The sequence below is a fragment of the Mesorhizobium sp. M0862 genome, assembly GCF_040319795.1.
Lineage (GTDB): Bacteria > Pseudomonadota > Alphaproteobacteria > Rhizobiales > Rhizobiaceae > Mesorhizobium.
Window position 1 is genome coordinate 54,483 of sequence record NZ_JAMYOJ010000001.1, and the last position, 107,341, is coordinate 161,823.

Annotated in this window: 121 protein-coding genes and 1 pseudogene (1 of these 122 running past the window's edge); 62 read left to right on the forward strand and 60 right to left on the reverse strand. The window is 63.3% G+C overall.

The window, feature by feature from the left end; all coding sequences use genetic code 11:
- Positions 1-3 precede the first annotated feature (3 nt).
- Positions 4-810: an undecaprenyl-diphosphate phosphatase gene (locus NKI15_RS00300; RefSeq protein WP_352514296.1), complete on the forward strand. Its 807-nt coding sequence runs from the start codon at positions 4-6 to the stop codon at positions 808-810.
- 174 nt (positions 811-984) lie between these two features.
- On the opposite strand, the gene NKI15_RS00305 is transcribed toward NKI15_RS00300, so the two are convergent.
- On the reverse strand, positions 985-1,362 hold the full coding sequence (locus NKI15_RS00305; RefSeq protein ID WP_352514297.1) for a YraN family protein: 378 nt from the start codon (positions 1,360-1,362) through the stop codon (positions 985-987).
- Positions 1,355-2,263, reverse strand: a complete 909-nt coding sequence (rsmI, locus tag NKI15_RS00310; protein ID WP_352514298.1) for a 16S rRNA (cytidine(1402)-2'-O)-methyltransferase — start codon at positions 2,261-2,263, stop codon at positions 1,355-1,357. The genes NKI15_RS00305 and rsmI overlap by 8 nt, the downstream gene beginning before the upstream one ends.
- 172 nt (positions 2,264-2,435) lie before the next feature.
- Here rsmI and NKI15_RS00315 point away from each other — a divergent pair, with 172 nt between their 5' ends.
- Complete coding sequence (locus NKI15_RS00315) at positions 2,436-2,621, forward strand: hypothetical protein (RefSeq protein WP_023687558.1); 186 nt, start codon at positions 2,436-2,438, stop codon at positions 2,619-2,621.
- Between the two features lie 7 nt (positions 2,622-2,628).
- On the forward strand, positions 2,629-2,817 hold the full coding sequence (locus NKI15_RS00320; protein WP_352462812.1) for a hypothetical protein: 189 nt from the start codon (positions 2,629-2,631) through the stop codon (positions 2,815-2,817).
- Positions 2,818-2,841: 24 nt separating this feature from the next.
- Here the strand turns inward: NKI15_RS00320 and hemW are convergent, their stop codons facing one another.
- From hemW to rph, 4 genes are all read right to left on the reverse strand, one after another.
- Positions 2,842-3,999 (reverse strand): radical SAM family heme chaperone HemW, encoded by a 1,158-nt coding sequence (gene hemW, locus NKI15_RS00325; protein WP_023816141.1) that lies wholly within the window; start codon positions 3,997-3,999, stop codon positions 2,842-2,844.
- Positions 3,999-4,646: an RdgB/HAM1 family non-canonical purine NTP pyrophosphatase gene (rdgB, locus tag NKI15_RS00330; protein ID WP_023816142.1), complete on the reverse strand. Its 648-nt coding sequence runs from the start codon at positions 4,644-4,646 to the stop codon at positions 3,999-4,001. The genes hemW and rdgB overlap by 1 nt, the downstream gene beginning before the upstream one ends.
- Positions 4,646-5,056, reverse strand: a complete 411-nt coding sequence (locus tag NKI15_RS00335; RefSeq protein ID WP_352462813.1) for a VOC family protein — start codon at positions 5,054-5,056, stop codon at positions 4,646-4,648. The genes rdgB and NKI15_RS00335 overlap by 1 nt, the downstream gene beginning before the upstream one ends.
- Positions 5,057-5,246: 190 nt before the next feature.
- On the reverse strand, positions 5,247-5,963 hold the full coding sequence (gene rph / locus NKI15_RS00340) for a ribonuclease PH (protein ID WP_023672052.1): 717 nt from the start codon (positions 5,961-5,963) through the stop codon (positions 5,247-5,249).
- 155 nt (positions 5,964-6,118) lie between these two features.
- Here rph and hrcA point away from each other — a divergent pair, with 155 nt between their 5' ends.
- The 3 genes from hrcA (at position 6,119) to NKI15_RS00355 (ending at position 8,900) form a co-directional block, all read left to right on the forward strand.
- Complete coding sequence (gene hrcA, locus NKI15_RS00345; protein ID WP_352885622.1) at positions 6,119-7,204, forward strand: heat-inducible transcriptional repressor HrcA; 1,086 nt, start codon at positions 6,119-6,121, stop codon at positions 7,202-7,204.
- A 36-nt stretch (positions 7,205-7,240) separates the two neighbouring features.
- Positions 7,241-7,441 (forward strand): hypothetical protein, encoded by a 201-nt coding sequence (locus NKI15_RS00350; protein ID WP_023672050.1) that lies wholly within the window; start codon positions 7,241-7,243, stop codon positions 7,439-7,441.
- Between the two features lie 109 nt (positions 7,442-7,550).
- Positions 7,551-8,900: a PQQ-dependent sugar dehydrogenase gene (locus NKI15_RS00355; RefSeq protein WP_023672049.1), complete on the forward strand. Its 1,350-nt coding sequence runs from the start codon at positions 7,551-7,553 to the stop codon at positions 8,898-8,900.
- A gap of 65 nt (positions 8,901-8,965) precedes the next feature.
- Here the strand turns inward: NKI15_RS00355 and NKI15_RS00360 are convergent, their stop codons facing one another.
- Positions 8,966-9,223: a hypothetical protein gene (locus NKI15_RS00360; RefSeq protein WP_023687551.1), complete on the reverse strand. Its 258-nt coding sequence runs from the start codon at positions 9,221-9,223 to the stop codon at positions 8,966-8,968.
- A complete protein-coding gene (locus NKI15_RS00365; protein WP_031202523.1) occupies positions 9,220-9,750 on the reverse strand; it encodes a hypothetical protein in 531 nt (176 codons plus the stop codon). Before NKI15_RS00365 ends, NKI15_RS00360 begins: the two co-directional genes overlap by 4 nt.
- Positions 9,751-9,813: 63 nt before the next feature.
- Between NKI15_RS00365 and NKI15_RS00370 the strand changes: the two genes are divergently transcribed.
- From NKI15_RS00370 to NKI15_RS00380, 3 genes are all read left to right on the forward strand, one after another.
- Positions 9,814-10,431, forward strand: a complete 618-nt coding sequence (locus NKI15_RS00370) for a LysE family translocator (protein ID WP_023687549.1) — start codon at positions 9,814-9,816, stop codon at positions 10,429-10,431.
- Positions 10,432-10,608: 177 nt separating this feature from the next.
- Positions 10,609-11,583, forward strand: coding sequence for a cysteine synthase A (cysK, locus tag NKI15_RS00375; protein ID WP_023687548.1), 975 nt, complete (start codon positions 10,609-10,611; stop codon positions 11,581-11,583).
- A 199-nt stretch (positions 11,584-11,782) separates the two neighbouring features.
- Positions 11,783-12,409, forward strand: coding sequence for a glutathione S-transferase family protein (locus NKI15_RS00380; protein ID WP_023681237.1), 627 nt, complete (start codon positions 11,783-11,785; stop codon positions 12,407-12,409).
- A gap of 9 nt (positions 12,410-12,418) precedes the next feature.
- Here the strand turns inward: NKI15_RS00380 and NKI15_RS00385 are convergent, their stop codons facing one another.
- Entirely contained in the window at positions 12,419-13,663 is a 1,245-nt protein-coding gene (locus NKI15_RS00385) for an RNA polymerase sigma factor (protein WP_286439500.1), read from the reverse strand.
- A gap of 7 nt (positions 13,664-13,670) precedes the next feature.
- Positions 13,671-14,039 (reverse strand): YciI family protein, encoded by a 369-nt coding sequence (locus NKI15_RS00390; protein ID WP_023681239.1) that lies wholly within the window; start codon positions 14,037-14,039, stop codon positions 13,671-13,673.
- A gap of 235 nt (positions 14,040-14,274) precedes the next feature.
- Here NKI15_RS00390 and NKI15_RS00395 point away from each other — a divergent pair, with 235 nt between their 5' ends.
- A complete protein-coding gene (locus NKI15_RS00395; RefSeq protein WP_023687546.1) occupies positions 14,275-14,736 on the forward strand; it encodes a RidA family protein in 462 nt (153 codons plus the stop codon).
- Here NKI15_RS00395 and NKI15_RS00400 read toward each other — a convergent pair.
- The 3 genes from NKI15_RS00400 to NKI15_RS00410 all read right to left on the reverse strand — a co-directional run bounded on the left by NKI15_RS00400 (position 14,699) and on the right by NKI15_RS00410 (position 15,770).
- Complete coding sequence (locus NKI15_RS00400) at positions 14,699-14,953, reverse strand: hypothetical protein (RefSeq protein ID WP_023703882.1); 255 nt, start codon at positions 14,951-14,953, stop codon at positions 14,699-14,701. The genes NKI15_RS00395 and NKI15_RS00400 overlap by 38 nt on opposite strands.
- Positions 14,954-15,015: 62 nt before the next feature.
- A complete protein-coding gene (locus tag NKI15_RS00405) occupies positions 15,016-15,441 on the reverse strand; it encodes a thiol-disulfide oxidoreductase DCC family protein (protein WP_031197023.1) in 426 nt (141 codons plus the stop codon).
- Positions 15,442-15,620: 179 nt separating this feature from the next.
- Entirely contained in the window at positions 15,621-15,770 is a 150-nt protein-coding gene (locus NKI15_RS00410; protein ID WP_196813601.1) for a hypothetical protein, read from the reverse strand.
- A 345-nt stretch (positions 15,771-16,115) separates the two neighbouring features.
- Between NKI15_RS00410 and ku the strand changes: the two genes are divergently transcribed.
- Together ku and ligD are read left to right on the forward strand one after the other, a co-directional pair.
- Positions 16,116-16,982, forward strand: a complete 867-nt coding sequence (gene ku, locus NKI15_RS00415; RefSeq protein ID WP_023681243.1) for a non-homologous end joining protein Ku — start codon at positions 16,116-16,118, stop codon at positions 16,980-16,982.
- Positions 16,983-16,993: 11 nt separating this feature from the next.
- Positions 16,994-19,504, forward strand: a complete 2,511-nt coding sequence (ligD, locus tag NKI15_RS00420; RefSeq protein WP_352514299.1) for a DNA ligase D — start codon at positions 16,994-16,996, stop codon at positions 19,502-19,504.
- A gap of 218 nt (positions 19,505-19,722) precedes the next feature.
- On the opposite strand, the gene NKI15_RS00425 is transcribed toward ligD, so the two are convergent.
- On the reverse strand, positions 19,723-20,397 hold the full coding sequence (locus tag NKI15_RS00425) for an ArsR/SmtB family transcription factor (protein WP_023687541.1): 675 nt from the start codon (positions 20,395-20,397) through the stop codon (positions 19,723-19,725).
- Between the two features lie 69 nt (positions 20,398-20,466).
- On the opposite strand from NKI15_RS00425, the gene NKI15_RS00430 reads away from it, so the two are divergent.
- The 3 genes from NKI15_RS00430 (at position 20,467) to NKI15_RS00440 (ending at position 21,452) form a co-directional block, all read left to right on the forward strand.
- Complete coding sequence (locus tag NKI15_RS00430) at positions 20,467-20,670, forward strand: DUF1127 domain-containing protein (protein ID WP_023752376.1); 204 nt, start codon at positions 20,467-20,469, stop codon at positions 20,668-20,670.
- Positions 20,671-20,754: 84 nt separating this feature from the next.
- Complete coding sequence (locus tag NKI15_RS00435) at positions 20,755-21,111, forward strand: NIPSNAP family protein (RefSeq protein ID WP_023673248.1); 357 nt, start codon at positions 20,755-20,757, stop codon at positions 21,109-21,111.
- On the forward strand, positions 21,108-21,452 hold the full coding sequence (locus tag NKI15_RS00440; protein ID WP_352514300.1) for an antibiotic biosynthesis monooxygenase family protein: 345 nt from the start codon (positions 21,108-21,110) through the stop codon (positions 21,450-21,452). The genes NKI15_RS00435 and NKI15_RS00440 overlap by 4 nt, the downstream gene beginning before the upstream one ends.
- A gap of 160 nt (positions 21,453-21,612) precedes the next feature.
- Here NKI15_RS00440 and mbfA read toward each other — a convergent pair whose 3' ends face one another.
- Positions 21,613-22,596, reverse strand: a complete 984-nt coding sequence (gene mbfA, locus NKI15_RS00445; protein WP_023681248.1) for an iron exporter MbfA — start codon at positions 22,594-22,596, stop codon at positions 21,613-21,615.
- A gap of 163 nt (positions 22,597-22,759) precedes the next feature.
- On the opposite strand from mbfA, the gene NKI15_RS00450 reads away from it, so the two are divergent.
- Positions 22,760-23,080: a hypothetical protein gene (locus tag NKI15_RS00450; RefSeq protein WP_023681249.1), complete on the forward strand. Its 321-nt coding sequence runs from the start codon at positions 22,760-22,762 to the stop codon at positions 23,078-23,080.
- A 112-nt stretch (positions 23,081-23,192) separates the two neighbouring features.
- Here the strand turns inward: NKI15_RS00450 and NKI15_RS00455 are convergent.
- From NKI15_RS00455 to NKI15_RS00465, 3 genes and pseudogenes are all read right to left on the reverse strand, one after another.
- A pseudogene (locus tag NKI15_RS00455) lies at positions 23,193-23,565 on the reverse strand (endonuclease domain-containing protein).
- Between the two features lie 96 nt (positions 23,566-23,661).
- Positions 23,662-24,033 carry a hypothetical protein gene (locus NKI15_RS00460; protein WP_023703874.1) on the reverse strand — a complete coding sequence of 124 codons (372 nt, stop codon included), beginning with the start codon at positions 24,031-24,033 and terminating at the stop codon, positions 23,662-23,664.
- 319 nt (positions 24,034-24,352) lie between these two features.
- Positions 24,353-24,700, reverse strand: coding sequence for a hypothetical protein (locus NKI15_RS00465; RefSeq protein ID WP_352514301.1), 348 nt, complete (start codon positions 24,698-24,700; stop codon positions 24,353-24,355).
- A gap of 193 nt (positions 24,701-24,893) precedes the next feature.
- On the opposite strand from NKI15_RS00465, the gene NKI15_RS00470 reads away from it, so the two are divergent.
- Positions 24,894-25,211 carry a DCL family protein gene (locus NKI15_RS00470; protein WP_352514302.1) on the forward strand — a complete coding sequence of 106 codons (318 nt, stop codon included), beginning with the start codon at positions 24,894-24,896 and terminating at the stop codon, positions 25,209-25,211.
- Positions 25,212-25,221: 10 nt separating this feature from the next.
- Here NKI15_RS00470 and NKI15_RS00475 read toward each other — a convergent pair whose 3' ends face one another.
- The 5 genes from NKI15_RS00475 to NKI15_RS00495 form a co-directional block, all read right to left on the reverse strand.
- Complete coding sequence (locus NKI15_RS00475) at positions 25,222-27,102, reverse strand: DEAD/DEAH box helicase (RefSeq protein WP_352885623.1); 1,881 nt, start codon at positions 27,100-27,102, stop codon at positions 25,222-25,224.
- Positions 27,090-27,743 (reverse strand): DEAD/DEAH box helicase, encoded by a 654-nt coding sequence (locus NKI15_RS00480; RefSeq protein ID WP_352885624.1) that lies wholly within the window; start codon positions 27,741-27,743, stop codon positions 27,090-27,092. The genes NKI15_RS00475 and NKI15_RS00480 overlap by 13 nt, the downstream gene beginning before the upstream one ends.
- Positions 27,740-28,699 (reverse strand): HamA C-terminal domain-containing protein, encoded by a 960-nt coding sequence (locus NKI15_RS00485; RefSeq protein ID WP_352514304.1) that lies wholly within the window; start codon positions 28,697-28,699, stop codon positions 27,740-27,742. Before NKI15_RS00485 ends, NKI15_RS00480 begins: the two co-directional genes overlap by 4 nt.
- Before the next feature lie 182 nt (positions 28,700-28,881).
- Complete coding sequence (gene lepA, locus NKI15_RS00490; RefSeq protein WP_023824050.1) at positions 28,882-30,687, reverse strand: translation elongation factor 4; 1,806 nt, start codon at positions 30,685-30,687, stop codon at positions 28,882-28,884.
- A 139-nt stretch (positions 30,688-30,826) separates the two neighbouring features.
- Positions 30,827-31,198, reverse strand: a complete 372-nt coding sequence (locus NKI15_RS00495) for an endonuclease domain-containing protein (protein ID WP_023681256.1) — start codon at positions 31,196-31,198, stop codon at positions 30,827-30,829.
- A gap of 224 nt (positions 31,199-31,422) precedes the next feature.
- Between NKI15_RS00495 and NKI15_RS00500 the strand changes: the two genes are divergently transcribed.
- From NKI15_RS00500 to msrA, 3 genes are all read left to right on the forward strand, one after another.
- On the forward strand, positions 31,423-32,094 hold the full coding sequence (locus tag NKI15_RS00500) for a DUF1223 domain-containing protein (protein ID WP_502898663.1): 672 nt from the start codon (positions 31,423-31,425) through the stop codon (positions 32,092-32,094).
- A gap of 81 nt (positions 32,095-32,175) precedes the next feature.
- Positions 32,176-32,460 (forward strand): hypothetical protein, encoded by a 285-nt coding sequence (locus NKI15_RS00505; protein WP_352514305.1) that lies wholly within the window; start codon positions 32,176-32,178, stop codon positions 32,458-32,460.
- A gap of 111 nt (positions 32,461-32,571) precedes the next feature.
- Positions 32,572-33,297 (forward strand): peptide-methionine (S)-S-oxide reductase MsrA, encoded by a 726-nt coding sequence (gene msrA / locus NKI15_RS00510; RefSeq protein ID WP_352514306.1) that lies wholly within the window; start codon positions 32,572-32,574, stop codon positions 33,295-33,297.
- Between the two features lie 244 nt (positions 33,298-33,541).
- On the opposite strand, the gene NKI15_RS00515 is transcribed toward msrA, so the two are convergent.
- Positions 33,542-34,546: a cytochrome d ubiquinol oxidase subunit II gene (locus NKI15_RS00515; RefSeq protein ID WP_352514307.1), complete on the reverse strand. Its 1,005-nt coding sequence runs from the start codon at positions 34,544-34,546 to the stop codon at positions 33,542-33,544.
- Positions 34,547-34,550: 4 nt separating this feature from the next.
- The gene (locus NKI15_RS00520) at positions 34,551-35,912 is read right to left on the reverse strand and encodes a cytochrome ubiquinol oxidase subunit I (protein WP_352514308.1); all 1,362 of its coding nucleotides are present in this window, start codon (positions 35,910-35,912) and stop codon (positions 34,551-34,553) included.
- 268 nt (positions 35,913-36,180) lie between these two features.
- Here NKI15_RS00520 and NKI15_RS00525 point away from each other — a divergent pair, with 268 nt between their 5' ends.
- Both NKI15_RS00525 and NKI15_RS00530 read left to right on the forward strand, forming a co-directional pair.
- Positions 36,181-37,107 (forward strand): ABC transporter ATP-binding protein, encoded by a 927-nt coding sequence (locus NKI15_RS00525; protein ID WP_023681262.1) that lies wholly within the window; start codon positions 36,181-36,183, stop codon positions 37,105-37,107.
- Complete coding sequence (locus tag NKI15_RS00530; protein WP_023681263.1) at positions 37,104-37,865, forward strand: ABC transporter permease; 762 nt, start codon at positions 37,104-37,106, stop codon at positions 37,863-37,865. The genes NKI15_RS00525 and NKI15_RS00530 overlap by 4 nt, the downstream gene beginning before the upstream one ends.
- 192 nt (positions 37,866-38,057) lie before the next feature.
- Here the strand turns inward: NKI15_RS00530 and NKI15_RS00535 are convergent, their stop codons facing one another.
- Positions 38,058-39,089, reverse strand: a complete 1,032-nt coding sequence (locus tag NKI15_RS00535; protein ID WP_352514309.1) for a phosphatidylglycerol lysyltransferase domain-containing protein — start codon at positions 39,087-39,089, stop codon at positions 38,058-38,060.
- A 133-nt stretch (positions 39,090-39,222) separates the two neighbouring features.
- On the opposite strand from NKI15_RS00535, the gene NKI15_RS00540 reads away from it, so the two are divergent.
- The 3 genes from NKI15_RS00540 (at position 39,223) to NKI15_RS00550 (ending at position 41,984) form a co-directional block, all read left to right on the forward strand.
- Positions 39,223-40,614, forward strand: a complete 1,392-nt coding sequence (locus NKI15_RS00540) for a flavin-containing monooxygenase (RefSeq protein ID WP_352514310.1) — start codon at positions 39,223-39,225, stop codon at positions 40,612-40,614.
- A 207-nt stretch (positions 40,615-40,821) separates the two neighbouring features.
- On the forward strand, positions 40,822-41,307 hold the full coding sequence (locus tag NKI15_RS00545; protein ID WP_023728778.1) for a MarR family winged helix-turn-helix transcriptional regulator: 486 nt from the start codon (positions 40,822-40,824) through the stop codon (positions 41,305-41,307).
- Entirely contained in the window at positions 41,304-41,984 is a 681-nt protein-coding gene (locus tag NKI15_RS00550; RefSeq protein ID WP_352514311.1) for a GNAT family N-acetyltransferase, read from the forward strand. Before NKI15_RS00545 ends, NKI15_RS00550 begins: the two co-directional genes overlap by 4 nt.
- A 118-nt stretch (positions 41,985-42,102) precedes the next feature.
- Here NKI15_RS00550 and NKI15_RS00555 read toward each other — a convergent pair whose 3' ends face one another.
- A complete protein-coding gene (locus NKI15_RS00555) occupies positions 42,103-42,327 on the reverse strand; it encodes a hypothetical protein (protein ID WP_023673272.1) in 225 nt (74 codons plus the stop codon).
- A 240-nt stretch (positions 42,328-42,567) separates the two neighbouring features.
- Between NKI15_RS00555 and NKI15_RS00560 the strand changes: the two genes are divergently transcribed.
- The 4 genes from NKI15_RS00560 to NKI15_RS00575 all read left to right on the forward strand — a co-directional run bounded on the left by NKI15_RS00560 (position 42,568) and on the right by NKI15_RS00575 (position 45,983).
- Positions 42,568-42,909, forward strand: coding sequence for a hypothetical protein (locus NKI15_RS00560; RefSeq protein ID WP_023673273.1), 342 nt, complete (start codon positions 42,568-42,570; stop codon positions 42,907-42,909).
- Between the two features lie 4 nt (positions 42,910-42,913).
- Positions 42,914-43,624 (forward strand): phosphatase PAP2 family protein, encoded by a 711-nt coding sequence (locus NKI15_RS00565; protein WP_023692974.1) that lies wholly within the window; start codon positions 42,914-42,916, stop codon positions 43,622-43,624.
- 288 nt (positions 43,625-43,912) lie between these two features.
- Positions 43,913-44,182, forward strand: coding sequence for a helix-turn-helix domain-containing protein (locus NKI15_RS00570; protein ID WP_023687514.1), 270 nt, complete (start codon positions 43,913-43,915; stop codon positions 44,180-44,182).
- A gap of 79 nt (positions 44,183-44,261) precedes the next feature.
- Positions 44,262-45,983, forward strand: a complete 1,722-nt coding sequence (locus NKI15_RS00575) for a SulP family inorganic anion transporter (protein ID WP_352514312.1) — start codon at positions 44,262-44,264, stop codon at positions 45,981-45,983.
- 18 nt (positions 45,984-46,001) lie between these two features.
- On the opposite strand, the gene NKI15_RS00580 is transcribed toward NKI15_RS00575, so the two are convergent.
- Positions 46,002-46,859 (reverse strand): NHL repeat-containing protein, encoded by an 858-nt coding sequence (locus NKI15_RS00580; protein WP_352514313.1) that lies wholly within the window; start codon positions 46,857-46,859, stop codon positions 46,002-46,004.
- A gap of 115 nt (positions 46,860-46,974) precedes the next feature.
- Between NKI15_RS00580 and NKI15_RS00585 the strand changes: the two genes are divergently transcribed.
- A complete protein-coding gene (locus tag NKI15_RS00585; RefSeq protein ID WP_352514314.1) occupies positions 46,975-47,775 on the forward strand; it encodes a helix-turn-helix domain-containing protein in 801 nt (266 codons plus the stop codon).
- Positions 47,776-47,891: 116 nt separating this feature from the next.
- Entirely contained in the window at positions 47,892-49,268 is a 1,377-nt protein-coding gene (locus NKI15_RS00590; RefSeq protein WP_352514315.1) for an adenylate/guanylate cyclase domain-containing protein, read from the forward strand.
- Between the two features lie 142 nt (positions 49,269-49,410).
- Here the strand turns inward: NKI15_RS00590 and NKI15_RS00595 are convergent, their stop codons facing one another.
- Together NKI15_RS00595 and NKI15_RS00600 are read right to left on the reverse strand one after the other, a co-directional pair.
- Entirely contained in the window at positions 49,411-49,707 is a 297-nt protein-coding gene (locus tag NKI15_RS00595) for a YciI family protein (protein WP_023834575.1), read from the reverse strand.
- Between the two features lie 64 nt (positions 49,708-49,771).
- Positions 49,772-50,599, reverse strand: a complete 828-nt coding sequence (locus NKI15_RS00600) for an oxidoreductase (RefSeq protein ID WP_352514316.1) — start codon at positions 50,597-50,599, stop codon at positions 49,772-49,774.
- Positions 50,600-50,722: 123 nt separating this feature from the next.
- Between NKI15_RS00600 and NKI15_RS00605 the strand changes: the two genes are divergently transcribed.
- Positions 50,723-51,313 (forward strand): TetR/AcrR family transcriptional regulator, encoded by a 591-nt coding sequence (locus NKI15_RS00605; RefSeq protein WP_023673283.1) that lies wholly within the window; start codon positions 50,723-50,725, stop codon positions 51,311-51,313.
- 7 nt (positions 51,314-51,320) lie between these two features.
- Here NKI15_RS00605 and NKI15_RS00610 read toward each other — a convergent pair whose 3' ends face one another.
- The 3 genes from NKI15_RS00610 to NKI15_RS00620 form a co-directional block, all read right to left on the reverse strand.
- On the reverse strand, positions 51,321-52,121 hold the full coding sequence (locus NKI15_RS00610) for a C40 family peptidase (RefSeq protein ID WP_023834577.1): 801 nt from the start codon (positions 52,119-52,121) through the stop codon (positions 51,321-51,323).
- Positions 52,122-52,163: 42 nt separating this feature from the next.
- Positions 52,164-53,105 (reverse strand): CHAD domain-containing protein, encoded by a 942-nt coding sequence (locus NKI15_RS00615; RefSeq protein WP_023828854.1) that lies wholly within the window; start codon positions 53,103-53,105, stop codon positions 52,164-52,166.
- A gap of 86 nt (positions 53,106-53,191) precedes the next feature.
- Positions 53,192-53,689, reverse strand: a complete 498-nt coding sequence (locus tag NKI15_RS00620; protein WP_023728787.1) for a CYTH domain-containing protein — start codon at positions 53,687-53,689, stop codon at positions 53,192-53,194.
- Positions 53,690-53,779: 90 nt separating this feature from the next.
- On the opposite strand from NKI15_RS00620, the gene NKI15_RS00625 reads away from it, so the two are divergent.
- The 4 genes from NKI15_RS00625 to NKI15_RS00640 are packed head-to-tail and all read left to right on the forward strand — an operon-like array spanning position 53,780 to position 57,481.
- Positions 53,780-54,484: a CerR family C-terminal domain-containing protein gene (locus NKI15_RS00625; protein WP_023728788.1), complete on the forward strand. Its 705-nt coding sequence runs from the start codon at positions 53,780-53,782 to the stop codon at positions 54,482-54,484.
- Positions 54,481-55,431 (forward strand): HlyD family secretion protein, encoded by a 951-nt coding sequence (locus NKI15_RS00630; protein WP_023828853.1) that lies wholly within the window; start codon positions 54,481-54,483, stop codon positions 55,429-55,431. The genes NKI15_RS00625 and NKI15_RS00630 overlap by 4 nt, the downstream gene beginning before the upstream one ends.
- Positions 55,428-56,348, forward strand: coding sequence for an ABC transporter ATP-binding protein (locus NKI15_RS00635; RefSeq protein ID WP_023673289.1), 921 nt, complete (start codon positions 55,428-55,430; stop codon positions 56,346-56,348). The genes NKI15_RS00630 and NKI15_RS00635 overlap by 4 nt, the downstream gene beginning before the upstream one ends.
- Positions 56,345-57,481, forward strand: coding sequence for an ABC transporter permease (locus NKI15_RS00640; RefSeq protein WP_023696062.1), 1,137 nt, complete (start codon positions 56,345-56,347; stop codon positions 57,479-57,481). The genes NKI15_RS00635 and NKI15_RS00640 overlap by 4 nt, the downstream gene beginning before the upstream one ends.
- Positions 57,482-57,485: 4 nt before the next feature.
- Here NKI15_RS00640 and NKI15_RS00645 read toward each other — a convergent pair whose 3' ends face one another.
- Genes NKI15_RS00645 through NKI15_RS00655 form a run of 3 tightly spaced genes read right to left on the reverse strand, consistent with a single transcriptional unit; the run spans position 57,486 to position 59,469 of the window.
- A complete protein-coding gene (locus NKI15_RS00645; protein ID WP_023748245.1) occupies positions 57,486-58,085 on the reverse strand; it encodes a DNA-3-methyladenine glycosylase in 600 nt (199 codons plus the stop codon).
- A gap of 17 nt (positions 58,086-58,102) precedes the next feature.
- Positions 58,103-58,483 carry a nuclear transport factor 2 family protein gene (locus NKI15_RS00650; RefSeq protein ID WP_023681284.1) on the reverse strand — a complete coding sequence of 127 codons (381 nt, stop codon included), beginning with the start codon at positions 58,481-58,483 and terminating at the stop codon, positions 58,103-58,105.
- An 8-nt stretch (positions 58,484-58,491) separates the two neighbouring features.
- On the reverse strand, positions 58,492-59,469 hold the full coding sequence (locus NKI15_RS00655; protein WP_023748246.1) for a threonine ammonia-lyase: 978 nt from the start codon (positions 59,467-59,469) through the stop codon (positions 58,492-58,494).
- 195 nt (positions 59,470-59,664) lie between these two features.
- Between NKI15_RS00655 and NKI15_RS00660 the strand changes: the two genes are divergently transcribed.
- Both NKI15_RS00660 and NKI15_RS00665 read left to right on the forward strand, forming a co-directional pair.
- Complete coding sequence (locus NKI15_RS00660; RefSeq protein WP_352514317.1) at positions 59,665-61,686, forward strand: hydantoinase/oxoprolinase N-terminal domain-containing protein; 2,022 nt, start codon at positions 59,665-59,667, stop codon at positions 61,684-61,686.
- Positions 61,687-61,818: 132 nt separating this feature from the next.
- A complete protein-coding gene (locus NKI15_RS00665) occupies positions 61,819-63,990 on the forward strand; it encodes a malate synthase G (RefSeq protein WP_023687501.1) in 2,172 nt (723 codons plus the stop codon).
- Positions 63,991-64,193: 203 nt separating this feature from the next.
- Here the strand turns inward: NKI15_RS00665 and NKI15_RS00670 are convergent, their stop codons facing one another.
- Together NKI15_RS00670 and NKI15_RS00675 are read right to left on the reverse strand one after the other, a co-directional pair.
- Positions 64,194-65,726, reverse strand: a complete 1,533-nt coding sequence (locus tag NKI15_RS00670) for a YifB family Mg chelatase-like AAA ATPase (RefSeq protein ID WP_023687500.1) — start codon at positions 65,724-65,726, stop codon at positions 64,194-64,196.
- A 252-nt stretch (positions 65,727-65,978) separates the two neighbouring features.
- Complete coding sequence (locus NKI15_RS00675; RefSeq protein ID WP_156932602.1) at positions 65,979-67,043, reverse strand: glycosyltransferase; 1,065 nt, start codon at positions 67,041-67,043, stop codon at positions 65,979-65,981.
- Positions 67,044-67,119: 76 nt separating this feature from the next.
- Between NKI15_RS00675 and NKI15_RS00680 the strand changes: the two genes are divergently transcribed.
- Both NKI15_RS00680 and NKI15_RS00685 read left to right on the forward strand, forming a co-directional pair.
- Positions 67,120-67,845, forward strand: coding sequence for a glycosyltransferase family 2 protein (locus NKI15_RS00680; RefSeq protein ID WP_352885625.1), 726 nt, complete (start codon positions 67,120-67,122; stop codon positions 67,843-67,845).
- On the forward strand, positions 67,739-68,302 hold the full coding sequence (locus tag NKI15_RS00685; protein ID WP_352885650.1) for a glycosyltransferase family protein: 564 nt from the start codon (positions 67,739-67,741) through the stop codon (positions 68,300-68,302). Before NKI15_RS00680 ends, NKI15_RS00685 begins: the two co-directional genes overlap by 107 nt.
- A 92-nt stretch (positions 68,303-68,394) precedes the next feature.
- Here the strand turns inward: NKI15_RS00685 and gshB are convergent, their stop codons facing one another.
- From gshB to NKI15_RS00700, 3 genes are all read right to left on the reverse strand, one after another.
- On the reverse strand, positions 68,395-69,348 hold the full coding sequence (gene gshB / locus NKI15_RS00690; RefSeq protein ID WP_023687497.1) for a glutathione synthase: 954 nt from the start codon (positions 69,346-69,348) through the stop codon (positions 68,395-68,397).
- An 81-nt stretch (positions 69,349-69,429) separates the two neighbouring features.
- The gene (locus tag NKI15_RS00695) at positions 69,430-69,804 is read right to left on the reverse strand and encodes a GtrA family protein (protein WP_352514320.1); all 375 of its coding nucleotides are present in this window, start codon (positions 69,802-69,804) and stop codon (positions 69,430-69,432) included.
- Positions 69,805-69,808: 4 nt separating this feature from the next.
- Positions 69,809-70,813: a glycosyltransferase gene (locus NKI15_RS00700; RefSeq protein ID WP_352885626.1), complete on the reverse strand. Its 1,005-nt coding sequence runs from the start codon at positions 70,811-70,813 to the stop codon at positions 69,809-69,811.
- Positions 70,814-70,937: 124 nt separating this feature from the next.
- On the opposite strand from NKI15_RS00700, the gene NKI15_RS00705 reads away from it, so the two are divergent.
- From NKI15_RS00705 to NKI15_RS00740, 8 genes are all read left to right on the forward strand, one after another.
- Positions 70,938-72,737: a GtrA family protein gene (locus NKI15_RS00705; RefSeq protein ID WP_352514321.1), complete on the forward strand. Its 1,800-nt coding sequence runs from the start codon at positions 70,938-70,940 to the stop codon at positions 72,735-72,737.
- 99 nt (positions 72,738-72,836) lie between these two features.
- On the forward strand, positions 72,837-74,186 hold the full coding sequence (locus tag NKI15_RS00710) for a putative bifunctional diguanylate cyclase/phosphodiesterase (RefSeq protein ID WP_023681311.1): 1,350 nt from the start codon (positions 72,837-72,839) through the stop codon (positions 74,184-74,186).
- A 169-nt stretch (positions 74,187-74,355) separates the two neighbouring features.
- Complete coding sequence (locus NKI15_RS00715) at positions 74,356-75,123, forward strand: SDR family NAD(P)-dependent oxidoreductase (RefSeq protein WP_023692985.1); 768 nt, start codon at positions 74,356-74,358, stop codon at positions 75,121-75,123.
- A gap of 5 nt (positions 75,124-75,128) precedes the next feature.
- Positions 75,129-76,073 carry a 2-dehydro-3-deoxygalactonokinase gene (locus NKI15_RS00720; protein ID WP_023692986.1) on the forward strand — a complete coding sequence of 315 codons (945 nt, stop codon included), beginning with the start codon at positions 75,129-75,131 and terminating at the stop codon, positions 76,071-76,073.
- A 22-nt stretch (positions 76,074-76,095) separates the two neighbouring features.
- Entirely contained in the window at positions 76,096-76,737 is a 642-nt protein-coding gene (locus NKI15_RS00725; RefSeq protein WP_023692987.1) for a 2-dehydro-3-deoxy-6-phosphogalactonate aldolase, read from the forward strand.
- On the forward strand, positions 76,737-77,612 hold the full coding sequence (locus tag NKI15_RS00730; protein ID WP_031208463.1) for an SMP-30/gluconolactonase/LRE family protein: 876 nt from the start codon (positions 76,737-76,739) through the stop codon (positions 77,610-77,612). The genes NKI15_RS00725 and NKI15_RS00730 overlap by 1 nt, the downstream gene beginning before the upstream one ends.
- Before the next feature lie 103 nt (positions 77,613-77,715).
- A complete protein-coding gene (locus NKI15_RS00735) occupies positions 77,716-78,777 on the forward strand; it encodes a D-alanine--D-alanine ligase family protein (protein WP_023692989.1) in 1,062 nt (353 codons plus the stop codon).
- Between the two features lie 90 nt (positions 78,778-78,867).
- On the forward strand, positions 78,868-80,121 hold the full coding sequence (locus NKI15_RS00740) for a low temperature requirement protein A (protein WP_352514322.1): 1,254 nt from the start codon (positions 78,868-78,870) through the stop codon (positions 80,119-80,121).
- Positions 80,122-80,139: 18 nt separating this feature from the next.
- Here NKI15_RS00740 and NKI15_RS00745 read toward each other — a convergent pair whose 3' ends face one another.
- The 4 genes from NKI15_RS00745 to NKI15_RS00760 all read right to left on the reverse strand — a co-directional run bounded on the left by NKI15_RS00745 (position 80,140) and on the right by NKI15_RS00760 (position 82,479).
- Positions 80,140-80,427 carry a DUF1330 domain-containing protein gene (locus NKI15_RS00745; RefSeq protein ID WP_023681317.1) on the reverse strand — a complete coding sequence of 96 codons (288 nt, stop codon included), beginning with the start codon at positions 80,425-80,427 and terminating at the stop codon, positions 80,140-80,142.
- A 13-nt stretch (positions 80,428-80,440) separates the two neighbouring features.
- Positions 80,441-81,154 carry an orotidine-5'-phosphate decarboxylase gene (gene pyrF, locus NKI15_RS00750; RefSeq protein ID WP_023755354.1) on the reverse strand — a complete coding sequence of 238 codons (714 nt, stop codon included), beginning with the start codon at positions 81,152-81,154 and terminating at the stop codon, positions 80,441-80,443.
- Positions 81,151-81,747 (reverse strand): NADPH-dependent FMN reductase, encoded by a 597-nt coding sequence (locus tag NKI15_RS00755; RefSeq protein ID WP_023673195.1) that lies wholly within the window; start codon positions 81,745-81,747, stop codon positions 81,151-81,153. The genes pyrF and NKI15_RS00755 overlap by 4 nt, the downstream gene beginning before the upstream one ends.
- A gap of 120 nt (positions 81,748-81,867) precedes the next feature.
- A complete protein-coding gene (locus tag NKI15_RS00760; RefSeq protein WP_023687486.1) occupies positions 81,868-82,479 on the reverse strand; it encodes a LysE family translocator in 612 nt (203 codons plus the stop codon).
- A gap of 122 nt (positions 82,480-82,601) precedes the next feature.
- On the opposite strand from NKI15_RS00760, the gene NKI15_RS00765 reads away from it, so the two are divergent.
- Positions 82,602-83,510: a LysR family transcriptional regulator gene (locus NKI15_RS00765; RefSeq protein ID WP_352514324.1), complete on the forward strand. Its 909-nt coding sequence runs from the start codon at positions 82,602-82,604 to the stop codon at positions 83,508-83,510.
- A gap of 95 nt (positions 83,511-83,605) precedes the next feature.
- Here NKI15_RS00765 and pmtA read toward each other — a convergent pair whose 3' ends face one another.
- The 7 genes from pmtA to NKI15_RS00800 all read right to left on the reverse strand — a co-directional run bounded on the left by pmtA (position 83,606) and on the right by NKI15_RS00800 (position 91,614).
- Positions 83,606-84,211: a phospholipid N-methyltransferase PmtA gene (gene pmtA / locus NKI15_RS00770; protein ID WP_023725310.1), complete on the reverse strand. Its 606-nt coding sequence runs from the start codon at positions 84,209-84,211 to the stop codon at positions 83,606-83,608.
- Positions 84,212-84,328: 117 nt separating this feature from the next.
- Positions 84,329-85,459, reverse strand: coding sequence for a molecular chaperone DnaJ (dnaJ, locus tag NKI15_RS00775; protein ID WP_023681322.1), 1,131 nt, complete (start codon positions 85,457-85,459; stop codon positions 84,329-84,331).
- A gap of 219 nt (positions 85,460-85,678) precedes the next feature.
- Positions 85,679-87,595 carry a molecular chaperone DnaK gene (gene dnaK / locus NKI15_RS00780; RefSeq protein ID WP_023673200.1) on the reverse strand — a complete coding sequence of 639 codons (1,917 nt, stop codon included), beginning with the start codon at positions 87,593-87,595 and terminating at the stop codon, positions 85,679-85,681.
- A 370-nt stretch (positions 87,596-87,965) separates the two neighbouring features.
- Positions 87,966-88,964, reverse strand: a complete 999-nt coding sequence (locus NKI15_RS00785) for an LLM class flavin-dependent oxidoreductase (RefSeq protein ID WP_352514325.1) — start codon at positions 88,962-88,964, stop codon at positions 87,966-87,968.
- Between the two features lie 22 nt (positions 88,965-88,986).
- Entirely contained in the window at positions 88,987-89,190 is a 204-nt protein-coding gene (locus NKI15_RS00790) for an arylamine N-acetyltransferase (RefSeq protein WP_023819261.1), read from the reverse strand.
- Positions 89,191-89,272: 82 nt separating this feature from the next.
- Entirely contained in the window at positions 89,273-90,442 is a 1,170-nt protein-coding gene (locus NKI15_RS00795) for an AI-2E family transporter (RefSeq protein WP_352514326.1), read from the reverse strand.
- 110 nt (positions 90,443-90,552) lie between these two features.
- The gene (locus NKI15_RS00800; protein ID WP_352514327.1) at positions 90,553-91,614 is read right to left on the reverse strand and encodes an LLM class flavin-dependent oxidoreductase; all 1,062 of its coding nucleotides are present in this window, start codon (positions 91,612-91,614) and stop codon (positions 90,553-90,555) included.
- A gap of 234 nt (positions 91,615-91,848) precedes the next feature.
- Between NKI15_RS00800 and NKI15_RS00805 the strand changes: the two genes are divergently transcribed.
- Positions 91,849-92,277, forward strand: coding sequence for a DUF6481 family protein (locus tag NKI15_RS00805; protein ID WP_023673205.1), 429 nt, complete (start codon positions 91,849-91,851; stop codon positions 92,275-92,277).
- A gap of 85 nt (positions 92,278-92,362) precedes the next feature.
- On the opposite strand, the gene sugE is transcribed toward NKI15_RS00805, so the two are convergent.
- Both sugE and NKI15_RS00815 read right to left on the reverse strand, forming a co-directional pair.
- Complete coding sequence (sugE, locus tag NKI15_RS00810) at positions 92,363-92,677, reverse strand: quaternary ammonium compound efflux SMR transporter SugE (RefSeq protein ID WP_023681326.1); 315 nt, start codon at positions 92,675-92,677, stop codon at positions 92,363-92,365.
- 206 nt (positions 92,678-92,883) lie between these two features.
- Complete coding sequence (locus NKI15_RS00815; protein WP_006200611.1) at positions 92,884-93,009, reverse strand: hypothetical protein; 126 nt, start codon at positions 93,007-93,009, stop codon at positions 92,884-92,886.
- A 213-nt stretch (positions 93,010-93,222) separates the two neighbouring features.
- On the opposite strand from NKI15_RS00815, the gene NKI15_RS00820 reads away from it, so the two are divergent.
- The 4 genes from NKI15_RS00820 to NKI15_RS00835 all read left to right on the forward strand — a co-directional run bounded on the left by NKI15_RS00820 (position 93,223) and on the right by NKI15_RS00835 (position 96,471).
- Positions 93,223-94,032: a transglutaminase-like domain-containing protein gene (locus NKI15_RS00820; RefSeq protein WP_023687480.1), complete on the forward strand. Its 810-nt coding sequence runs from the start codon at positions 93,223-93,225 to the stop codon at positions 94,030-94,032.
- Positions 94,033-94,147: 115 nt separating this feature from the next.
- Positions 94,148-95,101: a cation diffusion facilitator family transporter gene (locus tag NKI15_RS00825; protein ID WP_023703803.1), complete on the forward strand. Its 954-nt coding sequence runs from the start codon at positions 94,148-94,150 to the stop codon at positions 95,099-95,101.
- Between the two features lie 77 nt (positions 95,102-95,178).
- Positions 95,179-95,583: a GFA family protein gene (locus tag NKI15_RS00830; protein ID WP_023728810.1), complete on the forward strand. Its 405-nt coding sequence runs from the start codon at positions 95,179-95,181 to the stop codon at positions 95,581-95,583.
- Positions 95,584-95,664: 81 nt separating this feature from the next.
- The gene (locus tag NKI15_RS00835; RefSeq protein WP_352514328.1) at positions 95,665-96,471 is read left to right on the forward strand and encodes a class I SAM-dependent methyltransferase; all 807 of its coding nucleotides are present in this window, start codon (positions 95,665-95,667) and stop codon (positions 96,469-96,471) included.
- Positions 96,472-96,571: 100 nt separating this feature from the next.
- Here the strand turns inward: NKI15_RS00835 and NKI15_RS00840 are convergent, their stop codons facing one another.
- Positions 96,572-97,825, reverse strand: coding sequence for a DNA recombination protein RmuC (locus NKI15_RS00840; RefSeq protein ID WP_023710397.1), 1,254 nt, complete (start codon positions 97,823-97,825; stop codon positions 96,572-96,574).
- A gap of 103 nt (positions 97,826-97,928) precedes the next feature.
- Between NKI15_RS00840 and def the strand changes: the two genes are divergently transcribed.
- The 6 genes from def to truA all read left to right on the forward strand — a co-directional run bounded on the left by def (position 97,929) and on the right by truA (position 101,526).
- Positions 97,929-98,459 carry a peptide deformylase gene (def, locus tag NKI15_RS00845; protein WP_023732764.1) on the forward strand — a complete coding sequence of 177 codons (531 nt, stop codon included), beginning with the start codon at positions 97,929-97,931 and terminating at the stop codon, positions 98,457-98,459.
- A 99-nt stretch (positions 98,460-98,558) separates the two neighbouring features.
- Positions 98,559-98,846, forward strand: a complete 288-nt coding sequence (locus tag NKI15_RS00850) for a hypothetical protein (protein ID WP_023696043.1) — start codon at positions 98,559-98,561, stop codon at positions 98,844-98,846.
- A complete protein-coding gene (locus NKI15_RS00855) occupies positions 98,843-99,268 on the forward strand; it encodes a type II toxin-antitoxin system VapC family toxin (protein ID WP_023703800.1) in 426 nt (141 codons plus the stop codon). Before NKI15_RS00850 ends, NKI15_RS00855 begins: the two co-directional genes overlap by 4 nt.
- Positions 99,269-99,305: 37 nt before the next feature.
- Positions 99,306-100,256, forward strand: coding sequence for a methionyl-tRNA formyltransferase (fmt, locus tag NKI15_RS00860; protein WP_023703799.1), 951 nt, complete (start codon positions 99,306-99,308; stop codon positions 100,254-100,256).
- Positions 100,253-100,759 (forward strand): GNAT family N-acetyltransferase, encoded by a 507-nt coding sequence (locus tag NKI15_RS00865; RefSeq protein ID WP_023673215.1) that lies wholly within the window; start codon positions 100,253-100,255, stop codon positions 100,757-100,759. Before fmt ends, NKI15_RS00865 begins: the two co-directional genes overlap by 4 nt.
- Positions 100,760-100,770: 11 nt before the next feature.
- On the forward strand, positions 100,771-101,526 hold the full coding sequence (truA, locus tag NKI15_RS00870; RefSeq protein WP_023681338.1) for a tRNA pseudouridine(38-40) synthase TruA: 756 nt from the start codon (positions 100,771-100,773) through the stop codon (positions 101,524-101,526).
- Here the strand turns inward: truA and NKI15_RS00875 are convergent.
- Together NKI15_RS00875 and dapE are read right to left on the reverse strand one after the other, a co-directional pair.
- Positions 101,523-102,128, reverse strand: a complete 606-nt coding sequence (locus tag NKI15_RS00875; RefSeq protein WP_023673217.1) for a hypothetical protein — start codon at positions 102,126-102,128, stop codon at positions 101,523-101,525. The genes truA and NKI15_RS00875 overlap by 4 nt on opposite strands.
- A 2-nt stretch (positions 102,129-102,130) precedes the next feature.
- Positions 102,131-103,321, reverse strand: coding sequence for a succinyl-diaminopimelate desuccinylase (gene dapE, locus NKI15_RS00880; RefSeq protein ID WP_352514329.1), 1,191 nt, complete (start codon positions 103,319-103,321; stop codon positions 102,131-102,133).
- Between the two features lie 115 nt (positions 103,322-103,436).
- On the opposite strand from dapE, the gene NKI15_RS00885 reads away from it, so the two are divergent.
- Positions 103,437-104,450, forward strand: a complete 1,014-nt coding sequence (locus tag NKI15_RS00885) for a 2-dehydropantoate 2-reductase (protein ID WP_023687471.1) — start codon at positions 103,437-103,439, stop codon at positions 104,448-104,450.
- Between the two features lie 66 nt (positions 104,451-104,516).
- Here the strand turns inward: NKI15_RS00885 and NKI15_RS00890 are convergent, their stop codons facing one another.
- From NKI15_RS00890 to dapD, 3 genes are read right to left on the reverse strand one after another with little or no spacing between them, the layout of a single operon-like run.
- A complete protein-coding gene (locus NKI15_RS00890) occupies positions 104,517-105,287 on the reverse strand; it encodes a hypothetical protein (RefSeq protein WP_023673220.1) in 771 nt (256 codons plus the stop codon).
- A 21-nt stretch (positions 105,288-105,308) separates the two neighbouring features.
- The gene (locus NKI15_RS00895; protein WP_081725464.1) at positions 105,309-105,713 is read right to left on the reverse strand and encodes a DUF805 domain-containing protein; all 405 of its coding nucleotides are present in this window, start codon (positions 105,711-105,713) and stop codon (positions 105,309-105,311) included.
- On the reverse strand, positions 105,710-106,564 hold the full coding sequence (gene dapD / locus NKI15_RS00900) for a 2,3,4,5-tetrahydropyridine-2,6-dicarboxylate N-succinyltransferase (RefSeq protein WP_023673222.1): 855 nt from the start codon (positions 106,562-106,564) through the stop codon (positions 105,710-105,712). Before dapD ends, NKI15_RS00895 begins: the two co-directional genes overlap by 4 nt.
- Positions 106,565-106,712: 148 nt before the next feature.
- Between dapD and NKI15_RS00905 the strand changes: the two genes are divergently transcribed.
- Positions 106,713-107,341 carry the 5' portion of an LOG family protein gene (locus tag NKI15_RS00905; protein ID WP_023681343.1) on the forward strand. The gene runs 217 nt beyond the window's last position, so 629 of the gene's 846 nt are visible here — the first part of the coding sequence; its start codon is at positions 106,713-106,715; the stop codon falls past the right edge of the window.

Below are 107,341 nucleotides of genomic sequence, written 5' to 3' on the forward strand. Positions count from 1 at the left end.
CATATGGATAGCCATACCATTGTCGAAGCCCTGCTGCTCGGCCTGCTGGAGGGGCTGACCGAGTTCATCCCGGTCTCCTCGACCGGCCATATCCTGCTCGCCGGCCATTTCCTCGGCTTCCATTCCACCGGCAAGGCTTTTGAGATCCTGATTCAGCTCGGCGCCATCCTGGCGATCCTCAGCGTCTATTTCCGCCGTCTGTGGCAGATGCTGCTCGACCTGCCGCATGACCGGCTGACGCGGCATTTCGTCCTCGGCATCCTGATTGCCTTCCTGCCGGCCGCCATCATCGGCGCGCTGGCGCATGATTTCATCAAGACGGTGCTGTTCGAATCGCCAAGGCTGATCTGCATCATGCTGATCATCGGCGGCGTCGTGCTGCTGGTCATCGACCGCATGAAGCTGCAGCCGGTCTACCGCGACGTCGAGCGCTTCCCGACAAGGCTTTATTTGCAAATCGGCCTGTTCCAGTGCCTGTCGCTGATCCCCGGGACGTCGCGCTCCGGTTCGACCATCGTCGGCGCGCTGCTGCTGGGCGTCGACAAGCGCGCGGCGGCGGAATTCTCCTTCTTCCTCGCCATCCCGACCATGGTCGGCGCCTTCGCCTTCGATCTGTTCAAGAACCGCAACGTGCTGAGCAGCGCCGATCTGCCGATCATCGCCATCGGCTTCGTCGCCGCCTTCCTTACCGCGCTGATCGTCGTGCGCTTCCTGCTCGATTACGTCTCGCGCAACGGCTATTCGCTGTTCGGCTGGTGGCGCCTGGTCGTGGGTGGCGTCGGGCTGGTGGCGTTGATGATCTGGGGGTGAGCTTTACTCTCCCCCTTGTGGGGGTCCGAAGGACGGGCGAGACAGGCGGCTCGCCCCGGTCAGTCGATCCGCAAAGCGGATCGGGGTGGGGTCGGCGCCACACCCCCGCCCCGTTTCGCCAACGACGCGTCGCTTGCTCACCGACCCTCCCTACAAGGGGGAGGGTAAAGGCCGCTAACTCCTCCCATAAAACGCGTTCTCGACATGCACAGGCCAGCGCCAGGGCAGCACCGCGATCATGTCGAAGCGCATCGACAATCTGCCGTAATCCGGTTGGCGCGACAGCCAGATGTCGGCCGCGCCCTCGATGCGGCGCTCCGATTCGTGGCCAATCGCCTCCATCGCTTCCATCAGCGTGCGCCGCGCCTTGACCTCGACGAACAGCACCAGGTCGCCGCGCTTGGCGATCAGGTCGATCTCGCCGAAGCGGGTGCGATGCCGGCGGGCGAGGATGCGATAACCTTTCAGCATCAGCGCCGCTGCCGCCAGCCACTCGCCGCGATGGCCGCGCCGATAGGCTTTTTGGCGGCTGGCGGCCGGGCGCTCAGCCACCTTCGCCTTCTCCAACCGCATCCCTGAGTTCCAGCAGCCGCCGGTAAAGCGCCTGCTTCTGGCCGCCAGTCATCTTCGCCGCCTCCGCCGCCGCCTTGGACGCCGGCATTTCGGCGGCCAGCGACAGCAGCAGCCTGTCGATGTCGGCGGGTTGGTCGGGCTTGATCTCGGCGGGCCCGACGCAGATGACGATCTCGCCCTTCGGCGTGTCAGCCGCCGCATAGTGGTCGGCCAGCGCCTGCAGCGTTCCCGTCCGCATCTCTTCAAAAGTCTTGGTCAGCTCGCGGCCGATGGCGGCCTTGCGCGCGCCGCCCAACGCCTCGACCATGGCGACCAGCGTTTCGGCCAGCCGACGCGGCGACTCGAAGAAGATCAGCGTTGCCGGCACCGCCCTGAACGTTTCGAGCTTTGTCAGCCGCTGTCCAGATTTCACCGGCAGAAACCCCGCAAACAGGAAGGCGTCGGACGGCAGGCCCGACGCCGTCAGCGCCGCCAGCGGCGCCGATGGGCCGGGGATCGGCACCACGCGCAGGCCGCGCTCCAGAGCTTCGCCGACCAGCCGGTAGCCTGGGTCGGAGATCAGCGGCGTGCCGGCATCCGAAATCAGCGCCACGCTCTGCCCGGCCTCGAGAGCCGCGATCAGCTTCGGCCCGGCCTCGCCGGCGTTGTGCTCGTGATAAGCGGTGGTGCGCCGCCGGATGCCGTAGCGATCGAGCAACACGCGCGAGACGCGAGTGTCCTCGCAGGCGACGATGTCGGCGGCGACCAGCGTCTCCAGCGCGCGCAGCGTGATGTCGGAGAGGTTGCCGATCGGCGTCGCCACCAGATACAGCGCCGGCGCCACCGACCGGACCGCGATCTCGGTCTGCCCGATCACATAGCTGCGCTTCTCGCCGGTCACCGGGGTCTCTCCATTTCGCCCTGTTTGGCACGGCGCGCGCCGGGTTGCAAAATCCCGAACGTCGAGCCAAACCTGACGCCGATGTAACCCGGCGGCCATGTCTTTGCCACAGTGGGGAACGAAAGCGTGGCTGGCGGATTGAATACCTGAGTCTCTTGAGGAGGAGGACAGGATGGACAGCCTGGAATTGCAGGACGTTTTCGAGCCCTATTATGCCGAGCGCAAGCGCTTCACTGCGCGAAAGGGCAAGCGTGCGCTCGCCGAAAGCGACACCGGCCTGGCCAGTCGGGCGGCCACCGCCTTGCCGACGAATGTCAGGCTTTCGGACAACAAACCGGACAGCACGACGGAGCACTGACCGTACGATGCCCAATCGTTTCGATATCTTCATCACCCGTCTTGAAACGAAGAGCGCCCGCGAAGGCGCGCCGCCGCATCCGATGAACGACCAGAACAGCGTCCGCCGGGACAAGAGCGACGCCAAGCCGGCCCGAAACGGAGAGGCGCATGCCGAGAAACACCGCGGCAAGCGCCGCTTCAAGCACGACGCTTGACGAAGAGCACGTTTTTCAAAGGCGTTATCGCGCCAAATCCGCCACCACGGCATCGAGCACGATCATGCCGGCTGGCGTGGCGCGTAGCCTGGCATTGCCGATCGGCGCCACCAGCCCCTCATCCTGCAGCACGGTCAGCCGGGCGCTCGACAGGCCGCGCCCGGAAAACGCCTCGTAGCGGGAAAGGTCGATGCCTTCGGCCAACCTCAGCCCCATCAGCAGGAACTCGTCGGCCTCTTCGGAGCGCGTCAGGATCTCGCCGCCGGTGACGCCATGGCCCCTGGCCTCCACCAGATTGGCCCAGGTCTCCGGCATCCGCTCGGCGATCGTCACGGTGCGGTGGCCGTTCTCGATAAAGCGGCCATGCGCGCCCGGTCCGACGCCGACATATTCGCCATAGCGCCAATAGGTCAGATTGTGCCGGCTCTCGGCGCCCGGCCTGGCGTGGTTGGAAATCTCATAGGCCGGCAGGCCATGCGCCGCGGTGACCTCCTGAGTCAGCGCATAGAGATCGGCGGCCCGGTCATTATCGGGGATGATGAATTTCTTCGCCGCATGAAGGGCATGGAACGGCGTGCCTTCCTCGATGGTCAGCTGGTAGAGCGACAGATGGTCGGCGGCATGGCCGATCGCCTGTTCGAGCTCCGCCTGCCAGTCGTCCAGCGTCTGGCCGGGGCGGGCGTAGATCAGGTCGAAGGAGAGTCTTGGGAATATGTCCCGTGCCAGGCCAATTGCATGCAGCGCCTCCTCGACATTGTGCAGCCGGCCGAGGAAGCGCAGATCCTTGTCGTTCAGCGCCTGCACGCCGAGCGACACGCGGTTGACGCCGGCGGCGCGGTAGCCGCGAAAGCGCTCGGCCTCTACCGAAGATGGATTGGCTTCCAGCGTCACCTCGATGCCGTCGGGCACCGTCCAATTCTTCGCCACGGCGTCCAGCACCGCCGCCACCGTCTGCGGCTGCATCAGCGACGGTGTGCCGCCGCCGAGAAAGATGCTGGTCACTTCGCGCGGCCCGGTCCGCTCGCTCATGGTCTTCAGCTCGGTCTCGAAGGCGCGGGCAAAGCGCTCCTGGTCGACCGGCTGGTGACGGACATGGCTGTTGAAGTCGCAATACGGGCATTTGGCCGCGCAGAACGGCCAATGGATGTAGACGCCGAAGCCCGGGCTGCGGTCCAGCGACATTAAGCTGAGCCTAACCTGGCGCGGGCGAATTTCTGGAAGGCGCGGGCGCGGTGCGACAGCGCCGTCGGCTGGCCGGGCTTCCAGCCGTGTTTTTCCTCAGCGCTCATCTCGCCGAACGTCTTTTCGAAACCGTCCGGCAAAAACACCGGGTCGTAGCCGAAGCCGAGTTCGCCGCGCGGCGGCCACACCAGCGTTCCCTCAGCTTCGCCGCGATAATATTCAGCCTCGCCATTGGGGAAGGCCAGACAGATGACGGCGACGAACCGCCCCTTGCGCTGCGCTGGCTCGGCGGCGCCGACCTCCTGCAAGGCCACTTCGGTGCGTTGCATGGCCATCCCGAAGTCGCGGCTGCCGTCGGGAGCTTCGGCCCAATTGGCGGTGTAGACGCCGGGGGCGCCGTCGAGCGCGTCGACGCACAGGCCCGAATCGTCCGACAGCGCCGGCAGGCCGGTCGCCTTAGCCGCGGCGAAGGCCTTGATGTAGGCGTTTTCCTCGAAGGTGGTGCCGGTCTCCTCCGGTTCCGGCAGGCCGTAGTCCTTGGCCGACTTCGCCTCGAAGCCGAACGGACCCATCAAGTCGGCGAATTCGCGCAGCTTGCCTTCATTGTGGCTGGCAACGACGATCTTCTTTCCATCGAGAGAATGCATCAAAGGCCCCAGATCCTTGGCTCGGCGAATTCGATCGAATTGCCCGAGGGGTCGCGTATGTAGATCGAGCGCCCGCCCTGCGGCCATTCGAATTCGCTTTCGATGGCGATGTTTTTCGCCTCAAGTTGCGGCTTCCACTGTGCGAGTTCATCCGCACTTGCGGCAAAGCAGAGATGGCCCTCGCCGACCGCGCCATGTGGCGGCACTTTCAGCCGCGCATCGGGCGCCGGCGGGATTTTGGTGGCTTCGGCGTTGAAGATGAGCAGCACGCCCGGGCCGCAGCGGAAGAAGAGATGGCGGCCGTCGACCTTGCCGAGGAGAGGGAGGCCGAGGACGTTGGAGTAGAAGGCTTCGGCAGCGGCGAGATCCGTGACGTAAAGCGCTGACTCAAGAATAGCGGAGGGTTGCATCAGGCACCCCCCTCTGCCCTGCCGGGCATCCCCCCCGCAAGGGGGGAGATTGGCAGTTCCGCTGGCGGCGTCTCAACGTTGATGGTTGGCGAAAACGGTAGCGACCTCTGATCTCCCCCCTTGCGGGGGAGATGGCCGGCAGGCCAGAGGGGGGTGTGAAGGATCGCCGACGTCATCACGTTAAATTCAATCAAGCCACAGCCATCTGCTGCAAGCTCACCAGCCGCTGAATGCCCTTCTTGGCAAGGCCCATCAGCTCCGCGAACTGCCCTTCCGAGAAAGGCTCGCCCTCGGCGGTGCCCTGGATCTCGACGATGCCGCCCTTGCCGGTCATGACGAAATTGGCGTCGGTGCCGGCAGATGAATCCTCGATGTAGTCGAGGTCGATGACCGGCTGGCCGTCATGGATGCCGCAGGAAATTGCCGCGACATGGTCCTTCAGCACCTTGGCAACACTGGCCATCTGCCGCGCTTCCATCCAGCGCAGGCAATCGTAGAGCGCCACCCAGCCGCCGGTGATCGAGGCCGTGCGGGTGCCGCCATCGGCCTGGATGACGTCGCAGTCGACGGTGATCTGCTGTTCGCCCAGTGCCTGCAGGTCGACAACGGCGCGCAAGGAGCGGCCGATCAGCCGCTGGATTTCCAGCGTGCGGCCGCCTTGCTTGCCGGCCGAGGCTTCACGGCGCATGCGCTCGCCGGTCGAACGCGGCAGCATGCCGTATTCCGCCGTCACCCAGCCCTTGCCGGAATTGCGCATCCAGCCCGGCACCTTTTCCTCCAGGCTCGCCGTGCACAACACATGCGTGTCGCCGAATTTCACCAGGCACGAGCCCTCGGCGTGTTTGGAGACGCCGCGCTCGAAGGAGATGGCGCGCATTTCGTCGGCTTGGCGTTTGGAAGGGCGCATCGAGGCCTCTTTCTGTTCTTTTACGGTTGCGTCGGCGGCTTGTAGACGCATGCAGCCCATGGCGCAAAGGAAAAGGCCGGGCGATCTGGCACAGACGCCGGGTTGCGCGGGGGCGATGGAAGTCTATATCCTTGAGCCGGAGGTTTTTGGCTCGAATGACCAAGGCAGTCACCGAACCCAGTCTGCTGGCGCCCGCGCTGCAATCGCTCGACATGCGTTCGCGCGACATTTTCCGGCGCATCGTCGAATCCTATCTGAAGGACGGTGAGCCTGTGGGATCGCGCAGCCTGTCGCGCATCCTGCCGTCGTCGCTGTCGCCGGCCACCATCCGCAACGTGATGAGCGACCTCGAGCATCTCGGCCTGATCTATGCCCCGCACATCTCGGCCGGGCGCCTGCCGACGCAGACCGGCCTGCGCTTCTTCGTCGATGCCTTCATGGAGCTTGGCGATCTCTCCGACGAGGAACGCCGGGTCATCGAGGCGCAGGTGCGCGCCTCCGGCTCGGGCGCGACGCTGGAACACATGCTGACCGAGGCCAGCCAGATGCTGTCGGGCATGTCGCGCGGCGCCGGCCTGGTGCTCGCCACCAAGAACGAGGTGGCGCTGAAGCACATCGAGTTCATCCAGCTCGAGCCGACCAAGGCGCTGGCGGTGATGGTGTCGCAGAATGGCGATGTCGAGAACCGCGTCGTCGACCTGCCGGCCGGCATCACCGTCTCGCAGCTGCACGAGGCCTCCAACTTCCTCAACGCCCATATCAGGGGCCGCACGCTCGCCGAGGCGCGCATCGAGATCGCCCGCGTCAAGGACGAGACCAGGGCAGCGCTGGACACGCTGTCGCAGGATCTGGTCGAGAAAGGCCTGGCGGTGTGGGCCGGCGCCGATAGCGGCCTGCCGGCGCGCCTTATCGTGCGCGGCCGCGCCAATTTGCTCGAAAACGTCACCGCCCAGGCCGATATCGAATTGCTGCGCCACCTGTTCGAGGATCTGGAGACGCAGGACGGGCTGATCCAGCTGCTCGACCTCGCCGAGGACGGCCCCGGCGTGCGGATCTTCATCGGCTCGGAAAACAAGCTGTTCTCGCTCTCCGGCTCGTCGCTGGTCGTGGCGCCTTACCGCGACAAGGACGCCCGCGTCGTCGGCGCGCTCGGCGTCATCGGCCCGACCAGGCTGAATTATGCCCGCATCGTGCCGATGGTCGACTACACGGCCCAATTGATTACCCGGATGTTAAGATAATTCCGAAGCCGGGATCACCGTAAAGGAGGGCGCAGAATGGCGCTTGAATCGTTCAAGGCCCAGATCAGCATGCTGCTCGAAGAAATGGTCAACCAGCCGGAGGACGAGCACGAAATCCAGGAGCAGCTGCGCGAAAAACTGCGCGAAATGCGCGCCATGGGCTTGCCGCTGCCGGAAGATCTCGTCGCATTGGAAAAGCGTCTCGACGACGATCTGGACGTCGAAGAGGAAAGTTGAGCGGTTCTCTCGTCGAATCTGCGCGCGCGCACGCTTCTCTTTTGCGGCGGCTGCACAATATCTCCCTTGTGCATGACGCGCCGACCGGCGCGAGTTCGAGGAGAACAGCATGATCCGGATTGCCGGCTTGGCAGGCCTTGCCCTGCTTCTGGCCACCAGCACCTTCGCCCAGGAGGCCGATCAACCGCTGCTGACCGGCAAGGACGCTTTCGGCGACTGGAAGGCCGACAAGCCAGGTGTGCGCCGGCTGATCAAGCCGGATGATCTGCAAAAGCCCAACATGACCGAATCCGCCTCCAACAGCGCCGGCCTTGGCGATCGGCCCGAGGGCGCGAAGCCCGTCCTGCTGCCTGGGTTTTCGGCCGAACTGGTTGCTTCCGGCATTTCCAATCCGCGGGTCGTGCGCGTGGCGCCGAACGGCGACCTGTTCGTCGCCGACAGCGACGCCAACCAGATCCGCGTCTATCGGCTGGCCAAGGGTAGCGCGAAGCCGGCCGAAGAGGGCATTTTTGCCGACAATCTCAACCAGCCCTATGGCATCGCCTTCTACCCGCCTGGCGACAAGCCGCAATGGGTCTACGTCGCCAACAACGACAGCGTGGTCCGCTACGCCTATCGCGACGGCGACCTTAAAGCCTCTGGCGAACCGGAGACGATTGTCTCCGACATCCCTACCGGCGGCCACTGGACCCGCGATATCTCCTTCTCGCCGGACGGGAAGACGCTGTATCTCTCGGTCGGCTCCGGTTCTAACGTCGCGGAGGGCATGGGGAAGGCACCGAATAGCGGCCTTGACGCCTGGGCAAAATCACAGCCACTCGGCGCCACCTGGGGTTCCGAGGATGGCCGTGCCGACGTGCTGGCCTTCGGCCCCGACGGCAAGAATGGCCGCATCCTCGCTACCGGCCTGCGCAATTGTTCGGGCATGACCGTGCAACCGGCCACCGGCGCGCTGTGGTGTGTCGTCAACGAGCGCGACGGTCTCGGCGACGATGTGCCGTTCGAATATGCCACCTCAGTCAAGGACGGCGCCTTCTATGGCTGGCCCTGGTATTATATCGGCGCCAACGAGGACCCGCGTCACGAGGGCGCGCGCCCAGACCTCGCCGGCTCGGTCGCCGTGCCCGACGTGCTGATGCAGGCGCATTCGGCGCCGCTCAACATCGCCTTCTATGACGGCGACAATTTTCCGGCCGAGTACAAGGGCGATGCTTTCGTCGCCCTGCACGGCTCCTGGAACCGTGGTATGAGGACCGGCTACAAGGTGGTGCGGCTGAGATTCAGCGACGGCAAGCCGACCGGCGAGTACCAGGATTTCATCACCGGCTTCGTCCTCTCCGACGACGCCGTCTGGGGCCGGCCGGTCGGCGTCGCGGTGGCCAAGGACGGCGCGCTTATCGTAACCGAGGATGGCAACGGCACCATCTGGCGCATCACCCATGTCGATGGCCCATCCTGAGCCGGCGAACAGCGCAATCCGGCCCTAATGCACGTCCCGATGGATCACCTTGGGATAGGTATGGATCACCTCGGCCGATGAGCGCGGTCATCGAAACCGGTATCCCTGAGATTGAAGAGGCCGACCGAGCCGAAGGACTTCTTCGCCCCTTGCGCGAAGCGGCCGCCGCTGAAATCGTGTTCGTAAAGCGTCACCGTGACGTGGCCGGCATTGAGCTTCGGCACGTAAACACTGCTGATGGTGTCGTTGGCGACGCCAAGCTGGTTGACGTTGAAGCGATAGAGGTCCTGCACCATGCGCCGGGCCGCATTGCCATTGATCATCCAGTATTCGCGGCGCGATGCGCGATGAGTTTGAGCGGCGCCTTGCGGCCAAGCCCGAGCCAGTGCTCGAACACCATCACATTGGCGCCCCACGGATAGGGATAGTTGGACTTGTCGATGATGCGTGGCGGGCCATCCTCGGCAACCTCGGCGGTATCGACATAGTCCAGCCATTGCAGCTGGAACGACGCTTCCACGTTGAGGTCGGTACTGCGCGGATCGGCAGCAATGATGCGCCAGTCGGAGACCGGCGGATATTTGGTGTGGAGGTCGATGTAGAATTCGCCTTTGGCGGTGTCGTCGGGGTCCATCTTTTGCGGTCCGTCACGCTCCATCGCCACCAGCCGCACCTTGAACCGGTTGTTGACGACCAGCGGATAGATCATCGGACGAATGGGGTGAGCGCCAAGGTTCCGGCTGTCGGTAAAATATCCAGTCTGCGGAACGACATCGCTATCGCCCTTGTCGAACAGGCTGAAAGCCTGACGCCCCTCGAATGACCGGCTTTCATGTCCTGCTTGGCGCAATCGAATCCGTTTTGCCGTTGCAGGCTTTCATGGCATCAGAGCGGCTCAGGAGGTGCGACCGTCATGACCCTCGCCGGCTTCCTTGCCTATAGTGCTGCGCTGGGCATCGCCGCCGCCATTCCCGGCCCCGGCGTCACCGCGCTTGTGGCGCGGGCGCTCGGATCCGGCTTCCGCTCGTCGCTGGCGATGTCGTTCGGCCTGATGCTCGGCGACCTCATTTATCTCACCGCGGTGGTGCTCGGCCTTGCCTTTGTCGCGCAAAGCTTCGGCATGGTGTTTCTCGCCATCAAATGGCTGGGCGTCGCCTATCTCGCCTTCCTCGGCTGGCGTTTCTGGACGGCCGGGATCACGCCCGAGACTGTCGAGGCCAAGAAAGGCAAGGGCGGCCTGGTATCGAGCTTCCTTGCCGGCCTCGCCGTCACGCTGGGCAACCCGAAGACGATGATCTTCTACCTCGCCATCACGCCGACCATCGTCGACCTGAAGACCATCACGCTCGCCGACTACGGCATCCTGGTCGCGCTCACCGTTATCGTGCTCTTCGTGGTGCTTGTGCCCTATCTGGCGCTGGCCGCCAAGGCGCGCTGGTTCCTGAAATCGCCGCGCGCGCTGAAGGCGCTGAACCGCACCGCCGCCGGCTTCATGGTGGGCGCGGCCGCAGCCATTGCCGCACGTCAGTAGATCGGTTCAGGCAATTCATTCCGCCGATCGGTCCATCCGGAAATGCGGCTTCGGAAGGCAAGCGTTTTCAGCAAGCGGCCCACTCGATATTTTCGGCCGGCAGCCTATCTTGCGCGGACGAAAGCCTTATTCTGTCCGCCGACGCCAATTGCCTGATCTGATTTGGGAGCGAAACCAATGAGCAAGCCTTCCGCGCGCGTGCCCGGCCGCGGCCGTGTCTACAACTCGATCACCGAGACGATCGGCGACACGCCGCTGGTGCGGCTCGACAAGTTCGCCAAGGAGAAGGGCGTCGTTGCCAACCTTCTTGCCAAGCTCGAATTCTTCAATCCGATCGCCTCGGTCAAGGACCGCATCGGCGTTTCGATGATCGAGGCGCTGGAAGCGTCGGGCCGGATCAAACCCGGCAAGACGACGCTGATCGAGCCGACCTCGGGGAATACCGGCATCGCGCTCGCCTTCGCCGCCGCCGCCAAGGGCTACAAGCTGATCCTGACCATGCCCGAAACCATGTCGGTGGAGCGCCGCAAGATGCTGGCGCTGCTCGGCGCCGAACTGGTGCTGACGGAAGGGCCGAAAGGCATGAAGGGCGCCATCGCCAAGGCCGACGAATTGGCCGCCACCCTGCCTGACGCCGTCATCCCGCAGCAGTTCGAAAACCCGGCCAACCCGGAGATCCACCGCCGCACCACCGCCGAGGAGATCTGGAACGACACCGATGGCGGGGTCGACATCTTCGTCGCCGGCATCGGTACCGGCGGCACGATCACCGGCGTCGGCCAGGTGCTGAAGCAACGCAAGCCCTCGGTGCATGTCGTCGCCGTCGAGCCGGAGGCCTCGCCGGTGCTGTCGGGCGGCCAGCCCGGCCCGCACAAGATCCAAGGCATCGGCGCCGGCTTTGCGCCCAAGATCCTCGACACCTCGATCTATGACGAGATCGTCAAGGTCTCCAACGAGGATTCGGTCGCCAACGCCCGCCTCGTCGCCCGCCTTGAAGGCGTGCCGGTCGGCATCTCGTCGGGCGCTGCCCTGCAGGCCGCCATCGCCGTCGGGTCGCGGCCGGAGAACAAGGGCAAGAACCTGGTGGTGATCATCCCGTCCTTCGCCGAGCGCTATCTGTCGACGATCCTGTTCGACGGGCTGGGGGCTTAACGTCTTAACTGGATAGGCGGCGATCCTTCGCACCCCCCTCTGCCCTGCCGGGCATCGGGGGTGCTGTCCCTCCGACATCGGAAGTCTCATGGCTGGACCGCAGAAAACCCGGCCGTGGCGTCCGCCACCGGCTTGAGCGGGAGGCGGCTTCAGGGTCAAATCGCCCCGGCCTGCTTCGCGCGGGCAGGGGGAGAATCACATGTACAAGCTTTACACGCGCCCAGGCAGCGGCGGTTTTGTCGTCGAGGCCGCATTGGCGCTGGCAAACGCGCAATTCGACCAGATCGATGTGCCCAAGAAGGATCCGCCGGACCCGGCTTTCCTCGACATCAGCCCGTTGAACCAGGTTCCGGTGCTGACCTTGCCCAACGGTCAATCGATAACCGAATCGGCGGCGATCTGCATCCTGCTTGCCGAGCGCCATCCGGAGGCGGGTCTGGCGCCGGCCGCCGGATCGCCGGATCGCGCCGGTTTCCTGCGCTGGATGGCGTTCATGTCATCGGTGCTCTACCCCGCCATCCTGCGCCTCTACTATGCCCATCGCTACACCGCCGATGCCGACGGCAAGAAAGCCGTCAAGCAGGCAGCCATTGCCGAGATGGACCGCGGCTTCGCCATTGTCGATGCAGCCCTCGAGGGGCGCGGCTGGCTGGTCGGCGACGCGATGTCGCTGGCCGACATCTACCTCGTCATGCTGGTGGCCTGGCACCCCGATATGGACAAGGCGCGAGCCGACTGGCCGAACATCGAACGCTTATGGTCGGCGCTGCGCGCGCATCCGCTGATGAAACGGCTCAACACCACGCATGAAATGTGGCCGGCCTGAACGGACGCTTCAATTTCGCAGGATCGCCCGTTTCGCCTGCAGGAAGCGGCGCACGGCGGGGTCGCGTTCAAGGCCGATCGCCCGGTCATAGGCTTCGACCGCTTGCGCCGCATTGCCGAGCCTGGCCAGCAGGCCGGCGCGAGCGGCCCAATAGGGCTGATAGTCGTTGAGCCGCTTGTCGTCGCCCAGCACGTAGAGCGCCGCCAGTCCTGCCGCCGCCCCTTCGGCCTCGGCAATCGCCACGGCGCGGTTGATCGAAATCACCGGCGAGCCTGATATCGCCGACAGCGCATCGTAGAAGTTACGGATCGCCGCCCAATCGGTTTGGCCGGTCCGTCGCCGCGTCGCATGCACCGATTGTACCGCCGCTTCGAGCTGGTAGCGGCCGATGACGCCCATGGTGGCGGCGTGGCCCAGCAGCGCCTCGGCTTCGTCGATCAGCGCGTGATCCCAAAGACGGCAATCCTGGCCGGCGAGCGGCACATAATCTCCAGCCGCATCGCGCCGCGCCGGGCGGCGCGCCTCGGCAAACAGCATCAGCGCCAGCAGGCCGAGCGCTTCCGGTTCGTCCGGCATCAGCGATGCCACCAGCCGCCCGAGCCAGATGCCTTCGGTCGCCAGATTGCGCGCTCTCGTCTCGGTCCCTGCCGGGTCGGTCCAGCCTTCGGCGAAAGCCGCGTAGATCGCTTCCAGCACCGTTCCCAGCCGCTCGCCGAGTTCGGCGCGATCCGGCACGCGGAACGGAATGCCGATCTCGCGGATGCGGCTCTTGGCGCGCACCAGACGCTGGCCCATCGTCGCCGGCGAAACCAGGAAGGCCGAGGCGATCGTCGCCGCGTCGAAACCCAGAATGGTCTGCAGGATCAGCGGCGCCCGCACGCTGGCTTCGATCGCCGGATGCGCACAGGCAAACATCAGCCTGAGACGTTCGTCGGGAAGGTCTTCGTCTTCCATGCTCGCCTCCATCTCCTCGGCCATCAGCTTGAGATGGTCGCGGCTCGCCTCGCTGGTCAGCCGACGGCGCACCGCGTCGACGCGCCGCCGGCGCGCCACGGCCAGCAGCCATGCTTCCGGCTTGTCGGGCACGCCGGTCTGTGGCCAGCGCTCCAGCGCCGCGGCGAAGGCCTCGGCCAGCGCGTCCTCGGCGCCGGCCACGTCGCGGGTGCGCGCCGCTAGCCAGGCGACCAGCTTGCCGTAACTCTGCCGGGCGGCCGCTTCGGCCGCCGCCCGCGCGATCTCCGGGCGATTGTCCATCACGGTGTCATTTCTTGGGCATGTAGTCGGCCATTTCCCAGATCGGCCGCAACTCGACCGTGCCGGCGCTCGCCGCCGGACAGCGCGCCGCCCAGTCGATGGCGGTATCGATATCGGCCGCCTCGATCATGTAGAAGCCGGCAAGCTGCTCCTTGGTGTCGGCATAGGGGCCGTCGATCACGTTGGTCTTGCCGTCTGTGATTCGCACCGAGGTGGTCGCCTGGGTCGGGCGCAACCGTTCGCCGGCGAGCCATGCGCCGGATTTCTTCAACGCTTCGGTATAGGCGGCATATGCTGCGCTCATCTGCTGAGCCTTCTCGATTGGCGTGTTCGCCTGCGCGGCTTCGTCGCTGTTGATCAAAAGCATGTATCGCATGGGTCTTCTCCCGTGGTTTCGAAGGCCGCGTCCTAGCGGGGCCAGACGTATGTCGCGCGGCGGCGGCCGATTTCGACGGGCTTCAGAAAAAACTTTCGCCTCCGCCAGGAGATTTCGCAAGGACCAGATGTTCCTCCGTCTGCTGGCGGATGACCGGCAGCGGACTGGCCGTGGCTCCGCACAGCACTATCCTCGGTCGTTGGCGGGCACGTCACACGAGGCATGGGAGAAGAGAATGGAACTCGTGACCCACAAGAAATTCAAGAACGGCCGGTTGATGCCATGGGGCAAAGGCACGGTCGTCAGCGGTGCGAAAGGCACCGTCTATCTCTGCGGCAACACCGCGACATCGGCTGACTACGATCCGGCCGGCAAGAAGGGTGGCGGCTTCGCTGGCGATGCCGCGGCGCAGTGGCGGGAAGTTCTCGGCAACATCAAATCGGATCTGGAAGAACTTGGCAGCGGGCTCGACCATCTCATCAGGCTGACCTTTTTCGTCAAAGGGCCATTTCCCGACGGCGGCGTCCTCAGCTCGCCTAATTTTCGTCTCGACGTGCTGGACGCGTTTTTCGCCGAGCATTGTCCGAAGCATTGTAGCGACAACAATCCGCCGCCTTCGGAGGTAATCGGCGTCGCAGCGCTTGCCCAGGCAGACATCGTCATCGAGATCGTCGCCGTCGCGGCGCTGCCGGACTGAGGCGCGAACGAACAGGCCGGCCTTGCGCGACGTCGCCGTTGCGACCGAAGCGCGCCGGCACGAGCGGCGCCGCCGCGCCGGTGCGGGTTTTGCACCAGGCCTCGGCCTTGCCCAGTGAGCGCCCGGCGACGAGCAGGATCAGGCGTGGCTCGCTCTCCAGCAATTGCACGATGCGGCCGCCGAAAATGCCATAGCCGCCAACGACCAGAAGCCTCATCGCCGCTCTTTTTGCGTATGTCGTTTTCCCCAGAACCGAGGTCAGTTTTGGGTGACATGCGACTAGCCGATCATGCGCGCACGTATCGCGGCGGACGGGATCTCGCAACTGTCCTTGCGGCCGAACATGGCGTAGCGGTTTTTGGCGATGCGTTCGTAGAGCCAGTCACGCAAGGGGCGCGGGATGAGCAGCAGCGCTTTCGCCGCCCGCCACGGCCAGCCGAGTTCGGCCATCACCGCGATGAAACTGTCCAGCCGCATGAAGGGAGCGCCGCCGACAAGGACCAGATTGGTCTCGTAGCTGTCGGTGCGCAGCCCGTATCTCTGGAACAGCGCCTCGCCGAAGGGCGACTGCGCCGTGGCGAAGCGGAAGCGGTTTTTGCGGTCGAGCCCGACCACCGTGCGTACGAAGCCCGAGCACAGCACGCAGACGCCGTCGAAAACGATCAATGGCTGGCTGGCATCGAAGGGTTCAGGAGAAGAAGTCACGGGACGTCCGGCAGCTTGTGTCTTCAGACACTAAGCCCGCCGGCAGCGGGATCAAAGTCGCGGCGTTGTCGCACGGCTTCTCGCGGCCAGCGCGGGGCGCTCGGCGCGATAGGTGGTTGCGCGGGGATCGGCCTCCGGTCTGCAGATCCGGCTGTCGTGACGCGTTTCGAATGTCATGATCAATGCGCGCCGAGCGAGCTGCCGCGACGGGCGCAGGCCGGACCCGGGCCGCGCATGTAGTAGCGCTCCGGTCGATAGGTCGGCGCGATGAACTCGCGGATGGCGGCGGCATAGCCGGCGATGTGGCCCCAGAATTTCATTTTACTCAAGTCCCTGTCCCGATTTTCGGATGTCCCGTCCGATTGCGGGGATCATAGCGTCGAGGCGTGAATAGTCGGTGAACACGATGTTAATCTTTGGTCGAAAACCCCATGCTTCGTGGCCGGAATGCGGCTGTTTGGGGGTCTTTCGGTGTGGTTCGTCGCCATTTCCGGCATTGTGACTTTTGCATCACATATGTTTCGTCTGGATGTCGCTTGAGCGCGGTTCTGTTTCAGATTTGGCGAGCCTCTCGAAATTTCCACGCTCGCTGCCGAAATGCCCCTGGTTGCGCGCCCGGAACCGGAACGGGCCTTGCCCGTTCTCGCTTGAACCGCATCGCGCAGGAGTTCGCCATGGCACCTCGCCCCGCCTGGAAGGGCTATCTGAAACTGTCGCTGGTCACCTGCGCTGTCGAACTGACCAACGTCGTCACCCACGCCGAAAAAGTTTCGTTCCGGGTGCTCAACCGCAAGACCGGCAACACGGTCAAGCGCATCTATGTCGATTCTGAAACCGGCAAGCCGCTGGGCGATGGCGACGAGATCAGGGGCTATGAGGTGAGCCCCGGTGAGTTCGTCCATATCGAGGACGAAGAGATCGAAGCGGTGCAGATCGAGTCCTCGCACACGATGGCGCTGGACGGCTTCGTCGACAAAGCCTCGATAGAGCAGATCTATCTCGACACGCCCTATTATGTCACGCCCGCCGACAAGGTGTCGGAGGAGGCCTTTGCCGTCATTCGCGATGCCATGGCGGACAAGAAGATGGCCGGGCTGGCGCGCGTCGTGCTCTATAGCCGCGAGCGGCCCGTGGTGATCGAGCCGCGCGGCAAAGGCATGGTGCTGACCACCTTGCGGTACGGCAACACGGTGCGGGAGCCGGAGAGCATCTTCGGCGACATCAAGGCGGTGAAGACCGACCAGGAGATGACCGATATGGCCGAACGCATCATCGACAAGAAGAAGGGGAAGTTCGATCCGTCGACATTCGAGGACAAGTATGAGGACGCGCTGCTCGAACTGATCCGCGCCAAGAAGGCCGGCAAGAAGGCTCCGAAAGCGCAGGCCGCGCCCAAGCCGTCCAATGTCGTCAATCTGTTCGACGCGCTGAAGAAGAGCCTGTCCGATGGCGGCCAGGCGGAAGGCCCGGCGAAGAAGGCCAAGCCGGCGGCAAAAAGCGGCAAGGCGAAAGCTTCTGCGCCCAAGCGCAAGTCGGCTTGAGGGTCGGCGCCGTGGCCAGCCTCGAACAATATCAGTCCAAGCGCGATTTCAAGAAGACGGCCGAGCCGGCGGGCAAGGTCGCGCGCGGCAAGCAGCCCGGCGGCATCTTCGTCGTCCAGAAGCACGACGCGACCAGGCTGCACTATGATTTCCGCCTCGAGCATGAGGGCGTGTTGTGGAGCTGGGCGGTGACGCGGGGCCCGAGCCTCGACCCGCACGAAAAGCGGCTGGCCGTGCATGTCGAGGACCACCCGATCGACTATGCCGGCTTCGAGGGCACCATTCCCAAGGGCGAGTATGGCGGCGGCACCGTCATCGTCTGGGACGAAGGCACATGGACGCCCGAGATCGACCCGGCCAAGGCGATGAAGAAGGGCCATATCGACTTCGAACTCAACGGCCAGAAGCTGAATGGGCGGTGGCATCTGGTCAGATTAAGACCCCGCCCGGGCGAAAAGCGCGACAACTGGCTGCTGATCAAATCCGACGATGCCGCCGCCCGCCCCGGCGAGGATATCCTGAAGGACGCACCGAAATCGGTGAAGTCCGGCCTGACCATCGAAGAGGTCGCGGAAGGCAAGACCGCCGACGGCAAGAAGCCGAAGGTCTCGCACTCCAACAAGCCTGCGGCATCCAGCAAGGCGAAAGCCGGCAAGCGCCTCGACTTCGTCGAGCCGCAACTGGCGACGCTGGAGCGCGAGGCGCCGCCCGGCGAGGACTGGCTGCATGAGGTCAAGTTCGACGGGTACCGCATGCAGGCGCAGATCGCCGGCACGGAGGTGCGGCTGCTGACCCGCACCGGCCTCGACTGGACGGAGAAATTCGGCCCTGAGATCGTCGCGGAACTGGCCCAGCTGAAATGCAGCGACGCCATCATCGACGGCGAGATCGTCGTGCTCGCCGACAGCGGCGTTTCGTCTTTCTCGCTGCTTCAGCAGGATCTCTCCGCCAATCGAACCGACCGCTTCACCTACTATGTGTTCGACCTTATGCGGCTTGACGGCAACGATTTGCGCCGCGAGCCGCTGGTCGAGCGCAAGCAGGCGCTGCAGGAGCTGCTCGGCGAGACGGCCGAAAATGCCCCCGTCCGCTTCAGCGACCATTTCGCCGAGCCCGGCAAGATCATGCTGCAGCACGCCTGCCGCATGGGCCTTGAAGGCATCGTCTCCAAGCGCGCCGATGCGCCCTACCGCAGCGGCCGTGGCCCAAGCTGGGTGAAGTCGAAATGCACGGCCCGCCAGGAATTCGTCATCGGCGGGTATCTGCCCTCGGACAAGACCGGCCGCGGCCTGCGTTCGCTGCTGGTCGGCTACCACGAGGGCGGCAAGCTCCACTATGCCGGCCGCGTCGGCACGGGCTTCACAGCCAGGAGCGCCACCGATTTGAAGAAAAAACTCGATGCGCTGAAGGCAGACGCCTCGCCGTTTGCCGCCGCGGTGCCAAAGGGCAAGGGTTTGGTCTGGGTCAGGCCCGAACTTGTCGGCGAAGTGGAGTTCCGCAGCTGGACCTCGGACCGTATAATACGCCACGCGTCGTTCCAGGGACTGCGCGAGGACAAGCCGGCGGAGGAAGTCGTGCAGGAAAAGCCATCGAAGGCGGCAAACAAGGCAAAGCCGGCGGCAGGCGGCGCCGGCAAGGCCGCCGGGGCTAAGGCGCCCGCGACGATCACGACCAGCGTAAAACTATCCCATCCCGACAAGCTGCTGTGGCCCGAGGAAAAAATATCCAAGCAGGACTTGCTCGAACACTACGCGCTGGTCTGGCCGCGCATGGAGCAGTTCATCGTCAACCGGCCGCTCAGCCTGGTCAGGGCGCCGGATGGCATCGGCGGTCCGCGCTTCTTCCAGAAACATGCTTCGGCCGGCATGAGCGACAAGATTGCCCGCATGAAGGACCCGACCGATGGCGAGGAAATCCTGTTCATCCGCGATTTCGACGGCCTTGCCGCTCTGGTCCAGTACGGCGTGGTCGAGGTCCACATCTGGGGCTGCAAGATCGATGAGCTGGAAAAGCCGGATCAGATCATCTTCGATCTCGATCCCGACGAAGGCGTCGACGTCAAGGCGGTGCGCGAGGCCGCGCTCGACATCAGAGGCAAGCTCGACGATCTGTCGCTGCCGAATTTCGTCAAGCCGTCAGGCGGCAAGGGCTATCACGTGCTGGTGCCGCTGAAGCCGTCGGCGGATTGGGAGGCGGTCAAAACCTTCTCGCATGATTTCGCCAAGGCGCTGGAGCAGGCCGCGCCCGACCGCTACACGGCGACGCTGTCGAAAAAGGCGCGCACCGGAAAAATCTTCGTCGACTATCTGCGCAATGGCAGGGGCTCGACCACCGTCGCGCCCTACTCTTCCCGCGCCAAGAAGGGCGCGACGGTCTCGGTACCGGTGACGTGGGCGGAGGTTGAGAAGGGGCTAGCGCCGAATTCCTTCCCGATCGGCGACAAGACGACGCTGAAGGAATTGGAGAAGGCCGATCCGTGGGCGGATTTCTTCGAGCAGGCGAAGGTGCTGAAGCGGGGGTGAGCGTCGCGCGCCTCACCTGCTACGCAAGCGTTCCGTCACACCCCCCTCTGTCCTCAAGGGGGGAGATTGGCAGCTTCGAGGCGCAGCTCACCTTTACGATGTTCGAGATTGGCGAAAGCTGTTGAGCGCGTAATCTCCCCCCTTGAGGGGGAGATGGCCGGCAGGCCAGAGGGGGGGTGCTGTCCCGCCAGCGTCGCCCAATTAGCGCTGCCGAACCTCTACGCCAAAAACACCCGCTCGAACGCCTGCTTCCCCGGCGGTGAAAACACCACCGCGCGGCTGTCCTTCTCCCGCCTTGCCCATTTCTCCGCCAGGATCTTGTCCAGAATAGCCGCGCCCAGCGTTCCCGCAAGGTGCGAGCGGCGCACGCTCCAGTCGAGGCAGGCGCGGCAGACCGGCCGGCGCGGCTTGGCGCCGACGTCGATGCCGATGGCCGAAAAATGCGAGGCTGCTGCTGGCCCCAGCCTCATCTCATTGTCGTCGCGCAACAGGATGCCGCGCGCGACGAGGCGGTCGAGCATCGCCACCGCATGTTCGCCGGCGAGGTGGTCGTAGCAGACACGGGCGACGCGCATGGCGCCGTCGCGCGGGCCGGGCCGCACCCGCTTGGGGCCGACCGCTTCGGCCACCCCGGTGATCGCCTCGATCATGCCGGCCACCTGCGGCCCTGCGAGGCCGTAATAGCGATGCCGTCCCTGGCTGGCCAAAGTTAAAAGCCCGCCCTCCATCAGTTTCGACAGATGCGAGGACGCGGTGGGCAGCGACACGCCGGCCTCCAGCGCCAGTTCGCTGGCCGTCAAAGCCGTGCCGCCCATCAGCGCATTCAGCATGTTTGCCCGCGCCGGATCGCCGACCAGGCTGGCGATGCGGGCAATGTCGGGTCCTTCACGCATAGTTAGGTCTCCATCGAAGCATTCTCGTCAGATAAGCATTATTGTCGGGCGGGATCAAGGAGAACGCCGATGCCAACCGCTTCCGCCCCACTCGCCAGCCGCCGGCGGTTTCCATTCGTCACCTGGCTGCAACGGCGGCTGCTCGCCCGCTGGTACGACCGCCATGTGCAGCGGCTCGACCTCGCGGCGGTCGACGACCATCTGCTGCGCGATCTCGGCCTGACCCGTGAGGATGTGCGCCGCGAATGCGCGAAATCCTTCTGGCAGGCCTGACCGCCAGCGCTTTCGCTTAGCAGACCCTGCGGCACAACGTTTCGACGCCGCTCGAACTATCCACGCGAACCCAAGGAGATCACGATGACCATCACCTGCTTCATCCGCTATGAGATCGACCCGTTCGGCAAGCCGGCCTTCGAGCAATATGCCAAGGCCTGGGGCCAGGCGATCCCGCGCTGCGGCGCCGATCTGATCGGCTACTACGCCCCGCATGAGGGCTCGGCCACCACCGCCTACGCCGCCTACAACATTGACAGCCTCGCTGCCTATGAGGCCTACCGCGCCCGTCTCGCAGCCGATCCCGCCGGCAAGGCCAATTACGAATTCGCCCGCCGGGAAAAGTTCATCTTGAAAGAAGATCGCATCTTCCTGAAGCTGGTGTCGGGGCCGCATGGACCGCGGCAGCTGTTCCAGACCGCCGTCAAGGAGGAGATATGATCGCTGTCATCTTCGAGGTGCAACCGGCTGAGGGAAAGCGCGATGCCTATCTCGGTATCGCTGCCGAGTTGCGGCCGCTGCTCGACGGCATAGACGGTTTCATCTCGATCGAGCGGTTTCAGAGCTTGGTCGACCCGAACCGCGTGCTGTCGCTGTCCTTCTGGCGCGACGAGGAAGCGGTGAAAGCCTGGCGCAACACGGAAGAGCACCGGCAGGCGCAAAAGGCCGGCCGTGGCGGAATCTTTGCCGGCTACCGGCTGCGCATTGCGCATGTGGTGCGGGATTACGGGCTGACGGAGCGGGACGAGGCGCCAGAGGATAGCAGGGCGGTGAATGGGTGACTAGGTATCGGCGTCGCGCCAGGCCCCCTCATCCGGCCGCTTCGCGGCCACCTTCTCCCCGCTGGGGAGAAGAGACTGGCGCAGGCTTCGAAAATCTCCTCTCCCCTCGGGGAGAGGTCAGCCGAGCGAAGCGGAGGCTGGGTGAGGGGGCGCTTGGCGCTCACGCATTCCCGATCAGCACCCCGGCCGCAAACACCAGCGCCCCGCCCAGCACCACCTGAAACGCCGCGCGCAGGAACGGGGTCTGCATGTAGCGGTTCTGCACGAAGGCGATCGCCCACAATTCGAAGAACACCACCACGGCCGCCACCGCCGTCGCCGTCCAGAAATGCGGGATGATGTAAGGCAGCGCGTGGCCCAGCCCACCCAGCGTCGTCATGATGCCGACGGTGAGGCCGCGCTTGATCGGCGAGCCACGCCCCGACAGCTTGCCATCGTCGGAAGCGACCTCCGTAAAGCCCATCGAGATGCCGGCGCCGATCGAGGCGGCGAGGCCAACCAGCAGCGTCTGCCAGGTGTCGTGCGTGGCAAACGCTGCGGCAAAGATCGGCGCCAGCGTCGACACCGAGCCGTCCATCAGCCCGGCAAGCCCGGGCTGCACATAGGTCAGGATGAACTGGCGCTGCTCGGCGCTGGCTTCCTCGTCCTTCACCTCGCCCGGCACAAGTTTCTGTTCCAGCCGGTGCGCCGAATTCTCATGGCTTTGCTCGGCCGCGGCCAGGTCGCCGAGCAGTTTCCGGGTCGAGGCATCGCCGGTGCGCTTGGCCGCCTCGACATAGAAGCGATAGGCCTGCCGCTCCATCTCTTCGGCTTGGCGCCGCACATGCTCGATGCCGAGCGGCCGCACCAGCCAGTCGGGCTTGCGCTCGTAATAGCCTTTCACGTGCTCGCGGCGCAGCAGCGGAATGCGCTCGCCGAAGCGCTTGCGGTAGAGCTCGATCAGGGAATCGCGATGGCCGTCCTCCTCCTCCGCCATCGCCTCGAACACTTTCGCCGATTGCGGAAAACTGTCAGCCAGCCCGTCGGCATAGGCGCGGTAGATGCGCCCGTCATCCTCTTCGGAGGAAATTGCCAGCGCCAGGATCTCCTGTTCCGACAGCGTTTCGAAAGGACGGCGGCCGAAACCGAAGACACGGGAAAGCATGAGAAATTCACCCCAGTTTAGAACAATTCTAAACTAGGCGCTGCAATCTCTGCGGTCAATCACCAGTCAAGAAATGTTGAAGCGCCGGATTGCAACGCGCCCTTCATTATCGGCAAATGTTCACCTATATTGTCGCGACACGCAAGCGAAAGGCATGAGCAAGATGACGGCAAAGCCGCATGACCACTTCGATCCGAAACCCGTCCTCGATCTGATCGCCAGCATCGAGGCCGATTTGCAGCGGCTGAAAGGCCTGGTCGAACAGCAGGTCGAAAAATTCGACCCCGCCAATCCGCACAACAAGGCGCCCGACGGCAAGCTGACCGAGGAGGGCGTCGAATGCTGCTACCGCCTGTTCGACGAAGGCAAGTCGCGCTATTCGGTCGCCCAGCAGATGAAGATCTCGTTTGCGGCCGCGACGCACCGGTTCAATTCCTGGCGCAAGGCGGGCGGCCCGAAGCGGCAGAGGGCGTTGCTGGGATAATTGGCGAAAGCCAAGGCGAAACCCGATCTCCCCCCTCGTGGGGGAGATGGCCGGCAGGCCAGAGGGGGGCGCTGTCCCGCCGACCTTTCCCTGCCCTAAAGCCCAGCACCGTTCAGGATGCGCCTCCAAGCCCAGCCGCAATCACAATATGCTGGCAGACATTGTCGATGTCGCGGATGACGTCGTCATTCCAGAACCGCAGGACGGTCCAGCCATCTTGTTCGAGGTGCGATGTCCGCGTTTCATCACCGGCAGCCGCGCCGGCGTCCGCATGCTGGGAGCCATCGACTTCGATGACCAGCTTCTTCTCCGGGCAAGCGAAATCGACGATGTAGGCGGCAATAGGAAATTTGTCGCCGGAGCCAAGCCCCATCAGCCGGTGGGCACGAAGTTCCTTCCAGAGCTTGGAGCTCGGCTGGCGTCAGGACTTTGCGCATCGATCTGGCGTTTGCGCGATGTCGAGGCGCTAGAGGCGTGTGCGGCATTACGATGCTCGGTGGTTGCCGAGGCTTGCGCTCTATGGCGCCCCCCTCTGTCCTGCCGGACATCTCCCCCACTTGGGGGGAGATTGGCTGTACTTCCTACGGCGTCAGTTCAATTTCCTCCGTCTCGCCGCCATTGCAGGTGTAGCAACAATCCTCGCATTTTTCCTTGTTGTTGGGGCCGACGCCCCAATAGGTTCCCTCGTCGCCATCGACCCAGGCGCCGTAGCAGATGGACTCGCCCTCGTCGCAGGACACCGGGATCTGCTTGGTCTCGCCGTCGTCGAGATAAAAATCCTTGTCATTGCCTGGCCAGACATAGTCGCGGTCCTGGCTGTAGAGCTCGAGGCGCATGGCGTTGGGATGGCTGTTCTTGACGGCGAAGGTGATGTCGGCGGCGTGCGCGGCCGGCGCAAACAGCGCGGCAAGTGACAGCGCGACGACGACGCGGCGCAGACAAGTGAAAGACATGGTGTTTCCCCCGAGGCAAATCGGCCCCCCGGCCGAGGGAATCAGCATCGCATGATGGCGGCTGACATTGAAGGGCGGGGCGTGACTGATTTTGGGGGGATTGGGAGAGGTTGGTGGAGCTGCTGATCTCCCCCCTCGTGGGGGAGATGCCTGGCAAGGCAGAGGGGGGCGCTGTCCCGCCGACCGCTCATTCCTGCAGCCGCGCCATTTCAATTTTAGGCTTGCTGATCCATACGCTGGCGATCCTTCGCGCCCCCCTCTGTCCTGCCGGACATCTCCCCCACGAGGGGGGAGATCAGCAGCTTCGGCGCCCCGCCCCTCACTCCACCAGATCGATCGTCTCGGTCGTCTTCTCCACGCAGATAAAGCAGCACGTATCGCAAGGCTGGTCATTATCCGGCCCGACGCCGGCGGAGACCGCATCATTGCCATTCACCCAGGCGCCATAGCAGATGTTCTCGCCTGACATGCACGAGATCGGCACCGATTTCTGCGAGCTGGGCTCAATCAGGAACACCTGGTCGCCGCCCGGCCACGACATCTTGCGATCGCGGCTGAACAGCTCCACCGCCACCGCCTGGCTGCGCAAGTTCTTGACGAAGAACGCCATATCGGCTGCATGCGCCGGGGTGGCGATGAGGAGGGCGGCAAGGGTGAGGCGGAGCATGATGGGGTATCCGAATCGGAGAGGGCCAAGCTCGCACGGTCGGGGGAGAAGCGCCACATGCGGTGCCAGCCGGCGGATCGCAACCTCGATGACTGCTTGGTCAGGAAAGCCTTGTGGGTGTAATAGCCCTGTTTACTTTACAGATGATAGAATAATCCGACATAGATACGGTTCTGACTTTTCGGAGCGTCTGATGGGCCGAGCACGTCCGGTAATACTGGCAAATCGAACTTTCAAAACACAAGGCGACGCTATGGCTCATTTTGGCAGCATGCTGGCGCAATATAAACCTGGCGATCGAGTGAACCAAGGGGATCATGGAGAACTGGCTTCAATGCTAGAACGACATCCAGAAGCCACGTCCAAAATAGGATGCGGCATCGATCATTTTGAAGTACAAGATGCGGACTTTGGCTCGCAATGCTTCAGAGTTGTCCGTCAAGACAAAACATGGGCACGCTTCTCATATCATTCTTGTGTCGCCGGGCGGGACGTCCATAAGACATCTTGATTCAGGCAGCTCAGGCGAGGTTTAGTAGCGCTCGCCGTATGTCACTCCGGATTATTTCAGAAGTCACAATATCGTCGAGGTTTTGCGCACGCAACCAAGTGAGCACTTCAGCGAGGCCCATGTTCTTGTCGATGAGCTCATCTGTTAACGTGCGAGCGGTAAGGCGGGAGAGGCCAATGTTAATAAAGCTAATCATCGTTTGGTCAGAAGCACCCATCTCCATATATGAGGGAAGCGACGATATCCCTTTTAGATACGCGTCATTATTTGTTTGCCTCAGCACGTGCGATAGAATGGCGATATAGCAAATGATCAGTCGAAGGTACTTAAATCGTACCTCTTGCTCGATGTCGTTAAGCGTAGTCCGAATGTTTGAAGAAAGATTTCCTCCAATTCTGCGATGGTTTTCTTCGATAATTTCCGGAAGCGGGTCGCCTCTCATCCAGCTTAGCGAAATCGCTGCCATTCGCATATGAAGTTTGGGGGCGGTAAGCGTCCATATCTGCTGATGGCATGTCCTATAAATGTCTGACAAGACTTTGTATGAGTCGCCGTCCCGAGGGTTGCGGGGAATTAATTGCTCAAGACGCTCGATCCCGCCACCGGTTATCTCGGCATGGAGATAGTCGGCCAATCTCTGCTGCCTAAGTGCAGATACGGTCGGTGACAATGCGAGCACAGACCACGGGAGAGAGACTTTCGCCCGGGCTGTTGAGAGCGCGGCTGTCAGTCGAACGCGATCTGCTTCAGAAACATCATATTTTGCGAGCGTTTGTGATAGGCGGCCACTAACTAGATCGGAAAGAAGCCTAGAGAAGGCGCTTTCAATGTCTGCAACGCCGTCGCTCTCAAGAATGGGCTCTCGGAGAGCGCACTCTTCTATCATGTCGATGCTGTTGAGGAGACTGCTTTCGAGAAAGGAGGCTACCTGGATTTCATTGGCCTCTTCGGCAGGCTTGTTGCTCCACTCGTCATAGTCAATAAGGAAAACGTTCCCCTGAAACTCTTTGCCGAGCCGCCCAGCTCTCCCAGCAAGGTTCCAGAATTCTGCCCCAGTCAACGCTGTCACATTCCCTTTCTTGGGCTTGCAAACAAACAAGTTTGCAGCTGGGAAGTTTACGCCCTGAATGAGTGTGCTCGTGGTGACAAGAAACTTTATCTCACCCTGAGCGAATGCCTCTTCAACGCCTCGGCGAACCAATGCGGGGATTCTTCCGTAGTGGAAACCGACACCGTGCTCGAGGCAGTCGGCGAGGTCGTATTTTGCGTGCACCGCGACACGCACAAACTCGGCGAGATCCATTAATTTTGTCGACGCGACAGGGGGCGGCAACACTTGAGCCAGTCCCTTTGCTACTTTCTCGGCGTCAACCGGCCGATTCGCATATATAATTGACGGCTTTTCTCGACCGAATCGCTCTGCTATCCAGACTAGTCGCTCAGTAGTTGTCGGTGTCACCCTGTTAATATTGTCCTGACCTATGTCTTGCCGCCCATTCGCTAGAATCCTCTCCACTCTAATCAAACCCTTGACCGCTGATCGCGTATTAATAACCATCATATTTTGAATAACACTAGGCGAAAGACTATGGATTTCATGAACATCGGGAATACCAAACGTCTCGGCGAAGACGTTTAGATTTTTGATATTTGGGCCGGCGAAAATCAACTGAGCGTCAGGGTTTCTCTCGATCAGCCTGTCAACCACGCCGTGCAATAATATCCCGCGTGATCCGTCTTGGATGTTCTGCGCCTCATCACATATAATGACCTCGGGCGTAAAGTTGGGATGAGCGGCTAAAATTGCATGTACGCGCTCCTGAGTCAGGACGTAAATTGCGCGTGACGGCAATTCGACGTCATCTGGGAGCGGCACGTTCACGACAGCCACGTCTTTCGACCATCATCTAGCTTCCACGAATTAATTGAATCCGTGACCTGCGCGATTAGCGCTCTGCTCGGCACTATGTAACACGCCGAAACAAACAGATCAGAGGCAACTATCTCACGCAAAAACGACTGGAGGACGTAGGACTTTCCAGCTGATGTGGGCGCCGAAATTGAGACGTTTCGCCGGGCTGAAAGGACCCCCCAAAGCAAACGCTGGAAGTCCGTCAGGGTCAGGATTGCCTGGCCCACTTTCACCTCGTTTCCGTTTCGACGTAACTGCTCCGAGACAGCTGTGCGCGTAGGCAAGCGACTGAACCCGCTCACCGCAGAACTCGTGTTCACGGCAGGAAAATTTCCGAGTCTCGTTAGAACAATTCGCAAGGCGCCATTAAGGCCAGGCATATCTTCCGAGCGCAAATCGCTAGCGCACGCTGCGATGCTGAAAGCTGCCCGCTGTATCTCTGCGTCCGTACTGTTGGCCAATATGGTAGCTGCCTGCACGCACTTAACCAAGTCGAGATCAGTGATCTCGCCGACGGCCTCCAACGAAAGCACGTTCCGAAGCCATGCCGCTCGAAGGCCAAGCAACGACGAATGAAAGTTCTCGTTGGCCCATATCGATCGGATCAGTTCGTCTATCATGACCAACCGATATGGTTCTGGAATTTCGCTCTAAATTCGGCAATGGATGGGACTGGAATGAAGAAGAACTCCATCGCGTGACCAGCTAATGGTCCTGCTCCTATGGCGCTGTCCAAAATTTTAGCATTTATTTCGAGCTGCTGTTCGAGCTTCAACCGGAACGTTGTTTCAACATCGGCAGGCGTCAGCTTGTTCAGTTCAGCGAACTCATCAAAATCGAATACTATCAGCGCGACTGAACCGTCGTAACGCTGATTATACTTTTCGTTGTACGGGTCAAGAAACCCTTTAAGAGCGCCCTGTAGCTCTAACGGTACGCCGGACAGATCCATGTACTGATCTATCAAAAATAACTCTCGTCCCATTTTCTCATATTGCAGGCTTTCCTGGATTGATTCGACCGCGCTCCTGATGGCACCTCCGACTGAGGCATGGCACTTTGACTCCCCCCAGATTAGGAAGAGGCTATCTGTGAGAAGATCATACCGAACATGGATTCCATCGGAACCGTGTACAGGCATTTCTGTATTGGTTTTAAGGCTCATTTTGGCAACAAGTTGAGGAGCACCTAAAACTTTTTCAACTAAAAGATATAATACGAGTTCGCCAAATTCGCCGTTGCGATTGGTATTCTTCTGAGCCTTCTTGAACAGGTCGATTGCTTGTTGCTGGAGACGTGCGGCCGATGCCTGAACCTTGTCGGGAGCCATCGAAGGCCATTTTGCCTGCGTGTCAGCTATGTGCCTCCGATGAAGGCAGAAGGGAACCAATTTGAACGTGATGACATCTACAAACTCCTCAACGGTGGGTTTCCCCGCGCGGAAAGCCAAATAGTGGGCATGGAGCGTTACAGAGGCATTGGTGCTTTTTGCAGAAACTGTGACGGTGCGAAGGCGCGCGTCAAGATCGCTGTGGTCAAGAGTGAGCGATTGGATGAAGTCGGAAAGAACAATCAATCGGTAGACTCACGATGAATTCGCATCCCAACAATCGCATGTTGTGGGCGATGAGTCTGTATGGTGTGGTTGATTTTCCCCTAGATATGCTAGTTTGGCCAAAAGGGTAGGTGCAGTTCACTTCAGAATGGCAAATCCAACTAGACCAAGTCGTTCGTTATCGGGCAATAGGGATAGGTCGTTTAATCGCCCATCTTAAGCGCCTGGATAAACGCCTCCTGCGGGATATCCACCTTCCCAAATTGCCGCATCCGCTTCTTGCCCTCTTTCTGCTTGTCCAGCAGCTTGCGCTTGCGGCTTACGTCGCCGCCGTAGCACTTCGCGGTGACGTCCTTGCGCAGCGCCGAGATGGTTTCCCGCGCGATGACCTTGCCGCCGATGGCGGCCTGGATAGGGATCTTGAACAGATGGTTCGGGATCAGCTCCTTCAGCTTCTCGCACATCTGCCGGCCGCGCTTTTCCGCCGCCGTGCGGTGAACCAGCATGGACAGCGCGTCGACCGGCTCTTCATTGACCAGGATCGACATCTTCACCAGATCGCCTTCCTTGTAGTCGGTCAGGTGATAGTCGAACGAGGCGTAGCCCTTGGAGATCGATTTTAGGCGATCATAGAAGTCGAAGACGACTTCGTTGAGCGGCAAATCGTAGATCAGCATGGCGCGCTTGCCGACATAGGACAGGTCGGCCTGGATGCCGCGCCGGTCCTGGCAGAGCTTCAATATGCCGCCGAGATAGTCGTCCGGCGTCAGGATCGTGGCGCGAATCCACGGCTCCTCGATCGCTGAGATTTTCACCACGTCGGGCATGTCGGCCGGGTTGTGCAGCTCCTTCGTCGAGCCGTCGGTAAGCAGCAGCCGGTAGACGACGCTCGGCGCCGTGGCGATCAGGTCGAGGTTGAACTCGCGCTCCAACCGCTCCTGGATGATTTCGAGATGCAAAAGGCCGAGGAAGCCGCAGCGATAGCCGAAGCCGAGCGCAGCACTGGTTTCCATTTCATAGGAGAAGCTGGCGTCGTTGAGGCGCAATTTGCCGACGGCGGCGCGCAGATCCTCGAAATCGGCGGCGTCGACCGGGAACAGGCCGCAGAACACCACCGGCTGCGCCGGCTTGAAGCCGGGCAGCGCATGCGCTGTCTGGCGCTTGTCTTCGGTGATGGTGTCGCCGACGCGGGTGTCGGCCACTTCCTTGATCGAGCCGGTGAAGAAGCCGAACTCGCCGGGGCCGAGCTCGTCGACATTGATGCGGGCCGGCGTGAACACGCCGGTGCGCTCGACCAGATGCTTTGCGCCGGTACCCATCATGCGGATGGTCGCACCCTTTTTCAGCACGCCGTCGATGATGCGCACCAGAACGATGACGCCGAGATAGGCGTCGTACCAGCTGTCGACCAGCATGGCTTTGAGCGGTGCTGAGGCATCGCCCTCGCGCGGCGGCGGCAATTGGTGGACGATGGCTTCCAGCACGTCGGGAATGCCAAGGCCGGTCTTGGCCGAGATCAGCACGGCGTTGGAGGCGTCGATGCCGATCACCTCCTCGACCTGCTCGCGGATGCGCTCGGGCTCGGCGGCCGGCAGGTCGACCTTGTTCAGCACCACGACGATCTCGTGATTGTTGTCGATGGCCTGGTAGACATTGGCGAGCGTCTGCGCCTCGACGCCCTGGGAGGCGTCGACGACCAGCAGCGAGCCCTCGCAGGCGGCGAGCGAGCGCGACACTTCATAGGCGAAGTCGACATGGCCGGGCGTGTCGATCAGGTTGAGGATATAGTCCTCGCCATTGTTGGCGCGGTATTTCAGCCGCACCGTCTGCGCCTTGATGGTGATGCCGCGCTCGCGCTCGATGTCCATCGAGTCCAGCACCTGCTCCTTCATGTCGCGCAGCTCCAGCCCGCCGGTGGACTGGATCAGCCGGTCGGCAAGCGTGGATTTGCCATGGTCGATATGGGCGACGATGGAGAAATTGCGGATGTGGTCGAGAGGCGTGCTCATGGCGCGCGCTTTAGCAGGGGCGGGTTGCAGGGGCAAGCGGGGTGGCGGTGCCCTTGCCTTCTCCCCTTGTGGGAGAAGGTGGATCGGCGCGCAGCGCCGAGACGGATGAGGGGTGTTCCAGCTTGACGCCGGCGTTCTTTCACCGCCATGGCTGCAAACTGACATCCCTTACATAAGCGATTATCGTGGTGCAGACGCTGTCCATGTCTTTCAGGACATCGTCGTTCCAAAAGCGCAACACACGAAAGCCTCTCGCCTCCAGTTCCGTTCTACGGGCCTGGTCTGACTCTGAGTCCGCATGCTGACTCCCATCGATCTCGATGATGAGGAGTGATTCAAGACAAGCGAAATCGGCGACGTATTTTCCAACAGGAACTTGGCGCCGAAATTTGATCCGATCGAGCCTGCGGTCACGTAGTTCGTGCCACAGTTTGTCTTCCGCCTCCGTCATTTCACGTCGGAGCGAACGGGCAAAGTTTCGTTTGGCAGGAGCGACGGGCTGATGTGGCATGACGTTAGATTAACCAACGTCTCACTCCGCTGGAACACCCCTCATCCGTCTCGGCGCTTCGCGCCGATCCACCTTCTCCCACAAGGGGAGAAGGCAACGACGCGTCCGCCCCCAATCACGAAGCGGTGAACCATGTAACGAAGCCTCGGGCAGCGACGAAGTGTGGGATGAACCCGCCGCAACGGAGACCCCCGATGACTGGACTTAACCCAAAACGCGCCGGCATGCTGGTTGCCGCAGGCGCGGCGCTGATGATGCTTGGCGGCGCCGCCTTCGCCCAGCCGCTCACCGTGGTCGAATTGTTCACCAGCCAGGGCTGTTCGTCTTGCCCGCCGGCCAATGCCAACCTGATCAAGGTCAAGGACCAGCCGGGCGTTCTGGCGCTGTCGTTCAACGTCACCTACTGGGACTATCTCGGCTGGAAAGACATTTTCGGCCGCGAGGAATTTACCCAGCGCCAGGTGCGCTATGAGCCGTCGCTCGGCCGCTCCGGCCCGTTCACGCCGCAGGTGGTGGTCAATGGCGGTGCCGATGCGGTGGGTGCAGCGCCCGGCGAGATCGAGCAGCTGATTTCCGCGAGCGGTCACACGAACGGGCCGACGCTGTCGCTCGACGGCGGCAAGATCAGCATCGGCGCCGGTTCCGCGCCGGCCGGCCGCGCCGATGTCTGGCTGGTTCGCTACAACAAGGGCGTCGTCGAGGTGCCGGTGGCGCGCGGCGAGAACACCGGCCGCACGCTGCCGCATGCCAATGTCGTGCACTCGCTGGAGAAACTCGGCAGCTGGAGCGGCGACGCCACCACGCTGCCATTGCCGGCAGCCTCCGGCGGCTTGAGCACCGCGGTGCTGGTGCAGTCGCCGGGTGGTGGGCCGATCCTGGCTGCAGCCGCCGACTGATTTTCCTTTTCTACGCAACGCCGCTAGCGCGGCATAACCGGGCTCGCACCCGCGCGCCCTCTTCAAGGAGGAAATACCATCATGACCAAGATCCTGACCGCACTCGCCTTTGCGCTTTCGATGACCGCCTTCGCCGCCGGCGCCCGCGCCGAAGACGCGACCAGCGCCATGAAGCCGGCGATGGCAACCGAGGCGATGAAGCCCGCTACCGATGCCATGGCGCCGGCGACCGGTGCCATGAAGCCAGCCGACCCAATGGCGACGAATCCGATGAAACCCGCCACCGACGCCATGAAACCGGCCGATGCCATGAAACCCGCAACGGATGCGATGAAGCCGGCGGACGCCATGGCGCCCGCGCAATAAGGCTTGATCCCATGACCCGGCCGCACAGTGGCCGGGCCGGCGCACGGCAATTTGAGAAACCAGGCGGGACGTTCTGTCGTATAGTCTTCGCCACCATCAAGGAGATCAGACATGACCGGCATTGCAAGGACGAGAACGCCGATCTTCAAGAGCGCGCTTGCCGCGCTCATCGTCGCCGCCGCCGCGGCCGCCTTCTGGCAGAGCCCGGCGCGCTCGGCCGAGGACGCGGTGGTGATCCCGCCGCCGGCAGTGGACGAGAAGGCCGCCAGCGGCAGCGCGAAGGCTATCTTCGCCGGCGGCTGCTTCTGGGGCGTGCAGGGCGTGTTCCAGCACGTCAAGGGCGTGACCAAGGCCGTCTCCGGCTACACCGGCGGCGCCAAGGATGACGCCGTCTACGAAACGGTGGGCAGCGGCCGCACCGGCCACGCCGAATCGGTCGAGATCACCTACGATCCGTCCAAGGTGACCTACGGCCAGCTGCTGCAGGTCTATTTCTCGGTCGCCCACAACCCGACGCAGTTGAACTTCCAGGGCCCGGACTCGGGCACCCAGTACCGCTCGACCATCTTTGCCGAGAATGGCGAGCAGCAGAAGATCGCCCAGAGCTACATCGCCCAGCTCGACCAGGCGAAGGTGTTTGCCAAGCCGATCGTCACCACGTTGGAGACGGGCAAAACCTTCTATCCGGCCGAGGAATATCACCAGGACTTTCTGACGCTGAACCCGACCTATCCCTACATCGTCTACAACGACCTGCCCAAGGTGGCGAATTTGAAGTCGCTGTTCCCGGGGTTGTATAGCGAGAAGCCGGTGCTGGTGCTGGCGGGGAAGAGCTGAGGGGCGATAGGACTTGGCCGGACGCAGAGAGCGGCGACGCCCTACCTGAGACGCCAGCGGGACAGCACCCCCCTCTGCCCTTCCGGACATCTCCCCTCAAGGGGGGAGATTGGCAGCGTCGCTGACGGTGCTCATCTTGCAAGGTTGGCGAAGGCCGCAGTGAGAGCTGATCTCCCCCCTTGAGGGGGAGATGGCCGGCAGGCCAGAGGGGGGGTGCCTCGCGCAAACGCGATTAGCGAGCCCTTCAATCATACGTCAGATCCGTCGCCTTGCCCCCAAACACCCGATACGCATAGAACGAATAGAAGATGATCACCGGCAGCACGACCACCGTGCCGGCGAGGATGATGGCGAGGCTTTCCGCCGCCGACGCCGCCTGCCAGATGGTCAGCCTGTCGGGCACCACGAAGGGGTAGAACGACCAGGCAAGCCCGGCAAAGCCGAGCGCGAAGATGGCGGCGAGCGTCAGGAACGGCCGCAGCGCATGGCGGTCGTCGGGCTTGGGCAGGTGGAAGGTCTGCCGCCACAGCCACAGGAACAGCAGCGCCGACAGGATCGGCAGCGGCGACAGATAGAGCATTTCGGGCCAGACGAACCATTTGGCGAAGATGCGCGGACTGGCGAATGGGGTCGCCAGCGACACCGCCGCCATGCCGAGCGCGGTCAGCACCAGGGCTGTCCGCAGCCAGGCCACCGCCTTCCTCTGCAATTCGCCCTCGGTCTTGTAGATGACCCAGGCAGCGCCCATCGCTGCATAGGCCGCCGACAGGCAGAGCGCCACCAGCGCCCCGAAAGCGATGCCGCCAAAGCCGACATCGAGGCCAAGCACATAGACGCCGAGCATATAGCCTTGCGCCAGCGAGGCGATGACGGAACCGAGGAAGAAAATGCGGTTCCAGCGATGCTTCTTGCCGGCGGGCACCTTGGCGCGGAAATCGAAGGCGACGCCGCGCAGGATGAGGCCAACCAAAAGCACGAAGACCGGAATGTAGAGCGCGGTGAGGATGACGCCATGCGCCAGCGGAAAGGCGACCAGGAGCAGGCCGACGGCCAGCACCAGCCAGGTCTCGTTGGCATCCCAGAACGGGCCTATTGCCGCGATCATGGTGTCCTGCTCGGCATCTTCGGCGACCGAGAACAGGATGCCGATGCCGAGATCGAAACCGTCGAGAATGACGTAGATCAGGATGGCGAGGCCCATCAGGCCGGCGAAGATCAGGGGCAGCGCGGTTGGCCAGTCGAAGGTCATTTTTTCACTCTCCCGCGGCCGGTTGCGACATCGCCGTCTTCATGACGCCCGGGAGCGGCGAGGTATCGCCGTCCTTGGCGGCCTTCAGCGCCAGGTGCACCAGCACGCCGAGATAGGCGATCAACAGCAGCACATAGAGGATGAGATAGATGGCGAGCGTCAGCGCGACATGGCTGCCGGCGACCGGGCCGATAGCGTCGGCGGTTTTCAGCACGCCGGTGACCAGCCAGGGCTGGCGGCCGATTTCGGTGGTGTACCAGCCGGCGAGCGTCGCCAGCCAGCCCGACAGCGCCATCGGCACCATCAGCATGGCCAGCGGCCTCGGCAGGCTGTGGCGGCGCTTGAGGAAGAAGGTCGCCGACCACGAGACGATGAGCATCAAAATGCCGGTGCCGACCATGATGCGGAAGCCCCAGAACACCGGGAAGACCGGCGGATGCAGGCCGGGATAGTCGTTGAGCCCCGGCACGATACCGCTGGTGGAATGGCGCAACACCAGGCTGGCGCCGTCGGGAATGGCGATCTCGAATTTGTTTTCCTTCGCCGCCTCGTCGGGCAGCGCAAACAGCACCAGCGGCACGTTGGGGCCGGTGTTCCAGTTCGCCTCCATGGCGGCGATCTTCTGCGGCTGGTGCTCCAGCGTATTCAGCCCGTGCTGGTCGCCGGCGAAGATCTGGATCGGGATCAGGATGGCGGCGGTGAAGACGCCGGTGCGCAGCGCCTTCCACATCGATTCCGACCGGTCGCCGGTGAGGTAGCGCAGCGCCGACAGGCCGGCGATCAGGAACGACACCGTCAGGCCGGAGGCAAGCAGCATATGCGTCAGACGGTAGGGCATGGACGGGTTGAAGACGATCGCCCACCAGTCGACGGGATGCGCCTTGCCATCGATCATCTCGAAGCCGGCCGGCGTCTGCATCCAGGAATTCAGCGCAATGATCCAGAAGGCCGACAGCGTGGTGCCGCCGGCGACCAATACCGTCGCCAGCGTGTGGACGCGGTTGGAGACGCGGCGGAACCCGAACAGCATGATGCCGAGGAAGGCCGCTTCAAGGAAGAAGGCGGTGAGGATCTCGTAGGCAAGCAGCGGCCCGGCGATGTTGCCTACATGCTCCATATAGCCCGGCCAGTTGGTGCCGAACTGGAAGCTCATGGTGACGCCCGAGACCACGCCCATGGCGAAGGACAGCGCGAACACCTTTACCCAGGTGAAATAGGCGCGCATCCAGGCGGAATCATTGGTGGCGTTGTAGCGGAGCTTGAAGAACAGCAGCACCCAGCCAAGCGCAATCGTGATGGTCGGAAACAGGATGTGGAACGAGATATTCGCCCCGAACTGCATTCGCGACAGGATGAGCGGGTCCATGCGGGCTCCGGCTGCTGTTGTTGGCGCAGAATAGGCGGCGGATGCGGTCCGGTCAAAGCGGCTTGGCGTCACGCGGGGCGCGTTGTCGCAGGAGATGGGATCAATCCGTCAGTGCCCCGATACCCCCATCACGAAACGGCAAAGGGGAACGTTTGTCCACAATTGTCAGCAGCGGCATTGACTTCCGAGCCTGCACACCGACATTCAGCGCAATAATAATCCCCGCCTCTTTCAAACAGTCGTTTTCGGCCTCATGTCTTCCACGAATTTGCCTTCCATCATTTCGATTGCCGGGGTCACGAAGACCTACGCCACCGGCTTCAAGGCGCTGAAGGAAATCAACCTCGACATCGAACGCGGCGAGATTTTCGCGCTGCTGGGGCCGAACGGCGCCGGCAAGACGACGCTGATCTCGATCGTCTGCGGCATCGTCAACCGTTCGTCGGGAACGGTGACCGTCGACGGCCACGACATCAACCGAGACTACCGCGCCGCGCGCAGCCTGATCGGGCTGGTGCCGCAGGAGCTGACCATCGACGCGTTCGAGAGCGTCTGGGCAACCGTCACCTACAGTCGCGGCCTGTTTGGCAAGCCGCCCAATCCGGGCTTCGTCGAAAAGGTGCTGCGCGACTTGTCGTTGTGGGACAAGAAGGACGCCAAGGCGATCACGCTGTCGGGCGGCATGAAGCGGCGGCTGATGATTGCAAAGGCGCTGTCACATGAGCCGCGCATCCTGTTCCTCGACGAACCCACGGCCGGCGTCGACGTCGAACTGCGCCAGGACATGTGGGCGATGGTGCGGCGGCTGCGCGACGATGGCGTCACCATCATCCTCACCACGCACTATATCGAAGAGGCCGAGGCGATGGCCGACCGTGTCGGCGTCATCAACCGCGGCGAGATCATCCTGGTCGAGGGCAAGGCCGAACTGATGCGCAAGCTCGGCCGCAAGCGCCTGATCGTCGAATTGCGCAACCCGCTCACCGCCATTCCCGATGCATTCTCGCACTACGCCTTGGAGCTGTCGGGCGATGGCACACAGCTGACCTACACCTATGACAACCAGAGCGAACGCCCCGGCGTCGCATCGCTGCTGCGCGAACTCGAGACGGCCGGCATCCAGTTCCGCGACATGGACACGCAAAACAGCTCGCTCGAGGAGATCTTCGTCAATCTGTTGAGGCAAGAGCCATGAATTGGCGAGCAGTATGGGCGATCTACCGGGTCGAGATGGCGCGTGCGTTCCGCACCGTGCTGCAGAGCATCGTCTCGCCGGTGATCTCGACATCGCTTTATTTCGTCGTCTTCGGCTCGGCCATCGGCTCGCGCATCACCGAGATTGACGGCATCAGCTACGGCGCCTTCATCGTGCCCGGCCTGATCATGCTCTCACTGTTGACGCAGTCGATCTCCAACGCCTCCTTTGCCATCTATTTCCCGAAATTCGTCGGCTCCATCTACGAGCTCCTGTCGGCGCCGGTGTCGTATCTGGAGATCGTCATCGCCTATGTCGGCGGCGCCGCGACCAAGTCGATCATCCTCGGCCTGATCATCCTGGCGACGGCCTCGCTGTTCGTGCCGCTCACCATCCAGCATCCGTTCTGGATGCTGGCCTTCCTTGTCTTGACGGCGGTGACCTTCAGCCTGTTCGGCTTCATCATCGGCATATGGGCGAAAAGCTTCGAGCAATTGCAGCTGGTGCCGCTGTTGATCATCACGCCGCTGACCTTCCTCGGCGGCAGCTTCTATTCGATCAACATGCTGCCCGAGACCTGGCGCACGGTGACGCTGTTCAACCCGGTCGTCTACCTGATCAGCGGTTTCCGCTGGAGCTTTTACGGCAAGTCCGATGTCTCGGTCGCCGTCAGCCTGGGCATGACGATGGTGTTCCTCGCCATCTGCATCGCCATCGTCGCCTGGATCTTCCGCACCGGCTACCGGCTGCGCAACTGACCCTGCCGCTCTAAAGCGCGTCGCGTTTGAACGGACTCAGGCGACGCGCATTAGGTCTTTGTTCTTATGCATGTCGTTGTCTCAAAACCGGGGCCACTTCTGAGCGACATGCAATAGGCGATCGCCCGTGCGCCGGTCAAATCAACAGTTTTGCTGGGGGCAAATTGGCCACGTTGGCCGCCACGCTTCTTGCTAGATCGCCTTGATGAGGCGCAGCAACCCCAGCATCTCGATCAGCCTGCCCTGGCGGAAGGCGATGTAGGTCGGTTCTTCGACGCCATGGAAGCGGCGCTTGAACGCCGCCTGGCCCTTGAGGTTGAACTTGCTGCGGTTGACCCAGGGCGACTCATAGGCCCGCTCGAAGGCGTTGCGCCAGAAGCTCGATTCGGCAAAGCCGTTGGCTCCGACATCGAGCATCGGCGACAGGCCGAGCGTGACGACCGAAATGCCCTCATTGCGAAAGCGGTCGACGGCGAATTTGGTCAGCCCGATTTCGGCATGCGGCGAGGCATCGATGTGCTTGCGCTTGAACGAGGTGGTGTAGCCGATCACCTTGCCGCCGCTGAACATCGGATCGAAATCGAGCAAAGCGACGAGCTCGCCTTCCGGGCTGTAGAGCACGAAACGGCGCATATCGATGCCGAGATGATCGGCAAAGGGGCGGTTGAGGAAGGCCATCTCCCAGCGCTTGACGATGCGGTCGGCCCGCCAGTTCTGCGACAGGCGCTGGACCTCGTCGAGATAGACCGCTCCTTCGCCAAAGGAAAACCCCTTCTTCAAGAGCCAGCGTTCGGAATAGCGCACGGTTTCGTTGCGCTTGCCGGAAAAATCGTGAGCCGGCAGTTCCAGCCGCGTGTCGACGCCGAGACGGTTGACCTGGTAGCCGAGCCCGGCCAGAACGCGCGCCGTCGCTTCGCCGATCTGCACGAACCACGGGCTGTCGGCGGCTTCGACAAAGCGCCTGATATAGTCGGGCCGATCGGCCGGATGGGCCACCGGGTCACCGAGCGCGAAATGGTGCTTCATCTTGGTGCCGAAGGCGATGTAGCCGTCGGCGTCGCCGAAATAGGACAGTTTTTGCTGCACGGCGGTCGAATAGGCCAGCGAGAAGTCGCCGTGCCGGCGGACAAGCGCCAGCCGCTCGACATGCGAAAAATCCTGGCGCGGCACCTTGGCTGCGGCGCCCTCCAGCAGTCTGTCGAGAAAGATACGCAAGGAGGGCATGGTCGAGCTTCCGCGTGCCGATGATAAACAGAGGCTTGCCCCCAAGGCCTCGAATCAGTCGCATTGACGCGACCTCATTATCGATCATATCGCCCCTGTGCCATATGGGACGTGCCATATAGGACGGGTCCCCATGGCGCACCTGAAAGGGAATCTCGACCGAATGGCGGCTACGACAAGCGAAACGATGCCTATCGTCCTGGGGCTGAAAGGACTCGACGACACGGTTATCGTCATCGGCGCCGGAGCGGCGGGGCTGGCGGCCGCCGACGCGCTTGGCCGGCGCGGCGTGCGGGTCGTCGTGCTTGAAAAGGAGCCGCGGATCGCCGAACCGTGGCGACGGCGGCACGAGAAGCTGACCCTCAACACGCATCGCGCGCTATCGGCCCTGCCCGGCCTTGCCTATCCGCCACGCACCGCCGCCTTTCCGAACAAGGATGCCATCGTCGGTTATCTCGAGGATTTTGCCCGCGCGCGCGGCATAAGGGTCGAATTCGGCACCGCCGTCGAGCGGATCGAACGCAGAGGCAATGGCTGGCTCGTCCATACGGGCCGGGAAACGCTGAGCGCCCGCAATGTCATCGTCGCCACCGGCCGCGACCGCTTGCCATGGACGCCGGACTGGCAAGGCAAGGCGACTTTCACCGGCAAACTTATCCACGCCGCCGATTTCGGCACAGCACAGGACTATGTGGGCAAAAGCGTGCTGGTGGTCGGAGCCGGAAATTCCGGCTTCGACGTGCTCAACCACCTCGCCCGCGCCGACACCAAGGCCATCTGCTTGTCAGCCAGGCAGGGTCCGTCGCTGATGCCGAAACGGATCGGCAAGGTCGCCGTGGCGCGCTTCGGCGGTTTCATGGCGATGCTGCCGACGTGGATTGCCGATGCCGCGATTGCCGCGACGCAGCGGCTGGTGTTCGGCGACCTCGCCCGCTTCGGCCTGCCGCCGGCGCCGAAGGGCGGCGCCAGCCGGCTCGGCGTCGAGCAGATCGCTATTGCCGTTGATGACGGCGCCGTCGCCGCGCTGAAGGCCGGACGGATTTCGGTGGTGGCGCCGGTGGCGGCTTTCGAAGGCGCCGGCGTGCGGCTGAACGACGGCACGGTGCTCGAGCCGGATGTGGTGATCGCAGCAACCGGCTATCGCACCGGCCTGGAGGCCATGCTGGGCGATCTCGGCGTGCTCGACGCCAAGGGCGTGCCGAAGGCCAATGGCGGCACCCCGAGCGGCCAGCCCGGCCTGTGGTTCATCGGCATGCGGCCAAGCCTGACCAGCTATTTTCACAGCGCAGGCCTGCAGGCCGAAGCGATTGCCCGTCAGATCGCCAAGGGGGTTGTAGACGAGCGCTTCTGGACGGAGAACCACCGCGCACTTCGGGCTGCTGCTGTGGCGCGGACTGGTGGTTCAACGCATCTGCAAGACGGGATCGAATATCCTGGCGATTGGGCGAAACGCCATCCCGTCGTCATCCACGGGCGAAGCAAGGAGCGTAGCGACGCGGCGCACACCCGAGGATCCATGCCGTGACTTCTGAGCTACGCTGCGTTGCAGGTCTGCTCCGCTGCTTCCACGGCCAAGGCATGATCCCAGGGTCTGCGCCGCGTCGCTTCGCTCCTGCTTCGCCCAAGGACGACGAAGTCGAGATGCTTGCGGCCAACCTCCAAAGCAGGCGCTTGAACTCGTTCATTGCATTATTATATAACATGTTATATTTATCCAGGAGACGGACCACCCATGGAAGACATCATTCGATCCCTTGGCTATCTCACCCTCGGCAGCAGGCTGAAGCGTATCGGCGAGCAGTTGCAGGCCGATACGCAGCGCATGCTCGATGGGCTGGAGGTGCCGGTGCAGTCCAGCCAGTATCCTCTGCTGGCCGCGCTCGACCGGCTTGGGCCGCTGCCTGTCGGCGAACTGGCGCAGTCACTGGGGATCACCCAGCCGGGGGTGACGCGCAGCGTGGCGCTGCTGGCCGAGTTGGGGCTGGTCGAGGCCGCGCCATCGAACGACGACCAGCGCCGCAGGATGATCTCGCTGACCGCCAACGGCCAGCGCCTGGTCGACAGGGCGAAGCGGGACGTTTGGCCGCGCATCGAGAACGCCGTTGCCGACTTGTGCAAAGGCCTTGCGGGGCCGCTTCTACAACAACTCTCGGCAATAGAGGACGGCCTGGCGGCGGCCCCACTCGACCGTCGTGTGAAACAGGATGTCGCGCCATGAGCCATGTCCTCGATCGTCCGGTCTGGAGCGCGCTCGACACGCGGCATCGGATCTTTGCGTATGGCGACAGGCTCGCCAGGCGCTATCCCTCCTCGATCGTCCCCTTCGCGGCTTCCGGGGCAGACGACGCTGAGAGCCTGCAGGCGCTCGCAAGCCTCATTCCTGCGGGTGAGAGCGTGTTCATGCTCCAGGCGGACCCCATTGCCTTGCCGCCGGAACTGACCGCGACCGTGACCGCCTTCGGTGTTCAGATGGTTGCCGAGGCGCCATTGCCTGCCGTGTCGGACGAGCGTGTGCAGCAGCTGACGCAGGACGACGCGGCCGGGATGCTCGCTTTGGCGTCACTGACCAGGCCCGGCCCGTTCACGCTCAAGGCGCTGAGCCTCGGCGAGTTCTGGGGCGTGAAGATCGACGGCCGGCTGGCGGCGATGGCCGGCGAGCGCATGAAGCAGCCCGGCTACAGCGAACTCAGCGGCGTCTGCTCGCATCCCGAATTTCGCGGCAGCGGCCTCGGCCGGCTGCTGTCGGTGTTCGTGGCCAACCGAATTTTTGCGCGCGGCGAAGTTCCCTACCTGCATGCCTATGCCAGCAATGCCGGCGCGGTCCGGTTGTACGAGTCCATCGGCTTCAGGCTGAGGGCAGAGATGAATGTGGCCGTCGTGCAGCGCGCCGGCTAGAGCGTTTCACCGTTTCACGGAAACGGCGAACCGCTCCTAGGCCTTTATTTTTACGCAATTCCGGACGGAAAACCGCTTCACACTTTTCCTGGAATTGCTCCAGGCCGCCTTGCGGGTCTCAGGCTGATTTCGGCTCCAACCTGCGGAAACCCACGGTTTCCATAAGCATATCTTCCTCGACCATCCCGGCATTGTGCAGCGCAAGCAGGTTCAGCGCGATCTCCCGCGCCTCCGCCGAATCGGGATGCACGTCGCGCCTGCGGCAGGCTTCGTCGAACACGCGTTGCAGCCTGGCGATGTCGTCGGGTTTCAGCAGGCCACGGTCATAGACGGACTTTGGCATGGCACTCTCCTCCAGAAGAGGTAGGGCGCCATGTTTAAATGTCCATTCTTTTCCGGGGCTTGGGTGGGCAGCTGCCTGGGTTTGCGTTAATCCGGCCCGAGCGTTGCAATCAGACCGCGATCGTGCTGCCATTCATTCAGCCACCTCTCGTCATCGTCGGGCCTGTCTCGCCGCAGTCTGCTTGACGTGTCGGCGCGCTTGCGAAACAAGGGCTGCCACAAACGACAGCGAGGCACAAAAGTGAGTTTCTGGGGACTGGCGCAGCTCGTCGTTTCGACGGTGATCTTCCTGCTGGCGGCAATCGCGGCCAAGCAATGGGGGCTGGCGCCAAGCCTTGGCAAGATCGTGCTGACACTGGCGCTCTATACGGCGGGCAATCTGATGATGCTGCGGCTGGTTCGTGAGTTCGGCATGTCGGTGTCGTTCAGCCTGTCGGCGGTGATCCAGCTGGTGGCGGTCAATGTGGTGGCGCTGGTGTTCTTCGGCGAACGCGTCAATGCCTTGCAGGCGACCGGCATCGTGCTGGCCATCGCGGCGGTGGTGCTGATCTCGCTCGGGCCTTACCTGCAGGGGCGACTGTAATCCGATGAAGACCCCGCGTGCGTTCACCAACTGGCTTGAATTTCCGGTGCTGCTGGCCGGGCTGGTGATAGCCGCCGGGCTGTGGGGCTTCGAGGAACTGATGGAGGTGGCGCGGGCCACCACGCCGCACGCTTTCGATACTGAGATCCTGCTCGCTTTCCGAAAAGTGGGTCAGCCGGATGTTCCCGTCGGCCCGGCATGGCTGGAAGGCGCGATGCGCGACATCACCAGCCTCGGCAGCTCCAGCGTGCTGGTGCTGATCGTAACGGCGGTGATCGTCTACCTCCTGCTGATCCGTAGGCCGAGGACGGCGCTGCTGATCTTTGTCGCGGTGGCTGGCGGGCAGCTGCTGTCGACCTTGCTCAAGGCCGGCATCGACCGGCCGCGCCCCGATCTTGTCTCGCACCTGGCCAACGAGACGTCGCTGTCGTTTCCCAGCGGCCACGCCATGCTGTCGGCGGTGACCTATCTCACGCTGGGCTCGCTGGCAGCGCGCTTCCTGCCGGGACGAACGACGAAAATCTATGTCCTCAGCCTGGCGGTGCTGATAACGCTGCTGGTCGGCGTCAGCCGCGTCTATCTCGGCGTCCACTGGCCTTCCGACGTGCTGGCGGGATGGTGCGCCGGCTTCACCTGGGCGACGCTGTGCTGGCTGGCGGCGCGAATGCTGCAGCGGAACAAGGCGGTGGCCGATGGCAACGAGCCCGAAGACTGACGATCCGGAGCGACATTCAAATCAGCCGGTTGATCAGCCCGTGTCCGCAGCCTGCCAGCATAAAAACCGCCGACAGCAAGGCTGCCGACGTCGTCAAGGTCCTGAAAATCTTCAACTGATATTTCCCCGCCAATAAGAGCCAAGGCTGTTAGCGTAGCATGCTCATCCCGTATCCCGCCATCCGGCTTTGTGGAGAGATCATGTTTCACGTATGCTTTATGATGGTTGAAACATCACTATGATTGTATTACACGTCGTCTCCGCAGACTCAGACGGGGGTTCCGACCGATGATCACTGCCGCGCAGATGCGCGCCGCGAGGGCGCTGGCCGGCATCGATCAGAAGACACTCGCCGAGCGTGCCGGCGTTTCGCTTCCGACAATCCAGCGCATGGAAGCGAGTGACGGCGTGGTCAGGGGTGTGGTCGATACGCTGATGAAGGTTGTCCAGGCTCTCGACGAGGCCGGGGTGGAGCTCATCGGCGAGAACCAGACCAGCGAGCGCGGCGGCCGGGGCGTGCGCCTCAAGCCGGTGGCGCCGCCGAACCCGCAAGGCTGAGCCGGCATATAGTCGCGACGGCGACCGCCGACAGTCCTGCCGACGATCCCGCCGCCTTCACGCAAGCGGAAGGCAGTCCATGGATCAGATCCGGCGGGCAGTGCATCAACCGGCCCAGAAGTCGGCAAAGCCGACATTTTCAGAGCTGTTCACGCCCAAGCTGGTGACGGTCTGGCGCGAAGGTTACCGCCTGCCGCAGTTCAAGGCCGACTTCATGGCCGGGCTGACCGTCGCCATTGTCGCGTTGCCGCTGTCGATGGCGATTGCGATTGCTTCGGGCGTGACGCCGGAGCGCGGCCTGTTCACGGCCATTGTCGGCGGCTTCATCGTCTCGGCGCTCGGCGGCAGCCGCTTCCAGATCGGCGGCCCGGCCGGCGCCTTCATCGTGCTGGTGGCGGCGACGGTGCAGCGCGAAGGCGTCGACGGACTGCTGCTGGCGACGATGATGGCCGGCATCTTCCTGCTCGCCATCGGCTATCTCCGGCTCGGAACCTATATCAAATTCATCCCTTACCCGGTGACGGTCGGCTTCACCGCCGGCATCTCGATCATCATCTTCTCCGGCCAGATCGTCGAACTGTTCGGGCTGAGGCTTGCCGGGCCGGAGCCCGGGCCGCTGCTGCCGAAACTGATGGCGATCGGCCACGCGGCCGGTACGCTCAACATCTCGGCGACGCTGGTGGCGGCGTTGACCATCGCCACCATCGTGGGGGTGAAGCGCTGGCGGCCCGGCTGGCCGGGCATGCTGATCGCCGTCGGACTGGCCTCCCTTGTCGTGGCGCTGCTTTCGCTGCCGGCGGAAACGATCGGCACGCGCTATGGCGGCATTCCGCGCAGCCTGCCGTTGCCGGCACTGCCGGGACTCAACCTCGACAAGGCGATTGCGGTGCTGCCGGATGCGGTGGCTTTTGCGCTGCTCGGTGCCATCGAATCGCTGCTGTCGGCCGTGGTCGCCGACGGCATGACCGGGCGGCGGCACCGTTCCAATTGCGAACTGGTGGCGCAAGGCTTTGCCAACATCGCGTCTGCCCTGTTCGGCGGCATCTGCACCACCGGCACCATCGCCCGCACCGCCACCAATGTGCGGGCCGGCGCGCATGGGCCGGTTTCCGGCATGCTGCATTCGCTGTTCCTATTGGTCTTCATGCTGGTGGCCGCGCCACTGGCGAGCTACATCCCGCTTGCCGCCCTTGCCGGTGTGCTGGCGGTTGTCTGCTGGAATATGTTCGAGAAGCAGGCCTTCGCCACGTTGCTGCGCGCTTCGCGCGGCGACGCCCTGGTGCTGATGGCAACCTTCCTGATCGTCGTCTTCCGCGATCTCACCGAAGGCATCGTCGTCGGCTTCGCGCTAGGCTCGATCCTGTTCATCGACCGCATGGCCAAGTCGATCGCCGTGGAGGCGGATTTGCCGCTGGTGCAGGACGATGTCGCCGACAGCAGCGGCCGCGCCTACGATGCAAGCGAGGCAAGCGACGCCGACACCGTCGTCTATCGCATCTCCGGCGCCTTCTTCTTCGGCGCCGCCTCGACTGTCGGCACGGCGCTCGACCGCATCGCCGACCAGCGCAAGAACTTCATCCTCGATTGCTCGGCGGTGCCGTTCTTCGATTCCACCGCGGCCAATGTCATCGAGGGCGCGGCGCACAAGGCGAAGCGCGCAGGGGTGCGTTTCATCATCGCCGGTGCCTCGCCGCAGACACGGCGCATGCTGATCAACCACGGCGTCAAGCGGCCGCTGGTGACCTTTGCCGCCTCGATCAAGGATTCGCGGGCGCAACTCAAAGCCGCGCCCGCTGGCTGAGCCGGCAAATGTGCGCCGTCAGTCCAGGCTCAGCACCGCGATCTCGCCCTCGTTCATCAGCGGCACGAAAATCCGCGTGCCGTCTGTGCCGATATCGGCGCTGCCCGGCTTGAACTGCTCTACAGCCTCCGGCGCCTCGCCGACTTTGTACCGATAGAGCGTGCCGGTCATGAAGGCGGTGGCGTAGATGCTGTCGCCGATGGCGACGACGCCGTCGAGGTCGGCAAAGTGTTGTGCGCCAGGCAGCGGCGTCACGGTTTTCGTCGCGAGATCGACCGACAGCAGGCCCCCGGGCGCGGCAGTGCTGAAGTCCGGCTTGATGCCCTTGCCCCAGGACGCCACGATCAGCCGACCTCCATCGGCAAAGATGCCGTTGGGCGCGGCGAGCTTCGCATCCTTCACGAACAGGTCCGGCTTGTTGCCGTCGATGCCGTAGATCGCATTGGCCAGCATGTCGGTGACATAGACCCTGCCCGATGAGTCCGATGTGACGTCGTTGAGGAAGACGGCACCGGGCACATCGATGGTCGAGACGAGCTTGCCGCTGGCGAGATCGACGATGCGCACCTTGGTGATGTCGGCGACGTAGAGCTTGCCGCCGGAGATTGCCGAGCCCTTCGGTGCATCCATGCCGGCGGTCCAGTGCCGGCTAACGACCTTGCCGTCCAGCGATAGCACCGAGAGATAGCCGTTGCCGTCGGCTTCACAGGGATTGCCGACGATGTTGGAGACGATGATGCGGTGGTTGGCGGCATCGAACAGCGCCGATTCCGGTTGCTCGAAGCCCGAGGCGCGCCAGAGTTCGGCGGCCTCGGCCGCAGGTGCGAGCGCGATAGCGAAGGCGGCGACGCAAATCGAGGTGATGAGGGTTTTCATGGCCAGGTCTCCTGTGATGGATGGCGGAGAGCTAGGAGTTTCGATACTTTTCCGGAAGGACGATTCGAGCTAGTATCGGAAACCGATACGAAATGGCGCAAAAGAGGTGCATTCCATGAACGGCCTGATCTTCGAGGCGCTGAAGCGGACGCTGAAGGCCAAGGGCGTCACCTATCGTGAGCTTGCCGGGCGGATGGGCGTTTCCGAGCCGACGGTCAAGCGCATCTTCCACGAGGGCAACTGCAAGCTCGACCGTCTCGTCGGGATCTGCGCTGCCGCCGGCGTCGAGCTGGAAAACGTGCTGGGGTCGATGAACCGGGGGCCGGGACCGGTCAACCGCATCGCGCCAGAGGTCGAGCGCAAGCTTGCCGGACGGCCGGCGCTGCTGTTCATCTTCGTCATGCTATCGGAGAAATTCACGCCCGAGGGCGTCATGCGCTCGCAGGGCTTGAGCGAAGCGTCGATGTTCCTCTATCTGCGCGATCTCGAAGCGCTCGGCCTCATTGCGCTGGGCAGCGGGCTGTCGGCACGGCTGCTGGTCGACACACCGATCCAGTGGAATTTCGAAGGGCCGCTCAGGCCGCTGTTCGAGATGACAAACAAGAATTTCATCGGCTGGGCGATCACCCATCTGGAGCGGGAAGCGACCTTCGTCTCCTTCTCCAGGCGGATGCGGCCGGAGACGGCGGAGATGGTCAAGCGCGAGGCCGAGGAGTTGGCCGAGCGCGTCAAGCTGCTCGCCCATCACGACCAGCACACGACGCCGGAAGACGGGTTGACCGGCTACAAATGGACGTTTGCTTTTGGCGCAACCCCGTTTCCGGCGATCATGCCGATCGGCCCGCACCCCAGGGATGCCGGTGCGTCCGACCGGCCCACCGCTCCGGCAAAGGGACGCCGCCCGCTGCCGGCTTGACGCGCCAGCCGCGTTTCAAAAACGAAACCATGATAGAGTTCGCGCGCTGATTTGCCTGACTGTACGGGGCGGGTTTGCCGAATGCGTGACCGTCCCCGCAAAATCGAAGTGATCCTATGCCCACCGCGCCAACACTTGAACTTCGCCGCTATTCGCGCCTGAAAAATTTGCGGGAGCGGGCAGAACGCCAGGGTGCTGCATTGCAGTTCTGGGCGCGCACCGCATCGCTTGCCGTGATCTCCTGCTTCTTTTCATTGATCAGCCGCTGGGATGCCTCGCTGCTCTTCGTGCTGGCGGGCCTCGCGCTGTTCCAACTCGTCGGTCTGATCCAGTTTCGCTTTGCGCGCCGTCGCAACGCTCCATGGTGGATCGGTTACCTCGTCGGTACGCTGGATATCATTCTGTTGACCGTTCTGCTGGTAACGCCCAACCCGTTTTCCCTCGAGGTCGCGCCGGCGGCGATGCAACTGCGCGAGGGCAGCTTCAAATTCCTGCTGATTTTCGTATGCCTTGGCGCGCTGACCCTTTCGACACGATTGGCGCTCTATCTCGGCGCGCTCGCGGCCTTGACGTGGACGATCGGGGTGGGATGGGTGGTTTTGCATGCGGGAACCGTCATTCCGGCAACGAACCTCTATTCGCTGCCGATGACAGAGCGACTGAATCTCTATCTCAACCCCAATTTCGTCGATACGTTCGCGCAGGCGACCAATGTGTTGGTTGTGCTGATTATCGGCGCGATCATGGCGCTGGTCGTCTCCCGTTCCCGGCATCTGTCGGAAGACTATGTCAAGGCAGAGCGCGCCCGCGCCAATCTCGCCCGGCATTTTTCGCCCAATGTCGTCGACCAGCTCGCCTCGGATGACGAGCCCTTCGGTCCGGTCCGCCGGCAGGATATCGCGGTGCTGTTCGCCGACATTGTCGGCTTCACACACTATTCCGAGGACCATCCGGCCGAAGCAGTGTTCGAACTTCTGCGTCAGTTCCACCGTCGCATGGAGCAGGTCGTTTTCGACCACCATGGCACCGTCGACAACTATATCGGCGATTGCATCATGGCGACCTTCGGGGTTCCGCAAGCCAGCCATGACGACGCAACCCGGGCCATCCGGTGCGCTGAAGCGATGATCGCCGCTATCGAAGACTGGAATGTCCAGCGTGTGTCCAGAGGATATCCGCCGCTGGACGTTCGGATCGGTGCACAATATGGCGCCGTCGTCCTCGGCGCGGTCGGCAGCGAGCGCAACCTGTCCTTCGCGGTGGTGGGCGACACCGTCAACGTCGCCAGCCGTTTGCAGGCGCTCTGCCGTGAGCTTCAGGCGAATATTTGCTTTGGGTCACGACTGATCGAGGCCGCGAAGGCGGAATCGCCAACGACACGGTTGAATGCGCGCGATCATGGGCCGGTGAGCATCCGCGGCCGGGACGAACCGGTCCATATCTGGGTCGAACACAGAGCCGAAAACCAGGGCGCCATTGCGGTTTCGGCGTGATGCCGGCCGCCATGTGAGACGCCTGCACCTCGGCAGGATGGACGCCAGAAACCTCGACTGGATCGCGCCCGCCAGCGTGCGCAAAGCTGGCCCCTTCGAGAGCGACTTTCGCTGCCGCATCGATGCGGTTTGGTCGAAATGGTTAGCCGTGCGTTTTCAAATGCAGCATCGGATGGTGTTCGTAGTGCCCGGCGCCATTCTTCACGATCGGGTCCTCCGAGGTGATCGCCTCTATGTCCAGATCATCGGCAATCCGATAGAGCGACACCCCATAACCGCCAGCCGGGTCCATCACGGGGCCGTGCGCGACGATAAGCCTCTTTTCAAGCAGGTCATCCAGGAATGCTCGGTGCTGCTTCATCCACTCTTCCTCATCGGTGGTCATCGTTGCCAGAAAGTCGGAACGCGGCGGAATATATTTGCACAAATAGGACTTCATTCGTCGCTCCTCGGCGAAAGGAGGCTCGCCTGCCGGACTGGCCTGGCCATGCCTTGATTTTAGATCAATCGGCCACGCCCATCTGCTTGCGGAAGCTCTTGTCGAACATGTTTTCGGGCACGAAGCGCCGCATGAAGCGAAGACGGCCTGCCGTTTTGCCAGGCGTATAGCGCATGCTCGGCGTCTTTTCGGTGGCTGCCTGTACCACTTTGTCGGCCACCGCTTCCACCGGATCGCCGCTCGCGATTCTGTTGCGCCAGGTCGAATTCATGGCTGAGCGCCCCTGTTCGTAGACGCCGGAAATCCGGTCAGGCTGTTCGGCGTTCTCTTCCAGTCCGGTGCGGGTGAAGGCGGGCTCGACAAGGGAAACCCTGATGCCGAACGTTCGAAGTTCGTGATCGAGCGACTCGGAATATCCTTCGACTGCGTGTTTGGTGGCGGTGTAGAGGGCGGTGAATGGCCCCGGCAGGAAACCGGACACCGAACTGATGTTGATGATCCGGCCCTCGCCCTGTCTGCGCATGATGGGCAGCACTTCATTGGTCATGCGAACGATGCCGAAGACATTTATGTCGAACAGGCTTTGGGCTTGAGCGACCGATGATTCCTCGGCGCCGCCGATCAGGCTGCGGCCCGCATTGTTTACCAGTACGTCGATCCGGTCGGCGAGGGCGACAACTTGCTTGATGGCGTCTCTGACGGACCCATCATCGGTGACGTCGCAAGGGACCATGTGAATGCCCTGACGCACTTCGTTGGGCGCAGCTCGGCGGCTGGTGCCGAACACGCGATACCCCGCCCGGATGAGCGCAAGTCCGGCCGCATGCCCGATGCCACCCGAAGCGCCGGTGATCAGCGCGATCTTCTCGGCGCGCGACTGAACTTGTGTCATCTCAACTTTCCTGCCTAATGATTATGATCGTAATCATTGGGTGATAATGACCGCCATAATCATTGTCAAGCGCCTCCGCCACGTCTTATATGTCGATCATCATCAATAGAAGAGGATGCGGTCGTGAAGGTGAGCAAGGAGATGGTCGAGTTAAATCGAGAGCGGGTCATCGATACCGCCGCAAAGCTCTTCCGCGAACAAGGGATCGACGGGATCGGCATTGCCGATCTGATGAGCGCGGCCGGGCTTACCCACGGAGGCTTCTACCGACAATTCAAGTCGAAGGACGACCTCATCGTTCAGGCCATGCAGCGGGCCTTCAGTGACATGAGCGCCGATCTATCCGCCCGGCTCGCTTCGACCGATACTCCGTTTGAGACGCTGGTGCGCCACTACATCTCGGACCATCATCGCGACAATCCGGGGCACGGATGCAGCCTCACCGCACTGGCGGCCGATGCCGCCCGGCACGACGATCCAGCGCTTCGATCGTTCTTCGGAAGCATCGTCAGCAATTATGTCGCGTTGATCATTTCACTCCTGCCGGGAAGCGACCCGGCCGCGAAGCGGAGTGCCGCGATCGCATTCCTAGCGGAAATGGTCGGATCGGTGATCCTCTCCCGCGTCGTGCCCGATCCGACGCTTTCCGCTGAGATCATCGACACTGTCTCGAATGATCTCATAGGGCGCCACTCGCCATCGGCGCCGGTTTGAATGGTTGCTATTCGGCGGCCTTCGCCTCAGCGGCCCTATCTTCCCAGGTCACCGCCCGGTAGTCGAACCCAAATTCCAGCGTCGGTTTCACGATGCGGAAGAAGGGCGACAGGTCGAAGTCGCGCGGCGTGTAGAGCGAGTGGTGGCGGATGTGCAGGATTTCGCGGCGCGAATAGTTCGACTGCGCTGAGGCGCGGCCGGGCGCGCGGGTGATCTCGGGCAGGATCGGATAGCGGATCTCGCCATAGGCTTCGGCGATCAGGGTCGAGCAGATGGCGCGCGTCGGGTCGCCGGAGCCGAAAGCCAGCATGCGGCGGCGCCAGCGCACCGGCACCGGCGGCGTCGGCAGGAAAAAGCGCAGCATGTCGAAAATGTTCTTGAGATCGTATTTCAGGCCGAGCTTGCCGATCATGAAGGCGACGACATGGTCGCGGTCTTCCGGGGTCAGCCCGCTCGCCCGGCAGATACGGGTGTTGTAGGTGCGGTAGCGCGACAGCGGCACGGCGACACAGCCTTCGCCGAGCGTGACTTCGATCAGCCGACGCCGTTCCGATCCGTCCTCCGGTTCGGACAAGGCATCGCCGATATAGAAGGCCGCATGCGACCAGGTCGACTGGGTCAGGTATTTGATCGCCGCCGAGATCTTCTGGTTGCCTTCGATGAGCAGGATGTCGCCGGGCTCGAGCGTGCGCCGCAACGTCTCGGCGTCGGACGGCGTGTAGGGCTCATAGCCGGAGGATTCGTCCTGCAGCCGGCCGGCAAGCCAGCGGCCAAGTCGGTCCAGAAGCGTGTCGGCAGGTGCGGTCATGGTAGAGCGTGACTAGCACGCGCCGGCGGGGGAGTGCCAGCGTCAGCCGGCCGGCACTGTCTCTTCCGGCAGTGCCGGCCCGGCGAGGTCGTCGCGCGCATTGCGGGCGAGCTTCTTTGTCGAGCGCTTGGGACTGTCGCCGAACAGTTCGGCCGCCCCGGCGAGGCAGCTCTTCTTCAGGCTTTTTTCCGAGCGCTTCAAAAGCTTGCCCAGGAGCTTGGTGTCCTGCGCATCGCCGAGCGGCTCGCCGTCGGCTTCGAGCAGGGCGCGCATGACGAAGACATCGTGCAGTTCGCCGAGCTTTTCACCCAGTTCGTCGACCGCCTTGCGCCGCACCTTGATCGGCGTCGGCCACAGCCGGCCGAGCAGCGAAAGATGCATCGAGTGGGTCTTGGCCGCCTTACGCAGATCGTGGAAATCCTCGGCTCCTCCGTGGGATCCGGCCTTGTCCAGCGCCTTCCTGGCCCGGCGCAAGGTCTTGCGAGCGCCTTCCGCAAGCACATCGGCTGCATGCTCAGGCAGATCGGGGAGCAGCAGCCGCTCGATCCGGATCAGGCCTTCCTCGCAGGCGGCCGTGGCCGCGCCTATGGCGGCGTCGAGACCAGCCCCGGCATGGATTTCATGCTGGCGGGCGATAAGCCGGTCGCGCACGCTGTCGAGGCCGCCGCCGGCAACCTGCTCGGGAAAGGCGGCTGCCAGCCGGTCGACGGTCTCGACCAGCGCGGTCGCCTCGCGCGGCCCGGCAAGCAGCGCCGCCACCTGACGGTAGCATTGGTTCTCAGTCCGACAGAATGTTTCATTTCCGGAACGGACCAGCCGCAGCAAGGCGCGCGCGCTCTTCAGCCGCTTGCGGCATTTGTGCAATGCCTGCTCCGGCTGGTCGCGCGCGACGGCCAGATGGGCAAGCGCCTTGCCGATCTCCTCGCCAAGGATACGCCTGACCTCGCCGGTCAGCGGCAGGCGCGGATCGATGCGAAAGCTCATGCGGCGATCTCCGGAATCCCCCTAGAGCATGATGCCGAAAAGTGTGAAGCGGTTTTCGGACGACATCATGCTCCATCTCTTTTGATTTAGAGCCGGATTCCGATTTTAGGTCGACCCGACCTAAAATCATCCGGCTCTAGGGCGAGCGACGCGTTGTAAAATCTCTGCTCGCCGGTCACTTCGCGGCCGAGCCAATCAGGCAGCATTTCGTCAGGTACATCCTCCGGCGTCTCCAGTTCGGCCACCACAAGGCCGGCTAGAATCCCGCCGAAAACATCGACTTCGTAGAGATAGCCGCGATGCCTAACATGGTGGCGTGTCTTCTCGATGACATGTCCGATGGCGAAGGCCAGCATCTCCTCTGCGTCCGCCAGTGGAATTTCATATTCGTATTCGTCACGCTCGCGGATCTTGCTGCCGAATTTAAGCGTCAGCTTCGCCGAACTGCCGTCGCTGATGCGCACGCGCACGGTGCGGCCGGGTGTTGCGGCAAGATAGAACTGGCGAATGCGTATATTCGCCTCGGCCATTTCCAGCCATTCGGCGCTGGAGACCAGGAACTTGCGTTCGACTTCCTTGCCCATGGCCGCCACTAAAGCGTCTGCGGCCCGACATGGCAAGCCGCCGCGGATAATCAATTTGACTTTAATCAATCGATTGATTAAGTACCCAGCATGATCAAAACCGTAGCCGATAAAACGCCCCGCCAGGAGACATCCCCCGCAGAGCAGACGCGCGCCGCACTCGTGCTTTCGGCGCTCAAGCTGTTCGGACGGCAAGGGTTCGACGGCACGTCGACGCGTGAGATCGCCGCCGAGGCCAAGGCCAACATCGGCTCGATCGCCTATCACTTCGGCGGCAAGGAAGGGTTGCGCGCGGCCGCCGCCGACCACATCGTCGAAACCATCCAGTCGGTTGCCGGCCAGGCGCTCGGCGGCACGCAATTGCCGGGTCAAGCCGGCCCGGAGGCGGCGAGGGCACAATTGTTCGCCGCGCTGGAAGCGATGGTGGCGTTTATCGTAGCCAGACCGGAAGCTGGCGATATCGTACAATTTGTACTTAGGGAATTGACGCATCCGACCGCCGCACTCGACCGCATCTATGACGGGGTGTTCGAACCGACCCATCGCCGCCTCTGCCAGATCTGGGAACAGGCGACGGGCGAGCCGGCCGAAAGCGAGGCCACCAAGCTCGTGGTCTTCACGCTGATCGGCCAGGTCATCTATTTCCGCATCGGTCGCGAAGCAGTGATGCGTCGTATGGGCTGGCGCGAGATCGGCAACACCGAGGCCGCCAAGGTGGTGGCGGCGGTGACAGGCAATCTTGGCGCCATACTGGCGGCCCGCAATCCGGTCGCCCGCAAGGAGGGCAAGCGATGAGTTTTCTCTGTTCCCTGCCTCTCGCGGCCAAGCTGTTCGGCGCCTGCGCGCCGGCAGCGCCGCTTGCCGTCGGCTATGTCGAGGGCGACTATGTCTTGCTGGCTCCGATCGAGGTGGCGCAGGTCGAGACCGTCGCGGTCAAGCGCGGCGACCGTGTTGTATCAGGCACGCCGGTGGTGACTCTCGAAAGCGCCGACGCAAAAATCGCCGTCGCCCAGGCAGGGGCCGCGCTCGCCCAGGCGCAGGCGCAGCTGGCCGACCTGCAGATCGGCAAGCGGCCGGAGGAGATCGCGGTGCTGAAGGCCGAGGTCGACATGGCCAAGGCCCAGGCCACGGATGCCAAGCGCAAATACGACCGCGCCGCCGACCTGTTCAAGCGCGGTGCCGGCACGCAGGCCGACTACGACACCGCCGCCGCGACGCTGGAGACCGCCAATGCGCAGGTCGGCCAGGCGCAGGCCAACCTCGCCGTCGGCGGTCTGCCTGCGCGTCCCGAAACGATCAAGGCGGCAGACAATCAGGTCAAACAGGCGCAGTCGGCGTTGGAACAGGCTGAGTGGCGGCTATCGAAGCGCGTGCTGGCGGCACCCTCGCCCGGCCGCATCAATGACGTCATCCGCAATCCCGGCGACACCGCTGGTCCGACCGCGCCTGTCATTTCGATGTTGCCGGACGGTGCGGTGAAGCTCAGCGTCTATGTCCCGGAAAGTGCGTTCTCGTCGATCAAGGTCGGCACGCTGCTTGTCGTGCATTGCGACGGCTGCGGGCCGGAGGTGAAGGCGCGCGTCAGCTATGTCTCGCCCGACCCGGAATTCACCCCGCCGGTGATCTACTCGCTCGAGAACCGGCAGAAGCTGGTCTACCTCGTCGAGGCGCGGCCTGAGGGCAAGGCGCAAGCGCTGCAGCCGGGACAGATCGTCGATGTCGAGCTGGCGGCCTCAAAATGAACGCCATCGACGTTCATGGCCTGGTCAAGCGTTTCGGCGACAAGACTGTCGTCGACCATGTGACGATGACGGTGGCCGAGGGCGAGATCGTCGGCTTTCTCGGGCCCAACGGGTCCGGCAAGACGACGACCATCCGCATCATGTGCGGCCTGCTGACGCCCGACGAGGGCGAAGGTACGGTGCTGGGTTTCAACATCCGCACCGAGTCGCTCCGCATCAAGCGCGAAGTCGGCTACATGACGCAGAAATTCTCGTTCTACGAGGATTTGACGATCGGCGAGAATCTCGAATTCGTGGCGCGGCTCTACCGGCTGAAACCGGTCGAGGAGCATGTGTCGAAAACGCTGGAAGAGCTTGGCCTGACGAGCCGCCGCAACCAGCTCGCCGGCACGTTGTCGGGCGGCTGGAAGCAGCGGCTGGCACTGGCCGCCTGCATCATGCACAAGCCGAAGCTGCTGCTGCTCGACGAGCCGACCGCCGGCGTCGATCCGAAGGCGCGGCGCGAATTCTGGGACGAGATCCACCGGCTGGCGAGCGGCGGTCTGACCGTGCTGGTGTCCACCCACTACATGGACGAAGCCGAGCGCTGCCACCGCATCAGCTACATCTCCTACGGCAAGATGCTGGCCACCGGCACGGTGGACGAGGTGGTGACGAATGCCGGTCTGACCACCTTCGTGCTGCAGGGACCGCGCCTCGACCAGGTCGCCGATGCACTCAGGGACCGGCCCGGCGTCGACCAGGTGGCGCCGTTCGGCGCGACGCTGCATGTCGTCGGCTCCGACAAGGCAAAGCTCGAAAAGGCGCTCGCCGATGTCGAGAAGGAGCACAAGGGCGTCAGCGTAAAACCCGGCGAGACCAGCCTCGAGGACGTCTTCATCCAGTTCATGTCCGGCTCGAAGGACAATATGGCATGAACAGCGTCTTCTCCTTCGCCAGGCTCGGTGCGCTGCTGATCAAGGAATTCATCCAGATGCGGCGCGACCGCATCACCTTCGCCATGATGCTGGGCGTGCCGCTTTTGCAGCTGGTGCTGTTCGGCTACGCTATCAACAACGATCCCAAAAGCCTGCCTGCCGCACTGGTGGCGACCAGCAACGACCCCTACACCCGCGCCATTGTCGCAGCCCTGCAGACGACCGGCTACTACCGCTTCGACCATGTCGCGCAAAGTGCCGAGGATGCCGAATTCCTGATGGCGCGCGGCGATGTCGCCTTCGTCGTCACCATCCCGGCCGATTTCGGCCGCCGGGTGGAGCGCGGCGACAATCCGCAGATACTCATCGAGGCCGACGCCACCGACCCGGCCGCCGCCAGCGGCGCCATCTCGACGCTAAGCAAAGTGGCCAGCCAGGCGCTGCTTCGGGCGCAAGGCATGCAGGAGGCGGCGAGTGAGGCCGCCAGGGGCCAGCTCGATGTGGTGGTGCACCAGCGCTACAATCCGGAAGGCATCTCGCAATACAACATCGTGCCCGGCCTGCTCGGCGTCATCCTGCAGATGACCCTGGTGATGATGACCTCGATCGCGCTGACCCGCGAGACCGAGCGCGGCACGATGGAAAACCTGCTCGCCATGCCGTCCAGCCCGTTTGAGATCATGCTGGGCAAGGTGCTGCCCTATCTTGTGGTCGGTGGCGTCCAGGTGGTGGTGGTGCTGGCGGCGTCGAAGCTCTTGTTCGCCATCCCCTTCACCGGTTCCATGTCGCTGCTGCTTACAGCCGTATTGGTGTTCGTGCTGGCGCTGGTGCTGCTTGGCTACACCATCTCGACCATCGCCCGCACGCAGATGCAGGCGCTGCAGCTGACCTTCTTCTTCTTCCTGCCGTCGATCCTGCTGTCCGGCTTCATGTTCCCCTATCGCGGCATGCCGGGCTGGGCGCAGACCTTCGGCGAGATTTTTCCGCTGACGCATTTTCTGCGCATCACCCGCGCGGTGATGCTGAAGGGCGCCGAACTGCCGGCGGTTGCGGGCGAGATCGCCTGGCTGGTCGGGTTCGTGGCCTTGTTTGCCGGCGTCGCATTGGTGCGGTTCAGGCGCACGCTCGACTGAGCGTTCAGGAATTGAGCGATCGCGGACCGCTGACGAACGGACTGCCTCTGACATAGAACCGCAGCGGGCGGTCCGCATCCTTCGTGATGCCGATGCGGATGCCTTGGCCGATGTCGCTGGCCTGATGCTCGTCGGCTGCCAGCCATAGCGGGCCTTGGCGGCACAGATCGAGGCCGTCCAGCGAACGGTCGATCCGCAATGCCTGGGCGAGCCGCCCCGGCCCGCGCGCCAGGTCGCGCAGGCGCTCCACGCCCCGGTTCAGCCGCATGATGGCGATGCCTTCGAGCGGCTCCAGCGCCCGGATCAGCACGCCGGTGCCGGTGCCCGGCCCCTCGCTTGAGACATTGAGCATCCAGGAGACCCCATAGGCGAGATAGACGTAGGCGTGTCCGGGCCCGAGGAACAGCGAACGGTTGCGCGGCGTCATGCCGCGATAGCCGTGCCCGGCGGCGTCGCCGGTGACATAGGCCTCGGTCTCGACGATACGGCCGCTGACGATGCCTTCCGGCAGCTCCCGCACCACGAGCTTGCCGATGAGATAGCGGGCGAGATCGGCCGTATCATCAGGCAGTTCGGCACGATCGAGCGGATGGTGGCCGGTCATGCTACCGCCGCCGTGTTTCAAGGTATCCGTTCGACCCATTGCGCGCGCGACTGCCCCGGCTCGAACGGATCGCCGAAATACTGGGTCTCGCGAACCACTTTGCCATCGACGAACTCCATGATGCTCACCGTATAGGACGGAATCCCGTCATAGGTCAGGACATATTCGGTGATCCAGAGGTCGCCTGACCCGGTGATCCGCCGCACGGCAAAGCGCTTCCGGTTGGGCTGCGTGGCGCGCGACGACTGGATGTTGTGCCGTCCGCTGATGCGCTCGCCTGATTGCGGATAATCGAGCACCGCGTCCTCGCGATAGATCTGATGCTCCGTCTCGAGATCATTGGCATCGGAGGCAGCCCAATGGCGATCGAGAGCCGCCCTTATCTCAGCGTCTGCCATATCGGTTCTCAGGCCGCGGCCATGATCTCGGCATAGGTGGTGAAATCGACATTGCCGCCTGACAGCACGACGGCGACGCATTTGCCCGACAGTTCGATCTCGCCTGACGAGAGCGCCGCCAGCGCCACGCAGCCGCCGGGTTCGACCACCAGCTTGAGATGGGCCATGGCGTCGCGCACCGCCTGTGCGGCCGCCTTGTCGGAGACGGCGATGGCGCCGGCGAGGTTCTTGCGGTTGATCTCGAAGGTGATGGCACCGGGCTCTGCGGTGAGGATGGCATCGCAGATCGAACTGTGGCCGGGCTCGTTGGAAACCCTTTTTCCTTCGATCAGCGAGCGGCGGGTGTCGTCGAAATGCTCGGGCTCAACGGCCCAGACTGCTGTGGCCGGCGAGGCATCCTTGACGGCGATCGAAATGCCGCTCGTCAGGCCGCCGCCGCCACAGGGAATGACGACCGCATCGAGGCTGACGCCGAGCGCTTTTGCCTGGCGCGTCAGTTCGAGACCGATCGTGCCCTGGCCGGCGATGATGGCCGGATCGTCGAAAGGAGGCACCAGCACCATGCCCTTGTCCATGTAGGGTCGCACCACCGTCATGCGGTCGTCGCGAAAGCGGTCGAACGGCACCACTTCGGCGCCCATCTTGCGGACATTGGCGATCTTCATCGCCGGCGCGTCGGCCGGCATGGCAATGACCGCCTTGACGCCGAACATGGCAGCCGCCGCGGCGACGCCCTGAGCATGGTTGCCTGAGGAGAAGGCGACGACGCCGCGGCTGCGCTCTTCTTCGCTCAGCGAAGACAGTTTGTTGTAGGCGCCGCGGAACTTGAACGAGCCGGTGCGCTGCAGCGTCTCCGGCTTGAACAGGATGCGGCCGCCGAAGCGTTTGTTGAGTTCCAGCGATTCGATCAAGGTCGTTTCGGCGATCAGGCCGGAGAGGCGCGCGGCGGCGGCATGGATGTCGGCGATGCCGGGGAGCGTGGTCATGGCGAAGTCCTGAAAGGGATGAGATCGGCGCATGGTGCACGCAAAGGCAGGCCACGCACCAATGAAAAAATGTGACCGTTACAAAGTTTGGCGGGCATGAGCGGCGACGAGGGTCAAACTGGCCCACCTCTCCCGCCTTTATCAGCCGGGCCGTATCGGCTAAGGGCGGGGGAGCAGAATCCCGGACCGCCAGACATGACCGCCAAGCCAAAACCCCTGTTTCTCGGTATCGACACCGGTGGCACCTATACCGATGCCGTGCTGTGGTCGGAACAAGGCGGGCCAAAAGGCAAGGTGCTGGCCAAGGCCAAGGCGCTGACCACGCGGCACGATCTTGCCGTCGGCATTTCCGGCGCGGTCGATGCGGTGCTGGGAAAATCGGCCACCGATCCGGCCGCGATCAAACTCGTGTCGATGTCGACGACGCTCGCCACCAATGCGCTGGTCGAGGGCCAGGGTGGGCGTGTGGCGCTCATCATGATCGGCTTTACCGGGGCCGACCTTGCGCGCGACGGGCTGAAGACGGCGCTCGGCACCGATCCGGTGGTGTTTTGTCCGGGCGGCCATGACGTGCACGGCAATGCGGCCAAGCTCGATCTGTCGGGGCTGGAAGCAGCACTCCCTGAACTCGGCGCCTCGGTGTCGGGCTTTGCCGTGTGCGCCTATTTCGCCACCCGCAACCCGGCGCATGAACTCGCCGCGCGCGACCTCATCCGCGAAAAGACCGGCCTGCCGGTGACCGCCAGCCATGAATTGTCGGCCAAGCTCGGCGGTCCGCGTCGCGCGCTCACCACCTTGCTCAACGCCAGGCTGATCTCGATGATCGACCGGCTGGTGGCGGCAACCGAAGGATTTTTGGAGGCCCGCAACATCGTAGCCCCCCTGATGGTGGTGCGCGGCGATGGCGCGCTGGTTTCGGCGGCGTTTGCCCGCCAGCGGCCGATCGAGACCATCCTGTCCGGCCCGGCCGCCAGCCTGGTCGGCGCCCGCCACATGACGGGCCTGGACAACGCCATGGTGTCCGACATTGGCGGCACCACCACCGATGTCGCCGTGCTCGACGGCGGCCGTCCTCGGCTCGATCCCGAAGGCGCCACTGTCGGCGGCTTCCGCACCATGGTCGAGGCGGTCGCCATGCGCACTTTCGGCCTCGGCGGCGATTCCGAGGTGGCACTGGAAGATGGCGCGCTCAACCCGAAAATCCTGCTCGGGCCGCGCCGCCTGGTGCCGCTGGCGCTGGCCGGCATGATGCATGGTGTTTCCGTGACATCGGAGCTCGAGCGCCAGCTCAGGGCGCCCAACCCCGGCCGCATGGACGGCCGCTTTGCGTTGCGCACCGGCGTGCCGGACAGGCTCGCCGCCGGCCTGACCGCGCCCGAGGCGAAACTGTATGAACTGATTGGTGCGGTGCCGCTCGCCATCGACAGGCTGCTCACCTCGAACGCCCAGAACGCCACGCTGAACCGGCTGGTCTCGCGCGGTCTTGTGCATATCTCGGGCTTCACCCCCTCGGACGCCGCCCATGTGCTCGGCAAGCAGGCCAACTGGGACCCGCTTGCGGCCCGGCTCGGCGCCGAACTGTTTGCCCGCAAGCGTGATGGGCGAGGCCAGTACATCGCGCCGTCTCCGGAGGTGATTTCCGAACGGGTGCTGCTGACGCTGACGCGCTGGTCGGCCGAATACATTCTGGAGACCGCCTTTGCCGAAGACGGGCTGGATGGCGCCGCCACCGTCGCGCATGCGCTGGTGCAGCGCGCCGTCGATTCCCATCCCGGCATCGCAAGGCTCAGCGTCGCGCTCGATCGTCCGGTCATTGGCCTCGGCGCCTCGGCGCCGCTGCACTATGCCGGCTTGGCCGAGCTGGTCGGTAATGAGTGCGTGGTGCCGGAGGATACCGACGTCGCCAACGCGCTCGGCGCCGTCGTCGGCCAGGTCCGCGTCTCGGCCGAAGCCCGCGTCAGCCAGCCCAAGGAAGGTTTGTTCCGGGTCGCGTCGGGGCAAACGGTGCGCGACTTCACGGACGAGGCCAAGGCGATCGCGGCAGCGGAGGCTGATGTGCGGGCGATCGTAGCCGAGCGGGCGAAGGATGCCGGCACGGATAATGCCGAGTTCGACGTTTCGACCGAGTTCAAGGTGTCTACCGTTGAGGCCCAACGGATGTTTATCGAAGCGCATGTGGTGGCGGTTGCATCGGGTCGGCCGAGGATTGCGGTTTAGGTAATCTCCCCCCTTGGGGTCCCCTTGGGGGGAGATCAGCAGCTTCAAAATCCCCGCCTTCACCCTAAGCTGAATTGACCCTTCACCCCTGACATGCCAAAGGCCGCAAAGCCTTCATCTGGAGAAGCCCTGATGACCGATCGCGTCGAGATCGCCGGATTGCGGATTGCCCGCGAACTGCATGACTTTGTCGGCGAAGCGCTGCCGGGTACCGGTATTGCCGCGGACGTTTTCTGGAACGGCTTTTCGGCCATCGTGCATGATCTGGCGCCGAAGAACCGAGCGCTGTTGGCCAAACGCGACGCCATGCAGGAACAGATCGACGCCTGGCACCGCGCCAATGGCGCGCCCATCGATATGGAGGCCTACAAAAGCCTCTTGCGTGAGATCGGCTATCTCGTGCCCGAAGGGCCGGCCTTTTCCGTGTCGACCGACAATGTCGACCCCGAGATCGCCAGCGTTGCCGGGCCGCAGCTGGTGGTACCGGTGATGAATGCGCGTTATGCGATCAACGCCGCCAATGCTCGCTGGGGCTCGCTCTACGATGCGCTCTACGGAACCGACGCCATTGCCGAGACCGGTGGCGCCGAGAAGGGCAAAAGCTTCAACCCCGTGCGCGGCGCCAAGGTGGTTGCCTGGGCGAAGAGTTTTCTGGACGAGTCCGTGCCGCTCACCTCGGGCAAATGGGCCGGCGTGAACGGGCTGACGGTTTCGGGTGGCACCTTGCGGCTCGGCGCCGGCGCCGGCGGCACCACGCTGGCCAACCCGAAACAATTTGCCGGCTATCGCGGCGACGACGCCAACCCGGAAGCCATCCTGCTGGTCCAGAACGGCCTGCACATCGAGATCCTCATCGACCGCACCAACCAGATCGGCCGCACCGACCCGGCCGGCATTGCCGACGTGATCCTGGAATCGGCGCTGACCACCATCCAGGACTGCGAGGATTCGGTCGCGGCAGTGGATGCCGAGGACAAGGTCATCGTCTACCGCAACTGGCTCGGCCTGATGAAGGGCGATCTGGCGGAGGAAATCAGCAAGGGCGGCAAAACCTTCACGCGCAAGCTCAATCCGGACCGCGCCTGGACCGCGCCCAGTGGTGGCGCGCTGAGCTTGCCTGGCCGCTCGCTGATGCTGGTGCGAAACGTCGGTCACCTCATGACCAATCCGGCCATCCTCGACCGCGATGGCAACGAGGTGCCGGAAGGCATCTTGGATGCGGCGATGACGGCGCTGATCGCGCTGCACGATGTCGGCGCCAACGGGCGTCGGATGAATTCCCGCGCGGGCTCGATGTATGTGGTGAAGCCGAAGATGCATGGGCCGGAGGAAGTCGCCTTCGCAGTCGAGATTTTCGACCGCGTCGAAGCGCTGCTCGGTATGGCGGCAAACACCATCAAGATGGGCATCATGGACGAGGAGCGGCGCACCACCGTCAACCTCAAGGAGGCGATCCGCGCCGCCAAGGAACGCGTCGTGTTCATCAACACCGGCTTCCTCGACCGCACCGGCGACGAGATCCACACCTCGATGGAAGCCGGGCCGATGATCCGCAAGGGCGACATGAAGCAGGCCGCCTGGATCTCCGCCTATGAGGCGTGGAATGTCGACATCGGGCTCGAATGCGGGCTCGCCGGTCATGCCCAGATCGGCAAGGGCATGTGGGCGATGCCGGATCTGATGGCGGCGATGCTGGAACAGAAGATCGCCCATCCCAAGGCCGGCGCCAACACCGCCTGGGTGCCGTCGCCGACAGCGGCGACGTTGCACGCCACGCACTATCACAAGGTCGATGTCCATGCCGTCCAGGCGGCGCTGAAGAGCCGGCCGAAGGCCAGGCTCGATGATATATTGTCGGTGCCGGTGGCGGTGCGGCCGAACTGGACCCCCGACGAGATCCAGCGCGAGCTCGACAACAATGCGCAAGGCATTCTGGGCTATGTCGTGCGCTGGATCGACCAGGGCGTCGGCTGCTCGAAAGTGCCCGACATCAACGATGTCGGCCTGATGGAAGACCGCGCCACGCTGCGCATCTCCTCCCAGCACATCGCCAACTGGCTGCACCACAAGGTGTGCTCGCAGATCCAAGTGATGGATTCGCTGCGGCGCATGGCGGCGATCGTCGACCTCCAAAATGTCGGCGACCCGCTCTACCGCCCGATGGCCACCGACTTCGACGCTTCAATCGCCTTCCAGGCCGCCTGCGATCTGGTGTTCAAGGGCCGCGAACAGCCGAATGGCTACACCGAGCCGGTGCTGCACAGGCGGAGGCTGGAGCTGAAGGCGAAAGCGCGGGCGAATTAGCGCCTGCATTTCCCTCCCCCTTGAGGGGAGGGTGGCCCGAAGGGCCGGGTGGGGTCCTGCGTGAAGTGCGGCGACTCCCTTCGGACGACACTACAAGCAATGTCAGCGCAGAGGCCCTTTCTCGGCTCGGCTTCAAAAATCGAGCATTCTTCGGCGATCCCACCCGGCCGCTTCGCGGTCACCTTCCCCTCAAGGGGGGAGGGTTAAGCCGCCTGCGCCACCCGCTCCGACATCATGCGGTAGGAAATCGCCTCGGCCAGGTGAATGCGGCCGACGGTTTCGCTGGCGTCGAGGTCGGCCAGTGTGCGCGCCACTTTAAGCACGCGGTGATAGGCGCGCGCCGAAAAGCCGAGTTTCTCGCTGGCGTCTTTAAGCAGCGACAGGCCGGCTGCGTCCGGCGCGGCGATGTCTTCGATAACAGACGGCGAGCAATGCGCGTTGGTGGTCGCGCTGGTCACGCCGAGCCGCTCGAACCGTTCGCGCTGGATGGTGCGGGCGCGCGCGACGCGCTGCGCAACGGCGGCACTTTTCTCCGCCCGATCCGGCCGGATCAGGTCGGCGGCCGAGACCGCAGGCACCTCGATCCTGAGATCGATGCGGTCGAGCAGCGGGCCGGAAATGCGCGCCTGGTAGTCGGTGCGGCAGCGCTCGCCGCGCAGGCAGCGATAGCCGGGCTCGCCGGCCATGCCGCAACGGCACGGGTTCATCGCCGCCACCAGCTGGATGCGCGCCGGATAGGTGACGCGGTGGTTGGCGCGCGCGATCATGCAGTCGCCGGTCTCCAGCGGCTGGCGCAGTGCATCCAAGGTCTGCGGCGTGAATTCGGGAAACTCGTCGAGGAACAGGACGCCGTTATGGGCAAGCGATACTTCGCCCGGCCGCGCCCTGATGCCGCCGCCGACCATTGCCGCCATCGAGGCCGAATGGTGCGGGGCGCGGAACGGCCGCCGGTCGGTGAGCTTGCCTTCGCCGAGCTCGCCGGCCACCGAGGCGATCATCGAGACTTCAAGAAGTTCCTTCGGTGCCAGTGGCGGCAGAATTGAAGGCAGCCTCTGCGCCAGCATCGATTTTCCCGAGCCGGGAGGCCCGACCATCAACAGATTGTGGCCGCCGGCCGCCGCCACTTCCAGCGCCCGCTTGGCGCTTTCCTGGCCCTTGATGTCTGAAAGGTCGGGCAGGTCGCGGGCCGAGACATGGATGCCGGGCTCGGGCCGCGACAGCACCTGCGTGCCGCGAAAATGATTGGCGATGGCAATCAGGCTGCGCGGCGCCAATATGTCGAAATCCTTGCCCGCCCAGGCCGCTTCCGGCCCGCAGCCGAACGGGCAGATCAGGCCCTTTCCCTCGGCATTGGCGCCGATCGCCGCCGGCAGCGCGCCGGCCACCGTGGCAATGGTGCCGTCGAGCGACAATTCTCCGAGCACGACATAGGAGGCCAGCATGTCGCCCGGAATGGCGCCGAGTGCAGCCATCAGGCCGAGCGCGATCGGCAGGTCGTAATGGCTCCCTTCCTTGGGAAGATCGGCAGGCGCCAGGTTGACCGTCACCTTCTTCGACGGCATCGACAGCCCCGACGCATGCAGTGCCGCCTGCACGCGCTCGCGGCTTTCGGCCACCGCCTTGTCGGCCAGCCCGACGATCTGCATGCCGACCTTGCCCGGCGCGATCATCACCTGGACATCGACCGGTACGGCCTCGATGCCCTGGAAAGCAACCGTGCGAACCCGCGCCACCATCTTGCTCTGCCCCCGGATATCGGCTCGCCTCGGCCTTGTGGTTCAGACCGCGAGCGACGTCAGGACAAGACAACCATAGATTTCAGGCCAAGGCAAGAACATTACAGGAACATGCATTCGTGGTGGCTGCAGCGCGCTGTGCCGGTTGCAAAAAAGGAAGATGGTCAAGCAAAATGGAACGGCTGCTCCGCCTCCTCGACCGCGTTTAACAAGGGCGACAGAGTTCCTCCGGCAATCCGAGGCTGTTGCCGTCTAAGCGGTGACGAAGGCATCGACCGCACCTGAAAGGGATCGATCGATTGCGATTTGGGGTGGAAGCCACTCCATGACAGGATATCGGAAAGGCCAGGGCATGGCGATCCGGCGCGAAGAGCCGCTTTCCAGAAAAATCTCATTTACAAGGTCTATGAACCGCCCGCGGTCCCGTTCAACTCGTTTCAAAGTTTGCGTACGAATATGAGCCCGGGGTATTCGCCGCTCCTTCAGTGCCAAGACAGCCTCCGCGATGGATCGAGGATCGGGTGGAACTGTAAGCGAATAGTCGGCATCCAGATAAAGGTCTCGGCCACCACGGTTCGGCGTCGTGACCACTGGAAGGCCCGCGAGAAGATATTCCGTGCTGGCGAACATTGGTCCTTCCAGGTGAGAGAGACAGATTCCCACGGCTGCACGATTTAGATGCGTGTTCACCTGAGCCGGTGCCAATCGGACAGGCTTGCCGGTGCCGTCAAACTCGTTGATAAAGACGTGATGCGGCGCGAGCTCCCTATGCCGATTTATTCGCGCTCTTTCCGACTCCGTCGTGGAGGATCCGCTTGAATCTCGATAGAAGACAAATGCGCAACGCTGGATGCCAAGCGACAAGTCATGGCGCTTCCACGGAGCCAGCTGCGCATTGTAGATTGCATCAAATTCTACAGGGACGTCATCGAGAGGCCTGAATATGTGTTCGGAGGTTGTTGACGTCTTGTTGTGCAGGACGGCGGCCTCGCCGGACTGGTTCAACAGATCAGCCTCTGCCTGAGTGTTGGATAGGAAGATTAGCGAGTGACGGGGGTTCTTGAGTCTATGCAGAACGGCATAGGTCCGGATGGTTTTGACGCTAGCACTGTTTTCGATGGACCAGGTTGGCGAGATGAGAAACCAGGCGCGGTGGCTGCGTGGACGGAAAGGCATATGACTTGCTAATCCGAGCGGCGTACCGGACATTCCCGAATAGGATATGAACGGATCGTCCGACAGCAAACTGGCCTGAAGAGCAGGTTGCGACTTCGCGGAAGGGTGCCCTTTTCTGAGGTTGTGGCCATGACGCAGCATGGCTCTGACAATCTCGAATTTGGTAGGAGGGCGATACCCGTGCTGTAGGGTCAACATGCGGCAATTGCGATCTTGAGTGCGGAGAAAAACTCGCTTCGATAGAGAGAAATTTGGCAAAGAAACACCGCCATTTGATCGACGGAATATCTCAGGCGATCAAATCTGGTGTACGGAGAAGCGCCTCTTGAAAGAAAACATCGTCCCAAGCGGAGCTGGTTCTCACATCGCGCTACCAACCGTATCCGTTTGCGTAGGCTGTTTCAATCAAGAGGCATTCATCGACACTGCGATCCGATCCGTAGCGGCGCAGACATACACTGCGTTCGAGTGCGTGGTGGTCGATGATTTTTCGACTGACGGTTCCCGCCGAAGGATTGAAGAGTGTCTGTCCCAGCTTGGCGACAGTCGTTTCCGCTTTCTGCCCCGACTGCAAAATGGCGGGCAGTTGGCAACAATGATGACCGGGCTTGACGCGACGGCCGGACCCCTGATCTCCTTTCTTGACGGTGACGATGCTTGGCATCCTGACTTCATAGAATGCCATGTGAGAGCGCATCTCAGCCACACCCGTATCGCGGCAATGTCGAGCTCCGATGAGGTGGTGATAGACACGGCCGGCAACCTGCTTGCGGGCGGTCATCCCGTATTCCACCTGAACGACCCGCGATCGATGCCGAAAATGAGCGGCTACCTGCATGTCGACACCGAAGCTGACCCGACATTATTATTTATTGATCGGGGGTACCGTGGGTTGGTTTTGGTCGACCACATCGGGGATGATGTTTCGTCGAGCTCCGCTTGAAATCATGCGTCCATCCGATCCGGACGAAATAAGGATATGTGCCGATGGTTATATGGCTCGTGCCGCCCATATGATCGGCGGAACCGTGAGGATTGGGCGGGCTCTTGGCAGTTATCGGCTTCACGGCGGCAATGGCTGGGCGGACGGGCGCATCCTGGGTACCGGAGTTGGCCTCGGCAGGATGTCGCCCGATACTGAAATAGCGATACGGCGGGCACTGGCCAATCGTTGGTGCGAAGTGGCGCCGGGACTGGAGCATTTAATCTCCCGCCAATCAATGCGCAGGACCTTGGTCGACCTGATCGGACTGTCTGCGGCTTTTGCATTGCTGGAAAAGAACTCCGATGCGGGTTTTCTGCTGAAAGATTGGGCAACACCACAGCGAAAATTGCAGACCAGACTTATCGGTCTCCTTCCTCCGAAACTGAGGCCTCGGCGCTTCCGGGACATAGTTTGATTTGATGAGCCGCTTGCTCGGCAGTCTTACCCGATAAAGAGCATCTTTCGATGCTTCTCTGGACCCACCAAAGTCCTCCGTAGCAACGCACACTACGCGGCCGAATTGCGCCGCATTTCCTCCACCGCGTCCCAGAACAGGCTGGCGATATCCGCGCCACCAAAGCGTTGCACTTCGCGCACGCCGGTCGGCGAGGTCACGTTGATCTCGGTCATGTAGTCGCCGATCACGTCGATGCCGACCAGGATGAAGCCGCGCTCTTTCAGCGACGGGCCGATGCGGGCGCAAATCTCGCGTTCGCGCTCCGTCAGCTCGGTCTTTTCGGCGCGGCCGCCGACATGCATGTTGGAGCGAGAATCGTGGTCGGCCGGCACGCGGTTGATGGCGCCGACCGCCTCGCCGTCGATCAGGATGATGCGCTTGTCGCCCTTGCGCACATCCTTCAGATAGCGCTGGACGATATACGGCTCGCGTGACAGCTGGGCGAACATTTCGAGCAGCGAGGCGAGGTTGCGGTCATCCTCCTTGAGATGGAAGATGCCGGCGCCGCCATTTCCGTAGAGCGGCTTGACGATGATGTCGCCGAACTCCTTGCGGAAGGCGGCGACCTCCTGGGGATCCTTGGTGATCAGCGTTTCGGGCATCAGATCGGGGAATTCGGTGACGAAGATCTTTTCCGGACTGTTGCGCACCCAGGCCGGGTCGTTGACGACCAGTGTCTTCGGGTGGATGCGCTCCAGAATATGCGTCGTGGTGATGTAATTCATGTCGAAGGGCGGATCCTGGCGCAGCAGGATAACATCCATCTCCGACAGGTCGGTGCGCACTTTGTCACCCAGCGTATAATGATTGCCCTTCTCGTCGCGGAGCTTCATCTCTTCGATGCGGGCAAACACCTTGCCGCCCAGCATCGACAGCCGGTCGGGCGTATAGTGGAACAGTTGGTGGCCGCGCCGCTGCGCCTCCAGCGACAGCGCAAACGACGTGTCGCCGGCGATCGAGACGGTGGAGACATGGTCCATCTGGACGGCGATTTTCAGGGGCATCTTCCGGTCTCCAGCAGGCTCTGTCGCCGATATACGGAACTTGGCGGCTTCTGCCAATCGCGCTTGCTTGGCCCAGACCCCCTAACGGTCGAAGACCAGCCGGGAGTAACCGAGGAACGACAGCGCCATCGCTACCAGCGAGGCGATCGCAAGTGCCGCCAGCGGCGGCATTGCCGGCAGCGCGAACAGGATGGCGCAGTAGACGAGATAGTTGACGATGCTGGTGGCGATGCCGACGCCGCCATAGCGCGCACCCTCGCTAGCCACGCCGCGGCTCGACGGCGAAAAGGTCAGGTGCCGGTTGATCTGCCAGGTGACGCACAGCGCAAAGCCGATCGACAGGACACGGGCGACGAAGGGACCGAGCGGCGTCACCGCCAAGAGCAGCCAGAGCGCCGCGGCATCGGCGACGAAACCAACGCCGCCGGCCAGGACGAAGCGGACGAGCCGGCTCACGGCCTCAGGCGGCCCGGGGCGTCTTGCCCGGTTCGGCCTTCGGGATTTCACCAGTGCGTTCGCGCCGTTCGACCCGGCCCGACGGCACCGAGAGATAAAAAATGCGCTTCTGCTCGGCGCGTCCGCGCGATACCGAATCGAGGATCAATCCGGTCACCATCGCAAGCATCGAGAGCAGCAGCAGGCCGACCGACAGCACCCAGGTCGGCATGCGCGGCACGAGGCCGGTCTGGGCGAATTCGATCAGCACCGGCGTCATCAGGGCAAGGCTCGACGCCAGGAAGAAAATCGCGAAGGCGCCGAAGAAGCGCAGCGGCTGCGTCTCCTTCATCAGCATGGCGAACATCCACAGGATCCTGGCGCCGTCGCGATAGGTCGACAGCTTCGACGACGATCCCTCAGGCCGGCGGCCATAATCGAGCGCGATCTCGCTCACCGGCAGTTTGAGCTGCGAGGCATGCACCGACATTTCGGTCTCGATCTCGAAGCCGCCGGAAACCGCGGGAAAGCTCTTGACGAAACGCCTCGAGAAGACGCGGTAGCCGGAGAAGATGTCGGTGAAGTCGGCGCCGAACAGCCGCTTGTAGAGGCTATTGAAGATGCGGTTGCCGAAGGCATGGCCGGAACGGCCGGCATCGTCGGTGACGCCGCGCCTGGTGCCTACCACCATGTCGCAGCGCTCGGTCTGCAGGATGTTGATCAGCAGCGAGGCATCTTCCGGCGCATAGGTGCCGTCGCCATCGGCCACCAGATAGATGTCCGCATCGATGTCGGCGAACATGCGCCGCACGACATTGCCCTTGCCCTGGCGCGGCTCGCGGACGACGATGGCGCCCGCTGCGCGCGCCTTGAGCGCGGTCAAATCCCTGGAATTGTTGTCATAGACATAGATCTCGGCCGACGGCAGCGTCTCGCGAAAGCGCCGCACCACCTCGGCGATGGTCAGTTCCTCATTGTAACAAGGCAGGAGCACGGCAATGGCCGGCTCATGGCGGACTTCGTGCGGCATTTCCGTCTCCCGACGCCCGGCGGAGCCTCCGGCCGCGCTCATATGCGGCCTCGCTCAGGCGACTTTACTATTTATTGAAGCTGTTAAGGCTAGGTTTAAGGCCGCAGTCTTTCCGACGAAGGTCATGATGATGAACGCAGCCAAGGCGGGTGCTTCCTCCTGGAAGTCCGATATGACGCTGGCGCTGCTTGCCATGCTGGTGGTGCTGGCCGTCAATGCCGCCACGGGCTTTCGCGAATTGAGCAATGCCGGCGGCGACAATGACAGCCTGCTGCGGCTGGTCGAGGTTCGCGACATGCTGGCCGGCCAGGGCTGGTTCGACCTGCATCAGTACAGGATGGGGCCGGAAGGCGGTTTCGTCATGCACTGGTCGCGGCTGGTCGACGCACCGCTCGCCGCCATCATCCTCGCCGCCTCGGCGCTGACCGGCAGCATGGCCATGGCCGAAGCGATCGCACAGGTGCTGTGGCCGTCGCTGCTGTTTTGCCTGGCGGTGTTTTTTACAGCCCGTGCGGCACGAAGCTTCGCCGGCGTCGGCGCCGTGCTGCCCGCTATCGTCATCGGCGCGGCGGCGCTGCATTTCATCGGCATTTTCTTGCCGGGTGCGCTCGATCATCACAATGTCCAGCTGACGCTGACCATGGCCAGCCTCAGCCTGCTGCTCGAGGCGCCGGCGCGTCGCTGGGCGGCGCTGATTTCCGGGCTGTGTGCGGCCCTGACGCTGGCCGTCGGCATGGAAACCGCGCCCTATGTCGCCACCATCGGCGCCTGCATCGCCTTGCTGTTCGTCGTCGATCCCGGCGGCGAACGCCGGATCGCCAGGGATTTCGGTCTCGGCTTTGCCGGGGTTTCAGCCCTCGTCTTCGTCACCACCATCCCGCCATCGGCCATGGGCCGGCCGCAGTGCGATGCCTTCTCGGCTGTGCAGTTCGTGGTGGCGGCAATCGCCGGACTGGGGCTTGCCGCCGTGACGTCGCTCACGGTGTCCAATGGCACGGCCAGCCGCCGCCTGATCTCGCTTAGCCTGCTCGCGCTTGTGCTGGGCGCCGTCATCGTGGCGCTGTTTCCGCAATGCCTTGCGGCTCCCTACGCAAACCTCGATCCGCGCCTCAAGGAATTGTGGCTCGATCACATTGACGAGGCGCAGTCGCTGTTCGGTATTGCCGCCAGCGAGCCGGCGTCGCTGGCGGCGCGCTATGTCACGCCGCTGGTGGCGATCGCGCTGATGGCGCTTCGCCTGCGCGGACCATGGCGCCGCCAGGACAGCCTCGTCGGCGCCTTGCTGGTCGGCGCCTTCATCGTCAGCGCCTGGCAGGTCCGCGGCTCGACATTCTCGATCGCCTTTGCCGTCATCCCGCTGTCGGCCTGGATCGCAAGCTGGCGCGAACGGGCGAGGATCAGCCCTGCGCGCAGCGTATCGCTGCGCATGGCGGCGGTCTGGGTGGTGTCGGTGAATGCCGTCTGGGCCGGTGCTGCCGCCGCGACGTCGAGCGTATTCGAGGCCAACAAGGTCTCGGTCGAGGCACAGGACACCGACAGCGATCTGTCCTGCGAGCGCAAGGCCTCCTTCGCGGCGTTGGCCCGGCTGCCGCACACCACGGTGCTTGCCATCTCCAATCTCGGCTCGCCCATCCTGGCCTATTCCGGGCACCGCGTCTTTGCCGGCCCCTATCATCGCAACATCGCCGGCGACCTGCTTGCGCTCGATGCCTTCCTCGGATCGGCGGACCAGGCGAGGATGATCGCGGCGGCTCATCACGTCGGCCTGATGGCGCTCTGCCGCGGCAGCGCCGAAAGCAAGATGCTTGCTGCCAAGGCGCCGCAAGGCTTCCTGGCCAGGCTGATGCAGGGAAGCGTCCCCGATTGGCTCGAACCGGTGGCCGAAACGCGCGGAACCCCGGTCGAACTCTACCGCGTCCGCTAAAGCATCATTCGCCAGCGAAAAATCGATTTCGCGATACGCTTCCTAAACGCTTTGCTGCCAGTCTCAGCCTAAATTTCGGGCGTCACAACAAGGATACCGATGCAAACGACGTTTGGCACCGGGCAGGCAAGCAGGGAAAACTCGGATCTGGCGTTCACCGATGCGCTGACCGGGCTTGGCAACCATCGCCGCTTCTTCGACAAGGTCGATCGCCTGATCAGCGACCGTGCAGACGATCCCGCGCCGTTCACGGTCGGCATTCTCGACCTCGACGGCTTCAAGCCGATCAACGATCTGTTCGGCCACAAGGCCGGCGACGACATATTGATCCAGGTGGCGATGCGGCTGCGCGCCTCGATGGACAGCCACTCTACGGTCTGCCGCATCGGCGCCGACGAATTCGCCTTCCTCTACCCGATGGTGTTCTCGGAGGAGGCGGCGGCCGAGAAGTCGCGCATGATGATCGAAATCCTGTCGGCGCCCTACGATGTCGGCGAACGCACCGCCAGGCTTTCGGCCTCGGTCGGCTGCTCGCTCTTTTATTCCGGCGACGAAACCACGGAAATCCTCGTCAACAAGGCCGAAACGGCGCTCTACCACGCCAAGCGTTCGGGCCGTGGCCGCGTCGTCGTCTACACCCGCGAAATGGAAGAGGCGGCCAAGCGCGTCACCCGCATCGAACAGGCGCTGCGCCGTGCCGTCTCGGCCGGTGAGGTCGAACCGCATTTCCAGCCCATCGTCGATTTGACCACCCGCCGCACCATCGGCTTCGAGACGCTGGCGCGCTGGACCGATCGCGACCTCGGCGTGGTGCCGCCGACCGTGTTCATCCCGATCGCCGAAGAGCGCGGCATCATCGGCCCGCTATCGCAGCTGGTGCTGCGCAAGGCGACCGAAGCGGCGCGCAGCTGGCCGAAGGACCTGTTCCTGTCCTTCAACCTGTCGCCCTCGCAGCTCGTCGACCAGAACACTGGCCTGCACATATTGTCGATCCTCGACCGCACCGGCTTCGATCCGCGACGGCTGGAGATCGAGATCACCGAAACCGGCCTGATGAACGATCCGGCCTCGGCCGAGAAGATCGTCGAGGACCTGCGTCGCGTCGGCATCCGAGTCTCGCTCGACGATTTCGGCACCGGCCAGTCCTCGCTCGGCCGCTTGCGCGAATTCCATTTCGACAAGCTCAAGATCGACCGCGCCTTCGTCTCCTCGATCCTCGACGACCGCCCGTCGGAACACATCATCCGCGCCATTCTGGCCATGTGCGAAGGGCTCGGCATGGATGTCGTCGCCGAAGGCATCGAGGAGGAGGCGCAGGCCGACCGCCTCGTCCAGTTCGGCTGCGCCGGCGGCCAGGGCTATCTCTTCGGCAAACCGGTCGACGCCGACGCCACGCTCGGCTACCTCCGCGATTCCTATCGCGGCGCCCTCTACGCCAAGGCAGTCTGACCGGCGGTCTTGCCTGCGTCGAGCAAGTCAGCGGTGCGAGCCAAGATCGACTGTGGCCGCCATCTTGCGTCCTTTTGTCTGACATAAGCCAAACAAATCGCCGTTTTCGCCCTTGCTCCCCGGACTTGGCTGGATAGGATGCGCGCCGACCGGATCGGGAGAGAAAAATATGATGCCATCGGCCGATTTTGCCGACCTCAGGGGAGCCTCGGTGCTGATCACCGGCGGCGGTTCCGGAATTGGTGCGGCACTGACCGAGGGCTTCGTTCGCCAGGGCGCCCATGTCGCCTTCATCGACATCGCCGATGGCCTAAGCACGCTGCTTGCCGACCGCGTCGAAAAAGAACTTGGCCGGCGACCGCTCTACCTCAAGACCGATTTGCGTGACGTCGAGGCGTTGCGCGCTTCGGCCGCCAAAGCGGCTGAGGCGCATGGCGACGTCACCGTGCTGGTCAACAATGCCGCCTGGGACGAACGCCACGAGGTCGCCGACGTTACCGTCGAGTTCTGGGACAACAATCTCGCCGTCAATCTGCGCCCGCATTTCTTCACCGCACAGGCGGTCGCGCCGGGCATGAAGCGGGCCGGCGGCGGGTCGATCATCAACTTCACCTCAACCTCCTATCTCATCAACCACCCCGATATGCCGGCCTACACCGCCGCCAAGGCCGGCATACTCGGCCTCACCAAAGGTCTCGCGGGCAAGCTTGGGGTCGACGGCATCCGCGTCAATGCGATTGCGCCGGGCTGGGTGATCACCGAGCGGCAGCGGGAACTCTGGGTCACCGAGGAGAGGCTCGCCGCCCATGTCGCCAAGCAATGCATCAAGCAGGTCATGCAGCCCGACGACATCGTCGGCACAGTGCTGTTCCTGGCCTCCGACGCCGCGCGTATGCTGACGGCGCAGATGTTGATCGTCGACGGGGGTTTCCTGTGAGTCCGGTGAATCAAAATCCGGCAAAAGGCACGCCGGCAGTCGCCGCCGTCGACTGGGGCACGACCCGCATGCGGGTCTGGCTGGTCGACGGGGCGGGCGGGGTGCTTGCCGAGCGTCGCGGCGATGATGGGTTGATCACCGCGCAGCAAAAAGGCTTTTCGACCATCCTCGAGGGCCATCTGGCGGCGCTCGGCGCACCTGACACACTGCCGGTCATCATCTGCGGCATGGCCGGCTCGCGCCAGGGTTGGCTGGAAGCGCCTTACGTCACCGTGCCGGCGCCGCTCAGTGCCATTCTCGCGGGGGCCGCCCGCATTCCCGGCCAGAGCCGCGACATCCGCATCGTGCCTGGCCTGGCGCAGCGCCTGGAAGATGCGCCGGACGTAATGCGCGGCGAGGAAACCCAGCTTGCCGGCGCCGGTTTGCCGGCAAAAGGTCGCCATCTCGTCTGCATGCCCGGCACCCATTCGAAATGGGTTCTGGTCGCAGACGGCGCGGTCGACGGCTTCTGCACCTGGCCGACCGGCGAGCTGTTTTCGGTGCTGGCCACTCACTCTATCCTGCGCCATTCGCTGGGCGAGAGCCCGAAGCCGGTCACTCCGGACAATCCGTTCTTCCAGGAATGGTGCCGCAAGGCTTTGGCGGAGGGCGGCGATGTCACCTCGCGGCTGTTCTCGATCCGCGCCGCCGGCTTGCTGCAGAACCTCAAGGCCGACGATGCCGCCGCTTGCCTGTCCGGCCTGCTGATCGGCGGCGAGATCGCCTCGGCGGGCCGCCGCTATGGCGAAAGCACCACCGCAATCGTGCTGGTTGCGTCCGGCTCGCTAGCAGCCCTCTACCGCCAGGCGCTAGACCTTGCAGGGCTTGCCGTCAGGACGGTCGACGCCGACGAGGCGGTGCGTGCCGGCCTTATCGAGGCAGCGCGGGAAAATGGCATGATCGCCAAATGACTCACCAGAGTGGAGTGACAGCGTGACCCAGACCGCACCTTTCCCGAAGCTGAAGCGTGGTCTTGTCGCCATTCTGCGCGGCCTCAAACCCAGCGAGGCGGTTGCCATCGGCCAGGCGCTGTTTGACGCCGGTATCGAAGCCATCGAGGTGCCGCTCAATTCGCCGGAGCCGTTTTCATCGATCGCCAGCATTGTCACCGCATTGCCCAAGACGACGCTGGTCGGCGCCGGCACGGTGCTGACTTCAGCCGATGTCGACGCCTTGGCCAAGGCCGGCGGGAGGCTGCTGGTCAGCCCCAACATCGATGCCGACGTCATGGCCCGCGCCATGCACCACGGCATGGTGACGATGCCAGGCGTGTTCACCCCCACCGAAGCTTTTCAGGCGATTAGGCTTGGGGCTTCGGCGCTCAAATTCTTCCCGGCAAGCGTGCTCGGGCCTAGCGGCATTTCGGCGATGCGGGCCGTGCTGCCGGCCGATACCGTGGTCGGCGCCGTCGGCGGCGTTTCCGAGAAAGACTTTGCCGGCTACAAAGCCGCTGGGGTGACCGCTTTCGGTCTTGGCTCCAGCCTGTTCAAACCCGGCATGAGCGTCGACGAGGTGGCCACGCGTGCCCGGGCGGCGGTAATGGCCTGGGATGCGGCCTTCGGCGGAGCGGCATGATGGACAACGTTTCGGTTTTCTCGGACCATGTCTGCGAGCTCGGCGAGGGGCCGAGCTACGATCCCGCCACCGATACGCTGTTCTGGTTCGACATTGTCAACGGCCTGCTGCTGGAGCAGGGTGTCACGTCCGGCGCGCGGAAAGTCCATGAGCTCGGTCAGATGGCCAGCGCCATCGCCATTGTCGATGGCAATCGCCAGCTCATCGCCACCGAGACTGGCCTGCATGTCCGCGACGTCTCGACCGGCAAGCTGACGCTGCATACGGCCATCGAGGCCGACAATGCGCTGACCCGCTCCAACGATTCGCGCGTCCACCCTTGTGGCGCCTTCTGGGTCGGCACCATGGGCAAGGGTGAGGAGAAGGGCGCCGGCTCCATCTACTGGTTCTTCAAGGGCGAGCTGCGCACGCTTTACACCGGCATCACCGTGTCGAACTCGATCTGTTTCTCGCAGGATGGAACGATCGCTTACTACACCGATACCGCGACCGGCCTGTTGATGCGCGTCGCCTGCGATCCGGCAACGGGTCTGCCGATCGGCGAGTCCAAAGTGTTCGTCGACCATCGCTCGTCGAAGGGCTATGTCGATGGCTCGGTCGTCGACCGCGACGGCGTGCTGTGGAACGCGGTCTGGGGCGGCAAGGCGGTGAAGGCTTATGCGCCGGACGGCACATTGTTGCGCGAAATTGCCACGCCGGCGGGGCAGTCCTCGTGCCCGGCCTTTGTCGGCGCCAAGGCCGATCGGCTGGCGGTGACCTCGGCCTGGAACGGCAAGGACGACAAGCAGCGCAAGCTTGACCCACAGGCCGGCATGACCTTCCTGCTCGACATCCCCGTCAACGGCCGCTTCGAGCCGCGCGTGCTGATCGCCTGAGCGTACCGGTTGTCGTGCAGGCGTCGGGCGCGGGTCGATTTCGCGCAAGCCGATCGCATTGGCCGTGCGATGGTGTGGCTGCATCACCGAGAAGCTTTGACCCATGCCGCGCCCGACCTTGATCCTCGTCCACGAGCCGGAAAAGGCCTGTTTCGACAGGCTGGTCGCCGACGGCTTTCCCGCCGAGCGCGCCTTGGAAATCTCGTCTTATCTGGCGCAATCGACCGATCTCGCGCCCGAATTCGATGAAATCACCGCCGCTTGCGGGCGGCGCGGCCTCGCCTTTATGCCGGTTGCATTCGACGATGCGGCAAGCGCGCTGGCGAAGGCCGATCCCGCAACCACGCTGGTCTGGACGCTGACCGACGGCATTGCCTATTTCCGCGGTGCTGCAGCGCCCGCACTTGCCAGGCTGAATGGGCTTAGAACCATCGGAGCCGACGATGCGCTGTTCGCGCTTTGCCAGGACAAGTTCCGTTCCGGCGCCGTGCTTTGCGCGCTCGGCCTGCCGGCGCCGCAGGCAGGCCTGGCCCGCGACGGCCGCTGGCTGGCCGACCCGCCAGCTTCGGAAGCCGGCTGGTTCGTCAAGCCGAACCGGCTCGGCTCCAAGGTAGGCATCTGGCCGGATTCACGCTGCAACGACCTGGCCCATGCGCTGGAGCTTAGCCGGCGGGTCTATGCCGCTTATCGCGACGATGTCGTCGTCCAGCCCTATGTCGGCGGTCGCAATGTCCGCGCCAGCTTCCTTGGGCTGCAAACGGATGCCGGGGCGGAAGCGCTCGGCGTTGCATTCGTCGACTCCGGCGGCGATTTCCAGACCATGGCGGACTCGATGGCGCTTTACGGCGACACCGGCGAGGCCGCCAAGGCGGCTGGACTATACAGCGAGCCGGTGCTGGAGGCGGTTGCCGACACCCAGCCGGCAGCCGCGGCAACCATCCGCCGCATCGCCGAGCGGCTGGTCAGCGGGCTCGGCCTGCGAGACGTGTTTTCCCTCGATTTCAGGGTCGAGGCTAACGACCATGTCCACCTCATCGAGTTCGAGGTCTGTCCCGGCCTGCCCTGCTTCGATTTCCGCGCCTATTGCCTGATGCAATGGGGCATGACGCTGGCCGATGCGGTTGCCGAGACGGCGGCGAACCGACTGAACCGACAGGCGATCTGAACGGTCGAGGGACCAGCGCGACCTACCGCGCCTTGACGGCTTTTGCTCCACCTTTAGTGTCGCGGGACAGTCCTCAGGCAAGGCCGCGCGATGAGCACACCAGCAAGCTCCCTCCACCATCACATCAGGCGCATGGCCGGGCGCGATCCGCACGAGGCGCATCGCGTCGCCACGCCGCTCGAGCTGCTGTTCGATCTGACCTTCGTCACCGCCTTCAGCCTTGCCTCGTCGCAACTGGCGCATGCCTTGGCCGAGGGCCACTACGCGGCGGCGCTGATCGGCTTCGGCTTTGCCAGCTTCGCCATCTGCTGGGCGTGGATCAATTTCTCCTGGTTTTCCTCCGCCTATGACACCGACGATTGGATCTTCCGCCTCGTCACCATGGTGCAGATGATCGGCGTGCTGGTGCTGGCCATCGGCCTGCCGCGCATGTTCGCCTCGATCGAGCATGGCGAACACCTCAACAATTCGGTCATGGTGCTGGGCTACGTCATCATGCGCGTCGCCATGATCTTCCAATGGCTGCGCGCGGCGCGGCAGGACCCTGGGCGGCGGCGTGCCTGCCTGACCTACGCCGTCGCCATTGCGATCGCCCAGATCGGCTGGGTGGTGCAGATACTGGTCGATTTCTCGCTGGAGACCAGCCTGGCTTTCGGCGCCATCCTGGTTCTCATCGAGCTTGCCGGGCCGGCGATCGCCGAGCGCAGGGATGGCGGCACGCCCTGGCACGCGCACCACGTCGCCGAGCGCTACAGCCTGTTCGCCATCATCGCGCTGGGCGAAGGGGTGGTCGGCACGCTGGCGACGCTGTCGGCCGTGGTCGAGGAGCAGGGCTGGAACCTCGATGCCGCCTTGATCGGCATTGCCGGAATGGGTCTCACCTTCGGCATGTGGTGGGTCTATTACATGCTGCCCTCGGGGACGGTGCTGCACCAGCACCGCAATCGCTCTTTTGTCTGGGGCTATGGCCAGATGCTGATCGTGGCGGCCATCGTCGCCACCGGCGCCGGGCTGCATGTCGCGGCCTATTTCATCGAGCACAAGGCCCATATCGGCCCGGTAGCGACCCTGCTCTCGGTCGCCATTCCGCTAGGCGTGTTCCTGGGGGCGATCTACGCGCTGTATTATTATCTCGTCCAGCGCTTCGATCCCCTCCATGTCTGGCTGCTGGCGGGAACGGCTGCGGTCGTCGCACTTGCCATCATCGCCGCCCTTGCCGGCGTCGACATGGCGGTCTGCCTCATCTTACTCACGCTAGCGCCGGCCGTCACCGTTGTCGGCTATGAGCTGTCGTGCCACCGCCATCAACTGGAGGTGCTGGCGCAGGAGGAAGCGCCGCACTGAGCAGAGCAGCTTCGCGCGTCAGATACCCTCGACCAGCACGATCTCGCCATCGGCTACTTTCTGACGGATGGCGACGGCGCGCTGGTACTCCGGCGAGTGGTAGCAATCGTGCGCCGCGCTGAGCGATTCGAACTCGATAATGACATTGCGGGCGCGGCCAGGCCCCTCGGCCTTTTCATGCTCACCGCCACGGGCAAGGAACTTCACGTCGAAACGGTCGAAAGCGAGCTTGGCGGCAGCGACATAGTCCTTGTAGCCTTCGGCGTCGCGCACATCGACGCGGGCTATCCAGTATCCCTTGGGCATTTTCTTCTCCTCGTTACGCGGCGCGCATCTCTTCCAGTATGGCTTCCGCCGCCGCGCGCCTGTCGCTTGCCGCCACGATTGGCCGGCCCACAACAAGATGGCTGGAGCCGTTGCGGATCGCCTGGCCGGGCGTCACCACGCGTTTCTGGTCGCCATGGTCGCTGCCCTTGGGCCGTATCCCCGGTGTCACCACCGCCAGGTCGGGTCCGACGATGCGGCGCACCGCTTCCGCCTCCTCGGCCGAGCAGACGACGCCGCCCATGCCGGCATGCAACGCCTGTTCGGCGCGTCTCAGCACCAGCGTGTGAGGGTCGTATTCATAGCCGGCGTCGATCACGTCCTGCTCGTCCATCGAGGTCAGCACGCTGACCGCCAGCAGGCAGAGGTCGCTGCCCCTGGCGGCCTCCACCGCGGCTCGCATCGCCTTGGGATAGGCGTGGATGGTCAGCATGGTCATGCCCATGCGCACGATGTTCTCGACACCCTTCGCCACCGTGTGGTCGATGTCGAGCAGCTTCATGTCGAGGAAGATTTTCGTGCCGCCGCTGGCCAACTCCCTGGCGAAGTCGAGCCCGCCGGCGAAGGCCAGCTGATAGCCGATCTTGTAGAAGGAGACGACGCCGTCGAGCTCCTGCACCGCCTGTTCGGCCTCTTTCACCGTCGGCACGTCGAGGCCGACGATCAGCCTTTCTCTCATGGTATGGGCCTGCATGGCTGTGGAAATCATGCCCCGGTCCGGGTCGACAGCATGCGCGAGGTTTCGATCAGCGTGCGGCATAGGTGCTCCATCGATTTGGTCAGTCTCTCATCCCTGAAATTGCCGTCGCCGTCGAAGGCACTGCCGCCATCGGATACCGAGCATTCCGGCGTCACCATCTCCAACTGGCAGCGCACCAGCACGGCGCGCAGATGGTTGATGCAGCGGATCCCGGCGAAATGTCCGTTGGAAGACGAGCACAGGCCGGCGACCTTGCCGACAAGCGGCCTCACCGGCCAGCCGCCATCGAGGCGCACCCGGCTTACCCAGTCGATCGTGTTCTTGAGCAGTGGCGGGATCGAGCCATTATATTCGGGCGTCGCGATCAGCAGCCCGTCATGGGCGGCGATCAGCCGGCCGAGCTTCACGGCGTTGTCGGGAACGCCTTTTTCCTTTTCGAGGTCCTCGTCGATGATCGGCAGCGGATAGTCGGCCAGCGAAATGCGCGTCACCTCGGCGCCTTGCATGGCCAGCTCCTTCTGCGCCACATCGGCGGTCCTGCCGCTGAAGGCGCCGCTGCGCACCGAGCCGGCGAAGACGAGGATTTTCGCGATCACAGCCATTGGCCACTCTTGTTCCCGGACAGGTACAGCCAGAGGCTGCGCAAATCAACGCACTGGCTCAAAAAACGGAAACGATCGGGGGGCAAGCGCGCGAAGGTGTGCCGAGCAGCTGGGCTATTGCTAGTGGGTGACCGCAATTCTTGCACTCAGCGCGATGAGTGCAACTCCGAGCAAGGCATCTATCGGCCTGCGGACGCTGCCATATACCGACCGAACCCTTCTTGTGGAGAACATTAGCGCGACAAGCCCAAACCACGCCATCGCGACCAGCCCGATTATGGCCAGCGACACTGCCTGGACCCAGATCGGAGCCTGCATCGGCAATACCGATATGAACAGGCTCGCGAAGAACGCGGCCGTCTTCGGATTTGTAATTCCGACAACGAATCCGCTTCGCCAAGGAGCCGTGGTCTCTGCGCCACCGACGGCCAGCGGTGGCCGCGCCTGCCAAGCCGACAAAAGGATCTTGCTGCCCAGGTAACCGAGATACACGGCACCGGCGATCCGGACGGCAAGGTGAGCCCATGCAATCTGCGTCAGTACGAGGCCCAGGCCACACATCGCGAGAGCCGCCCACACCATGATCGCTGCGGCAATGCCAAGCGCCACATGGAACCCCGCGCGACGGCTGATCAGCGCATGGGAAGTCACGGCTACAAAATCGGGTCCTGGGCTCATGGCGCCGAGCAGGAAGACCGAAGCAAGGGTCAGGAATTGCGGAAGGTAGCTCATGCGATACTCCAGTTTCAGTCTCGTCGTACCGCACGCCTGCATGCCGGAGAGGCCAGGAAAGCCGCTCGCCGATTTCGAGGGTCGTTTCCCTCACCTTCACAAAACCTACAGCGCTCTTTAATATGAGCGAAATGAAAGATATTTCGGCAGCCATGAACAAAGCTAATATCAACATCACGATGGTGCGCGTCCTGACATCGCTCAGCGAGACGCGCAGCTTCACCAAAACCGCCGAGCGGCTCTGTCTTTCTCAATCGGCCATAAGCCATGCAATGAAGGCGCTGGAGGAGATCGTTGGCGCGCCCCTCGTCATACGTGATCGGCGCGGTGTCGCTTTCACCGCAACCGGCGAGGCGGCTTTGGACGCGGCGCGCGCCGCTTTGCATGCTTTAGGCCGTCTTGTCGGCCTACGGGAACACTCCATCAAAGGCAGAGTACGGCTCGCGCTGGTCAGCAGCGCCTCGGTAAAGATTGCTCCATATGCGTTGAACATTACTTCCGTCCGGCACCCGGAGCTTGCTGTCGAACTGCTCTTGGGCACGGATACCGAGGTGGCGGAGTGGGTCGATCGCGGTGCCGCCGATATTGGACTGTCCTACATCGCCGGCAATTGCCAAGCCGAGGAACTTGTCGACGACGAACTCTTTGTGGCGTCATCGCAAAAGAACTCAGTCCAAGGCGGGTCATTTCCGATCCGCGCTCTCGACGGCCAGCCATTCATTATGTCGAGCGGCGGCTGCGGACCAATGCTTGCCGAATTGTTCCAGGATTTTGGCGTTGCGCCAGTTGTCATCCTGTCGGCGAGCGATATGGCGGCGCTGCTTGCTCTGGTTGGGGCCGGGCGCGGTTTGTCGATTGCGCCAGGCCTGGCGTTTCCGGCCGATTGGCAGCGAACCGTCGCGAGGCGTCCTCTTGAGCCGCGTGCGCGTCGGCCTCTGCTGCTTCTGTTCTCCAGCAGCGCCGAAGCAACGGCCGTGCGGGCCATGTGCGCGACGATCAGAGAGGTCGCCACGAGTTTGCGAGGCGGATAACAGTCAAGGATGTGGATCGACCCTCAATCGAGCTTCCTTCGGGAGACGTCGATCCTTTACAAGGCGCCAGAGACTTCTCCCGCCCCCAATACCAGCTAATGCGCTTCGCGCCGGTAGATCCACAGCTGCGTCGGCGGGATGTTGCGGAAGATGAAGTCGAAATGCTTGACCGTGTAATTGCCGCGGCCGGGCGGGATCGGCGACAACGGCCCATAGGTCAGCTGCACGATCGGCCGTCCAACCGGGATGCGGTCTAGCAGGCTTTCAATATAGGCGATCCGCTGTGCGACCGGAAAATTGAGCAGCGGCACGCCGGAGACGACGGAATCGAAAATCATCCCGCTCTTCTCCCCAAGCGTGGCGTTGAGATTGAAGGCATCACCCTCGATGACGTTGACGCCGGGATAGAGCTGGCGCAGATGGCGCACGAAATCGGTGGAATATTCGACCGCGTAGAGGTTTTCGGGCTTAACGCCCTGGGCGAGGATTGCACGCGTGATGACGCCTGTGCCGGGGCCGACTTCAAGCACCGGCAGGCCAGACTTCGGATTGACGATGGAAGCCATCTTGCGGGCGGTGACGGAGCTTGTCGGCACGATCGAACCGACCGACTTCGGCTTGTCGATCCAGCCTTTGAAGAATTTGAGTTCGTCGTCGAACTTTTCCGCCAGCGCCTTCCGCAATCCCGGACCACGTGCCATGCAAGTTCTCCTCAACACTCCCCGAACGCTACTTAGCAGCTAACAGGTCCAAGGCAAGGCGCGATCTGGCATAAGATGTTGATGACGTTCGGGAAGCGTGGCGGCCTTGGTTTGGGTTCAGTGCTCGCCGAAGGATTCGAAAAAGTCCTTCATGCGGGCGAAAAAGCCGCTCGACTGGGGCGAATTGTCCTTCGACGACAGCTGCTCGAACTCTTCCAGCAGCTCGCGCTGGCGGCGCGACAGGTTTTGCGGCGTTTCGACCGCGGTCTGGATATAGAGGTCGCCGACATTGGGCTGACGCAGCACCGGCATGCCCTTGCCCTTGAGGCGGAACTGGCGGCCGTTCTGCGTGCCTTCGGTCACTTTCACCTTGGTCTGACTGCCGTCCAGCGTCGTCACCTCGAACGAGCCGCCAAGGGCGGCCGTCGTCATCGATATCGGCACCTTGCAGTAGAGATCGGCGCCGTCGCGCTGGAAGAATTCATGCGGCTTCACGGCCAGGAAAATATAGAGGTCGCCCGATGGGCCGCCGCGCAGGCCCGCCTCGCCCTCATTGGCAAGCCGGATGCGGGTGCCGTCCTCGATGCCGGCCGGGATATTGACCGACAGCGAGCGTTCCTCGGTGACGCGGCCCTGGCCGGCGCATTTCGGGCACGGGTCCTTGATCGTCTGGCCGCGGCCTTGGCATTGCGGGCAGGTACGCTCGATCGAGAAGAAGCCTTGCGTCGCTCGTACCTTGCCGTGGCCATGGCACATCGAGCAGGTCACCGGCTGGGTGCCGGGCTTGGCGCCTGTCCCGGAGCATTCCGTGCATGAGATCGAGGCCGGCACGCGGATTTGCGCGGTCTTGCCGGCAAACGCTTCTTCCAGCGTGATTTCCATATTGTAGCGCAAATCGGCGCCGCGTTCGCGGCCGCCCGACGAGCGGCGCTGGCGCCCGCCCATCATGTCGCCGAAAATATCCTCGAAAATGTCGGCGAAGCCGCCGGCGCCAAAACCTTGCGCGCCGCCATTCATGCCGCCCTGCTCGAAGGCGGCGTGACCGAAACGGTCGTAGGCCGCGCGCTTCTGCGGGTCCTTCAGCGTTTCGTAGGCTTCGTTGATTTCCTTGAACTTGTGCTCGCAGGAGTGATCGCCGGGATTGCGGTCGGGATGGAACTGCATGGCCAGCTTGCGGAAAGCGCTCTTGAGCTCCTTCTCGTCGGCGCCCTTTTGCACGCCCAGCGTCTCGTAGAAATCAGCTTTCATCTTTTCCCGCAGTCCGGATGCTCAACGTCTTGATGCATGTTGCGTCGTTTGCCGGCACGTTGTCTCGATTTAGGAGCGGTGATGCCCGGATGCTAGGGCCGGCGCGCTTGTGCCTGTGTTTTTCAGTGACTTTTTCGGCAAGGCCCGCACTTTTTCAGCGAGGGTTGCAAAAAAGCCCGGCTTTGCGCCGGGCTTTCCGCTTTATTTGCCGTCAACCGGTCAGGCCGACTTCTTCTTCTCGTCGTTTTCGTCGATTTCCTCGAAATCGGCGTCGACCACGTCGCTATCCTTGGCCGCGTCCGCCTTGGCGTCGGCTTCCGCCGCTTCCTTCTGCGAAGCTTCGTACATGGCCTGGCCGAGCTTCATGGATGCTTCGGCAAGCGTCTGCGACTTGGCCTCGATGTCGGCGGCATCGTCGCCTTCGGCAGCAGCCTTCAGCGCCGTGATAGCCTCCGATATCGCCGTGCGCTCGGTTTCCGAAACCTTGTCGCCATATTCCTTCAGCGACTTCTCGGAGGAGTGCACCAGCGCCTCGGCCTGGTTGCGGGCCTCGACCAAAGCACGCCGCTGCTTGTCGGTCTCGGCATTGGCTTCGGCGTCCTTGACCATCTTCTCGATGTCGGCGTCCGAAAGGCCACCAGAGGCCTGGATGCGGATCTGGTGCTCCTTGCCGGTGCCCTTGTCCTTGGCCGAAACGTTGACGATGCCGTTGGCGTCGATATCGAAAGTGACCTCGATCTGCGGCACGCCGCGCGGCGCCGGCGGAATGCCGACCAGGTCGAACTGGCCGAGCGCCTTGTTGTCGGCAGCCATTTCACGCTCGCCCTGGAAGACGCGGATGGTCACGGCCGACTGACTGTCTTCAGCGGTCGAGAACACCTGGCTCTTCTTGGTCGGGATGGTCGTGTTGCGTTCGATCAGGCGGGTGAACACGCCACCCAGCGTCTCGATGCCGAGCGACAGCGGCGTCACGTCGAGCAGCAGCACGTCCTTCACGTCGCCCTGCAGCACGCCGGCCTGGATGGCGGCGCCCAAAGCGACGACTTCATCCGGGTTGACGCCCTTGTGCGGCTCCTTGCCGAAGAACTGCTTCACGATCTCCTGGATCTTGGGCATGCGGGTCATGCCGCCGACCAGGACCACTTCGTCGATCTCGCCAGCCTTCAGCCCGGCATCCTTGAGCGCCGCCTTGCAGGGCTCGATGGTGCGCTGGACGAGATCGTCGACCAGCTGCTCGAACTTGGCACGGGTCAGCTTCAGCGTCAGGTGCTTGGGGCCGGTCGCGTCGGCGGTGATGAAGGGCAGGTTGATTTCCGTCTGCGTCGTCGACGACAGCTCGATCTTGGCCTTTTCAGCCGCCTCCTTGAGGCGCTGCAGCGCAAGCTTGTCGTTCTTCAGGTCGATGCCCTGTTCCTTCTTGAACTCGGCCGCCAGGTATTCGACGAGACGCATGTCGAAATCCTCGCCGCCGAGGAAGGTGTCGCCATTGGTCGACTTCACTTCGAACACGCCGTCGCCGATTTCGAGCACCGAAATGTCGAACGTGCCGCCGCCAAGGTCATAGACGGCAATGGTCTTGCCATCCTTCTTGTCGAGGCCGTAGGCAAGTGCTGCAGCCGTCGGCTCGTTGATGATGCGCAGCACCTCAAGGCCGGCGATCTTGCCGGCGTCCTTGGTGGCCTGGCGCTGGGCGTCATTGAAATAGGCCGGAACGGTGATGACCGCCTTCTCGACCTTCTCGCCGAGATAGGCCTCCGCCGTTTCCTTCATCTTCTGCAGGATCATGGCCGAGATCTGGCTGGGCGACTGCTTCTTGCCGCCGGCCTCGACCCAGGCATCGCCATTGTCGCCCTTGACGATCTTGTAGGGGACAAGCTTCTTGTCCTTCTCCGTCACCGGGTCGTCATAGCGGCGGCCGATCAGGCGCTTGACCGCGAAGATGGTGTTTTCAGGATTGGTGACCGCCTGGCGCTTGGCCGGCTGGCCGACGAGACGTTCGCCGTCGCCCGAGATGGCGACGATGGAAGGCGTCGTGCGCGCGCCTTCCGCATTTTCAATGACCTTGGGCTCCTTGCCATCCATGATGGCGATGCAGGAGTTGGTGGTGCCGAGATCGATACCGATTACTTTTGCCATTTTTCTAGTCTCTCCGCTAAGCAGGCTCTCAGGACCCGTAAGGCGTTCCGACGAAAGCCCCTGTTCACAAGAAATTCCGCTCCGGCAACCGGCATTCCGGCACTGGGCGGCTTGGCGCGTATATAAGAACAGGCGGCATCGGGCGCAAGCATTCTGCGCATGGCATCCACCGCGCCGCGCTTGGCGCCTTTGAACAGCCGCCCGGCGGCCCGGATGTGCTCAAACCGCGCTCAAAACCCCAGGATCTGCGCGATCCCCCGGCGAAGCGCCCAGTCAGGGCTTCGAAACCACAAGAAAACGTCACCTATGCGTGAGAGAGGCGGCTCCTGGCTGAGGAAGGCGCCTGCCCACGCAGACACAGGCAAAAGCGTCACGCGGCCTGCGACAGCGATTTATGCGCCTCGGCCAGGATTTCGAACGAGCGCACGCGTGCCGCATGGTCGAAGATCTGCGCGGTCACCATCAGCTCGTCTGCGCCGGTGCGGCGCACGAACGCGTCTATGCCTTGCCGGACGGTTTCGGGAGAGCCGACGACGGCGCAGGACAGCGCCTGCGAAATCATGGTTTTTGCCATCGGCTCGAGCGTCTGGTCATAGCCCTCGACCGGCGGCGGCAGGCGGCCGGCCCGCCCGGTGCGCAGATTGACGAAGGCCTGCTGGAGCGAGGTGAACAGCAGTTTGGCCTCGGAGTCGGTTGGTGCGGCGAAAACGTTGAGGCCGAGCATGACATAGGGCTTGTCCAGCTGTTCCGAAGGCTGGAAGCGCGAACGGTAGATCTCCAGCGCATGGTCGAGTTCGGCCGGCGCGAAATGCGAGGCGAAGGCATAGGGCAGGCCGAGCATGGCGGCGAGCTGCGCGCCATAGAGGCTGGAACCGAGGATCCAGACCGGCACCTTCTGGCCTTCGCCGGGCACGGCGTGGATACGCTGGCCTTCCGCGGCCGGCTGGAAATAGCCCATCAGCTCGACGACATCCTGGGGGAAATTGTCTGACGCCTCGAGATTGCGGCGCAGCGCGCGCGCTGTTCCCATATCGGTGCCGGGCGCGCGGCCGAGGCCGAGGTCGATGCGGCCGGGGTGCAGTGCCGCCAGCGTGCCGAACTGCTCGGCAATCACCAACGGCGCATGGTTGGGCAGCATGATGCCACCGGCGCCGACGCGGATGGTCTTGGTGCCGCCGGCGACATGGGCGATGACCACGGCGGTCGCCGCGCTGGCGATGCCCGGCATGCTGTGGTGCTCGGCCAGCCAGTAGCGCCTGTAGCCGAGCCGCTCGGCATGGCGGGCCAGGTCGAGCGAATTTGCCAGCGATTGCGAGGCGTCGCTGCCTTCGACGATCGGCGACAGGTCGAGAACGGAAAGTGCGGTCATGGGCCTCAAGCCTTTACGATGTTCAACTGCCTGACCCTGGTTTCGAAGGCGCGGTCGGGAATGACGATGTCGAGCTGGCGCCAAGCAACGGGTCCAGATTCTCGAACGGGATCGCCTGCGGATGCTGGCGATGCAGCGCGCTCAGCGTGTCGACCGACGCATCGATCGGACCGCGATAGCCAATGCGGTCGAAATAGGAATCGAGGTCGAAGGAGGCATCGTTCATCGCAGGGTCCGGCTTGACCGGCTCGATATAGGCACTCCGCCTGAAGACAACAAATGCGAGATGATGGACGGGCGCGGCAAGCTTATGCCGCTGCCTTTCCGTTCTCTTCGGCCGCTTCCTCCTCCACCACGGCCGTCTGCTGTGCGGCGAGAAAATTGCCGACATGGCTGAGGCCATCGAAATGATCGCAGAACACCTTGACGACGACCAGCAGCGGCACCGCCATCAGCGCGCCGACAAAGCCCCAAAGCCAGGACCAGAAGGCGATGGCGATGAAGATCGCCACGGCGTTGATCTCGAGGCGTCGGCCGACAACCATCGGTGTAACGAACTGGCCTTCGGCGATGTCGCACAAAAGCACGAAGCCCGGCGCCAAGAGGGCGTAGGTAATCGAGTCGAAGCTGATCATCGCAATGACGCTGACCAGCACGATGGTAATCAGCGCGCCGACATAGGGCAGGAAGTTGAGCAGCGCCGCCATCGTTCCCCAGACCAGCGGGTTGGGCATGCCGAGCGCCCACAGGCCAAGGCCGATAACCGCGCCGAGACCGGCATTGATGACGGTGACGGTGAGCAGATAATGCGAGATTTCGCGCTCGACGTCATAGACGACGCGCAAGGCCCGCTTCTTCTCGCTGAGGCTGGCGAAGGACTGGATGATCTTCTCATAGAACATCGTGCCCGACGCCAGCAGGAACAGCGACAGCACGAAGATGATGGTCAGGCTTGTCCCCGCCGACAGGACGTTGCTGGCGGCGGCCGACAGGACGCCGGACTGCGCCATCGCCACCTTCTGGATGCCCGGCTCCTGCGAGGTCTCCGTCATCTGTTCGATCTGATGCGAGATCTGCATGATCCTCTCGAGCGGACGCCGCAATTGCGCCAGCCGTTCGGTAAGTTGTTGGCCGATCGACGAGGTGTTGTTGAGAAGGTCGATGACCGGGCCGCTGAGCAGATAGCCGGCAACGCCGAAGACGCAGATCGACAGCACGACCAACATTGTCGCCGAAACCACTTCCGGAATGCCGCGCTTGCGCAGGAAGCGCACGATTGGTGTCAGCGTCAGCGTCAGCAGGAAGGCGAGGATGACCGGCATGAAGAAAGCACGCGCGAAATACAGCGCGTAGATGGCCATGAACAGGAAGATCCCGATGAGCAGCGAACGCATCAGATGCGTGTCGGCACGCGCCACAACTCTCGCCTCTTCGGTCTCGGCAAGGCCAGCACCCAAAGCGGCGGGTTCGGCTTTCATGATTTTCCCTCAGCGGCGCACCGCAATTGGTGCATTCCGACGACGGAAACGCCTCTGCAAGCCCAAGGTTCCGTTAGCCGGCAAGGCCCTCAATCCGAGCCGCCCGTCGCTCAGGCGGCTGGCGCTGCGACGGCGACGCCGGGCTTGGCGGTCTCCTTGCGCACGATCGGCGCCACCTTGGTGCCGTACAGTTCGATCGCCTTCATGATCTTGGCGTGCGGCATGGCGCCGATCGCCATCTGCAGCAGGAAGCGGTCATTGTTGAAGATCTTGTGCTGGGCGACGATCTTTTCCGCCACCTGCTCCGGATCGCCGACGAACAGCGCGCCGTTCGGACCACGCGACTGATCGAAATGCGCCCGCGAGGTCGGGCCCCAGCCGCGCTCGCGGCCGATGCGGTTCATCACTTCGGCCTGCGGGCCATAGAAATCGTCGGCCGCCTGTTCAGTGGTGCCGGCGATGAAGCCGTGCACATTGATGCTGGTGGCAAGGCCCGAGGGGTCGGTACCGGCCCGCCTGGCGGCATCGCGATAAATGTCGAACAGCGGTGCAAACCGCGCCGGCTCGCCGCCGATGATGGCCAGTGCCAGCGGCAAACCGAGCACGCCCGCACGCGCAGCAGATTGCGGCGTTCCACCTATTGCGATCCAGATCGGCAATTTGTCCTGCAGCGGTCGCGGATAGACGCCGCGGTCGTTGATCGGCGCGCGCAGATTGCCGGACCAGGTGACTTTGACGCTGTCGCGTATGGCCAGCAGCAAATCGAGCTTTTCGGCGAACAACTCGTCATAGTCCTCGAGATTGTAGCCGAACAGCGGGAAGGATTCGATGAACGAGCCGCGCCCGGCCATGATCTCGGACCGGCCGCCCGACAAAAGGTCGAGCGTTGCGAACTGCTGGAAGACGCGCACCGGATCGTCGGAGGACAGCACGGTGACCGCGCTGGTCAGCTTGATGCGCTTGGTGCGTTCGGCGGCAGCGGCCAGCGCCACCACCGGCGCGGACGCGGCATAGTCGGGGCGGTGATGTTCGCCCAGACCAAAGACGTCGAGGCCGACCTGGTCGGCCAGCTCGACCTCCTCGATCAGATTGCGTAGTCGCTGATGCGGGCCGATCGCGCCGGGGCCGGGCTCCGGGCTGACGTCGGCGAAAGTGTAGAGACCGAGTTCCATGGCATGTCATCCAAATGTTCTGATTTGCCGCTAGAGGTAGCGGCGAGCCGCCCCGGCCGCCAGAGGGGCGGATAGTGAACAGTGCATGTCGGTTTCGGCCGGCTTTGTTTCAGGGAAAACGCGTCTCCCGGCTGCAACAGCATAAACTTTCATGGCTGGCATACCGTTTTGGCGCTTGAACTCTCGGTTTTCGCGCGTATGTAAGCGTCGCGAATTGACTTCAGGGAAGTGGACTTGGCTATCTACAGGGAAAAAGACATTTTCGAGCGGCGCAATGCCGCGAACGAGGCAAAGAAGGCGCTTCTGGAGCGCTTCAAGTCAAAGCCGGCGGCTGATGATCCTGCGGTTCTGGCCAAACAGGCCGAACGCAAAGCGATTCTTGAGGCTCGCGAGATACGCGAGGCCGAAAAGGCCAGGCTGAAGCAGGAAAAGCTGGCACGCGAGGCGGTCGAGAAGGCCGAGCGCGAGGCAGCAGCCGAAGCGGCGCGTATTGCGGCCGAAGAGGCAGCGCAGGCTGAAGCGAAGATCAAGGAAGCCGAAGAAAACGAGCGCATTGCCCGTTTGCTGGCCGACGAAGCCGAACGCAAGGCCAAGCGCGACGCACGCTATGCGGCGCGCAAGCAGCGTACCGGCAGGACGCCTCCGGGCTTCTCCGCCCGCTAACGCTTCGATCGAAACGATCGGACATCAGGGTCGCCTTCCAGCGGCCCTGAATGTGTTTGTGCGTCGATTTCCTTGGTTGCTTTGCTCAGGCGGCGAGCTTCAGCCCCATAATGCCGCAGACGATGAGCGCAATGCAGGCGAGCCGGATGGCCGTCGCAGGCTCGCCCAGCAGCCAGATGCCAAGCAGCGCCGTGCCGACTGTGCCGATGCCGGTCCACACCGCATAGGCCGTCCCGACAGGCAGCGTCTTGAGCGCCAGGCCGAGCAACCCGAGGCTGATGATCATCGAGGCGACAGTGAGCACCGTCGGCAGCGGCTTCGAGAAGCCGTCGGTGTATTTGAGGCCGATCGCCCAGCCGATTTCGAACAGACCAGCGAAGAACAGAAAAATCCACGACATCGGGATGCACTCCTTCCACGAGGATGGCGGGTCGTCCCGGCCGGATTTTTGAGAAAGGCGCGAGGTCGTCCTCGCCGCTTCGACACAAGCGGCTGCGCCGGTGCGATCAACAAAACACCGGCCGCATCGTTCATGCCGCCGGTGTCAAAATCTGCGCCGAAACGGTTTGTCCGGATTTCAACCGTCCAAGATCTTCCGAGGCGGGCTTACTTTTCCTTAAGCCTCATCGCCTTCACGGGCGGCGCCTTGAGTGCCGGAGCCGCTGCGGGCTTCTTGGCGTCTTTTTTCGGCTTCCGAGCTTCCTTGCCCGCCTTCATCGCACCTTTAGCCATGATTCGTTCCTCCAGTTGCTGGGAGGCCAAGTGAAACAAGAGAAACGCCGGACTGCAAGGGGGCGGGCGTCCGTCGCCGGCGCCGGCGGGCCGCTTTCAACCGGTTTCTAATTTGCTCGTAAACCATTCCGGTCCGTGCCATGGTTGCCTTCGCACTGCAGCATCGGCCATGCCTTCGCCCGGCGATGATCAGGCAGTGCGGTCAGGACGACAATGCGAATCCGCATCGGCAGCGAGATGAGTTTCGATTTTCCGCAGGAAACGCCGCTGATCGCGATGCTCAACGTCCACTACTCCAGGGCCTCCGATCTCGAGCGCCCGGATTTCCTGACCTCCAACCCGCCGGTGCCGATCCAGAGCTACCGCGACAGTTTCGGCAATTGGTGCAACCGTTTCGTCGCCCCGCCCGGACGCTTCACCTTCGGCACCGATTCGGTAATCCGCGACCCCGGTACCTTCGAGATGGGCGACCTGATGGCCTGGCAGCATGAGGTGCGCGACCTGCCGTCGGACACATTGCTGTTCCTGTTGCCCAGCCGCTTTTGCGAGAGCGATCTGCTGGCCAGCGAAGCCTGGCGGCTGTTCGGGCACACTCCGCTCGGTATTGCCCGCGTCCAGGCGGTCTGTGATTTCGTCCACAACCACATCGTCTTCAGCTACGGCAATGCCCGACCGACGCGCACCGCGGCCGAAGCCTATCGCGAGCAAAGCGGCGTCTGCCGCGACTTTGCCCACCTTGCGGTCACCTTCTGCCGTGCGCTCAATATCCCGACCCGCTACTGCACCGGCTACATCAGCGACATCGGCCTGCCCAAACCTTGGGCGAGCATGGATTTCGCAGCCTGGATGGAGGTCTATCTCGGCGGCCGCTGGCATGTCTTCGATCCACGCAACAATTCGCCGCGCATCGGCCGCATCCTGATCGCGTCGGGCCGCGACGCCGCCGACGTGCCGCTCACCCACATCTTCGGACCGGGCACGCTGGCTGGTTTCAAGGTGTGGACGGACGAGATCATCGAATAGGGGCGTCTTTCCGCAAGCTGCCTACAAGACCCTGAACGACCGGGCGATTCGTGCGTTGTGATGCCTGTGGAGCTCGGCGGCAGGGGCGTTACATCAGGTTCCTTGGAGGGACAGCATGGCAGCACATGGCGGGTCGAAGACGGTCATCTACGCGGCGCTCGCCGGTAATCTCGCTATTGCTGTGACCAAATTCGTCGCCGCCTTCTTCACCGGCAGCTCGGCGATGCTGTCGGAAGGCGTGCACTCGCTGGTGGATACCGGCAATGGCGGGCTGCTGCTCTACGGCATGCACCGCGCCGCCCGCCCGCCGGACCGCACGCATCCGCTCGGCCATGGCCGCGAGCTGTATTTCTGGAGCTTCATTGTCGCCTTGCTCGTATTCGCGCTCGGCGCCGGCGTGTCCTTCTATGAAGGCGTCGTCCACATCATGGCGCCTGAGCCGGTCGCCAATCCCAAAATCAACTACATCGTGCTGGGCCTCTCAATGCTGTTCGAGGGCAGCTCCTGGTACGTGGCGCTGAAGGAGTTCCGCCAGCAGAAGGGCAAGCAAGGCTGGCTGCAGGCCGTGCAATCGAGCAAGGATCCGAGCGTCTACACGATCCTGTTCGAGGACAGCGCCGCCCTGCTCGGTCTGTTCGTCGCCTTCGCCGGCATATTGGCGGCCGAACTCCTCGACATGCCCGAACTCGACGGCGTCGCCTCGATCGGCATCGCGATGATCCTCGGCGCCACCGCCATCTTTCTGGCGCGCGAAAGCAAGGGATTGCTCATCGGTGAGCCGGCCTCGCCGGAAGTGCAGGCCAAGGTGCTGACCATCGCCCAGCAGGATCCGGCAGTGCAGCGGGCCAACGGCGTTCTCACCGTCCATCTCGGCCCTCGACAGATCGTCGCTGGGCTGAGCATCGAATTCGAGGACCATCTGACGGCGCCTGAGATCGAAGCCTGTGTCGAGCGCATCGAGGCGCTCTTGAAAAAAGAAATGCCGGAGATCACCAGGCTGTTCGTCAAGCCGCAGACGACCGGAACCTGGGAGCACCGGCGCAAGCAGGTCGAGGCGGCGTCGGACTAGTTCTGGACCAGCAGTCCACCGTTGGCCCCATCGCCTGGTCCCGCTAAGATCACTCGACGGAATTCGGAGAATCAACCATGAAAATCGATGGTGGGTGTCATTGCGGCGCCATAACTTATGAAGCAGAGGTCGACCCGGAAAAGACCTCTATCTGTCATTGCACCGACTGCCAGCAACTGACCGGCACCGCCTTTCGTGTCACTGTTCCCGCGCCTGAGGATCATTATAGGATCACCAAGGGAACACCGAAGGTTTATATCAAGACGGGATCGAGCGGCGCCAAGCGTGCCCAGGCGTTCTGCGGCGACTGCGGTTCGCATCTTTACGCAACGTCGGTTGGCGACGGGCCGAAGGTCTATGGGATCAGGGCGGGGACCGCGCGGCAACGCGAGGATCTCGTTCCGACCCAACAGAAATGGCACCGATCGGCCCTGCACTGGCTTCCGGAATTCGAGGGCGTAAGCATCGTAGAGGCGCAGTAGCACCTGCCTCCCGGTTAAACGCGGCCCAAACCAGCCAATAATGTGCTAGGCTAGCCATCAAACGGATGGCGGGGGATAGCAATGTCGGAAACGGACAAAGTGTTTGCCGGCTCGATTCCGGAAAACTACGACCGCTACATGGTGCCGCTGATCTTCGAGCCGTTCGCCGCGGATTTGGCACGACGGGCAGCGTCCTTGTCGCCCGGCGCCGTCCTGGAAGTCGCCGCCGGCACCGGCGTTGTCACCCGCGCATTGGCTCCAAAACTGTCTCCCGGCGCAAGCTATGTCGTGACCGACCTCAACCAGCCTATGCTCGACTACGCGGCCTCGCGACAAGCTCCCGACAGTCGTATACAATGGCGTCAGGCGGATGCTCTGGCGCTGCCGTTCGAAGATGCGGCTTTCGATCTCGTTTGCTGTCAGTTCGGCGCGATGTTCTTTCCCGACCGAGCCGCCGGCTATCGCGAAGCAAAGCGGGTCCTGAAGACCGGCGGCCATTTCCTGTTCAACGTGTGGGATCGCATTGAAGAGAATGTATTCGCCAATGATGTGACGAATGCTCTTGCGGAGATTTTTCCGAACGATCCGCCCCGCTTTCTCGCCCGCACGCCGCACGGCTACAATGACACTGCATTGATCCGCGGCGAGTTGGAAGCCGCAGGTTTCTCCCGTGTGGTGATCGACACGAGGGCCGAACAAAGCCGTGCCTCCTCGCCGCGCCTTCCGGCGGTTGCCTATTGCCAGGGAACTCCGCTTCGCAACGAAATCGAGGCCAGAGGAAAACTGGAAGCCGCAACCGATCACGCCGCGTCCGTGATTGCAGCCAGACACGGCAGCGGCGAGGTTGCGGCCAAGATCCAGGCGCACGTGATGGTGGCTACGGTCTAATGCATGTTGCCCAGAAGTGAGCCGCGGTTCTGGGACAACGACATTCATCAAAACAAAGACTTAAAGCGCGTCGTATGAATCCGTTTCAGCGCGACGCACTTTAATCGTCGCCTTCGACGACACGTAGCCTGAGCTGCCCCGTCTTGGAATCCGCCACCCGCACCCCGGCTTCGGCCTTGGCGGGTCCGCCACCGCGCACTTCGGCTTCGTTTTCGCCAAACTCCAGCGCTTCGATCTTTTGGCCGCGCTTGGTCACCTTCGACGTCGACACCAGTATCTCGTCGATATCCTTGGCCGACTGGCCAAAATGCGTCTGCAACCGGCGCACGCGTTCGTCGACGCGCGCGACGTCCTCCATCAGCCGGATCACCTCGCCCTGGATCAGATGCGCCTGTTCGCGCATGCGGGCGTCCTTGAGGATGGCCTGGATGACCTGGATCGACAGCATCAAAAGCGACGGCGAGACGATGATGACACGCGCCCGGTGCGCCTTCTGGACCACGGCGTCGAAATTCTCGTGGATTTCGGCGAACACCGATTCGGACGGCACGAACATGAAGGCGGTGTCCTGCGTCTCGCCCTGGATCAGGTATTTTTCCGAGATATCGCGGACGTGAATTTCGATGTCGCGGCGGAAAGCCTGGGCCGCGATCTTCTGTTGTTCGGCGCCATCGGCGGCGCGGATGGCGTTCCAGGCTTCCAGCGGAAACTTGGCGTCGATGGCAAGCTGCGGCGCACCGTTCGGCATCCTGACCAGGCAGTCGGGACGGCTGCCGTTTGACAGCGTTGCCTGGAACTCGTAGGCGCCCATCGGAAGGCCGTCGGCGACGATCGCCTCCATGCGCGACTGGCCGAAGGCGCCGCGCGTCTGCTTGTTGGACAGGATCGCCTGCAATTGCACGACCTGGCCGGCCAGCGACTGAATGTTGCCTTGCGCGGTGTCGATGACCGCCAGCCGTTCCTGCAGTTTGGCGAGGCTCTCATGCGTCGATTTGGTCTGTTCGGTCATGGTTTGGCCGAGTCGGCCGGTCATGGCGTCGAGGCGCTGGCCGATCGACTGGTTGAGTTCGGCCTGCCTTGCGCCGAACACGTCGGCGATGGCGCCCATGCGGCCCTGCATCTCGGCCTGGCTTTGCAAAATGCCGGCCATCCGCGCCTCGGCGTCGCGGGCGTGGTCGGCAGCTTCCGCCGCGGCGATGGTGCGCGCCTTGGCCGATCGCCACAGCGCCACGACAAGCGCCAGGAACAGGCCGAGAAACACCAGCGCGCCGATGGCCAGTGCATGGCCGAGCGTGATCGTCGTCGCGCCAAGCCGGGCAACGGGTTCGGAAAGGATGGTGCTCAGGTCGTTCATCCCGCCAGCATAGCCGATTCGCAGACCTGGCACAGATCAAAACGTGAACGAGACCGATTCGCACCGGTTGACGCTTCTCCTGCGACGTTTTAGGTGAGGCGCCATGTCGATCAAGCCGCTCATCATCCTTCCCGATCCTATCCTGCGCCAGGTCTCCAAACCGGTCGAACGCGTCGACGCGCCTTTGCGCAAACTGACCGACGACATGCTGGCGACGATGTATGATGCGCCGGGCATCGGCTTGGCCGCAATCCAGATTGGCGAGCCGCTGCGCATGCTGGTCATCGACCTCGCCAAGGAAGACGAGCCGCCGGCGCCGCATGTCTTCATCAATCCCGAAATCCTCGAAAGCGCCGACGCTCGCTCCGTCTACGAGGAAGGCTGCCTGTCGATCCCGGACTATTACGCCGAGGTCGAGCGTCCCGCCTCGGTGCGCGTGAAATATCTCGACCGCGACGGCAAGCTGCAGGAGATCGAGGCCGAAGGCCTGATGGCGACCTGCCTGCAGCACGAGATCGACCATCTCAACGGTGTGCTGTTCATCGACCACATCTCGAAGCTGAAGCGCGACATGGTGGTCAAGAAGTTCAAGAAGCTCGCCAAGGACAAGGCGCCGGGCAAGCTGGTGGGATAGCCCTGCTTTCGGCGCGCATCGCACAACATCCCTCTCGACCCGCCCCTATTGAGAGACGCTTCCTTGCGTGATATCATTGATATCAGACTGGAGACTCCGATGGGCGATATGTTGATCAGAGATATTCCCGAGCCATTGAAGCGTGAAATCGAGCATGCGGCACGCAAGGGCGGCCAAAGCCTCTCGATCAAGGCGATCGATTTATTGCGAAAAGGCATGGTTGCGGAAAAAGAAGGCAAGGCCGAGCCTGGACTCACGGCTTGGGATGCGATTCGCGCTGCCTTCGCCTCGGAAAATGCAATCAGCGACGAATTTGCGCAGATGATGGATGAGATCGAAGCGGAACGGAAACGCGACTTTGGCCGCACCATTGAGAATTTCGAGTGATAATCCTCGATACCAATGTCGTCTCGGAAGCGAGCCGGCCCGCGCCCGATCCAAACGTCGCTAAGTGGTTTCGCAGACAGGACCTGCTCGACCTCTATCTCTGCGGTCCTGTTGTCATGGAGCAGTCCTTTGGAGCCGAAAGGTTTCTAAACAAGACCGGCTCGGACCGCCACGTCCGTGCACTTGACCACCTGGTTTCGAAGCAGTTTTCGGGACGTGTCGTCGAATTTGCCGGTCCCATTCCCCGTCTGGCGGGCAAGCTCCGGGCAATGCGGGAAACTATCGGCCGGCCGATCAGCCTTTCCGATGCCATGATCGCTGCCATCTGCCTGTCGCACGACGCTATGCTGGCGACGCGCAATATCAGGGACTTCGAAGAGCTTGACCTCAAGATCGTAAACCCGTTTGAAGCAGACGCTTGAGCGGACTGCCGCGCGCAGAACAGGATACTGGACGAAAATGCCGCTTCGCGTCATCTTCATGGGCACGCCGGAGTTTTCGGTGCCGGTGCTGCGCGCGATTGCCGAGGCCGAGCACGAGATAGCAGCCGTCTACACCCAGCCGCCGCGCGCCGCCGGCCGCCGCGGTCTGGAGCTGACACCGTCGCCGGTGCAGCGCGAGGCTGAGCGGCTGGGCATCGAAGTGCGCACGCCGCTGTCGCTGAAGGGCGAGGGCGAGCAAGCTGCTTTCCATGCGTTGCGTGCCGATGTCGCAGTCGTCGTCGCGTATGGTTTGCTGTTGCCGAAGGCTATTCTGGAGGCTCCGCGCCTCGGCTGCCTCAATGGCCACGCCTCGCTTTTGCCGCGTTGGCGTGGTGCAGCTCCCATCCAGCGAGCCATTATGGCCGGCGACGTCGAAACCGGCATGATGGTGATGCGCATGGAAGAGGGCCTGGACACCGGTCCGGTGGCACTGGTTGAAAAATGCGCCATAGAGCCCGACATGACGGCCGGCGATCTGCACGACCGCTTGATGAATATTGCTGCCACGCTGATGGTGGAAGCGCTGTCCCGATTGGAGACAAATACCCTGGCATCGACTTTGCAGGCGGCTGACGGGGTGACCTACGCCAGGAAAATCGATAAGTCGGAGACACGTGTGGACTGGACGCGCCCGGCTGCGGAGGTCCACAATCACATTCGCGGCCTGTCGCCATTTCCCGGCGCCTGGTGCGAGGCCGACATCGGCGGGCGCACGGAACGGCTGAAACTGCTTCGCTCGACGCTTTTGGAAGGCACGCTTTCTGAAAGCATGGGCGAGTCGGGAGGAATTCTCGATGACCGGCTGACGGTCGCCTGCGGGTCGGGCGCGGTCAGGCTGGTCGAAGTTCAACGGGCGGGCGGAAAGCCCGCTGCCGCGCAGGAGTTTCTGCGCGGGGCCAAGATCGAAAAAGGAATGAAGTTCTCATGAGCATGATGTCGATACGCGGCGCGACGCCGCGGGACCGCGAGGCCATACGCCTGGTCGAGGAACACGCATTCGGCCAGCAGGCGGAGGCCGGGCTGGTCGACGCTCTGGTCACCGGCGGCGACGCCGTTGTCGAACTGGTGGCGGAAGAAGACGGCCAGGTGGTCGGCCACATCCTGTTTTCCAGGCTGTTCGTCCAGAACGGCGGCAAGCAGTTTGCAGCCGTGGCGCTGGCGCCGTTGGCGGTGGAACCTTCGTTCCACGGCTCGGGCATTGGCGGTGCGCTGATCCGCGAGGCGCATATCCGCCTCAGGGATGGCGGCGAGACGCTCGCCGTTGTGTTGGGCGATCCGGCCTATTACGGCCGCTTCGGCTACAGCCATGCGCGCGCCGAAAAGTTCGAGAGCGAATATCAGGGCGAAGCGCTGCAGGCGCTGGCCTGGGGTGACGCACCCGAAAAAGGCAAACTGGTCTACGCCCAGGCCTTTACCGCACTCGCCGCCTGAACGAAGGGTGTATGCCGCGTTTTCGTCTCGATATCGAATATGACGGCAGCCTCTTCGCCGGCTGGCAACACCAGGCGGATCAGCCTTCGGTGCAGCAGGCGATAGAGCAGGCGATCGAGAAATTTTGCGGTGAGGCGGTGCGGATACGCGCCGCCGGCCGCACCGACGCCGGCGTGCATGCGACCGCCCAGGTGGCGCATGTCGACCTCGCCAAGGCATGGCCAAACGACAAGGTGCGCGACGCCGTCAACGCGCACCTGCAGGCGGCAGGCGCGCGCATCGCCATCCTGCAGGCCACGGTTGTCCCCAATGAGTTCGACGCCCGTTTCTCGGCCACCGGACGGCACTATCTCTACCGCATCCTCAACCGGCGCGCGCCTGCAGCGATGGAAAAGGGCAAGGTCTGGTGGGTGCCGAAGCGGCTCGATGCGGACGCCATGCACGAAGCGGCGAAAGTCCTGCTCGGCCGACATGACTTTACCACCTTCCGCTCGACGCAATGCCAGGCCAATAGTCCGGTGCGGACGCTGGAGCGGCTCGATGTAAGCCGCCAGGGCGACCTGATCGAAGTCAGGGCCTCGGCGCGCTCTTTCCTGCACAACCAGGTGCGCTCCATGGTCGGTTCGCTGAAACGCGTCGGCGACGGCGGCTGGACCGCCGCCGACCTCAAGGCCGCGCTCGCTGCACAAGACCGCGCCGCCTGCGGCCAGGTGGCGCCGCCCGACGGGCTTTTTCTCGTCGGTGTAGACTATCCGGAAAAGTTCTAGGCCGGAGCGGCGGTCGGCACAGTGATGCCGAGCAGCGCCACCAGGCCGAACAACACGGCCAGAGACACCACCAACATGCCTGCGAACACGGCGCTGCCGACAGCCGCGCCCTTGCCGATCGCGGCGTTGGTCATCCGCCAGGAGAGTACCAGCGAAAGCACCACCAGAACCAGCCACACCAATTCGGCAACCGGGTTGCCAGACGGCAGGAAAAGCCTGATCAGCGCTGAAGGCAGCAGCATCCAGGCAGTGATCGCCGACGCCCAGTTGCTGGCGACGACATAGTGGACGAAGCGGTCGCCGATGCCGGCGCGCGATGCGACCAGGGCAAGCACAACCAGGGGCAGCAGCCACGAGCCGAGGTCGACGGTCGCCAGGCGAATCAACATGCCCAGCCGGCCGGCGAACGCATTGGGATCGCCGATCTCGTTGGCCGTGCCGACCCAGCCGACGATCATCGCCGGCGCGGCGACGACGATGGCGAAGAAGGAATTCCAGAAGCCGTCCGCCGAAAGGTCGAGCAGCCGCAAGCCGTCGGCCTTTCCGAGCATCAGCCGCCAGGCGCCGTTAAGCGATGAAGAGGTCTCGTCAACCGAAAGCATGATCAGCCCTGCTCGAACCAGTCATCGATGAAGCGCTGGTAGATTTGGGTCAGCGTCTCGAGGTCGGCCAGTGCGACGCACTCGTCGACCATGTGCATGGTCTTGCCGACGAGGCCGAACTCGACCACCGGGCAATAGTCCTTGATGAAACGCGCATCCGAGGTTCCGCCCGAGGTGGACAGCGCCGGCTCCTTGCCGACTGTCGCCTTGATCGACCCGCGCAGCGTCTCGATCAGCTTGTCGTCGCGCGTCAGGAAGACATGGCTCGGCCGGTCGCGCCAGATCAGCTCGTAGTCGACCGGCGTCTTGCCGGTCCGGTATTTCTTGCGCTTCGCCGCCTGGTCGAGGCGGTTATGGATCTCGGCCTGCACCGTCTCGGCAGTCCATGTGTCGTTGAAGCGGATGTTGAAGGTGGCTGTCGCCTTGGCCGGAATAACATTGGTCGCCGGGTTGCCGACATCGATCGAGGTCACTTCCAGATTGGTCGGCTGAAAATCCTTCGTGCCCTTGTCGAAGACGGGCGACAGCAAGGCGTCGACCAGGCTGATCAGGCCGCGCACCGGATTGTCGGCGAGCAATGGATAGGCGACATGGCCCTGGCGGCCGTTGACCGTGACACTGCCCGACATCGAGCCACGCCGGCCGATCTTGATCATGTCGCCGAGCGTGTCCGGATTGGTCGGCTCGCCAACGATCGCGGCGTCCCATCTCTCGCCCCTGGCCGCCGCCCAGTCGAGCAGTTTTGTCGTCCCGTTGATCGCCGGCCCCTCCTCGTCGCCGGTAATCAGCAGCGAGACCGAGCCTTTCGGACCACCCTTTTTCTCGACATGGCGCGCCACGGCGGCGATGAAACAGGCGATGCCGCCCTTCATGTCGACGGCGCCGCGGCCATACATCTCGCCCTTGGCGATCTCGGCGGCGAAGGGCGGATGCGTCCACGACGCCTCGTCGCCCGCCGGCACCACGTCGGTATGGCCGGCAAACATCAGATGCGGCCCATTGCCGGAGCGACGCGCGTAGAGGTTCTCGATGTCGGGGGTGCCGTCTTCGGAAAACACCGGGCGTTCGACGGAAAAGCCGAGCGGCTTCAGCATGCCTTCCAGGGCAGCCAGCGCGCCGCCCTCGGCGGGCGTTACGGAGGCGCAGCGTATGAGGGTCGCGAGGTTGGCGGCGGGATCGGTCGGCAGTTTCATGGGCAAAGCGATAGTCGAAAGCGAAAGGCCTGTCACGGCCAGAGATGATGACCGGTCCTGCCGCCGACATTATGGTTTTCCTGTCGTATAGTGCAGGCCAACACGAGATAATCGCATGGCCAACGCCGAAAAGACCATCGTCATTGCCGGCGCCGGCAGCATAGGCTGCTATGTCGGCGGCTGCCTGGCGCTGGCCGGACGCAAGGTGGTGTTTTTGGCGCGGCCAGGCATTGCGACGGCCTTGCTGGGCGGTGGCCTGCGCATCACCGATCTCGATGGTCGCGACCGATCCATCCGGCCGGAGTCCGTCACCACCGATCCCGCCGCTGCCCTCGCCAGCGCCGACGTGGTGCTGGTGGCGGTCAAGAACGGCGCTACCGAGGAGATGGCGTCGCTTGTTGCCGGACATGCGCGTGGCGATGTCGTGGTGGTCAGCCTGCAGAACGGCGTCGGCAATGCCGACCGGTTACGCGCCGTGCTCGGTGGCCGGACTGTACTCGCCGGCATGGTGCCGTTCAATGTCGTCCAGTCGGCCATAGGCAATTTGCCGCTTCACGTGCATCGCGCCAGCGACGGCAAGGTCATGATCGAAGATGGCGTGACCGGCCTTGCCGGCCTTCTCGATGTCGAAGGGCTTGGCGTGGAAACGCGTGCCGATATGAAGGCCGTGCAGTGGGGCAAGCTGCTGATCAACCTCAACAACGCGCTTGTCGCCTTGTCCGGCCTGCCGCTGGCGAGCGAACTTGCCGACCGCCGCTGGCGGCGGATCCTGGCCGGTCAGATCGACGAGGCCCTGGCGGCGATGAAGGCGTTACATATCGCGCCGGCGCGGATCGGCGGCTTGCGTCCCGGCCTGCTGCCGAAGCTGCTCCGGCTGCCGGACTGGCTGTTCCGGCTGGTCGCCCGCCGCATGCTCGCCATCGACCCGCAGGCGCGCTCGTCCATGTGGGACGACCTCCAGCGCGGTCGGCCGACCGAGATCGGTGACCTGCAGGGGGCCGTCCTGAGCCTCGCCGACAAGGCCGGCACGCCGGCGCCTCTGCTGAAGCGGGTCACCGCGCTGGTGCGGCAAGCCGAGCGGGAAAAGCGCGGCTCACCCGGGCTGACGCCGGAAGCCGTCACTGGATAGTCTACTTGCCGCGAGCCTCGGGCCTTGGCCCGCATAGCCCGAAAACAGGCGCGTGGGCCCGCCGCATCACAGCTTCGGTGCGCGCCTCGGAGCCGGCGCTTTGCTCGCCGGGCCTGGCGCCGGCACGGGCTGCGCCGCCGGGTGGTTCTCGATCAGCGTGATCTTCTGCCAGATCTTGCGCGACAGGTTGGACGCCAGGTTCTCGACGTCGTTGACGCCGTCGATGACCACATCGTCATTGACGGACTGCGCAAACAGCGCCGCGATCTTGCCGGTGATCGACAGCATTTCCGAGCAATAGTCGAGGTAGCGCGCCAGGTCGGCGGCATTGGTGATGCGAGCCGGCGAATGCGCGGTCGGCCTGAAATTGGCGGACAATGCTGCCGGATCCTTGGTCAGCTGGTGCATGTCGATGACATGGATCAGCGATCTCAACCCATGCAGCTGGCGAAACACCCGCTTGCGCTTGATGCGCTCCTCGGTGCGGATCAGCGCCAGCAGGCCGAGCACGGCAAGGATCATCATGTTGATCGTGGCTTCGATGCCTTGCACCGACTGCACCGCATCGTCGGCCTGCGAGATATGGATGAGCGGCAGGATGGTGCCGACGAATAGGAAGATCAGCGCGCCGGCGGCAACAGCGGCGACGATGGCGCCGCGCAGCCACCAGATCGGCGCTTCCAGCGCCTGCGCCGCCTTGGCCAGGTCGCGCGACAGCGACACCAGTTCGGCGGCGACGCCGCGCAGGCCGGCATCGGGAAAACGCTCGGCGACGCGCTCTTCCAGCCGCTCGGCGGTGTCGATGATCAGTTTCGGATCAAGCGTGCGGTAGCGCATGGCGAGATATCCGGTCGGCGCTCATGGTTCAGCCGGCGCGTTGCTGCGTTTGCCGTAGCGGTTCGGACCGGGGTCACCGCGGAAACACGCTAGAACGATGAGAAGAATGGGGCCGATGATAAGAGAGATCAACGCGTAATAAGTCGGCTTGCCGAAATCATGAAACCGCTTTGCGGTTACCGCAAAGCTCGACCATGTCGAGATCAGCAAAACGACCCAGAACACAAGTGCCCAGTTCTGGCTGGTTGCGGTGCCGGGTTCCAGTCTCGACAACTGGTAGAGCGGGAAAAACTGTGCAAGCACCAGCAGCAGCCCGGCGAGCACGTAGGCACTTGGGCTGACGCGCCCTGAGAGGCTGAAGAAAAGCCAGGGAAGTGGTGGTGTGTTGGGCAATCTGGAGCGCTCTGGTTGCTCGGACAGGATCAATCACGCAGCAGTTCGTTGATCGAGGTTTTCGACCGGGTCTTGGCATCGACGCGCTTGACGATGACGGCGCAGTAGAGGCCAGGGCCCGGCTCGTTGTTCGGAAAGGCCTTGCCCGGCATCGAGCCGGCGACGACGACCGAATTCGGCGGCACCTCGCCATAAAACACTTCGCCGGTGGCGCGGTCGACGATCTTGGTCGACTGGCCGATGAACACACCCATTCCGAGCACCGAGCCTTCGCGCACGATGCAGCCCTCGACCACTTCGGAGCGCGCGCCGATGAAGCAATTGTCCTCGATGATGGTCGGGCCGGCCTGCATCGGCTCCAGCACCCCGCCGATGCCGACGCCGCCCGAGAGGTGCACATTCTTGCCGATCTGGGCGCAGGAGCCGACCGAGGCCCAGGTGTCGACCATGGTGCCGCTATCGACATAGGCGCCGACATTGACGAAGGACGGCATCAGCACCGCGCCCGGCGCGACATAGGCCGAGCGGCGCACGATCGAAGACGGCACGGCGCGGAAGCCTGCCTTCTCGAAATCGACCGCGCTCCAGCCGTCGAACTTCGACGCCACCTTGTCCCACCAGACCGCCTGGCCGGGGCCGCCCTTGATGATCTCCATCGGATAGAGCCGGAACGAGAGCAGCACCGCCTTCTTCAGCCATTGGTTGACATGCCATTTGCCATCGGCCTGGCGCTCGGCAACGCGCACGGTGCCACGGTCGAGCAGGTCGAGTGAGGACTGGATGGCGTCGCGCGTTTCGCCCCGGGTCGCGGTCGAAATCGTGTCGCGCTCCTCGAAGGCCTTCTCGATCGTCTTTTCGAGGCTGGCCAGATCAGGCTTCGACATGAATTCGCTCCGTTACCACGCTGTTAAGGCCGTCGGCCTTAACCTTGTTTTGAAAGTCGCGCGGACCCTATGTTAAGGCGTATTGGGGGTCAATCGCGGGTGCGCCATGGGACGGCGCAAGTGAACTGTTGGGACGGGTAGAAAGCATATGACTCCTATGGAAAAGGCGGGATGGACGCCGCTGCCGCATTCGGACGAGGATCTGGAGCGCTCGAAAAGCGTGCCCGACACGCCGCAGACTCGCGCCGAAACCTACCGGCTGGCCTGGAACGATCCCGACTTCATGACGCGCCGGGAGTTGCGCGCTGTGCGCTTGCAGCTTGAGCTCTTGAAGCCCGAAATGATCCTGGCCGAGCGCGGCATCCGCTCGACGGTGATCCTGTTCGGCGGCGCGCGTATTCCCGAGCCCGGCGGCGAGGCCTGGGCCGCCAAGAACGAGACGCAGAAGAAAAACCTCGAGGAAAACAGCAAATATTACGAGGAGGCGCGCAAATTCGCCCGCCTCTGCTCACAGCAATCGGCCACGTCCTACTACCGCGAATTCGTCGTCGTCACCGGTGGCGGCCCAGGCGTGATGGAGGCGGGAAATCGCGGCGCCGACGATGTCGGCGCGCCGTCGATCGGCCTCAACATCGTCCTGCCGCACGAGCAGGCGCCGAACGCCTATGTGACCCCGGAGCTGTGCTTCAACTTCCACTATTTCGCCATCCGCAAAATGCATTTCGTGATGCGCGCCAAGGCCGTCGCGGTGTTTCCGGGCGGCTTCGGCACCATGGA

What these genes read in the sequence shown, in the direction of transcription:
- NKI15_RS00300 (WP_352514296.1), top strand. Translation starts at nt 4, where the DNA reads ATGGATAGCCATACCATTGTCGAAGCCCTGCTGCTCGGCCTGCTGGAG.
- NKI15_RS00315 (WP_023687558.1), top strand. Translation starts at nt 2,436, where the DNA reads ATGGACAGCCTGGAATTGCAGGACGTTTTCGAGCCCTATTATGCCGAG.
- NKI15_RS00320 (WP_352462812.1), top strand. Translation starts at nt 2,629, where the DNA reads ATGCCCAATCGTTTCGATATCTTCATCACCCGTCTTGAAACGAAGAGC.
- hemW (WP_023816141.1), bottom strand. Translation starts at nt 3,999, where the DNA reads ATGTCGCTGGACCGCAGCCCGGGCTTCGGCGTCTACATCCATTGGCCG.
- rdgB (WP_023816142.1), bottom strand. Translation starts at nt 4,646, where the DNA reads ATGCATTCTCTCGATGGAAAGAAGATCGTCGTTGCCAGCCACAATGAA.
- NKI15_RS00335 (WP_352462813.1), bottom strand. Translation starts at nt 5,056, where the DNA reads ATGCAACCCTCCGCTATTCTTGAGTCAGCGCTTTACGTCACGGATCTC.
- rph (WP_023672052.1), bottom strand. Translation starts at nt 5,963, where the DNA reads ATGCGCCCTTCCAAACGCCAAGCCGACGAAATGCGCGCCATCTCCTTC.
- hrcA (WP_352885622.1), top strand. Translation starts at nt 6,119, where the DNA reads ATGACCAAGGCAGTCACCGAACCCAGTCTGCTGGCGCCCGCGCTGCAA.
- NKI15_RS00350 (WP_023672050.1), top strand. Translation starts at nt 7,241, where the DNA reads ATGGCGCTTGAATCGTTCAAGGCCCAGATCAGCATGCTGCTCGAAGAA.
- NKI15_RS00355 (WP_023672049.1), top strand. Translation starts at nt 7,551, where the DNA reads ATGATCCGGATTGCCGGCTTGGCAGGCCTTGCCCTGCTTCTGGCCACC.
- NKI15_RS00360 (WP_023687551.1), bottom strand. Translation starts at nt 9,223, where the DNA reads ATGATCAATGGCAATGCGGCCCGGCGCATGGTGCAGGACCTCTATCGC.
- NKI15_RS00370 (WP_023687549.1), top strand. Translation starts at nt 9,814, where the DNA reads ATGACCCTCGCCGGCTTCCTTGCCTATAGTGCTGCGCTGGGCATCGCC.
- cysK (WP_023687548.1), top strand. Translation starts at nt 10,609, where the DNA reads ATGAGCAAGCCTTCCGCGCGCGTGCCCGGCCGCGGCCGTGTCTACAAC.
- NKI15_RS00380 (WP_023681237.1), top strand. Translation starts at nt 11,783, where the DNA reads ATGTACAAGCTTTACACGCGCCCAGGCAGCGGCGGTTTTGTCGTCGAG.
- NKI15_RS00385 (WP_286439500.1), bottom strand. Translation starts at nt 13,663, where the DNA reads ATGGACAATCGCCCGGAGATCGCGCGGGCGGCGGCCGAAGCGGCCGCC.
- NKI15_RS00390 (WP_023681239.1), bottom strand. Translation starts at nt 14,039, where the DNA reads ATGCGATACATGCTTTTGATCAACAGCGACGAAGCCGCGCAGGCGAAC.
- NKI15_RS00395 (WP_023687546.1), top strand. Translation starts at nt 14,275, where the DNA reads ATGGAACTCGTGACCCACAAGAAATTCAAGAACGGCCGGTTGATGCCA.
- NKI15_RS00400 (WP_023703882.1), bottom strand. Translation starts at nt 14,953, where the DNA reads ATGAGGCTTCTGGTCGTTGGCGGCTATGGCATTTTCGGCGGCCGCATC.
- ku (WP_023681243.1), top strand. Translation starts at nt 16,116, where the DNA reads ATGGCACCTCGCCCCGCCTGGAAGGGCTATCTGAAACTGTCGCTGGTC.
- NKI15_RS00425 (WP_023687541.1), bottom strand. Translation starts at nt 20,397, where the DNA reads ATGCGTGAAGGACCCGACATTGCCCGCATCGCCAGCCTGGTCGGCGAT.
- NKI15_RS00430 (WP_023752376.1), top strand. Translation starts at nt 20,467, where the DNA reads ATGCCAACCGCTTCCGCCCCACTCGCCAGCCGCCGGCGGTTTCCATTC.
- NKI15_RS00435 (WP_023673248.1), top strand. Translation starts at nt 20,755, where the DNA reads ATGACCATCACCTGCTTCATCCGCTATGAGATCGACCCGTTCGGCAAG.
- NKI15_RS00440 (WP_352514300.1), top strand. Translation starts at nt 21,108, where the DNA reads ATGATCGCTGTCATCTTCGAGGTGCAACCGGCTGAGGGAAAGCGCGAT.
- mbfA (WP_023681248.1), bottom strand. Translation starts at nt 22,596, where the DNA reads ATGCTTTCCCGTGTCTTCGGTTTCGGCCGCCGTCCTTTCGAAACGCTG.
- NKI15_RS00450 (WP_023681249.1), top strand. Translation starts at nt 22,760, where the DNA reads ATGACGGCAAAGCCGCATGACCACTTCGATCCGAAACCCGTCCTCGAT.
- NKI15_RS00460 (WP_023703874.1), bottom strand. Translation starts at nt 24,033, where the DNA reads ATGTCTTTCACTTGTCTGCGCCGCGTCGTCGTCGCGCTGTCACTTGCC.
- NKI15_RS00465 (WP_352514301.1), bottom strand. Translation starts at nt 24,700, where the DNA reads ATGCTCCGCCTCACCCTTGCCGCCCTCCTCATCGCCACCCCGGCGCAT.
- NKI15_RS00470 (WP_352514302.1), top strand. Translation starts at nt 24,894, where the DNA reads ATGGGCCGAGCACGTCCGGTAATACTGGCAAATCGAACTTTCAAAACA.
- NKI15_RS00480 (WP_352885624.1), bottom strand. Translation starts at nt 27,743, where the DNA reads ATGATAGACGAACTGATCCGATCGATATGGGCCAACGAGAACTTTCAT.
- lepA (WP_023824050.1), bottom strand. Translation starts at nt 30,687, where the DNA reads ATGAGCACGCCTCTCGACCACATCCGCAATTTCTCCATCGTCGCCCAT.
- NKI15_RS00495 (WP_023681256.1), bottom strand. Translation starts at nt 31,198, where the DNA reads ATGCCACATCAGCCCGTCGCTCCTGCCAAACGAAACTTTGCCCGTTCG.
- NKI15_RS00500 (WP_502898663.1), top strand. Translation starts at nt 31,423, where the DNA reads ATGCTGGTTGCCGCAGGCGCGGCGCTGATGATGCTTGGCGGCGCCGCC.
- NKI15_RS00505 (WP_352514305.1), top strand. Translation starts at nt 32,176, where the DNA reads ATGACCAAGATCCTGACCGCACTCGCCTTTGCGCTTTCGATGACCGCC.
- msrA (WP_352514306.1), top strand. Translation starts at nt 32,572, where the DNA reads ATGACCGGCATTGCAAGGACGAGAACGCCGATCTTCAAGAGCGCGCTT.
- NKI15_RS00515 (WP_352514307.1), bottom strand. Translation starts at nt 34,546, where the DNA reads ATGACCTTCGACTGGCCAACCGCGCTGCCCCTGATCTTCGCCGGCCTG.
- NKI15_RS00520 (WP_352514308.1), bottom strand. Translation starts at nt 35,912, where the DNA reads ATGGACCCGCTCATCCTGTCGCGAATGCAGTTCGGGGCGAATATCTCG.
- NKI15_RS00530 (WP_023681263.1), top strand. Translation starts at nt 37,104, where the DNA reads ATGAATTGGCGAGCAGTATGGGCGATCTACCGGGTCGAGATGGCGCGT.
- NKI15_RS00535 (WP_352514309.1), bottom strand. Translation starts at nt 39,089, where the DNA reads ATGCCCTCCTTGCGTATCTTTCTCGACAGACTGCTGGAGGGCGCCGCA.
- NKI15_RS00540 (WP_352514310.1), top strand. Translation starts at nt 39,223, where the DNA reads ATGGCGCACCTGAAAGGGAATCTCGACCGAATGGCGGCTACGACAAGC.
- NKI15_RS00545 (WP_023728778.1), top strand. Translation starts at nt 40,822, where the DNA reads ATGGAAGACATCATTCGATCCCTTGGCTATCTCACCCTCGGCAGCAGG.
- NKI15_RS00550 (WP_352514311.1), top strand. Translation starts at nt 41,304, where the DNA reads ATGAGCCATGTCCTCGATCGTCCGGTCTGGAGCGCGCTCGACACGCGG.
- NKI15_RS00555 (WP_023673272.1), bottom strand. Translation starts at nt 42,327, where the DNA reads ATGCCAAAGTCCGTCTATGACCGTGGCCTGCTGAAACCCGACGACATC.
- NKI15_RS00565 (WP_023692974.1), top strand. Translation starts at nt 42,914, where the DNA reads ATGAAGACCCCGCGTGCGTTCACCAACTGGCTTGAATTTCCGGTGCTG.
- NKI15_RS00570 (WP_023687514.1), top strand. Translation starts at nt 43,913, where the DNA reads ATGATCACTGCCGCGCAGATGCGCGCCGCGAGGGCGCTGGCCGGCATC.
- NKI15_RS00575 (WP_352514312.1), top strand. Translation starts at nt 44,262, where the DNA reads ATGGATCAGATCCGGCGGGCAGTGCATCAACCGGCCCAGAAGTCGGCA.
- NKI15_RS00580 (WP_352514313.1), bottom strand. Translation starts at nt 46,859, where the DNA reads ATGAAAACCCTCATCACCTCGATTTGCGTCGCCGCCTTCGCTATCGCG.
- NKI15_RS00585 (WP_352514314.1), top strand. Translation starts at nt 46,975, where the DNA reads ATGAACGGCCTGATCTTCGAGGCGCTGAAGCGGACGCTGAAGGCCAAG.
- NKI15_RS00590 (WP_352514315.1), top strand. Translation starts at nt 47,892, where the DNA reads ATGCCCACCGCGCCAACACTTGAACTTCGCCGCTATTCGCGCCTGAAA.
- NKI15_RS00595 (WP_023834575.1), bottom strand. Translation starts at nt 49,707, where the DNA reads ATGAAGTCCTATTTGTGCAAATATATTCCGCCGCGTTCCGACTTTCTG.
- NKI15_RS00600 (WP_352514316.1), bottom strand. Translation starts at nt 50,599, where the DNA reads ATGACACAAGTTCAGTCGCGCGCCGAGAAGATCGCGCTGATCACCGGC.
- NKI15_RS00610 (WP_023834577.1), bottom strand. Translation starts at nt 52,121, where the DNA reads ATGACCGCACCTGCCGACACGCTTCTGGACCGACTTGGCCGCTGGCTT.
- NKI15_RS00615 (WP_023828854.1), bottom strand. Translation starts at nt 53,105, where the DNA reads ATGAGCTTTCGCATCGATCCGCGCCTGCCGCTGACCGGCGAGGTCAGG.
- NKI15_RS00620 (WP_023728787.1), bottom strand. Translation starts at nt 53,689, where the DNA reads ATGGGCAAGGAAGTCGAACGCAAGTTCCTGGTCTCCAGCGCCGAATGG.
- NKI15_RS00625 (WP_023728788.1), top strand. Translation starts at nt 53,780, where the DNA reads ATGATCAAAACCGTAGCCGATAAAACGCCCCGCCAGGAGACATCCCCC.
- NKI15_RS00630 (WP_023828853.1), top strand. Translation starts at nt 54,481, where the DNA reads ATGAGTTTTCTCTGTTCCCTGCCTCTCGCGGCCAAGCTGTTCGGCGCC.
- NKI15_RS00635 (WP_023673289.1), top strand. Translation starts at nt 55,428, where the DNA reads ATGAACGCCATCGACGTTCATGGCCTGGTCAAGCGTTTCGGCGACAAG.
- NKI15_RS00640 (WP_023696062.1), top strand. Translation starts at nt 56,345, where the DNA reads ATGAACAGCGTCTTCTCCTTCGCCAGGCTCGGTGCGCTGCTGATCAAG.
- NKI15_RS00645 (WP_023748245.1), bottom strand. Translation starts at nt 58,085, where the DNA reads ATGACCGGCCACCATCCGCTCGATCGTGCCGAACTGCCTGATGATACG.
- NKI15_RS00650 (WP_023681284.1), bottom strand. Translation starts at nt 58,483, where the DNA reads ATGGCAGACGCTGAGATAAGGGCGGCTCTCGATCGCCATTGGGCTGCC.
- NKI15_RS00655 (WP_023748246.1), bottom strand. Translation starts at nt 59,469, where the DNA reads ATGACCACGCTCCCCGGCATCGCCGACATCCATGCCGCCGCCGCGCGC.
- NKI15_RS00660 (WP_352514317.1), top strand. Translation starts at nt 59,665, where the DNA reads ATGACCGCCAAGCCAAAACCCCTGTTTCTCGGTATCGACACCGGTGGC.
- NKI15_RS00665 (WP_023687501.1), top strand. Translation starts at nt 61,819, where the DNA reads ATGACCGATCGCGTCGAGATCGCCGGATTGCGGATTGCCCGCGAACTG.
- NKI15_RS00670 (WP_023687500.1), bottom strand. Translation starts at nt 65,726, where the DNA reads ATGGTGGCGCGGGTTCGCACGGTTGCTTTCCAGGGCATCGAGGCCGTA.
- NKI15_RS00675 (WP_156932602.1), bottom strand. Translation starts at nt 67,043, where the DNA reads ATGCTGCGTCATGGCCACAACCTCAGAAAAGGGCACCCTTCCGCGAAG.
- NKI15_RS00685 (WP_352885650.1), top strand. Translation starts at nt 67,739, where the DNA reads ATGTCGACACCGAAGCTGACCCGACATTATTATTTATTGATCGGGGGT.
- gshB (WP_023687497.1), bottom strand. Translation starts at nt 69,348, where the DNA reads ATGCCCCTGAAAATCGCCGTCCAGATGGACCATGTCTCCACCGTCTCG.
- NKI15_RS00700 (WP_352885626.1), bottom strand. Translation starts at nt 70,813, where the DNA reads ATGCCGCACGAAGTCCGCCATGAGCCGGCCATTGCCGTGCTCCTGCCT.
- NKI15_RS00705 (WP_352514321.1), top strand. Translation starts at nt 70,938, where the DNA reads ATGATGATGAACGCAGCCAAGGCGGGTGCTTCCTCCTGGAAGTCCGAT.
- NKI15_RS00710 (WP_023681311.1), top strand. Translation starts at nt 72,837, where the DNA reads ATGCAAACGACGTTTGGCACCGGGCAGGCAAGCAGGGAAAACTCGGAT.
- NKI15_RS00715 (WP_023692985.1), top strand. Translation starts at nt 74,356, where the DNA reads ATGATGCCATCGGCCGATTTTGCCGACCTCAGGGGAGCCTCGGTGCTG.
- NKI15_RS00730 (WP_031208463.1), top strand. Translation starts at nt 76,737, where the DNA reads ATGGACAACGTTTCGGTTTTCTCGGACCATGTCTGCGAGCTCGGCGAG.
- NKI15_RS00735 (WP_023692989.1), top strand. Translation starts at nt 77,716, where the DNA reads ATGCCGCGCCCGACCTTGATCCTCGTCCACGAGCCGGAAAAGGCCTGT.
- NKI15_RS00740 (WP_352514322.1), top strand. Translation starts at nt 78,868, where the DNA reads ATGAGCACACCAGCAAGCTCCCTCCACCATCACATCAGGCGCATGGCC.
- NKI15_RS00745 (WP_023681317.1), bottom strand. Translation starts at nt 80,427, where the DNA reads ATGCCCAAGGGATACTGGATAGCCCGCGTCGATGTGCGCGACGCCGAA.
- pyrF (WP_023755354.1), bottom strand. Translation starts at nt 81,154, where the DNA reads ATGATTTCCACAGCCATGCAGGCCCATACCATGAGAGAAAGGCTGATC.
- NKI15_RS00755 (WP_023673195.1), bottom strand. Translation starts at nt 81,747, where the DNA reads ATGGCTGTGATCGCGAAAATCCTCGTCTTCGCCGGCTCGGTGCGCAGC.
- NKI15_RS00760 (WP_023687486.1), bottom strand. Translation starts at nt 82,479, where the DNA reads ATGAGCTACCTTCCGCAATTCCTGACCCTTGCTTCGGTCTTCCTGCTC.
- NKI15_RS00765 (WP_352514324.1), top strand. Translation starts at nt 82,602, where the DNA reads ATGAGCGAAATGAAAGATATTTCGGCAGCCATGAACAAAGCTAATATC.
- pmtA (WP_023725310.1), bottom strand. Translation starts at nt 84,211, where the DNA reads ATGGCACGTGGTCCGGGATTGCGGAAGGCGCTGGCGGAAAAGTTCGAC.
- dnaJ (WP_023681322.1), bottom strand. Translation starts at nt 85,459, where the DNA reads ATGAAAGCTGATTTCTACGAGACGCTGGGCGTGCAAAAGGGCGCCGAC.
- dnaK (WP_023673200.1), bottom strand. Translation starts at nt 87,595, where the DNA reads ATGGCAAAAGTAATCGGTATCGATCTCGGCACCACCAACTCCTGCATC.
- NKI15_RS00785 (WP_352514325.1), bottom strand. Translation starts at nt 88,964, where the DNA reads ATGACCGCACTTTCCGTTCTCGACCTGTCGCCGATCGTCGAAGGCAGC.
- NKI15_RS00790 (WP_023819261.1), bottom strand. Translation starts at nt 89,190, where the DNA reads ATGAACGATGCCTCCTTCGACCTCGATTCCTATTTCGACCGCATTGGC.
- NKI15_RS00795 (WP_352514326.1), bottom strand. Translation starts at nt 90,442, where the DNA reads ATGAAAGCCGAACCCGCCGCTTTGGGTGCTGGCCTTGCCGAGACCGAA.
- NKI15_RS00800 (WP_352514327.1), bottom strand. Translation starts at nt 91,614, where the DNA reads ATGGAACTCGGTCTCTACACTTTCGCCGACGTCAGCCCGGAGCCCGGC.
- sugE (WP_023681326.1), bottom strand. Translation starts at nt 92,677, where the DNA reads ATGTCGTGGATTTTTCTGTTCTTCGCTGGTCTGTTCGAAATCGGCTGG.
- NKI15_RS00815 (WP_006200611.1), bottom strand. Translation starts at nt 93,009, where the DNA reads ATGGCTAAAGGTGCGATGAAGGCGGGCAAGGAAGCTCGGAAGCCGAAA.
- NKI15_RS00820 (WP_023687480.1), top strand. Translation starts at nt 93,223, where the DNA reads ATGCGAATCCGCATCGGCAGCGAGATGAGTTTCGATTTTCCGCAGGAA.
- NKI15_RS00825 (WP_023703803.1), top strand. Translation starts at nt 94,148, where the DNA reads ATGGCAGCACATGGCGGGTCGAAGACGGTCATCTACGCGGCGCTCGCC.
- NKI15_RS00830 (WP_023728810.1), top strand. Translation starts at nt 95,179, where the DNA reads ATGAAAATCGATGGTGGGTGTCATTGCGGCGCCATAACTTATGAAGCA.
- NKI15_RS00835 (WP_352514328.1), top strand. Translation starts at nt 95,665, where the DNA reads ATGTCGGAAACGGACAAAGTGTTTGCCGGCTCGATTCCGGAAAACTAC.
- NKI15_RS00840 (WP_023710397.1), bottom strand. Translation starts at nt 97,825, where the DNA reads ATGAACGACCTGAGCACCATCCTTTCCGAACCCGTTGCCCGGCTTGGC.
- def (WP_023732764.1), top strand. Translation starts at nt 97,929, where the DNA reads ATGTCGATCAAGCCGCTCATCATCCTTCCCGATCCTATCCTGCGCCAG.
- NKI15_RS00850 (WP_023696043.1), top strand. Translation starts at nt 98,559, where the DNA reads ATGGGCGATATGTTGATCAGAGATATTCCCGAGCCATTGAAGCGTGAA.
- fmt (WP_023703799.1), top strand. Translation starts at nt 99,306, where the DNA reads ATGCCGCTTCGCGTCATCTTCATGGGCACGCCGGAGTTTTCGGTGCCG.
- NKI15_RS00865 (WP_023673215.1), top strand. Translation starts at nt 100,253, where the DNA reads ATGAGCATGATGTCGATACGCGGCGCGACGCCGCGGGACCGCGAGGCC.
- truA (WP_023681338.1), top strand. Translation starts at nt 100,771, where the DNA reads ATGCCGCGTTTTCGTCTCGATATCGAATATGACGGCAGCCTCTTCGCC.
- NKI15_RS00875 (WP_023673217.1), bottom strand. Translation starts at nt 102,128, where the DNA reads ATGCTTTCGGTTGACGAGACCTCTTCATCGCTTAACGGCGCCTGGCGG.
- dapE (WP_352514329.1), bottom strand. Translation starts at nt 103,321, where the DNA reads ATGAAACTGCCGACCGATCCCGCCGCCAACCTCGCGACCCTCATACGC.
- NKI15_RS00885 (WP_023687471.1), top strand. Translation starts at nt 103,437, where the DNA reads ATGGCCAACGCCGAAAAGACCATCGTCATTGCCGGCGCCGGCAGCATA.
- NKI15_RS00890 (WP_023673220.1), bottom strand. Translation starts at nt 105,287, where the DNA reads ATGCGCTACCGCACGCTTGATCCGAAACTGATCATCGACACCGCCGAG.
- dapD (WP_023673222.1), bottom strand. Translation starts at nt 106,564, where the DNA reads ATGTCGAAGCCTGATCTGGCCAGCCTCGAAAAGACGATCGAGAAGGCC.